Annotated in this window: 106 protein-coding genes, 1 pseudogene and 1 riboswitch (1 of these 108 only partly in view); of the genes and pseudogenes, 69 read left to right on the forward strand and 38 right to left on the reverse strand. The window is 63.7% G+C overall.

The window, feature by feature from the left end:
- The first annotated feature begins 307 nt into the window (after positions 1-307).
- On the forward strand, positions 308-1,585 hold the full coding sequence (locus P9272_RS00005) for a 4-aminobutyrate--2-oxoglutarate transaminase (protein ID WP_278157877.1): 1,278 nt from the start codon (positions 308-310) through the stop codon (positions 1,583-1,585).
- Between the two features lie 221 nt (positions 1,586-1,806).
- On the opposite strand, the gene P9272_RS00010 is transcribed toward P9272_RS00005, so the two are convergent.
- Both P9272_RS00010 and P9272_RS00015 read right to left on the reverse strand, forming a co-directional pair.
- Positions 1,807-2,064 (reverse strand): type II toxin-antitoxin system ParD family antitoxin, encoded by a 258-nt coding sequence (locus P9272_RS00010; RefSeq protein ID WP_128256915.1) that lies wholly within the window; start codon positions 2,062-2,064, stop codon positions 1,807-1,809.
- Positions 2,065-2,182: 118 nt separating this feature from the next.
- Positions 2,183-3,436, reverse strand: a complete 1,254-nt coding sequence (locus P9272_RS00015) for an FAD-dependent oxidoreductase (protein ID WP_278157882.1) — start codon at positions 3,434-3,436, stop codon at positions 2,183-2,185.
- 412 nt (positions 3,437-3,848) lie between these two features.
- Between P9272_RS00015 and P9272_RS00020 the strand changes: the two genes are divergently transcribed.
- From P9272_RS00020 to P9272_RS00160, 29 genes are all read left to right on the forward strand, one after another.
- A complete protein-coding gene (locus tag P9272_RS00020) occupies positions 3,849-5,138 on the forward strand; it encodes an imelysin family protein (protein WP_278157884.1) in 1,290 nt (429 codons plus the stop codon).
- A 62-nt stretch (positions 5,139-5,200) separates the two neighbouring features.
- A complete protein-coding gene (locus tag P9272_RS00025; protein ID WP_128256912.1) occupies positions 5,201-5,512 on the forward strand; it encodes a (2Fe-2S)-binding protein in 312 nt (103 codons plus the stop codon).
- Complete coding sequence (gene bfr, locus P9272_RS00030) at positions 5,478-5,963, forward strand: bacterioferritin (RefSeq protein WP_278157887.1); 486 nt, start codon at positions 5,478-5,480, stop codon at positions 5,961-5,963. The genes P9272_RS00025 and bfr overlap by 35 nt, the downstream gene beginning before the upstream one ends.
- Positions 5,964-5,975: 12 nt before the next feature.
- Positions 5,976-7,577: a di-heme oxidoredictase family protein gene (locus P9272_RS00035; RefSeq protein WP_128256910.1), complete on the forward strand. Its 1,602-nt coding sequence runs from the start codon at positions 5,976-5,978 to the stop codon at positions 7,575-7,577.
- 20 nt (positions 7,578-7,597) lie between these two features.
- Positions 7,598-8,677, forward strand: coding sequence for an imelysin family protein (locus tag P9272_RS00040; RefSeq protein WP_128257162.1), 1,080 nt, complete (start codon positions 7,598-7,600; stop codon positions 8,675-8,677).
- A 4-nt stretch (positions 8,678-8,681) separates the two neighbouring features.
- On the forward strand, positions 8,682-9,788 hold the full coding sequence (locus tag P9272_RS00045; RefSeq protein WP_278157890.1) for a DUF1513 domain-containing protein: 1,107 nt from the start codon (positions 8,682-8,684) through the stop codon (positions 9,786-9,788).
- Between the two features lie 241 nt (positions 9,789-10,029).
- Positions 10,030-10,719, forward strand: a complete 690-nt coding sequence (gene tsaB, locus P9272_RS00050; RefSeq protein ID WP_278157892.1) for a tRNA (adenosine(37)-N6)-threonylcarbamoyltransferase complex dimerization subunit type 1 TsaB — start codon at positions 10,030-10,032, stop codon at positions 10,717-10,719.
- Positions 10,719-11,213 (forward strand): N-acetyltransferase, encoded by a 495-nt coding sequence (locus P9272_RS00055; protein ID WP_278157895.1) that lies wholly within the window; start codon positions 10,719-10,721, stop codon positions 11,211-11,213. The genes tsaB and P9272_RS00055 overlap by 1 nt, the downstream gene beginning before the upstream one ends.
- A 127-nt stretch (positions 11,214-11,340) precedes the next feature.
- Positions 11,341-12,141 carry a lysophospholipid acyltransferase family protein gene (locus tag P9272_RS00060; RefSeq protein WP_128256907.1) on the forward strand — a complete coding sequence of 267 codons (801 nt, stop codon included), beginning with the start codon at positions 11,341-11,343 and terminating at the stop codon, positions 12,139-12,141.
- Positions 12,142-12,213: 72 nt separating this feature from the next.
- Positions 12,214-13,614: a tRNA (N6-isopentenyl adenosine(37)-C2)-methylthiotransferase MiaB gene (miaB, locus tag P9272_RS00065; protein ID WP_278157898.1), complete on the forward strand. Its 1,401-nt coding sequence runs from the start codon at positions 12,214-12,216 to the stop codon at positions 13,612-13,614.
- Between the two features lie 84 nt (positions 13,615-13,698).
- Entirely contained in the window at positions 13,699-14,691 is a 993-nt protein-coding gene (locus P9272_RS00070) for a PhoH family protein (RefSeq protein ID WP_245431563.1), read from the forward strand.
- A gap of 12 nt (positions 14,692-14,703) precedes the next feature.
- A complete protein-coding gene (gene ybeY, locus P9272_RS00075) occupies positions 14,704-15,201 on the forward strand; it encodes an rRNA maturation RNase YbeY (protein ID WP_278157900.1) in 498 nt (165 codons plus the stop codon).
- Between the two features lie 27 nt (positions 15,202-15,228).
- Positions 15,229-16,305 (forward strand): hemolysin family protein, encoded by a 1,077-nt coding sequence (locus P9272_RS00080; protein WP_278157902.1) that lies wholly within the window; start codon positions 15,229-15,231, stop codon positions 16,303-16,305.
- A gap of 195 nt (positions 16,306-16,500) precedes the next feature.
- Entirely contained in the window at positions 16,501-18,087 is a 1,587-nt protein-coding gene (lnt, locus tag P9272_RS00085) for an apolipoprotein N-acyltransferase (protein ID WP_278157903.1), read from the forward strand.
- A 141-nt stretch (positions 18,088-18,228) separates the two neighbouring features.
- Positions 18,229-18,651 carry a helix-turn-helix transcriptional regulator gene (locus tag P9272_RS00090; protein WP_128256901.1) on the forward strand — a complete coding sequence of 141 codons (423 nt, stop codon included), beginning with the start codon at positions 18,229-18,231 and terminating at the stop codon, positions 18,649-18,651.
- 164 nt (positions 18,652-18,815) lie between these two features.
- Positions 18,816-20,081, forward strand: coding sequence for a methionine adenosyltransferase (gene metK / locus P9272_RS00095; RefSeq protein WP_128256900.1), 1,266 nt, complete (start codon positions 18,816-18,818; stop codon positions 20,079-20,081).
- Positions 20,078-20,788, forward strand: coding sequence for a tRNA (guanosine(46)-N(7))-methyltransferase TrmB (locus P9272_RS00100; RefSeq protein ID WP_278158559.1), 711 nt, complete (start codon positions 20,078-20,080; stop codon positions 20,786-20,788). Before metK ends, P9272_RS00100 begins: the two co-directional genes overlap by 4 nt.
- A 64-nt stretch (positions 20,789-20,852) precedes the next feature.
- Positions 20,853-21,152 carry a DUF1778 domain-containing protein gene (locus P9272_RS00105; RefSeq protein WP_128256898.1) on the forward strand — a complete coding sequence of 100 codons (300 nt, stop codon included), beginning with the start codon at positions 20,853-20,855 and terminating at the stop codon, positions 21,150-21,152.
- A 3-nt stretch (positions 21,153-21,155) separates the two neighbouring features.
- Positions 21,156-21,665: a GNAT family N-acetyltransferase gene (locus tag P9272_RS00110; protein WP_128256897.1), complete on the forward strand. Its 510-nt coding sequence runs from the start codon at positions 21,156-21,158 to the stop codon at positions 21,663-21,665.
- A 156-nt stretch (positions 21,666-21,821) separates the two neighbouring features.
- The gene (gene rimP, locus P9272_RS00115) at positions 21,822-22,448 is read left to right on the forward strand and encodes a ribosome maturation factor RimP (protein WP_278157910.1); all 627 of its coding nucleotides are present in this window, start codon (positions 21,822-21,824) and stop codon (positions 22,446-22,448) included.
- A 46-nt stretch (positions 22,449-22,494) separates the two neighbouring features.
- Complete coding sequence (gene nusA / locus P9272_RS00120; protein ID WP_128256895.1) at positions 22,495-24,090, forward strand: transcription termination factor NusA; 1,596 nt, start codon at positions 22,495-22,497, stop codon at positions 24,088-24,090.
- Between the two features lie 32 nt (positions 24,091-24,122).
- A complete protein-coding gene (locus P9272_RS00125; RefSeq protein WP_128256894.1) occupies positions 24,123-24,773 on the forward strand; it encodes an RNA-binding protein in 651 nt (216 codons plus the stop codon).
- A complete protein-coding gene (gene infB, locus P9272_RS00130; protein WP_128256893.1) occupies positions 24,770-27,352 on the forward strand; it encodes a translation initiation factor IF-2 in 2,583 nt (860 codons plus the stop codon). The genes P9272_RS00125 and infB overlap by 4 nt, the downstream gene beginning before the upstream one ends.
- A gap of 121 nt (positions 27,353-27,473) precedes the next feature.
- Positions 27,474-27,890, forward strand: a complete 417-nt coding sequence (rbfA, locus tag P9272_RS00135) for a 30S ribosome-binding factor RbfA (RefSeq protein WP_128256892.1) — start codon at positions 27,474-27,476, stop codon at positions 27,888-27,890.
- Positions 27,890-28,849 (forward strand): tRNA pseudouridine(55) synthase TruB, encoded by a 960-nt coding sequence (gene truB, locus P9272_RS00140; RefSeq protein WP_278157913.1) that lies wholly within the window; start codon positions 27,890-27,892, stop codon positions 28,847-28,849. The genes rbfA and truB overlap by 1 nt, the downstream gene beginning before the upstream one ends.
- A gap of 122 nt (positions 28,850-28,971) precedes the next feature.
- Positions 28,972-30,060, forward strand: a complete 1,089-nt coding sequence (gene corA, locus P9272_RS00145) for a magnesium/cobalt transporter CorA (protein ID WP_128256890.1) — start codon at positions 28,972-28,974, stop codon at positions 30,058-30,060.
- 149 nt (positions 30,061-30,209) lie between these two features.
- Positions 30,210-30,521 carry a 30S ribosomal protein S15 gene (gene rpsO / locus P9272_RS00150; RefSeq protein ID WP_278158561.1) on the forward strand — a complete coding sequence of 104 codons (312 nt, stop codon included), beginning with the start codon at positions 30,210-30,212 and terminating at the stop codon, positions 30,519-30,521.
- A 367-nt stretch (positions 30,522-30,888) separates the two neighbouring features.
- On the forward strand, positions 30,889-33,039 hold the full coding sequence (pnp, locus tag P9272_RS00155) for a polyribonucleotide nucleotidyltransferase (protein ID WP_278157915.1): 2,151 nt from the start codon (positions 30,889-30,891) through the stop codon (positions 33,037-33,039).
- A gap of 71 nt (positions 33,040-33,110) precedes the next feature.
- Complete coding sequence (locus tag P9272_RS00160; protein WP_278157917.1) at positions 33,111-34,118, forward strand: class I SAM-dependent methyltransferase; 1,008 nt, start codon at positions 33,111-33,113, stop codon at positions 34,116-34,118.
- Positions 34,119-34,139: 21 nt separating this feature from the next.
- Here P9272_RS00160 and P9272_RS00165 read toward each other — a convergent pair whose 3' ends face one another.
- The 4 genes from P9272_RS00165 to fabA form a co-directional block, all read right to left on the reverse strand.
- Positions 34,140-35,693 carry a bifunctional diguanylate cyclase/phosphodiesterase gene (locus tag P9272_RS00165; protein ID WP_278157919.1) on the reverse strand — a complete coding sequence of 518 codons (1,554 nt, stop codon included), beginning with the start codon at positions 35,691-35,693 and terminating at the stop codon, positions 34,140-34,142.
- A gap of 101 nt (positions 35,694-35,794) precedes the next feature.
- The gene (fabI, locus tag P9272_RS00170) at positions 35,795-36,607 is read right to left on the reverse strand and encodes an enoyl-ACP reductase FabI (RefSeq protein WP_128256886.1); all 813 of its coding nucleotides are present in this window, start codon (positions 36,605-36,607) and stop codon (positions 35,795-35,797) included.
- A gap of 13 nt (positions 36,608-36,620) precedes the next feature.
- Positions 36,621-37,841, reverse strand: a complete 1,221-nt coding sequence (fabB, locus tag P9272_RS00175) for a beta-ketoacyl-ACP synthase I (protein WP_128256885.1) — start codon at positions 37,839-37,841, stop codon at positions 36,621-36,623.
- A 116-nt stretch (positions 37,842-37,957) separates the two neighbouring features.
- Positions 37,958-38,473 (reverse strand): 3-hydroxyacyl-[acyl-carrier-protein] dehydratase FabA, encoded by a 516-nt coding sequence (gene fabA / locus P9272_RS00180; RefSeq protein WP_040985924.1) that lies wholly within the window; start codon positions 38,471-38,473, stop codon positions 37,958-37,960.
- 245 nt (positions 38,474-38,718) lie between these two features.
- Here fabA and irrA point away from each other — a divergent pair, with 245 nt between their 5' ends.
- Both irrA and P9272_RS00190 read left to right on the forward strand, forming a co-directional pair.
- Positions 38,719-39,150: an iron response transcriptional regulator IrrA gene (gene irrA, locus P9272_RS00185; RefSeq protein WP_128256884.1), complete on the forward strand. Its 432-nt coding sequence runs from the start codon at positions 38,719-38,721 to the stop codon at positions 39,148-39,150.
- Positions 39,151-39,154: 4 nt separating this feature from the next.
- Positions 39,155-39,541, forward strand: coding sequence for a DUF4260 domain-containing protein (locus P9272_RS00190; RefSeq protein WP_278157927.1), 387 nt, complete (start codon positions 39,155-39,157; stop codon positions 39,539-39,541).
- A 103-nt stretch (positions 39,542-39,644) separates the two neighbouring features.
- Here P9272_RS00190 and P9272_RS00195 read toward each other — a convergent pair whose 3' ends face one another.
- A complete protein-coding gene (locus P9272_RS00195) occupies positions 39,645-40,202 on the reverse strand; it encodes an SH3 domain-containing protein (protein WP_112128468.1) in 558 nt (185 codons plus the stop codon).
- A gap of 268 nt (positions 40,203-40,470) precedes the next feature.
- On the opposite strand from P9272_RS00195, the gene P9272_RS00200 reads away from it, so the two are divergent.
- Entirely contained in the window at positions 40,471-41,472 is a 1,002-nt protein-coding gene (locus tag P9272_RS00200) for a D-glycerate dehydrogenase (RefSeq protein ID WP_128256881.1), read from the forward strand.
- A 4-nt stretch (positions 41,473-41,476) separates the two neighbouring features.
- Here the strand turns inward: P9272_RS00200 and P9272_RS00205 are convergent, their stop codons facing one another.
- The 12 genes from P9272_RS00205 to P9272_RS00260 form a co-directional block, all read right to left on the reverse strand.
- Positions 41,477-41,890: a DUF126 domain-containing protein gene (locus tag P9272_RS00205; RefSeq protein ID WP_278157931.1), complete on the reverse strand. Its 414-nt coding sequence runs from the start codon at positions 41,888-41,890 to the stop codon at positions 41,477-41,479.
- Positions 41,887-43,140 (reverse strand): aconitase X catalytic domain-containing protein, encoded by a 1,254-nt coding sequence (locus P9272_RS00210; RefSeq protein WP_278157933.1) that lies wholly within the window; start codon positions 43,138-43,140, stop codon positions 41,887-41,889. The genes P9272_RS00205 and P9272_RS00210 overlap by 4 nt, the downstream gene beginning before the upstream one ends.
- A complete protein-coding gene (locus P9272_RS00215) occupies positions 43,137-43,625 on the reverse strand; it encodes a GNAT family N-acetyltransferase (RefSeq protein WP_278157935.1) in 489 nt (162 codons plus the stop codon). Before P9272_RS00215 ends, P9272_RS00210 begins: the two co-directional genes overlap by 4 nt.
- A 4-nt stretch (positions 43,626-43,629) precedes the next feature.
- Entirely contained in the window at positions 43,630-44,385 is a 756-nt protein-coding gene (locus P9272_RS00220; protein WP_128256877.1) for a molybdopterin-synthase adenylyltransferase MoeB, read from the reverse strand.
- Between the two features lie 133 nt (positions 44,386-44,518).
- Complete coding sequence (gene recF, locus P9272_RS00225; RefSeq protein ID WP_128256876.1) at positions 44,519-45,679, reverse strand: DNA replication/repair protein RecF; 1,161 nt, start codon at positions 45,677-45,679, stop codon at positions 44,519-44,521.
- A 26-nt stretch (positions 45,680-45,705) separates the two neighbouring features.
- Positions 45,706-46,824 carry a DNA polymerase III subunit beta gene (gene dnaN / locus P9272_RS00230; protein WP_073989394.1) on the reverse strand — a complete coding sequence of 373 codons (1,119 nt, stop codon included), beginning with the start codon at positions 46,822-46,824 and terminating at the stop codon, positions 45,706-45,708.
- A 16-nt stretch (positions 46,825-46,840) separates the two neighbouring features.
- Positions 46,841-47,020, reverse strand: a complete 180-nt coding sequence (locus P9272_RS00235; RefSeq protein ID WP_278157939.1) for a hypothetical protein — start codon at positions 47,018-47,020, stop codon at positions 46,841-46,843.
- Between the two features lie 4 nt (positions 47,021-47,024).
- The gene (gene dnaA, locus P9272_RS00240; RefSeq protein WP_278157941.1) at positions 47,025-48,572 is read right to left on the reverse strand and encodes a chromosomal replication initiator protein DnaA; all 1,548 of its coding nucleotides are present in this window, start codon (positions 48,570-48,572) and stop codon (positions 47,025-47,027) included.
- Between the two features lie 842 nt (positions 48,573-49,414).
- A complete protein-coding gene (gene rpsT, locus P9272_RS00245; RefSeq protein ID WP_095819340.1) occupies positions 49,415-49,681 on the reverse strand; it encodes a 30S ribosomal protein S20 in 267 nt (88 codons plus the stop codon).
- A gap of 186 nt (positions 49,682-49,867) precedes the next feature.
- Positions 49,868-50,641, reverse strand: a complete 774-nt coding sequence (locus tag P9272_RS00250; protein ID WP_278157945.1) for an enoyl-CoA hydratase — start codon at positions 50,639-50,641, stop codon at positions 49,868-49,870.
- Between the two features lie 46 nt (positions 50,642-50,687).
- Positions 50,688-51,578, reverse strand: coding sequence for a bifunctional DNA-formamidopyrimidine glycosylase/DNA-(apurinic or apyrimidinic site) lyase (gene mutM / locus P9272_RS00255; RefSeq protein ID WP_128256873.1), 891 nt, complete (start codon positions 51,576-51,578; stop codon positions 50,688-50,690).
- A complete protein-coding gene (locus P9272_RS00260) occupies positions 51,571-52,809 on the reverse strand; it encodes a phosphopentomutase (protein ID WP_278157947.1) in 1,239 nt (412 codons plus the stop codon). Before P9272_RS00260 ends, mutM begins: the two co-directional genes overlap by 8 nt.
- A gap of 139 nt (positions 52,810-52,948) precedes the next feature.
- Between P9272_RS00260 and P9272_RS00265 the strand changes: the two genes are divergently transcribed.
- Positions 52,949-53,881, forward strand: a complete 933-nt coding sequence (locus P9272_RS00265; protein WP_278157949.1) for a PhnD/SsuA/transferrin family substrate-binding protein — start codon at positions 52,949-52,951, stop codon at positions 53,879-53,881.
- Positions 53,882-53,885: 4 nt separating this feature from the next.
- Here P9272_RS00265 and P9272_RS00270 read toward each other — a convergent pair whose 3' ends face one another.
- From P9272_RS00270 to P9272_RS00280, 3 genes are all read right to left on the reverse strand, one after another.
- Positions 53,886-54,497 carry a TadE/TadG family type IV pilus assembly protein gene (locus tag P9272_RS00270; protein WP_128256870.1) on the reverse strand — a complete coding sequence of 204 codons (612 nt, stop codon included), beginning with the start codon at positions 54,495-54,497 and terminating at the stop codon, positions 53,886-53,888.
- A 39-nt stretch (positions 54,498-54,536) separates the two neighbouring features.
- Positions 54,537-55,097 (reverse strand): TadE/TadG family type IV pilus assembly protein, encoded by a 561-nt coding sequence (locus P9272_RS00275; RefSeq protein ID WP_278158565.1) that lies wholly within the window; start codon positions 55,095-55,097, stop codon positions 54,537-54,539.
- A 167-nt stretch (positions 55,098-55,264) separates the two neighbouring features.
- Entirely contained in the window at positions 55,265-55,687 is a 423-nt protein-coding gene (locus tag P9272_RS00280; RefSeq protein ID WP_128256868.1) for a pilus assembly protein N-terminal domain-containing protein, read from the reverse strand.
- A 357-nt stretch (positions 55,688-56,044) separates the two neighbouring features.
- Here P9272_RS00280 and P9272_RS00285 point away from each other — a divergent pair, with 357 nt between their 5' ends.
- From P9272_RS00285 to P9272_RS00325, 9 genes are all read left to right on the forward strand, one after another.
- Positions 56,045-56,224 (forward strand): Flp family type IVb pilin, encoded by a 180-nt coding sequence (locus tag P9272_RS00285; protein ID WP_095819348.1) that lies wholly within the window; start codon positions 56,045-56,047, stop codon positions 56,222-56,224.
- Positions 56,225-56,468: 244 nt separating this feature from the next.
- The gene (locus P9272_RS00290; RefSeq protein ID WP_128256867.1) at positions 56,469-56,987 is read left to right on the forward strand and encodes a prepilin peptidase; all 519 of its coding nucleotides are present in this window, start codon (positions 56,469-56,471) and stop codon (positions 56,985-56,987) included.
- Positions 56,988-57,184: 197 nt separating this feature from the next.
- Positions 57,185-57,997 carry a Flp pilus assembly protein CpaB gene (gene cpaB / locus P9272_RS00295; RefSeq protein WP_128256866.1) on the forward strand — a complete coding sequence of 271 codons (813 nt, stop codon included), beginning with the start codon at positions 57,185-57,187 and terminating at the stop codon, positions 57,995-57,997.
- Positions 57,994-59,520 carry a type II and III secretion system protein family protein gene (locus P9272_RS00300; protein ID WP_128256865.1) on the forward strand — a complete coding sequence of 509 codons (1,527 nt, stop codon included), beginning with the start codon at positions 57,994-57,996 and terminating at the stop codon, positions 59,518-59,520. Before cpaB ends, P9272_RS00300 begins: the two co-directional genes overlap by 4 nt.
- A 14-nt stretch (positions 59,521-59,534) precedes the next feature.
- The gene (locus tag P9272_RS00305; protein WP_278157957.1) at positions 59,535-60,266 is read left to right on the forward strand and encodes a CpaD family pilus assembly protein; all 732 of its coding nucleotides are present in this window, start codon (positions 59,535-59,537) and stop codon (positions 60,264-60,266) included.
- Between the two features lie 43 nt (positions 60,267-60,309).
- Positions 60,310-61,593 carry a CpaE family protein gene (locus tag P9272_RS00310; RefSeq protein WP_278157958.1) on the forward strand — a complete coding sequence of 428 codons (1,284 nt, stop codon included), beginning with the start codon at positions 60,310-60,312 and terminating at the stop codon, positions 61,591-61,593.
- Between the two features lie 30 nt (positions 61,594-61,623).
- Positions 61,624-63,123 carry a CpaF family protein gene (locus P9272_RS00315; protein WP_278157960.1) on the forward strand — a complete coding sequence of 500 codons (1,500 nt, stop codon included), beginning with the start codon at positions 61,624-61,626 and terminating at the stop codon, positions 63,121-63,123.
- Between the two features lie 130 nt (positions 63,124-63,253).
- Positions 63,254-64,267 (forward strand): type II secretion system F family protein, encoded by a 1,014-nt coding sequence (locus tag P9272_RS00320; RefSeq protein WP_128256861.1) that lies wholly within the window; start codon positions 63,254-63,256, stop codon positions 64,265-64,267.
- A 12-nt stretch (positions 64,268-64,279) separates the two neighbouring features.
- Positions 64,280-65,296, forward strand: a complete 1,017-nt coding sequence (locus P9272_RS00325) for a type II secretion system F family protein (protein WP_128256860.1) — start codon at positions 64,280-64,282, stop codon at positions 65,294-65,296.
- A 146-nt stretch (positions 65,297-65,442) separates the two neighbouring features.
- Here P9272_RS00325 and P9272_RS00330 read toward each other — a convergent pair whose 3' ends face one another.
- Positions 65,443-66,270: a tetratricopeptide repeat protein gene (locus tag P9272_RS00330; protein WP_278157963.1), complete on the reverse strand. Its 828-nt coding sequence runs from the start codon at positions 66,268-66,270 to the stop codon at positions 65,443-65,445.
- Between the two features lie 123 nt (positions 66,271-66,393).
- On the opposite strand from P9272_RS00330, the gene P9272_RS00335 reads away from it, so the two are divergent.
- The 4 genes from P9272_RS00335 (at position 66,394) to P9272_RS00350 (ending at position 69,490) form a co-directional block, all read left to right on the forward strand.
- A complete protein-coding gene (locus P9272_RS00335; protein WP_278157965.1) occupies positions 66,394-67,758 on the forward strand; it encodes a leucyl aminopeptidase family protein in 1,365 nt (454 codons plus the stop codon).
- Between the two features lie 61 nt (positions 67,759-67,819).
- Positions 67,820-68,170 (forward strand): MarR family winged helix-turn-helix transcriptional regulator, encoded by a 351-nt coding sequence (locus P9272_RS00340; RefSeq protein ID WP_112127927.1) that lies wholly within the window; start codon positions 67,820-67,822, stop codon positions 68,168-68,170.
- A 28-nt stretch (positions 68,171-68,198) separates the two neighbouring features.
- Positions 68,199-69,059 carry an NlpC/P60 family protein gene (locus tag P9272_RS00345; protein ID WP_278157968.1) on the forward strand — a complete coding sequence of 287 codons (861 nt, stop codon included), beginning with the start codon at positions 68,199-68,201 and terminating at the stop codon, positions 69,057-69,059.
- Between the two features lie 215 nt (positions 69,060-69,274).
- Positions 69,275-69,490: a KTSC domain-containing protein gene (locus P9272_RS00350; RefSeq protein ID WP_278157970.1), complete on the forward strand. Its 216-nt coding sequence runs from the start codon at positions 69,275-69,277 to the stop codon at positions 69,488-69,490.
- Positions 69,491-69,670: 180 nt separating this feature from the next.
- Here the strand turns inward: P9272_RS00350 and P9272_RS00355 are convergent, their stop codons facing one another.
- Entirely contained in the window at positions 69,671-69,856 is a 186-nt protein-coding gene (locus tag P9272_RS00355) for a DUF3606 domain-containing protein (protein WP_128256855.1), read from the reverse strand.
- A 173-nt stretch (positions 69,857-70,029) separates the two neighbouring features.
- Here P9272_RS00355 and P9272_RS00360 point away from each other — a divergent pair, with 173 nt between their 5' ends.
- The gene (locus P9272_RS00360; RefSeq protein WP_278158567.1) at positions 70,030-72,558 is read left to right on the forward strand and encodes a ligase-associated DNA damage response DEXH box helicase; all 2,529 of its coding nucleotides are present in this window, start codon (positions 70,030-70,032) and stop codon (positions 72,556-72,558) included.
- Between the two features lie 22 nt (positions 72,559-72,580).
- Entirely contained in the window at positions 72,581-73,297 is a 717-nt protein-coding gene (pdeM, locus tag P9272_RS00365) for a ligase-associated DNA damage response endonuclease PdeM (RefSeq protein WP_128256853.1), read from the forward strand.
- Between the two features lie 7 nt (positions 73,298-73,304).
- Here the strand turns inward: pdeM and P9272_RS00370 are convergent, their stop codons facing one another.
- Genes P9272_RS00370 through P9272_RS00380 form a run of 3 tightly spaced genes read right to left on the reverse strand, consistent with a single transcriptional unit; the run spans position 73,305 to position 77,904 of the window.
- On the reverse strand, positions 73,305-74,240 hold the full coding sequence (locus tag P9272_RS00370) for a DmsC/YnfH family molybdoenzyme membrane anchor subunit (protein WP_278157975.1): 936 nt from the start codon (positions 74,238-74,240) through the stop codon (positions 73,305-73,307).
- A gap of 2 nt (positions 74,241-74,242) precedes the next feature.
- Positions 74,243-74,977: a 4Fe-4S dicluster domain-containing protein gene (locus P9272_RS00375; protein ID WP_278157978.1), complete on the reverse strand. Its 735-nt coding sequence runs from the start codon at positions 74,975-74,977 to the stop codon at positions 74,243-74,245.
- Positions 74,974-77,904, reverse strand: coding sequence for a molybdopterin oxidoreductase family protein (locus P9272_RS00380; protein WP_278157979.1), 2,931 nt, complete (start codon positions 77,902-77,904; stop codon positions 74,974-74,976). Before P9272_RS00380 ends, P9272_RS00375 begins: the two co-directional genes overlap by 4 nt.
- 278 nt (positions 77,905-78,182) lie before the next feature.
- On the opposite strand from P9272_RS00380, the gene P9272_RS00385 reads away from it, so the two are divergent.
- Positions 78,183-79,088 (forward strand): LysR family transcriptional regulator, encoded by a 906-nt coding sequence (locus P9272_RS00385; protein WP_278157981.1) that lies wholly within the window; start codon positions 78,183-78,185, stop codon positions 79,086-79,088.
- Here P9272_RS00385 and P9272_RS00390 read toward each other — a convergent pair whose 3' ends face one another.
- From P9272_RS00390 to P9272_RS00405, 4 genes are all read right to left on the reverse strand, one after another.
- Positions 79,089-80,345 carry an Hsp70 family protein gene (locus P9272_RS00390; protein ID WP_278157983.1) on the reverse strand — a complete coding sequence of 419 codons (1,257 nt, stop codon included), beginning with the start codon at positions 80,343-80,345 and terminating at the stop codon, positions 79,089-79,091.
- 163 nt (positions 80,346-80,508) lie between these two features.
- On the reverse strand, positions 80,509-81,300 hold the full coding sequence (locus P9272_RS00395; RefSeq protein WP_128256848.1) for a TIGR02186 family protein: 792 nt from the start codon (positions 81,298-81,300) through the stop codon (positions 80,509-80,511).
- Positions 81,300-82,223, reverse strand: a complete 924-nt coding sequence (locus tag P9272_RS00400; protein ID WP_095819366.1) for a sulfite exporter TauE/SafE family protein — start codon at positions 82,221-82,223, stop codon at positions 81,300-81,302. Before P9272_RS00400 ends, P9272_RS00395 begins: the two co-directional genes overlap by 1 nt.
- A 192-nt stretch (positions 82,224-82,415) precedes the next feature.
- Complete coding sequence (locus P9272_RS00405) at positions 82,416-86,459, reverse strand: peptidoglycan-binding protein (RefSeq protein WP_278157986.1); 4,044 nt, start codon at positions 86,457-86,459, stop codon at positions 82,416-82,418.
- A 459-nt stretch (positions 86,460-86,918) separates the two neighbouring features.
- On the opposite strand from P9272_RS00405, the gene P9272_RS00410 reads away from it, so the two are divergent.
- The 8 genes and pseudogenes from P9272_RS00410 to P9272_RS00445 all read left to right on the forward strand — a co-directional run bounded on the left by P9272_RS00410 (position 86,919) and on the right by P9272_RS00445 (position 96,304).
- On the forward strand, positions 86,919-87,383 hold the full coding sequence (locus P9272_RS00410) for a MerR family DNA-binding transcriptional regulator (RefSeq protein WP_278158569.1): 465 nt from the start codon (positions 86,919-86,921) through the stop codon (positions 87,381-87,383).
- A 233-nt stretch (positions 87,384-87,616) separates the two neighbouring features.
- Positions 87,617-89,413 (forward strand): acyl-CoA dehydrogenase, encoded by a 1,797-nt coding sequence (locus P9272_RS00415; protein WP_278157988.1) that lies wholly within the window; start codon positions 87,617-87,619, stop codon positions 89,411-89,413.
- Between the two features lie 52 nt (positions 89,414-89,465).
- Positions 89,466-90,638 carry an acyl-CoA dehydrogenase family protein gene (locus tag P9272_RS00420; RefSeq protein WP_278157990.1) on the forward strand — a complete coding sequence of 391 codons (1,173 nt, stop codon included), beginning with the start codon at positions 89,466-89,468 and terminating at the stop codon, positions 90,636-90,638.
- 33 nt (positions 90,639-90,671) lie between these two features.
- The gene (locus P9272_RS00425) at positions 90,672-91,880 is read left to right on the forward strand and encodes an acetyl-CoA C-acetyltransferase (RefSeq protein WP_278157992.1); all 1,209 of its coding nucleotides are present in this window, start codon (positions 90,672-90,674) and stop codon (positions 91,878-91,880) included.
- Positions 91,881-91,892: 12 nt separating this feature from the next.
- Positions 91,893-94,112: a 3-hydroxyacyl-CoA dehydrogenase NAD-binding domain-containing protein gene (locus P9272_RS00430; RefSeq protein ID WP_278157994.1), complete on the forward strand. Its 2,220-nt coding sequence runs from the start codon at positions 91,893-91,895 to the stop codon at positions 94,110-94,112.
- A 9-nt stretch (positions 94,113-94,121) separates the two neighbouring features.
- Positions 94,122-94,665 (forward strand): annotated as a pseudogene (locus P9272_RS00435) (thioesterase family protein).
- Between the two features lie 94 nt (positions 94,666-94,759).
- Positions 94,760-95,401, forward strand: a complete 642-nt coding sequence (locus P9272_RS00440; RefSeq protein WP_278157996.1) for a helix-turn-helix transcriptional regulator — start codon at positions 94,760-94,762, stop codon at positions 95,399-95,401.
- A 54-nt stretch (positions 95,402-95,455) separates the two neighbouring features.
- Positions 95,456-96,304 (forward strand): thermonuclease family protein, encoded by an 849-nt coding sequence (locus tag P9272_RS00445; protein WP_278158570.1) that lies wholly within the window; start codon positions 95,456-95,458, stop codon positions 96,302-96,304.
- Here P9272_RS00445 and P9272_RS00450 read toward each other — a convergent pair.
- Positions 96,267-97,916, reverse strand: a complete 1,650-nt coding sequence (locus tag P9272_RS00450; RefSeq protein WP_278157997.1) for a lysine--tRNA ligase — start codon at positions 97,914-97,916, stop codon at positions 96,267-96,269. The genes P9272_RS00445 and P9272_RS00450 overlap by 38 nt on opposite strands.
- Positions 97,917-98,127: 211 nt before the next feature.
- Here P9272_RS00450 and P9272_RS00455 point away from each other — a divergent pair, with 211 nt between their 5' ends.
- A complete protein-coding gene (locus P9272_RS00455) occupies positions 98,128-98,541 on the forward strand; it encodes a tellurite resistance TerB family protein (protein WP_278157998.1) in 414 nt (137 codons plus the stop codon).
- Here the strand turns inward: P9272_RS00455 and P9272_RS00460 are convergent.
- A complete protein-coding gene (locus P9272_RS00460; RefSeq protein WP_278158000.1) occupies positions 98,538-99,359 on the reverse strand; it encodes a transporter substrate-binding domain-containing protein in 822 nt (273 codons plus the stop codon). The genes P9272_RS00455 and P9272_RS00460 overlap by 4 nt on opposite strands.
- Positions 99,360-99,638: 279 nt before the next feature.
- Here P9272_RS00460 and P9272_RS00465 point away from each other — a divergent pair, with 279 nt between their 5' ends.
- The 3 genes from P9272_RS00465 (at position 99,639) to P9272_RS00475 (ending at position 102,048) form a co-directional block, all read left to right on the forward strand.
- Positions 99,639-100,370, forward strand: a complete 732-nt coding sequence (locus P9272_RS00465; protein ID WP_278158002.1) for a LuxR family transcriptional regulator — start codon at positions 99,639-99,641, stop codon at positions 100,368-100,370.
- A gap of 275 nt (positions 100,371-100,645) precedes the next feature.
- Entirely contained in the window at positions 100,646-101,284 is a 639-nt protein-coding gene (locus P9272_RS00470; protein WP_128256836.1) for a GNAT family N-acetyltransferase, read from the forward strand.
- Positions 101,285-101,298: 14 nt separating this feature from the next.
- Positions 101,299-102,048, forward strand: coding sequence for an enoyl-CoA hydratase-related protein (locus P9272_RS00475; protein ID WP_128256835.1), 750 nt, complete (start codon positions 101,299-101,301; stop codon positions 102,046-102,048).
- Positions 102,049-102,162: 114 nt separating this feature from the next.
- Here P9272_RS00475 and ppk2 read toward each other — a convergent pair whose 3' ends face one another.
- Complete coding sequence (gene ppk2, locus P9272_RS00480; RefSeq protein WP_278158009.1) at positions 102,163-103,068, reverse strand: polyphosphate kinase 2; 906 nt, start codon at positions 103,066-103,068, stop codon at positions 102,163-102,165.
- Between the two features lie 201 nt (positions 103,069-103,269).
- On the opposite strand from ppk2, the gene P9272_RS00485 reads away from it, so the two are divergent.
- Together P9272_RS00485 and phoU are read left to right on the forward strand one after the other, a co-directional pair.
- The gene (locus P9272_RS00485; protein ID WP_278158011.1) at positions 103,270-104,535 is read left to right on the forward strand and encodes an ATP-binding protein; all 1,266 of its coding nucleotides are present in this window, start codon (positions 103,270-103,272) and stop codon (positions 104,533-104,535) included.
- Positions 104,536-104,643: 108 nt separating this feature from the next.
- Complete coding sequence (gene phoU / locus P9272_RS00490; protein WP_128256832.1) at positions 104,644-105,366, forward strand: phosphate signaling complex protein PhoU; 723 nt, start codon at positions 104,644-104,646, stop codon at positions 105,364-105,366.
- Positions 105,367-105,636: 270 nt separating this feature from the next.
- On the opposite strand, the gene P9272_RS00495 is transcribed toward phoU, so the two are convergent.
- Positions 105,637-106,155, reverse strand: coding sequence for a GcrA family cell cycle regulator (locus P9272_RS00495; RefSeq protein WP_095819596.1), 519 nt, complete (start codon positions 106,153-106,155; stop codon positions 105,637-105,639).
- Positions 106,156-106,513: 358 nt separating this feature from the next.
- On the opposite strand from P9272_RS00495, the gene P9272_RS00500 reads away from it, so the two are divergent.
- The 3 genes from P9272_RS00500 (at position 106,514) to P9272_RS00510 (ending at position 109,796) form a co-directional block, all read left to right on the forward strand.
- On the forward strand, positions 106,514-107,713 hold the full coding sequence (locus P9272_RS00500) for an aspartate aminotransferase family protein (protein WP_128256831.1): 1,200 nt from the start codon (positions 106,514-106,516) through the stop codon (positions 107,711-107,713).
- A gap of 16 nt (positions 107,714-107,729) precedes the next feature.
- On the forward strand, positions 107,730-108,641 hold the full coding sequence (gene argF, locus P9272_RS00505; RefSeq protein WP_128256830.1) for an ornithine carbamoyltransferase: 912 nt from the start codon (positions 107,730-107,732) through the stop codon (positions 108,639-108,641).
- Positions 108,642-108,764: 123 nt separating this feature from the next.
- Positions 108,765-109,796: an Hsp33 family molecular chaperone gene (locus tag P9272_RS00510; protein ID WP_128256829.1), complete on the forward strand. Its 1,032-nt coding sequence runs from the start codon at positions 108,765-108,767 to the stop codon at positions 109,794-109,796.
- A gap of 52 nt (positions 109,797-109,848) precedes the next feature.
- On the opposite strand, the gene apaG is transcribed toward P9272_RS00510, so the two are convergent.
- Positions 109,849-110,241, reverse strand: coding sequence for a Co2+/Mg2+ efflux protein ApaG (gene apaG / locus P9272_RS00515; protein ID WP_112127899.1), 393 nt, complete (start codon positions 110,239-110,241; stop codon positions 109,849-109,851).
- 281 nt (positions 110,242-110,522) lie between these two features.
- Here apaG and P9272_RS00520 point away from each other — a divergent pair, with 281 nt between their 5' ends.
- Complete coding sequence (locus P9272_RS00520; RefSeq protein WP_278158019.1) at positions 110,523-111,668, forward strand: ceramide glucosyltransferase; 1,146 nt, start codon at positions 110,523-110,525, stop codon at positions 111,666-111,668.
- Between the two features lie 33 nt (positions 111,669-111,701).
- Here the strand turns inward: P9272_RS00520 and P9272_RS00525 are convergent, their stop codons facing one another.
- On the reverse strand, positions 111,702-112,892 hold the full coding sequence (locus P9272_RS00525; protein ID WP_128256827.1) for an O-succinylhomoserine sulfhydrylase: 1,191 nt from the start codon (positions 112,890-112,892) through the stop codon (positions 111,702-111,704).
- A gap of 57 nt (positions 112,893-112,949) precedes the next feature.
- Positions 112,950-113,027: riboswitch (SAM riboswitch) on the reverse strand.
- Between the two features lie 116 nt (positions 113,028-113,143).
- Between P9272_RS00525 and P9272_RS00530 the strand changes: the two genes are divergently transcribed.
- Positions 113,144-114,238, forward strand: coding sequence for a 2'-deoxycytidine 5'-triphosphate deaminase (locus tag P9272_RS00530; RefSeq protein ID WP_128256826.1), 1,095 nt, complete (start codon positions 113,144-113,146; stop codon positions 114,236-114,238).
- Positions 114,239-114,261: 23 nt separating this feature from the next.
- On the opposite strand, the gene P9272_RS00535 is transcribed toward P9272_RS00530, so the two are convergent.
- On the reverse strand, positions 114,262-114,618 hold the 3' portion of the coding sequence (locus P9272_RS00535; protein ID WP_278158022.1) for a hypothetical protein. 57 nt of this gene lie beyond the right edge of the window; 357 of the gene's 414 nt are visible here — the last part of the coding sequence; the start codon falls outside the window, past its right edge; it ends in the stop codon at positions 114,262-114,264.

Consider the following 114,618-nt stretch of genomic DNA (forward strand, 5'->3'; position numbering starts at 1 on the left):
GCGGCGGACAGCAACTCAGGGGGAAAACTGTAACCCATGTATCCGGTTCAAAGTGTTACCCATCTATCGGCTGGACAACGGCGGCACGTCGCGGATGAAATGAGATTAATCGATCGGTGGGAAAAGGAAACCATCCCCGAGGCGTGTATCGCCGGGCTGGTTAAGAGCCTTCGTTCCCCACCCTCCAGGCAGGCCCAATCGACTGGGCCAACGTGCCAACTTGAGGAAAACGTGAAATAAGGTCAGAAGGGTTTCGATCAACGGAACGGGTCCAATCCCGAACAGGGATGCCCGATTGAGGGACGACATGAAGAATTCAGCTATTTCCGAACGCAAGAACCAGTCGATCTCGCGCGGCGTCGGCATGACGACGCAGATCTACGCCGATCGCGCCGAGAATTCGGAAATCTGGGATGTCGAGGGCCGCCGCTATATCGACTTCTCTTCCGGCATCGCCGTGGTCAACACCGGCCACCGTCACCCGAAAGTGATCGAGGCGGTCAAGGCGCAGCTCGACCGCTTCACCCACACCTGCCACCAGGTCGTGCCCTATGAGAGCTACGTTCATCTCGCCGAGCGCCTGAACGGAATGCTGCCGGGCAAGTTCGACAAGAAGACGATCTTCGTCACCACCGGTGCCGAGGCGGTCGAGAACGCCATCAAGATTGCCCGCAACGCCACCGGCCGTCAGGCCGTCATCGCCTTTTCCGGCGGCTTCCACGGCCGCACCTTCATGGGCATGGCGCTGACCGGCAAGGTCGTGCCCTACAAGGTCGGCTTCGGTGCCATGCCGGCCGATGTCTTCCACGCGCCCTTCCCGGTGGCGCTGCACGGCGTCTCGGTCGCGGATTCGCTCGCCGCGCTCGACAAGCTGTTCAAGGCCGATGTCGACCCGAACCGCGTCGCCGCCATCATCGTCGAGCCGGTGCAGGGCGAGGGCGGCTTCTACGAGACGCCCCGCGATTTCATGACAGCGCTGCGCAAGATCTGCGACCAGCATGGCATCCTGCTCGTCGCCGACGAGGTGCAGACCGGCTTTGCCCGCACCGGCAAGATGTTCGCCATGGAGCATCACGATGTGGCGCCCGATCTCACCACCATGGCCAAGAGCCTCGCCGGCGGCTTCCCGCTTTCGGCCGTCACCGGTCGCGCCGAGATCATGGACGCGCCCGGCCCCGGTGGCCTCGGCGGCACCTACGGCGGCAGCCCGATCGGCGTCGCCGCCGCCCACGCCGTGCTCGACGTGATCGACGAGGAAAAGCTCTGCGACCGCGCCAATGCGCTTGGCGCCAGGCTGAAGCAGCGGCTGGAATCGATCCGCGACGACGTGCCCGAGATCGTCGACATCCGCGGCCCTGGCTTCATGAACGCTGTCGAGTTCAACGACGTGAAGAAAGGCCTGCCGTCGGCCGAGTTCGCCAATGCGGTCAGGCTGAAGGCGCTGGACAACGGCCTGATCCTGCTCACCTGCGGCGTCTATGGCAACGTCATCCGCTTCCTGTCGCCGATCACCATCCAGGACGGCGTCATGACCGAGGCGCTGGATATTCTGGAAAGCTCGATCCGCGACGCGCGCGCGGCCTGAAATAGTCAGAGGGCGGCTTCAACTATCCTTGAGCATTTTCCTTTCATCGAAAATGCCCTGGATATCGCGTGAGCCAGCGCCACCACGTGGTACATCCAAGATAGTGTCGCATCGCACTCGAAGTGCCGCTATCAAGCGGTGGCCGCCGGCGAATTTTCAGCCTGGATGTAATCGCCAACCTCTTCAATGTCCTGCACGGCGGCAGGCGCGAAACTGAGCCATTATTTACGGCTTTCAGCCGCGTATCTTTTCTCCAGCCGATCGAAAACGTCGTCGGCGGTCATAGCTGGTCCGCTCTCTACACCCTTGCGGATGTCTTCACGCAGCGCGGCAAGCTTCGCCTGCCGGTGCTCTTCACGTTCCTCCAGCAGGCGCAGGCTATCGCGCACGACTTCGCTTGCGCTGGCGTAGCGACCACTCTCCACAAGCTCCCGCACGAACGCCTCGTAGCGGGAGCCAATGCTGTAGCTTGCAGGCATGGAACAATCTTTCATTATCCGAAATTATCAATTTATGATAAGTCGGCGGCGCCCGTTTGCCAAGGTTTGGTGTCTTTCGCGCTCCCAAGGGCTGTTACCAGCAGATGGGATTGAACAGTCAGCCCGTCGCCCTGGCCGGTTCGTCCTGGCTGAAGGCCGCAAGCGCCGCCTTCAGCGCATCCGGCCCACCCGCGACCATCTGCGGCGTCGGCGAGAAGCCGACGCCGAGCATCTTGCGGCCAAGCATGTGGTCGGCCGGGCGGTTGACGGATTCGATGCCGAGCAGCCGGTTGCCGGCATAGTGGTAGATCGAGAACTTGTTCTCGGCGGGATCGCCGAGCACCACGTGGCTGTCCCCGCCTTGCGTCAGTCCCACCATCTGCAGTTTCATGTCGCCGATATCCGACCAGAACCACGGCACCGCCGTGAAGGGCTCGGCATGGCCCAGGATGGTCCGCGCGGCGAGCCTGGCCTGGTCGGTGGCGTTCTGCACCGATTCCAGCCGCACGTCGCCACCGGTGAACCAGTGCCGGTAGGAGGCCGCGTCGCCCACGGAAAGGATTTCCGGAATCGAACTCTGCATATGCTGATCGACACGGATGCCGTTCCCGATGGCCAGGCCGGCGGCTTCGGCCAGTTCGACATTGGGCACGACGCCGATGCCAATGATCACCATCTGCGCCGACAGGCGCTCGCCACTTGAGGTGATCGCGGCCGAGACGCGGCCGTTGTCGCCCTCCAGGCGGGCGACGGTGGTGCCGGTCAGGATGCGCACGCCGATCGCTTCCATGCGCTGGCGCACATGCGTGGCGATGACTGGCGCCACGGCGCGGCCGAGCAGCCGGTCGACCGCCTCGACGACGGTGACGTTGCGGCCGGCGGCTCTTAGCGTCGCCGCAATCTCCAGCCCGATGAAGCCGCCGCCGAGAATGGCCACGTCCTCGCTTTGCGCGCTGAGCTCGCGGATCAGGCGCGCATCGGCCAGCGAGCGCAGCGAGACCACGCCGGCGAGGCCGGCGCCGTCGAGCTTCAGCAGGCGCGGCCGCGATCCGGTCGCCAGGATTAGCCGGTCGAAGGCGAGGGTGCCGCCGCCTTCGACATTCAACCGGCCCGTGCCGGTATCGATGCTCTCGATGCGCACGCCCGGCCGGTAGTCGATGGTGTTGCCCGAGTAAAAGGCTTCGCCGCGCAGCGGCTGCGGCTTGGCTTCGGGATCCTTGATGAAGGTCTTGGACAGCGGCGGCTTATGATAAGGCAGTTCCTGCTCGTCGCCGATCAGGACGACGGTCCCTTCATAACCCTCTTCGCGCAGGCTGGCGGCGGCCTGCACGCCGGCATGGCCCGCACCGACAATCACAACCCCGTTCGTCATCGCAATCCTTTTTCTCTGTGAATCTAGGCTCTTGCGGCAGGTGGCGATTGTCTGGCGCCGCCGCAAGACCGGTCGTCCGGGTCGCACCCAGAACGGCTCCCTGTCAACGTCGTTGCGGCAAACTTCGGACCTTAAAGTTGACAGTTCTAGTTTAGAATAATTCTAAACTGTTGTTTCAATTGCATTTTTTGCGTTGTCCAATTGACTTTTTGCCTCGCCGCCGCTTTATGGGAGACGCGCGCATAAGCGCATTCCTTTGATGTCTGGGCCTTGAACCCGTTCGATTGGAGGCAAGTGGGTGTTTTTTTATCGCGAACCGCGCATCGGCGCGGCCACCATTTTTACCGGCATGCTCATGCCTCGGCGCGGGTGGGCGCATTTTGTTGAATTTCCAAAGAACTGGAGAAGGATAATGACGGCACGTAATGGCGGCAGGCTGGCGGCAATCTGCGCCACGGCTGCGCTGACGGCGGTGGTGTTCGTGTTGCCGGCGAAAGCCGAGACCGACGCCAAGGCGGTGATCAAGACCCATGCCGACATCGCTCTGGCCAAATACGAGGATTCGCTGACCATGGCGCAGACGCTGGACAAGGCTGTCGATGCGCTTATCGCCAGCCCCTCCGCCGACACGCTGAACGCCGCGCGCGAAGCCTGGAAAGCGGCGCGCATCCCTTACCAGCAGACAGAGGTCTATCGCTTCGGCAACAAGATCGTCGACGACTGGGAAGGGCGCGTGAATTCCTGGCCGCTGGATGAGGGCCTGATCGACTATGTCGCCAAGAGCTACGGCACCGAGTCGGACGAGAACGCGCTCTACACGGCCAACGTCATCGCCCACAAGGAAATCGAGATCAACGGCAAGAAGGTCGACGCCTCGAAGCTGACGCCCGAGTTCCTTTCGGGCACGCTGCAGGAGGCCGGCGGGGTCGAAGCCAATGTCGCGACCGGCTATCATGCCATCGAATTCCTGCTCTGGGGACAGGACCTGCACGGCACCGGCCCGGGCGCCGGCGCGCGGCCCTATACGGATTACGACGTCAAGAACTGCACGGGCGGCAATTGCGATCGCCGCGCCGAATATCTGAAATCGGCCAGCGACCTTCTGGTGTCCGATCTGCGGGAGATGGTCGACGACTGGAAGCAGGACGGCGCCGCGCGTAAGAACCTCACCGACGGTGACGCGAATACCGGCATCTCCACCATATTCACGGGCATGGGATCGCTCTCCTATGGGGAACTGGCGGGCGAGCGCATGAAGCTCGGCCTCTTGCTGCACGATCCTGAAGAGGAGCAGGACTGTTTCTCCGACAACACCCACGTCTCGCATCTCTATGATGCCGTGGGCATCCGCGACGCCTACCGTGCCAGCTACAAGCGGCTGGACGGCTCCATGGTTTCTGGCCCGTCGGTCTCCGACATGGTGAAAGCCGCCGATCCGGCGATCGACAGGGAGTTGTCGGCAAAGCTGGATACAACCGTCGCCAAGATGGAGGCCATCCAGGCGCGCGCGCTCGCCGGCGAGGCCTATGACCAGCAGATTGCTGAAGGCAACACCGCAGGCAACGCCACCGTGCAAGCGGCCATCGACGCGCTGATCGACCAGACCAAGTCGATCGAGCGTGCTGTAGGTACCCTGAAACTGAAGGAAATCGCCTTCGAGGGCTCCGACAGCCTGGACGCTCCCGACAAGGTGTTCAAGTAACACGTCGAAGTAAGTCCAAGCCAAGCGGCGTCGGACCGGCGCCGTCAGCCAGAGCAAGTGAAATGCTGATATGCCATTGCAACATCATCACCGAAAAGGAGATCGAGCAGACGATCGTCGACCTGCTGGATCAGGATCCCTGGCAGCTGATCGTGCCCGCGAAGGTCTATCACGCGATGGGCAAGCGCGGCCGCTGTTGCGGCTGTTTCCCAAACGTGGTGGAAACCATCATCAGGGTCACCGAGAACTATCACGCCCGCTCACAGGTTGGAGACGTGGATATCGTTTCACACCTGGATCGCGTGCGAGGCTTACGCGGCCAATACGGGAGCAGAACACATGAAAGGCGAACCTCAGATCATCGAGCGGCTTAACGAAGCTCTGTTCCTTGAGCTTGGAGCCGTCAATAAGTACTGGGTGCACTATCGTCTGCTCGAGGATTGGGGCTATACGAAGCTGGCAAAAAAGGAGCGGGCGGAATCGATCGAGGAAATGCATCACGCCGACCGGCTGATCGCGCGCATCATCTTCCTCGAGGGGCATCCCAACCTGCAGTCCGTTGCGCCGCTGCGCATCGGCCAGAACCTTAAGGAAGTGCTCGAATCCGATCTGGCCGGCGAATATGACGCGCGCAGCGCTTACAAGCGCTCGCGCGAGCTCTGCCACGAAGCCGGCGATTTCGTTTCGATGAAGCTGTTCGAGGAACTTTTGACCGACGAGGAAGGCCATATCGGCTTCTTGGAGACGCAGCTCGACCTGCTGGCCTCCATCGGCGAGGAAAAATACGGCCTGCTCAACGCCGACCCGGTCAACGAGGCGGAGTAAGGACATGCGAGAATGCGGCGCCCCCTAGATCTTTCGCGCCGCGCGCGGTGGGCCGCAATTGACGGCCCGCCGCTTCGGAAGACCCCTCGATGCCGGATCGGCAGCGGGGCTTCGCTTTTGCTGGTGATCGCGCTTTCCGTCCCCGCGATGGCCGGCGAACCGGCCGCTCTGCCGACGAGCCGCACCGACCTGACGCCGAAAGACCAGGCGCGGGTTCTGGCCGTCACCAGGCCAACGACCGACTTCATCAGACCCGAGCCGTTCGAGCTGATGCAGGGCGGCGCCGGCACGTCGCTCAAGGACATCAACCGCGATGCCTTCTCGCAGCCCTCAGCCAACATCACCTTCGAGGAAGAGGGCAATTTCAAGCTCGGCAACGCGCTTTTCCGCAAGAACTGGGTGTCGTCGCCCTCGTCGACGCAGGCTTCCGACGGTCTTGGCCCGCTTTTCAACGAGCGCGCCTGCCAGAACTGCCATCTGAAGGATGGCCGCGGCCGCCCGCCGGAAGGTGATGCCGGATCGACGTCGATGTTCCTCAGGCTCGCGCGCGACGCAAGCAACGCCGAGGAAAAGGCCGCGCTTGCCGGCCACAAGGTGCTGAACTTTCCTGATCCGGTCTATGGCGCGCAATTGCAGGATTTGGCAGTTCCGGGCCTCAAGGGCGAAGGCCGTGTGCGCGTCGATTACCAGGAGCAAAAGGTGACGCTCGGCGACGGCGCTGTCGTTGCGCTGCGCAAGCCGAACTATTCCGTCGAAAATCTCGGCTATGGCCCGCTCGATGCGCGCACCACGCTGTCGCCGCGCCTGACTCCGCCGATGATCGGGCTCGGCCTGATCGAGCAGATCGCGCCGGCCGATATCCTCGCTCATGCCGATCCGGACGATCGCGACGGCGACGGCATCTCGGGCCGGCCGAACATCGTGCGCGACGAGTTGAGCGGTGCGGTGATCCTGGGCCGCTTCGGCTGGAAGGCGCAGACCGCCTCGATCCGCCAGCAGGCGGCCGATGCTTTTGCAGGCGACATCGGCATCTCGACCCCGGAAATGCCGAAGCATTGGGGCGATTGCACCGAGGCGCAGAAGACTTGCCTTGCGCTGCCGAACGGTGTCCAGGAACGACTGGGCGCGGTGGAAGCGCCTCCGCCCGTCATGGACCTGGTCACCTTCTATTCGCGGAATCTCGCGGTGCCGGCGCGTCGCGACATCGACAAGCCCGACGTCCTTGCTGGCAAGAAGCAGTTCTACGAAATAGGCTGCATTGTCTGCCACACGCCGAAATTCGTCACCATGCGCGGCACGCCCAACAAGGCGCAGGCCTTCCAACTGATCTGGCCCTATTCCGACTTCCTGCTGCACGACATGGGCGAGGGCCTTGCGGACGGACAACGGGTTGGAGAAGCCACGGGGAGCGAGTGGCGCACCCCGCCGCTCTGGGGTATCGGGCTCACCGCGACAGTCAACGGCAATGCCTTCTATCTGCATGACGGCCGCGCCCGCACGCTTGCCGAGGCGATCCTATGGCATGGCGGCGAGGGCCAGAAGGCGCGCGATCGCTTTGCCGGCGCCGCCGCGGCCGATCGTGAGGCGCTGATCAAATTCCTGGAGTCCCTCTGATGGTAAAACGCGTCGCTCTGATGTCGAAACGTCTGGCTGCCGCCCTTGCTCTTCCACTGCTCCTGGCCACCGCCTTGCCGGCGTCGGCCGCGGTCAAGGCTTCCGACGTGATCGGGCGCGCGATCGATGGGTTCGTTCGCCCCGCCTATGCTGGTCTCGACGAGCATGCGGCGGGCTTGACCAAGGCGATGCACCAGCTATGCGAGGCGCCGTCCGAAATGAATCTCGAAGCGGCGCGTTCGGCGTTTTCCGGCACGGTCGAGGCCTGGTCTGTGGCCGAGATCATTGCCTTCGGGCCGATCAAGGAAAACAACCGGCTGGAGCGTATGCTCTATTGGCCAGACCGCAAGAGCATCGGCCTGAGGCAAGTGCAGGCCACGCTCGCATCGAAGGATCTGTCAGCCACCGATCCGGCGCAACTGGCGCAAAAGAGCGTCGCCATGCAGGGCCTCGGCGCGTTGGAATATGTGCTCTTCGGCGACGGCGCCGAAACGCTTGCCGGGAAAGACGATCCTTACCGCTGCGCCTATGGCGAGGCGGTTGCCGGCAACATCAAGACGATGGCGGGCGAGGTGGTTGACGCCTGGCAAAAGCCCGACGGCTTCGCTTCGCTCTGGGCCAATCCCGGACCGAAGAACCCGCTCTACCGCGACGGCAACGAAGCGGTGACGGAACTGGTCGGCGTCTTCATCAATGAGCTGGACATGATCCGCGACGTGCGGCTCAAGGGCTTTCTTGGCGCCAAGCCGGACGCCGACAAGCCGAAGCAGGCGATCTACTGGCGCTCGCGGAATACGGCTGCTTCGCTGGCCGGGAACCTGTCCGGCATCGGTCAATTGTTCCAGGCCTCGAAGCTCGGCGATGCGCTGCCGGCCGACGCGCAGTGGATGGCCGAATCCATCCAGATCCAGCTCATCAACGGCGTGACAACAGCGAAATCGGTCGCCGGTCCCATCGACAAAGCGCTCACGGACCCTGCGCTACGCGGCAAGATCGAGCATTTCGCGCTAATCACCTCGAGCCTGTCGACCTTGATCGGCACCAGGATGACCGCCGAATTCGGCCTGACCGCCGGCTTCTCCTCGCTGGACGGGGATTGATGCCGTGAGAGCCGCCCTCATAGACCGCCGCGATTTCCTGCGCGCCGCGGGCGCGGGCTTCGCAGCCGCGATGGCGCCGCACGCCTGGGCCGATACGCTAGCCGCGGATGCGGTGTTTGCGACGGCCTTCGTCAAGCGCGACGGCAGTTTTGGTGCTGCCGTGCTCTCCGAGGCGGGAAAAATCCTGCACACGGTCGATCTGCCGGATCGCGGCCATGACGTCACTTTCGATCCGGTGTCGAAGCGCTCGGTGGTCTTTGCCCGCCAGCCCGGCACCTTCGCCGTTGTCTTCGACCATGCAGGCCGCGACAAGCCTTTGACCATTGCCAGCATCGCCGGCCGGCATTTCTTCGGCCATGGCGTGTTCTCATCCGACGGCGCCTTGCTCTATGCGACCGAGAACGATTTCGACAACGCGGCCGGTGTCGTCGGCGTCTATGACGCGAAGGCAAAGTTCAACCGCATCGGCGAGTTCCCGACCTATGGCGTGGGGCCGCACGAGCTCCTCCTGCTCGGCGATGGCCGAACGCTGGCTATCGCCAATGGCGGCATCGAAACCCATCCCGACTATGGCAGGGCCGAGCTCAACATCGCGACGATGAAGCCCTCCTACACGCTGGTCGACCGTCTAACCGGCGACTTGATCGAAAAGCACGAATTGCCGCCGGCGCTGCGTCAGCTTTCGATCCGCCATATGGACCGCGACCAGGCGGACACCGTCTGGTTCGGCTGCCAATACCGCGGGCCGGCGACCGATCGCCCGGCTCTGGTCGGCCGGGCCATGCGCGGCAAGGAGCTCGAACTCCTGGAGATGCCGCAAGATGTGCTCGCCGGCTTCCGCAACTATATCGGCTCGGTCGCCGCCAATGCCGCGATGGGTACTGTCGCCGTCACCTCGCCGGAAGGCAATTCGCTGGCAGTGCTCGATGCCGCCAGTGGCCGCGTGGTCGCGACCAGATCGCTGGTCGAGGTCTGCGGCCTTGCACCCGACGGCGCCGGCTTCATGGCGACGACCGGCGCCGGCGAGATCGTCGGTGGCGCTGGCGGCACCCGTTCCGAGCCGGATTATGTCTGGGACAACCACATGTTGCGCATTGGCGCGACGGCGTGACCGTCGCCCCTAGAGCAATTCCAGGAAAAGTGTGAGCGGTTTTCCGTCCGGAGTTGCGTCAAAACAAAGAGATAGAGCGGCTCGCCGTTTCCGTGAAACGGTGAAACGCTCTAGAAGCAAAGCCGCTTAACATTTCTCCGCGCTGGCCCTTGCGGCGGCGGCCCATGCCGGGCAGAGGAAATTGTGTTTCGATCCAGTTCGTTAACCGGCCGTATGAAGCTGCCCCTATGAAGCTGCTTGCATGAGACTGCTTGCCATCGACTGCGCCGCCAGTCTCTGCGCCGCCTGTGTTTATGACGCAGACGCGGGGAAGGAGCTTGCCCGAGAGGTGCGCGATCTCGGCAAGGGGCATGCGGAGCATCTGATGGACGTCATCGAGACGGCCTTGCGAGGCAGTGGCATCGGCTATCGCGATCTCGACGCTGTTGCCGTCTCGATCGGACCCGGCTCTTTCACCGGCCTGCGTGTCGGCGTCTCGACCGCGCGCGGCCTGGCCCTGGCTCTGAAAATCCCGGCGATCGGCGTGACGACGTTGGAAGCCTTGGCAGCCGAGGGAGCGAGTGCCTTTCCCGGGAGCCCGGTCCTTGCCGCGCTCGACGCCGGCCGCGAGGAATTCCACGCGGCGCTCTATGATAAAATGTTAGCCAAGACTTACGGGCCTTCGGTAGCCACGCTTTCCGAGTTAGTGGACATGGCCATCGCTGCTGAAGCGGTCCTGGTGGGCACCGCCGCGCCGCGGATTGCCGCTGCGGCTGGGCGTCCTTTCGACACCGGTCCGATTGCCGCCACCGCCGATATTGCGACCTATGCCAGGCTGGCCTCGGCCAAGAAGCCGGGCGAGAAACCGAAGCCGCTCTATCTGCGCGGCGCCGACGCCAAGCCTCAGGCGGGTTTCATTCTGCCAAGACAGGACAAGGGAAACGAACTCTGATGCGCATTCCGTTCTTTCAGCCGCGCCGCAGGGATTATGCGCTGGAGCCGCTGACGGTCGCCGACAGTGCCGCTGTCTCTGTGCTGCACCGCGAGGATTTCGTGCGGCCCTGGACCGACGGCGAGTTTGCGGCACTCCTCGAACAGGACACGGTCTTCGGCTATGCCGCGCGTGAGACGGGACAGGGCTCCAAGCCGCCCGTCGGCTTCGTGCTGGCGCGGCTCGCGGCCGGTGAGGGCGAGATCCTGACCGTGGCCGTTGCCCGTAGCCATCGCCGCCAGGGACTTGGCTGGCAATTGATGGACGCCGTGCTGCGCGAGCTTCATGCGCAGCGCGCCGAAGCGCTCTTCCTCGAGGTCGATGAGACCAATGCGCCCGCGATCGGGCTTTACCGCAGGCTCGGCTTCATCCAGGTCGGTCACCGCCCGAACTATTACCGCTCGACCGAGCGCGGCCCGACCGGAGCGCTTGTCATGCGCCGCGATCTTCGCTAGCCACAGTCGCGCATGACCCCGAAAATCGGCACCGATTTTCGGAAAGGATCATGCGCCAAGTGGGAGTGTTACAGCGTCCTTTGCGCGCCCCAAGGTGCACGGCGCTGTAACGTTGGGGCCGGAGCGAATGATCGAGAAACTGCGGATCTTCCTGGCGCTCTTCTATGTCGTCGTCTGTTCCCTTGTGCTGGTGCCGCTGCAGATCCTGTCGATGAGGACGGGGCTGTGGCCCGAAACTGTCATCCTGAAGATCTGGCACAGCATGGTCCTGCGGGCGCTGGGCATGCGGGTGCATGTGACGGGCAGCTTGGCCAAAGACCGCCCTCTGCTGGTGGCTGCCAACCACATTTCCTGGACCGACATCATGGTGCTCGGTTCCTTCGCCGATGTGAAGTTCATCGCCAGGGCCGACATGGAGGGCTGGCCGCTCATCGGCATGCTCTCCAAGCTGCAGCGCACCGTCTTCATCGAGCGCGAGCGCAAGCGCACCTCCGGCGACCAGGCAAGCGAAATCGCCAAAAGGATGGCGAAAGGCGACGCCATGGTGCTGTTCGCCGAAGGCTCGACCGGCGACGGCAACCTGGTGCTGCCGTTCAAGAGCACGCTGTTCGGCGCGGCCTCCATAGCGATTTCGGAAGGCGCGGCGGAACAGGTCTTCATCCAGCCCGTGGCGATTGCCTATACGCGGCTGCACGGCATGCCGATGGGCCGCCGCCATCGGCCGATCACCGCCTGGATCGGCGACCAGGATCTGATGCCGCACCTCAAAACCCTGCTCGCCGAAGGCGCGATCGATGCCGAGGTGCATTTCGGCGAGCCGGTGCCGTTCTCCAAGGGTTCGAGCCGCAAGGAAACGGCAAGGCTGATGGAAGCCAAGGTGCGCGAGATGATGCAAGGCATCCTCGCCGATCCGGCCAAAAGCCGGTGAGTCCGGGCTGCGCGGCGCGCTTCGGGCAAAATCGTCTGTTTTTTGTCACGGAAAGGCGGTAGAAGCCGCCCGATGGAACTGAACACGATTGAAAGCCACGGCATCGGCGCTGCCGCCGAGCACTCGGCCAGCACGGCAAAAAAGGTCTTCGTCAAGACCTATGGCTGCCAGATGAACGTCTACGATTCCCAGCGCATGACCGACGCGCTGGCCGCCGACGGCTATGTCGCCACCGACGCCGTCGAGGACGCCGATCTGGTGCTGCTCAACACCTGCCATATCCGCGAGAAGGCGGCTGAGAAGGTCTATTCCGAGCTTGGCCGCATCCGCGACATGAAGGCCGAGCGCGCCGAGGCCGGCCGTGAATTGCTGATCGGTGTCGCCGGCTGCGTGGCGCAGGCCGAAGGTGCCGAGATCATCCGCCGCGCCCCGGCGGTCGATCTGGTCATCGGCCCGCAGACCTATCACCGGCTGCCGGACGTGCTGGCGCGGGTTCGCGGCGGCGAGAAGATCGTCGAAACCGAATACGCCATCGAGGACAAGTTCGAGCATCTGCCTCAGCCGAAGCGCGCCGAATTGGCAAAGCGCGGCGTCACTGCTTTCCTCACGGTGCAGGAGGGCTGCGACAAGTTCTGCACCTTCTGCGTGGTGCCTTATACGCGCGGCTCCGAGGTCTCGCGCCCGGTGGCGCAGATCGTCGCCGAGGCGGAGCGCCTGGCCGAGGCCGGCGTGCGCGAGGTGACCCTGCTCGGCCAGAACGTCAACGCTTGGCACGGCGCCGGTGAAAACGGTCAGGAATGGGGTCTCGGCCGCCTGCTGTTCCGGCTTGCGGAAATCCCCGGACTGGCGCGGCTGCGCTACACCACCAGCCACCCGCGCGACATGGACGACGAATTGATCGCCGCGCATCGTGACCTGCCCGCCTTGATGCCCTATCTGCATTTGCCGGTGCAGTCGGGCTCTGATCGGATTTTGAAGGCGATGAACCGCAGGCACACGGCACGCGACTATCTGGCGCTCATCGAGCGTATCCGCGCCGCCCGTCCCGACATCGCCATGTCGGGCGATTTCATCGTCGGCTTCCCCGGCGAGACGGAAGAGGATTTTGAAGCGACTCTGAAACTGGTGCGCGAGGTAGGCTATGCCTCCGCCTTCACTTTCAAATATTCCACACGTCCTGGCACGCCGGGCGCCGAGATGGACGGCCATCTTTCCGAAACTATGAAGGACGAACGGCTGCAGCGCCTGCAGGCGCTGATCAACGATCAGCAGCAGAATTTCATAGCCAGCCTGGTCGGCAGAACCGTCAGCACGCTGATCGAGAAGCCAGGTCGCCGCCCCAGTCAGATTCTTGGCCGCTCGCCATGGCTGAACCCGGTGATTGTTGACGACAAGGCCGGTGGAATCGGTGACATTATTGACGTGCGAATCACGAAGACAGGCCCCAACAGCCTGTTCGCCGAATTGGCCTGACGGGCCTCGGCAGATGAGGAGAGACGGTTGAGCGCTGCCGAACTGAAGAATCTGCCCCAGAACCAGGCGACCGGGGCTTCCGATATGGCGCACATCGTACTGACCTTCGACAACAACAAGCTTGCCAGCGCACTTTATGGTCAGTTCGACGAGAACCTGGCGCGGCTCGAGCAGAAGCTCGGCGTGGATATCCGCTCGCGCGGCAACCAGCTTGCGATCAAGGGTTCGGCCTCAGCCGCCGAACAGGCGCGCCGCGCGCTGGATACGCTCTACGGCATCCTGCAGAAGGGTGTCGACATCGGCCAGTCGGACGTCGACGGCGCCGTGCGCATGGCGATTGCCGCCGACGATCAGCTGACGCTGCCCACCATGGAGCGCAAGGGCAAGGTTTCGGCCGCCCAGATTTCGACGCGAAAGAAGACGATCTACGCCCGTTCGCTGACGCAGGACGCCTATATGCGGGCGCTGGAGCGTTCTGAAATGGTCTTCGGCATCGGCCCGGCAGGAACCGGCAAGACCTATCTGGCGGTCGCGCATGCAGCGATGCTCTTGGAGCGCGGCATGGTCGAGCGCATCGTGCTGTCGCGCCCAGCCGTCGAGGCCGGCGAGCGGCTGGGCTTCCTGCCCGGCGACATGAAGGAGAAGGTGGACCCGTATCTGCGGCCGCTCTACGACGCGCTCTACGACATGATGCCGGCCGACAAGGTGGAGCGGGCGATCGCGGCCGAAGTGATCGAGATCGCGCCGCTGGCCTTCATGCGTGGCCGCACGCTGGCCCATGCGGCGGTGATCCTGGACGAGGCGCAGAACACCACGCAGATGCAGATGAAGATGTTCTTGACCCGTCTCGGCGAGAACTCGCGCATGATCGTCACCGGCGACCCGACCCAGATCGACCTGCCGCCCAACACCAAGTCGGGGCTGGTCGAGGCGCTGCGCATCCTCGACGGCGTGCCCGGCATCGTCACCGTCCGCTTCAACGAGGGCGACGTGGTGCGCCACCCGTTGGTCGCCGAGATCGTCAAGGCCTATGACCGCGACGGCAAGCTGGCGCGGGGCCTGGGCGCCGAAAGCTGATCAAAAGGCCATATGGCTGACAATCCAGCATCCAGCGGCGAGACGCCGGTCGATATCGATATTTTCGTTGAGGCCGGCGATTGGCCGACGGAGGCCGAACTGGCGCGGCTCGTCGATTGCGCCGTTGCAGCCGCCTTTGCCGAGACCGGAGCGAGGGGCGCCTCCGAGCTCAGCGTCGTCTTTTCCGACGACGCTCATATCCAGACGCTCAACGCGGAATGGCGCGGCAAGGACAAGCCCACCAACGTCTTGTCTTTTCCGGCTTTTCCGTTTCCGAAAGGCGGCAAGCTGCCGCCGATGCTGGGCGACATCGTGCTGGCTTCCGAGACGGTGGCGCGCGAGGCCGCACTGGAAGACAAGCCGCTTGAGAACCATATCACCCATCTCGTTATCCATGGTCTGCTGCATCTTTTGGGCCATGATCACGAGACCGACGACGAGGCCGAGGAGATGGAAGCGATCGAGCGCGCCGCGCTTGCGAGGCTTGCCATTCCCGATCCCTACGCGTAACAAAAAAGCTCAATTGACCTGATGGCGATGAACGACACACCAGAAACTGCCGCCAGCCCGGACGCCGGCAGTGCTGCCAAGCCTTCCGAAAAGACGGAAGAGGGCTCAAGTCCGAGTATTCCCACCGGCGGCGCGGCCACGGAGCCGACGCATGCCGGTCCTTCCCTCTTCGACCGTGTGCTGGGCCTGTTCCGGCACCGCAACGGCACCAGCTTGCGCGAGGAGATTGCCGGCGCGCTTGCCGAAACGGCCACCGATGCCGGCGCCTTCTCGCCCGGCGAACGCGCGATGCTCAACAACATCCTGCGCCTGCGCGAAGTGCGGGTCGAGGACGTCATGGTGCCGCGCGCCGATATCGAGGCGGTCGAGATCAACACCACGCTTGGCGACCTGCTCGGCCTTTTCGAGCAGTCCGGCCATTCGCGCATGCCAGTCTATTCCGAGACGTTGGACGATCCGCGCGGCATGGTCCACATTCGCGATGTGCTCGCCCACATCACCAAGGTCGCGCGCGTCAAGAAGGGCCGCGCCAGGGCGAAGGCCCCGGTGACGACGGCGCTCGACCTCGCGCAAGTCGATCTCGCGCGTACCATCGGCGATCTCAACCTGATCCGCCAGGTGCTGTTCGTGCCGCCCTCGATGCTGGCCTCCGACCTGATGGGCCGCATGCAGACGACACGCACGCAGATGGCGCTGGTCATCGACGAATATGGTGGCACCGACGGCCTCGCCTCGCTGGAGGACATTGTCGAGATGGTGGTCGGCGACATCGAGGACGAGCATGACGACGACGAGCCGATGATCACGCAGACCGGCGACGGCGTCTTCGTGGTCGACGGCAAGGCCGAGATCGACGAGGTCGCCAAGATGATCGGCGAGGATTTCGCCGCCGGCGAGCATGGCGAATATGTCGACACCATCGGCGGCATGATCTTCAACACGCTCGGCCGGGTGCCGGCCAGGGGCGAGGTCGTGCAGGCCATTCCCGGCTTCGAGTTTCATGTGCTCGACGCAGATCCGCGCCGCGTCAAGCGCGTGCGCATCGTGCAGAGCCCGAAGGGCGAGCGTCAGCGCCGCCGCGCCGCCCGCACTGAACAGGCCTGATCGCCTGGAGCAATCCAGGAAAAATGCGTAGCGGTTTTCCGTCCGGAATTGCGTAAAAAGACTTGGAGCGGCTGCCGATCGACGATCAGTTCAAGCACGCGGTCCTGGGCTCAGGCCGCGCTTATCCGGGTTTGGATCGGGCACCGCAGCCTGTTAAACCTCTAACTCCTTGATTCGCGCGACTTGGGAAGCTGGATGCAGCGCTTTGCCGGCCGGATAATTCTGCTGTGGGGGTGGCGGCGGGCGCTGGTGGCCTTTGCCGCCGGAGCGCTGGCGGTGCTTGCCCAGGCGCCTTACGATTTCTTCGCGGTCTGCTTCGTCTCGTTTCCAGTCCTGGTCTGGCTGCTCGACGGCGCCACGGGTGAGGCATCCGATGGTTGGCTCAGGCGTCTGAGGCCGGCTTTCGCCACCGGCTGGTGGTTCGGCTTCGGCTACTTCCTCGCCGGTCTCTGGTGGATCGGCCAGGCATTGCTGGTCGAGGCCGACAATTTCGCCTGGGCCTTGCCCTTCGCCGTCGTCGGCATTCCCTTTGCGCTTGCCTTTTTCTATGGCTTTGCGACGGTCGTAGCTCGGCTGTTCTGGAGCAGCGATATCGGCCGCATAGCCGCCCTGGCCTTCGGCTTCGGCCTTGCCGAATGGCTGCGCGATTTTCTCTTTACCGGTTTTCCCTGGAACGCTGTCGGCTACGCGGCGATGCCGGTGCCGCTTCTGATGCAGAGCGTTTCGGTGACCGGCATGGTCGGCATGAACGCGCTCGCCGTCTTCCTGTTTTCCCTTCCAGCGCTGGTGGCGGCGCGCCGCCATCTGAGGCTGGGCCTTGCCCTGTTCGTCATGCTCGTCGCCGCCCATGTCGGCTTCGGCTATGTCAGGCTCGCGGCCCCGGTCAAGCCGGCCCGCTCGATCGACGTTCGCATCGTCCAGCCGTCGGTCGATCTCAGCGAAAAATGGGACGCCTCGGTGCGCGACCGCATCTTCGCGACTTTGCTCGGGATATCGGGGAAAGCGCCGGAAGAGGGCCATGCCAAGCCGCAGCTCATCTTGTGGCCGGAAACATCGGTGCCCTTCCTGTTCACCGAGCGTCCGGACGCGCTGACGGCGTTGGGCGACATGCTGGCCGACGGTCAGATGCTGATTGCCGGCGTCGTGCGCGAGGAGGGCGGATCGGCGAGCGCTGGCAGCCGTTATTACAATTCCGTGGTGGCGATCAGCGACAAGGGCGAGATCGTCGATGCCGTCGACAAGGTGCATCTGGTGCCCTTTGGCGAGTATCTGCCCTTCGCCGACCTTTTCCAACGCTTTGGCATTGACCAGCTCATTGCCGGACCGATGAATTTCGCCGCCGGCAACGAGCGACATCCGATCAGCTTGCCGGGCGGCCTGCGTGCCGCGCCGTTCATCTGCTACGAGGTGATCTTTCCCGATCTCGTGGCCGTTGATGCCGCGTCGTCCGATGTCATCGTGAACGTCACCAACGATGCCTGGTTTGGCGACACGCCAGGCCCGTATCAGCATTTCAGGCAGGCCCAGATTCGCGCGGTGGAGAATGGATTGCCGCTGCTGCGCGCGGCCAACAACGGCATCTCCGCAGTTGTCGATTCGCGCGGGCGCATCATCGATGCGCTTGCCGTCAACGCGCGCGGCGCCGTCGATGCGCATGTGCCGGTTTCTGGGCGCGCCCCTCTGTCTCCCGACCAGCGGCGCATTAACGGATTGCTGATCATGTTGCTGTTTGCGCTTGGGGCCTTCACATTGAATGTAAGGCAGCGGCTACGGGTGAATTGACAGTCGGCACATTAGAAACTCATACTGTAACGCCTAAAATTTTCTCGAAGTCGGTTGGAGGGTTTCTGTTGGGGCAGGTGGCTCCGGCTTCATATGGGCGGAACAAAATAGAAAAAGCCGGAACAATTCGGCGAGGAAAAAATGACAGAAGAGAACAAGAAGAAGCCGAATCCGATCGACATTCATGTCGGGAGTCGCATCCGGCTGCGTCGCAATATGCTTGGAATGAGCCAGGAAAAGCTGGGTGAAAATCTAGGCATCACCTTTCAGCAGATCCAGAAGTATGAAAAGGGCACGAACAGGGTTGGCGCCAGCCGTCTGCAGGCGATCGCCTCCATCCTGAGCGTTCCTGTCGCCTTCTTTTTCGAGGATGCCCCCGGCGAGGAGACCGGCAGCGGCAACCGGGGATTTGCCGAAGACTCCTCGATGGCCTTCGCCATCGAATTTTGCGGCAGTCCCGAAGGGCTTCAGCTCAACCGGGCTTTCGTCAAGATCGGCGACGTGAAGGTGCGCCGCCGCATCATCGATCTGGTGAAGGCGCTCTCCGCCGACGACGCCGATTGATTTACCTATGCCGCCGGCGGCGCCCTGCCGCCGGTGGCATAGCCGGCCTTGCCTACATTCATGCCAGATCCGTCGCGCCGCTTGACGAGCAGCGCCCGGCACCGCTAACACGTGGCGCGCCAAAAATCGGCAACCTGCCGATTTTTTTTCAAGAGGGGACACCCGTGACGCGGCAGAATTATCTCTTCACCTCGGAATCCGTCTCCGAGGGTCATCCCGACAAAGTTTGTGACCGCATCTCCGACGAAATCGTCGATCTGGTCTATCGCGAAGCCAAGAAGACAGGCATGGATCCGTGGAAGGTTCGCGTCGCCTGTGAAACGCTGGCCACCACCAACCGCGTTGTCATCGCCGGCGAGGTCCGCGTCCCCGACACGCTCTTGAAGAAGGACAAGGCGGGCAACGTCCTCAAGGATGCGTCCGGCCACCCCGTGGTAAACCCGACCAAGTTCAAGTCGGTCGCCCGCAAGGCGATCCGCGAGATCGGCTACGAGCAGTCCGGCTTTCACTGGAAGACCGCCAAGATCGACGTGCTGCTGCACGGCCAGTCGCCCGACATCGGTCAGGGCGTCGACAACGCCGCCGACCGCCAGGGCGAGGAAGGTGCCGGCGACCAGGGCATCATGTTCGGCTACGCCTGCCGCGAGACGCCCGACCTGATGCCGGCGCCGATCTATTACAGCCACAAGATTCTCGAATTGCTGGCGGCCGCCCGCCATGAGGGCAACGGCGAGGCCGGCAAGCTCGGCCCGGACGCCAAGAGCCAGGTCACCGTGCGCTATGCCGATGGCAAGGCGGCGGAAGTCACGCAGATCGTGCTGTCCACCCAGCATCTCGATGCCAGCTGGGACTCCAAGAAGGTCCGTAAGGTCGTCGAGCCTTATATCCGCGAGGCGCTTGGCGATCTGAAGATCGCCGAGGACTGCAACTGGTACATCAACCCGACCGGCAAGTTCGTCATCGGCGGACCTGACGGCGATGCCGGCCTCACCGGCCGCAAGATCATCGTCGACACCTATGGCGGCGCGGCACCGCACGGCGGCGGCGCCTTCTCGGGCAAGGACACCACCAAGGTCGACCGTTCGGCGGCCTATGCGGCGCGCTACCTCGCCAAGAACGTGGTGGCGGCCAAGCTCGCCGACCGCTGCACCATCCAGCTCTCCTACGCCATCGGCGTCGCCCAGCCGCTGTCGGTCTATGTGGACCTGCACGGCACCGGTAAGGTCGAGGAATCGAAGCTCGAAGAGGCGCTGCGCAAGGTGATGGACCTGTCGCCGTCGGGTATCCGCCGTCATCTCGACCTCAACAAGCCGATCTACGCAAAAACCTCGTCCTACGGCCATTTCGGCCGCAAGGCAGGTCGCGACGGATCCTTCTCCTGGGAGAAGACAGATCTCGCGAAGGCGCTCAAGGACGCCGTTGCCGCCTGACGCCAGCGAACGCAAAGGACAGGCCGAGCCGGGCGACCGAAGGATTCTTCGGGCGCCGGCACGGCAAAACCATACGCCCGCAGCAGGCGGCCGCCCTCGAAAGCGGCCTGCGCGAATACCGGCTCGACCTGATGGCGCAAGCGCCGGCGGACCTCACGACCTTGTTCAAGGCCGAGGTTTCGGCGCTTCAGCTGGAGATCGGCTTTGGCGGCGGCGAGCATCTCCTGCATCGTGCCAAGGAGGCACCAGTGACCGGCTTCATCGGCGTCGAGCCCTTCGTCAACGGCATGGCCAAGATGATGACGGCGCTTGCCAAGGTCCCGCTTGGCAATCTGAGGGTCTATGACGACGACGCCACGCGCCTCCTTGACTGGCTGCCGCGAGCCTCGCTCGACGGCATCGACCTGCTCTATCCCGATCCTTGGCCGAAGAAGAAGCACTGGAAGCGCCGCTTCGTCGGCGCCGCCAATCTCGGTCGCTTCGCCCGTGTCCTGAAGCCGGGCGGCAGGTTCCGCTTCGCCTCCGACATTGACAGCTATGTCAATTGGACGCTGCTTGCCTGCCGCGCTCACGGCGCCTTGGAGTGGCAGGCTGGAGAGGCTACGGATTGGCACCAGCCCTATGAAGGTTGGCCCGGCACGCGTTACGAGGCCAAGGCGATACGCGAGGGGCGGCGGCCGGCTTATCTGACCTTTATACGGAGATAGGTAGCCGAGACTCTGTATTGCATTTAGCGCTACAAGTCGCTATATTGTCGATAAGGAGACAGCTATGGCCGCCACGATCGAGCGCAAGGAATATCCGATCTCGATGCGCCTGCCGGAAGCGGATGTGGCGATGATCGATCGCGCCGCCAGTCTGCGGGGCCGGTCCCGCACGGATTTCGTGCGCGATGCCGCCGTGCGCGCGGCCGAGGATGTGCTCATGGACAACCGTCTTGTCCGCATGAGCCCGGACGGATTCGCGGAGTTCATGGAGATCCTGTCAGCTCCGGCTGCTCCGGTTCCCGATATGGTGGAAATGGCAAAGCGGCCCGCTCCGTGGGAAGCTGGTTACACGACGAAGCGCTGACCCGTGGCCTTATCGGCTCCCGAGTCGCTTACCGCAATTCACGACGTGTCTGGATTTTCCTGTGGGAAGCCTGCGCTTGATCACTGGCTGAAAACCCGCGCGCTTTCCAATCAGGAAAAGGGCTTTACGGCCGTTCTGGTTGTCCACGAAGCAGGCCGGGTGGTCGGATACTATGGTTTGGCGCCGACGGCTGTCGTGCCATCTGTCTTGCCCCGGTCTATCCGCACAGGACAACCGCCCGATCCGGTACCCTGCCTCCTTCTCGGCCAGCTTGCGACCGATATCGGATGGGCCGGGCGCGGCATCGGTACGGGCTTGGTGAAACATGCACTTCAGCGGTGTGTTCAAGCAGCGGACCTGATCGGCGGGCGCGCCCTTATGGTCAATGCAGTCGATGCGGAAGCGGCGCAGTTCTGGCAACGGCGGGGATTTCTCCCGACGAAGGACGATTCGCTTGTCCTGTTTCGTTCGATCGCGGCAATCGCCGCGTCGCTCGTGGAGGCCCAAAGGTAAGGCGGAGCACCGCCTTTTGCCGGCAGGCTTGAAACACCGGCGCCAATCGTCTATATCAGCCTCAAATTCTTGGTCGGTATGACGAAGAGTGGGTCCACCCGGTCCCGCTCTTTTTTATTACCTGCCGGCCGGAAGCCAAAAAGCGACAGGGATTCGATGACTGCAGCGGCAAGCGAGGCCGACGACCGCATCATCCGCGAAAGCGGCATCGATGGGCGCATTGCGCTGATCGTGCAGCCGGTGCTCAAGGCGATCGGCTTCCGGCTCGTTCGGGTTCAGTTGACTGGCCAGAACGGGCTGACGCTGCAGATCATGGCCGAGCGCGAAGACGGCACCATGACCGTCGAGGATTGCGAAGAAGTCAGTCGCGCGGTGTCACCGGCGCTCGATGTCGAGGATCCGATCGAAAAGGCGTATCATCTCGAAGTGTCCTCGCCCGGCATCGACCGGCCGCTGGTGCGCAAGTCGGATTTCACCACCTGGACCGGCCATCTGGTCAAGCTGGAGACGTCGGTCCTCGTCGGCGACCGCAAGCGCTTCAAGGGCAAGATCGCCGAGGCCGACGCCGATGGCATCCTGGTCGAGCGTGACAAGGCGGCCTATGGCGAGGAGCCGACGGTGCGTGTGCCGTATGACGCGATCGCCGAGGCCCGGCTGGTGCTAACCGACGATCTCATCCGCGATGCCCTATCGAAGGACAATCGAGCGCGCAAGGAAGCCAGGAAACGCCGCGGCGAAGCAGAAGACGCCGCCGAGGAAAACGAAACCGAACAGGAAAGTTGATAGCGCCGCCGGGCCGCGTGTCCGAGACGAAATCTGGAGAAAGACAATGGTTGTAAGCGCCAACAGGCTTGAACTGCTGCAGATCGCCGACGCGGTCGCGCGTGAAAAGTCGATCGACAAGCAGATTGTCATCGCCGCCATGGCCGATGCGATCCAAAAGGCGGCGCGCTCCCGCTATGGCCAGGAGACCAACATCCGTGCCGACATCAACCCGAACACCGGCGAGATGAAGCTGCAGCGGCTGATGGAAGTGGTCGAGAAGGTCGAGGACTACGCGACGCAGATCGCGCTTTCCACGGCGCGCGAGCGCAATCCCGACGCCCAGCTCGGCGACTTCATCGCCGAGCAGCTGCCGCCGATGGATTTCGGCCGTATCGCCGCCCAGTCGGCCAAGCAGGTCATCGTGCAGAAGGTTCGCGAGGCCGAACGCGATCGCCAGTATGACGAATACAAGGATCGCATCGGCGAGATCGTCAACGGCACCGTGAAGCGCGTCGAATACGGCAATGTCATCGTCGATCTCGGCCGCGGCGAGGCGATCATCCGCCGCGACGAGCTGATCCCGCGCGAGAACTATAAGTATGGCGACCGCGTCCGCGCCTATGTCTACGACGTGCGCCGCGAGCAGCGCGGCCCGCAGATATTCCTGTCGCGCACCCATCCGCAGTTCATGGCCAAGCTCTTCACCATGGAAGTGCCGGAAATCTACGACGGCATCATCGAGATCAAGTCGGTCGCCCGCGACCCCGGCTCGCGCGCCAAGATCGCCGTCATCTCGCGCGATTCCTCGATCGATCCGGTCGGCGCCTGCGTCGGTATGCGCGGCAGCCGCGTCCAGGCGGTGGTCGGCGAATTGCAGGGCGAGAAGATTGACATCATTCCGTGGTCGCCTTCGGCCGCTTCCTTCATCGTCAACGCGCTGCAGCCGGCCGAGGTCGCCAAGGTGGTGCTCGACGAGGATGCCGAGCGCATCGAGGTGGTGGTGCCGGACGACCAGCTGTCGCTGGCCATCGGCCGCCGCGGCCAGAACGTGCGCCTGGCCTCGCAGCTCACGGGCTGGGATATCGACATCCTGACCGAGCAAGAAGAGAGCGAGCGCCGCCAAAAGGAATTCGTCGAGCGTTCTGCGCTGTTCATGGAAGCCCTCGACGTCGACGAGATGGTCGGCCAGGTGCTTGCCTCCGAAGGCTTCACCAGCGTCGAGGAAGTCGCCTATGTCGATTCCGGCGAAATCTCCTCGATCGACGGCTTCGACGAGGACACGGCCTCGGAAATCCAGACCCGCGCCCGCGAATATCTGGAAAAGATCGAGGCCGAGCATGACGAAAAGCGCAAGGCGCTAGGCGTCAAGGACGAGCTTCGCGAGATCCCCGGCGTCACCACCGCCATGATGGTGACGCTTGGCGAGGACGGTGTGAAGACCATCGAGGACTTCGCCGGCTATGCCGCCGACGACCTGATCGGCTGGAAAGAGCGCAAGGACGGCGAGACCAAGGTCTACCCGGGCGTGCTCGCCAGCCACGGTGTCTCGCGCGCCGAAGCCGAACAGATGGTGCTTGCCGCTCGCAAGCAGGCCGGCTGGATCACCGAGGAAGAAATCGCCGCCGAAGAGGCAGCAACCGGCGAAACCGTCGGTGCGTGAGGTGACCACCAATCGCAAAGCCCGTGGACGAGATGAACGATCGCACTTGCATCGTTACGCGCAGGCAGGCCGAAGCGGATGAACTGATCCGCTTCGTCGTCGGCCCGGATTCGGCCGTCGTTCCGGACATCAAGAGAAATCTGCCCGGCCGCGGTTGCTGGGTCACCGCTGATCGCCTACATATCGAGAAGGCAGCGGCGAAGAACCTGTTTGCCCGCGCATTCAAGGCGCAGGTGACCGTTCCGTCTGATCTCGGCGGCATGGTCGAGGGGCTGCTTTCCAGGTCCGCTCTGGGTATGCTTGGGCTTGCCCGCAAGGCCGGCGCCGTCGTTCTTGGAGCCGCCAAGGTCGAAGGTGCGGTGCGCGACGGGCAGGCGCTGCTCGTCCTGCATGCGGCAGAGGCGTCGGACGACGGTGTCCGCAAGATCAGTCAGGCGCGGCGGGCGACCGTCCATCTCGGCGGCCCCGCCATCCTTGCCTACAAACTTTTCTCCGAGGCCGAGTTGAGCTTGGCATTGGGGGGTACAAATGTGATACATGCTGCCGTCCTCGCGCAGGACGCGGGACTGGCGGTTGAGAGGCGCGTTGTTGCGCTCGACCGATATCGGGGCGGTACCCCGAACGATCTGGCAATGCTTGCGGCCGTTGCCGACGAAGATGATGCCGCAGAGGATATGGAATGAACGATACGAAATCGGGCGACGACAAAACGTTGAGCGTTACGCCGAAGAAGACCTTGACGCTGAAGCGCCCCGGCCTCGAGCAGGGCACCGTGCGCCAGAATTTCTCGCACGGCCGCACCAAGTCGGTCGTCGTCGAGACCAAGAAGCGCAAGTTCTCGTTGCCCGGCGACAAGCCGGAGCCGGTGGCGCCCTCCGTGTTCACGCCGAAGCCCGCCGCGGCCGCTCCTGTCGCCGCCGCGCCTGTCGTGCAGGAAGCGCCGAAGGCGCCGCCTCCGCCGCCGGAACGTTCGGGCATGGTCCTGAACGAGCTGTCGCGCGGCGAGATGGAAGCGCGTCGCAGGGCGCTGGAAGGCTCCAAGGCTCGCGAGGCCGAGGATCGCCTGCGCGCTCAGGAAGATGCCAAGCGCCGCGCCGAGGAAGAGGAACGCCGCAAGCGCGAGCGCGACGAATCCGCGCGCCGTCAGGCCGAGGAAGAAGCGCGCCTGCAGGCCGAGGCCGAGTCGCGGCGTCGTGCCGAGGAAGAGGCTCGCCGTCGCGCGCCGCAGGCAGCGGATGTCGCCACGGCCGATGACGAGGAAGAGGCCAAGCCGAGGCGCATCGGTGCCGGTGGCGGAGCCAGCGCGCCACCCCGCCGTCTCGCGACCCCGGAAGTAGCCCGTCCGGCCAAGCCGACCAAGGGCGAGGAAGATCGCCGCCGTGGCAAGCTGACGCTGAATTCGGCGCTGTCGGATGACGACGCTCGCGGCCGTTCGCTGTCGTCGATGCGCCGCCGCCAGGAAAAATTCAAACGCGCGCTCCACAATGAGCCGCGCGAGAAAGTCATGCGCGAAGTGATCCTGCCCGAAACCATCACCATCCAGGAACTGGCGCAACGCATGTCCGAGCGCGCCGTGGATGTAGTCAAGTTCTTCATGAAGCAGGGCCAGATCCTGAAGCCGGGCGACGTCATCGATGCCGACACGGCCGAGCTGGTCGCTTCCGAATTCGGCCATACGGTCCGCCGCGTTGCGGAGTCCGACATCGAGGAAGGCTTGTTCAACATCGCCGACCGTCCCGAGGACCTCGTGTCGCGTCCGCCGGTCGTGACCATCATGGGCCATGTCGACCACGGCAAGACCTCGCTGCTCGACGCCATCCGCAACGCCAATGTCGTATCCGGCGAGGCCGGCGGCATCACCCAGCATATCGGCGCCTACCAGATCGAGAAGAACGGTCAGAAGATCACCTTCATCGACACGCCCGGCCACGCTGCCTTCACCGCCATGCGCGCCCGTGGCGCCCAGGTCACCGACATCGCCGTGCTGGTGGTGGCGGCAGACGACAGCGTGATGCCGCAGACGATCGAATCGATCAACCACGCCAAGGCGGCCGGCGTGCCGATCATCGTGGCGATCAACAAGATCGACAAGCGCGATGCTGACCCGCAGAAGGTGCGGACCGAACTGCTGCGCCACGAGGTGTTCGTGGAATCGATGGGCGGCGAGGTGCTGGACGTCGAGGTTTCGGCGACCAAGGGCACCAATCTCGACAAGCTGCTCGAAGCGATCTTGCTGCAGGCCGAAGTTCTCGACCTCAAGGCCAATCCTGACCGCACCGCCGAAGGCGCGGTGATCGAAGCCAAGCTTGACAAGGGCCGCGGTCCGGTCGCCACCGTTCTGGTGCAGACAGGCACGCTGATGCCGGGCGACATCATTGTCGCCGGCAACGAGTGGGGCCGTGTGCGCGCGCTGGTCGACGACCGCGGCGAGCACGTGCCGGAAGCGCCGCCGGCGATGCCGGTCGAGGTGCTTGGCCTTCAGGGCACACCGCAGGCCGGCGACCGCTTCGCTGTCGTCAACAACGAGGCCCGCGCCCGCGAGATCACCGAATACCGTCAGCGCCTGGCGCGCGACAAGGCGGTGGCCAAGCATGCCGGCCAGCGCGGCTCGCTCGAACAGATGATGTCGCAGTTGCAGACGAGCGGGCTGAAGGAATTCCCGCTGGTCATCAAGGGCGACGTGCAGGGTTCCATCGAGGCGATCAACGCCGCTCTGGAGAAGCTCGGCAACGACGAGGTCAGGGTACGGATCGTCCACTCGGGCGCCGGCGGCATCACCGAGAGCGACGTGTCGCTGGCAGAGACGTCCGGAGCGGCGATCATCGGCTTCAACGTCCGCGCCAACGCGCAGGCGCGCACCGCGGCGGCCGCCGCGGGCATCGAGATCCGCTACTACTCGATCATCTACAACCTCGTCGACGACGTGAAGGCCGCCCTTTCCGGCATGCTTTCGCCGGAGCGGCGCGAGACCTTCATCGGCAATGCCGAGATCCTCGAGATCTTCGACATTTCCAAGGTCGGCAAGATCGCCGGCTGCCGCGTCACCGAAGGCAAGGTCGAGCGTGGTGCCGGCGTGCGCCTGATCCGCGACAACGTCGTCGTCCACGAAGGCACGTTGAAGACGCTCAAGCGCTTCAAGGACGAGGTTTCGGAAGTGCCGGGCGGCCAGGAATGCGGCATGGCTTTCCAGAACTACGAGGACATGCGCGTCGGCGACGTCATCGAGTGCTTCCGCGTCGAGATGGTGAGCAGGACGCTCTAATTCGGGTATACTTGCCGAAATGAAGCGGGCGGCGGCCGCAAGGCTGCCGCCCAGACCGCTCATGCATTTGAGCCATGTGGCGTGGTCCCATCCCGCGCTTCACGATTTCAGGACCAGGAAAATGTCCCGTTCGACAACGTCAGGCCCCTCCCAGCGCATGCTGCGCGTCGGCGAGCAGGTGCGCCATGCCCTTTCCGAAACGCTGCAGCGCGGCGAGATCATCGATCCGGTGATCGAAAACAGCGTCGTCTCGGTCTCCGAGGTGCGCATGTCGCCCGATCTCAAGATCGCCACCGCTTTCGTCTCGCCGCTTGGCGCGGGTGACGACAACGCCGTGGTCGAGGCGCTCAACAGGCATGCGAAGTTCATCCGCGGCCGTGCGTCGGGCGCTCTGAGGCAGATGAAGTATATGCCGGAGTTCCGCTTCCGGCTCGATACCTCCTTCGACAATTTCGCGAAGATCAATGAATTGCTGAAATCGCCCGAAGTGGCGCGCGATCTCGGCGACGGCAAGAACAACGACAAGGACGAGGAATAGTGGCGCGCCGCGGCAAGAAGAAGGGTCGGCCGGTCTCCGGCTGGGTGGTGCTGGACAAGCCGGTCGGCATGGGCTCGACCGAAGCGGTCTCCAAGATCAAATGGCTGTTCCAGGCCGAGAAGGCCGGGCATGCCGGCACGCTCGATCCGCTGGCCTCCGGCATGCTGCCGATCGCGCTCGGCGAGGCTACCAAGACCGTCCCCTACGTGCAGGATGGCGCCAAGGTCTACCGCTTCACCGTTGCCTGGGGTGAGGAACGGTCGACCGACGACCTTGAAGGTCCCGTGACCAAAAGCTCCGACCGCCGCCCGGCCGAGGCCGACGTGAGGGCGCTGCTGCCGAAATACACCGGTGTTATCATGCAGACGCCGCCGCAATTCTCGGCCATCAAGATCGCCGGCGAGCGCGCCTATGATCTCGCCCGCGACGGCGAGACTGTCGAGATACCCGCGCGGGAAATTGAAATCGGCCGTTTGGATATTATCGAGCATAATGCCGACAAGACCGTCTTCGAGGTCGAATGCGGCAAGGGCACCTATGTGCGCTCACTGGCGCGCGACATGGGCCGCGATCTCGGCTGCTTCGGCCATATCGCTGAATTGCGCCGCGTTGAGGTCGAGCCGTTCACGCCGGATGATTTTGTCACGGTAGCCGAACTGGAAGCAGCCCGTTTTGGCGGCAAGGCCGAAGCTGTTCCGGACGAAGCCGAGGTCCCGGTCGATTTCAGTGCCATCGACGCGCTGCTGGTCGAAACGGCGGCGGCGCTCGATTGCCTGCCGCAGGTCGCGGTCAGCGATGACGCGGCGACGAAGATCCGCCTCGGCAATCCCGTGATCATTCGCGGCCGCGATGCGCCGGTCGAGGCGGAGGAGGCATGTGCCACCGCGCGCGGCAGGCTCGTCGCCATCGGCGCCATCGAGCAGGGCATGTTCAAGCCCAAGCGGGTCTTTGTCGGATGAATCCGGTGCAAGTGTCTGTTATTTATCCAATTCCGAACGGAAAACCGCTGCACGTTTGTCCTGGAGTGCTCTAATCTCGGCCGGGCGCGGAAGCCCGGGAAGCTCATGGCCCCAGGAAGAACATGGCTGATACAGGCAACAAGAGGGCGCCGCTGAGAACCCGCCGGCCGCCGGTCGGGGCGTCGCCCGGCACGTTGATCGCCGATCCGGCGGCACGCCGCAGCGAGCTTCGGCTGACATTGATCTCGCCACAGAAATACGAAACCATCGACAATGCCTCGATCGACGACCTCAAGACCCATTGCGAGAAATGGCCTGTCGTCTGGCTGGACTGCACGGGACTTGCCAACATTCCGCTGATCGAGGAGATCGGCCGTATCTTCAACCTCCACCCGCTGGCGCTGGAGGACGTTGTCAACACTGGACAGCGGCCCAAGGTGGATTTCTACGAGGATCATGCCTTCGTCGTCATGCGCATGATCGACGATGTCGCCTCGCACCGCTACGAGCAGATTTCGCTTTTCTTTGGCGGCAAGTTCGTCGTCACATTCCAGGAACGCGAAGGTGATCCGTTCGATCCGGTGCGCAAGCGCATCGCGGCCGCGCTGCCGAACCGTCTGCGCTCGCGCGGCGCCGACTATCTCGCCTATGCGCTGATCGACGCCATCGTCGACAGCTATTTCCCGCCGATCGAGGCGGCGAGCGAATTGGTTGACGGCATTGAGGACGAGATGCTTAACACGCCGCACAAGCATCAGATGCGGCAGCTGCATGAACTCAGGCGCGACGCGAACGTGCTCAAGGGCGTGCTGTGGCCGATGCGCGACGCGCTGGCGACGCTGATCCGAAACGACGTGCCCTTCGTGACGGCCGAGACCAAGATCTTTTTCAACGACACGCTCGACCATTCTCTGCGGCTGATCGAACTGGTCGAGAACCAGCGCGACATGCTCACGGGCCTGATCGAGATGCATCTCTCGCTGACCCAGGCTCGCACCAACGACGTCATTTCCTATCTGACGATCGTCTCCGTGATCTTCATGCCGCTGACCTTCCTGGTCGGCGTCTGGGGGATGAACTTCGACCCGGCAAGCTCGCCTTGGAACATGCCGGAGCTGAAAGCCTACTACGGCTATCCGATGTCGCTGGTGTTCATGGCGCTGATCGCTGCCGGTCTGGTGGCGTTCTTCAAATGGAAGAAGTGGCTATAGCCTTTGAGTTCTCCGGTTTTCGCCGCCGGAACCTGCGACAAGCCGGCTTGACAATTGGGCTGGTGTTTTTTCCGGAATTGCACTATATGCGCCGCAGCTTCGTGCCCTGACGCGTCGCTTGCACTGGCCCCTGCTGGACGACATCCCGGCTGTGGGCGTCCCGTTTCCTCCAACAGATAAGGAAAAGCACGATGTCGATTACTGCCGAGCGCAAGAAAGAACTGATGACCGAATTCGCGACCGCGAAAGGCGATACCGGATCTCCGGAAGTCCAGGTTGCCATTCTTTCCGAGCGCATCAAGAACCTGACCGAGCACTTCAAGGACCACAAGAAGGATAACCATTCCCGCCGTGGCCTCCTTGCTCTGGTTTCCCAGCGGCGCAGCCTGCTTGACTATCTCAAGCGTAAGGATGACGCGCGCTACCAGACGCTGATCGACAAGCTCGGTCTCCGTCGCTGACGAATTGACCGGCGGGCTCTCTAAAGGGGCCCGCCGGTCGCGCATTGGCGCATCGGATAATCCGCTGCTCCGATGCTGCGATTAGGAAATTCCCCTCCGCGCGTGGCGCGTTCCGGAAACAGCATTTCCGGCGTCGTGCGCAGGGTCGGCCGGACCAATCGGCCAACCCGGTTCCGGACCGCAGAGGGCTATCCGGAACCGCCCATGGACGGTCATGGGGCAGGATTGCAGGATGCTCGCTCGGCTTTTGAGCCGGATCTATCGAGCTTCCCGTTGTCTTGCCCGTGGCTGCCCGAAGGAAGCCAGGAAAGGGAGAACCCGCGACCGTTAGGACGGTGCGGCCCTTTCCGCATATGAAGGACAAGACATGTTCAATCATCACAAAGTGGAAATCGAATGGGGCGGCCGCCCGCTCATTCTGGAGACCGGCAAGATCGCCCGCCAGGCTGATGGCGCGGTGCTCGCCACCTATGGCGAGACCGTGGTTCTGGCCACCGTCGTCTCCATGAAGGAGCCGAAGCCCGGCCTCGATTTCTTCCCGCTCACCGTCAACTACCAGGAAAAGACCTACGCCGCCGGCAAGATCCCGGGCGGCTATTTCAAGCGCGAGGGTCGTCCGAGCGAGAAGGAAACGCTGGTTTCCCGCCTGATCGACCGCCCGATCCGCCCGCTTTTCGCCGACGGCTACAAGAACGACACCCAGATCGTCGTCACCGTCGTCCAGCATGATCTCGAGAACGATCCGGATATCCTGTCGATCGTCGCCACCTCCGCGGCGCTCACCCTTTCGGGCGTGCCCTTCATGGGCCCGATCGGCGGCGCCCGTGTCGGCTACATCAACGGCGAATATGTACTCAACCCGCATATCGACGAGATGCAGGAATCCAAGCTCGACCTCGTCGTCGCCGGTACCGCCGACGCCGTGCTGATGGTCGAATCCGAGGCCAAGGAACTTTCCGAGGACCTGATGCTCGGCGCCGTCATGTTCGGCCACAAGAGCTTCCAGCCGGTGATCGAGGCAATCATCAAGCTGGCCGAGGTCGCCGCCAAGGAGCCGCGCGACTTCACCGCGCCGGACTATTCCGCGCTCGAAGGCGAGATGCTGAAGGTCGTCGGCGACGAGCTTCGCGCAGCCTACAAGATCACCGACAAGCAGTCGCGCTATGCCGCGGTCGATGCCGTCAAGGCCAAGGTCAAGGCTGCCTTCGCTCCGGCAGAGGGCGAGGAAGCCAAGTACACTTCCGAGCAGATCGGCACCGTCTTCAAGGAGCTTCAAGCCAAGGTCGTGCGCTGGAATATCCTTGATACCGGCTCCCGCATCGACGGCCGCGATCTCAAGACCGTGCGCAAGATCGTCTCGGAGGTTGGCGTCCTGCCGCGCACCCATGGTTCGGCGCTGTTCACCCGCGGCGAGACCCAGGCCCTGGTGGTTGCCACGCTCGGCACCGGCGAGGACGAGCAGTTCGTCGACTCGCTGACCGGCATGTACAAGGAGAAGTTCCTTCTCCACTACAACTTCCCTCCCTACTCCGTCGGTGAGACCGGCCGCATGGGTTCGCCGGGCCGCCGTGAAATCGGCCATGGCAAGCTCGCATGGCGCGCCATCCGCCCGATGCTGCCGACCTCCGACCAGTTCCCGTACACGCTGCGCGTCGTCTCGGAGATCACCGAATCCAATGGCTCGTCGTCTATGGCAACTGTCTGCGGCACCTCGCTGGCGCTGATGGATGCCGGCGTGCCGCTGGCCAAACCCGTTGCCGGTATCGCCATGGGCCTGATCAAGGAAGGCGAGCGCTTCGCGGTGCTCTCCGACATCCTGGGCGACGAGGACCATCTCGGCGACATGGACTTCAAGGTTGCGGGCACTGCCAATGGCGTAACCTCGCTGCAGATGGACATCAAGATCGAGGGCATCACCGAGGAGATCATGAAGATCGCGCTGGATCAGGCCAAGGACGGCCGCCAGCATATCCTCGGCGAAATGGCCCATGCCCTGACCGGCGCCCGCCCCGAGCTCGGCGAGTTCGCACCGCGCATCGAGGTCATGCACATTCCGACCGACAAGATCCGCGATGTCATTGGTTCCGGCGGCAAGGTGATCCGCGAGATCGTCGAGAAGACCGGCGCCAAGATCAACATCGAGGACGACGGCACGGTCAAGATCGCTTCGGCCAACGCCAAGGAGATCGAGGCGGCGAAGAAGTGGATTCACACTATCGTCGCCGAGCCGGAAGTCGGCGAGATCTACGAAGGCACAGTCGTAAAGACCGCCGACTTCGGCGCCTTCGTCAACTTCTTCGGCCCGCGCGACGGTCTCGTCCATATCTCGCAGCTCGCCAATGAGCGCGTCGCCAAGACCTCCGATGTCGTCAAGGAAGGCGACAAGGTCTGGGTCAAGCTGATGGGCTTCGACGAGCGCGGCAAGGTTCGCCTGTCGATGAAGGTCGTCGACCAGGCGACCGGCAAGGAAATCGTCCAGGAGAAGAAGAAGGCTGAAGGCGAGGAAGACGCCGCCTGATCGGTTTGGCTGAACAGTTTAAGACGGGCGCGCCGCGAGGTCGCGCCCGTTTTGTTTGAAGGACTGTGCGAATGGCCGCGGAGCCGCTGAAGACGCTGTTCCACCCGTTCGAGGCCGAGGCGCTGCCTCTGCCGCGAAAGGATGCCCGCGTTCTTTTTCTGGGCGCCGAGCCCGGCTTCCGCTTGCCCGAAGGTTTCGATGCGGCGCTGCATCTCGTGCAGGGCTTCCGCCCACATTTCCGCGCCCTGCAGGCGGCCGGTTACACGGTCACGCCGCACGTGGAAGGCCAGGGCTACGACATGGCTCTGGTGCTTGCGGGCCGCCATCGGGGCCAGAATGAGTTGCGCATCGCCGAAGCACTCGAGCGTGTCGCGCCGGGCGGGCTGATCGTTGTCGCGGGTGGCAAGGAGGACGGCATCGACAGCCTGCGCAAGCGGATCAATGCGCTGGCGTCGCTCGAAGGCCACCTACCGAAGCATCACGGCGTTGCCTTCTGGTTCCGGCCGGCCGGTCCGGAAGCAGCCGCGCCGCTACGCGCCGGCAACCCCGACCTTGTTGTTGACGGCGGTTTCAAAACCGCGCCTGGCATGTTCTCCTTCGATCGGGTCGATGCCGGTTCGAAACTGCTCGTTGCGAGCCTGCCTTATGATCTCGCAGGCAATGTCGCCGATTTCTGCGCGGGCTGGGGTTATCTGGCGGCCGAGGTCCTGCAGCGCTCGCAGAGCCTCACCGCGCTCGATCTCTACGAAGCGGATTTCGAGGCCCTGGAGGCAGCCAGGCTGAATGTCCATGGCGCCGTCGAGCCGCGCTTCTTCTGGACCGATCTGCTCACCGAGGCGGCCGAGCGGCGCTACGACGCAATTGTCATGAACCCCCCTTTCCACAGCGGCCGCGCCGCCGACCCGGAGATCGGCGCCGGCATGATCCGCGCGGCGTCGAAGGCGCTGAAACCGGGCGGCCGGCTGTTCATGGTCGCCAACCGCCAGCTTCCTTACGAACAGGTGCTCTCCGCAGCCTTTGCCAGCCATGCCGAGATCGCACGCGACGGCATGTTCAAGGTGTTGTCCGCGCGCCGCTGAAAAGCGTGTTTGCGTGGTGGTTTACTGCAGGCTGACGATCCGTGCGGGCTCGCGGGTGCCGAAAGCAGGCCGCGCCTCGCCGAGCTCGGCCTTGAGCGGGGCCGGCCGGCCGAACAGATAACCCTGGACCACCTCGCAGCCCGCGGCCCTCAGCAGCGTGGCCTGGTTCTCGGTCTCCACACCTTCGGCGATGATGCCGACGCCCAGCGCCCGAGACAGGCCGACAATGGTCGAGACGATCGCGCCGGAACTGGAGTCGGTATCGATGCGGCTGACGAAGGAACGGTCGATCTTCAGCTTGCCGAAGGAGAAGTCGATCAGGTAGCTCAAATTGGAATAGCCGGTGCCGAAATCATCTACGGCCACAGAGATCCCCATCTCCGCAAGCTGCTCCAGGATCGCGGCGGCGCGGTCGCGATCCTGCATCATCGCCGTCTCGGTGACCTCGAGCTCCAGCCGCGACGGATTGATGCCGGTCGATTCCATCACCTCGCGAACGATGCCGACGAAATCCCTGGTCATGAACTGGACCGGCGAGATGTTGACGGCGACGAAACAGTCCTGCGGCAGGTGCGCGGCGTCGCTGCAGGCCTTGCGCAGCACCCATTCGCCGATCGGGTTGATCATGCCGGTTTCCTCGGCGATCGGAATGAACTCCATCGGCGGGATCATGCCGCGCTCCGGATGCTTCCAGCGGATCAACGCCTCGTAGCCGACGACGCGGCCGCTCGGCAGATTGAGCTGCGGCTGGTAGTGAAGACTGAAGTCACCGCGGTCGAACGCGGTCTTCAGCTCCGACTCGATCCATTGCCGATAGTCGGCCACGCGGCCCATGTCCGCATGGAACACAGACCAGTTGCCGACGCCGCTGGCCCGCGCGTTCTGCAACGCAAGATTCGAACGGCGCAAGACCAGGACCGGGTCGACGCCGTCCTTCGGCATCGCCACGATGCCTACCGACAGGCTGACCGACTGCAGGTGGGTCTGCAGCTGATAAGGTTCCATCATATCGTTGATGAGCTTTTCGATCAGCCGCTCGATCGAACCACGGATATCTCGGTCCGGCAGCAGCACGCCGAACTCGCCGGCACCGATGCGCCCAATCACCGCATCCTTCGGCATGCTACCCTTCAGCCTGCTGGTGAAGGCGCAGACAAGTTCGTCGCCATGGCTGTAGCCGATGGCGTCGTTGATCTGCTTGAAGCGGTCGATATCGATGTCGATCAGGAACACCGGCTCGCCGGTTCGGATCGTATCGGCGGCGGCATCGGCAATCTTGCCGACCATGGCTTGGCGCGACAAAAGCCCGGTCAGCTTGTCGAAATGAGTTTCCTTGACGACATAGGCCACCGATTCATCGACGCCGGCGAAGAACGACATCGCCGCACCGCCGGCGGCAAGGGCGCACAGCGCGGCGATGGCGCCTATCATCGCCTGGGCCGGCATGCCGGCCATGCCGTCGCCGAAGCCGAACCGCAGCCCCCACAATCCGAGGACGAAACCGCCCATGCCGGAGCTGGCGATGGTGATCAGCCGGAACAGCGGTGTTCGCTTCGGGTTACTGACTGAAGACATGCAAGGTCCCTGGATTAAGGGGCCTTATAGCGGAATCTCCTTAAAATGAGTTTCCGCCGGTGCATCCAATTTTACTTGAAGGCTACTGTCGCGCCCGCAAACTATTCGCGGGGACCGTCGTTCTGCTTCAGTTCCTCCAGCGACGGCATCGAAACGATGTGATAACCGGAATCCACATAATGGATCTCGCCGGTGACACCCGACGAAAGATCGGAGAGCAGGTAAAGCGCCGAGCCGCCGACTTCGTCGAGGGTCACGGTGCGCCGCAGAGGCGAATTGCGCTGCTGATAGGAGAACATATGGCGGGCGTCGGAAACGCCCGAGCCGGCCAGCGTCCGCACCGGTCCGGCCGAGATGCCGTTCACCCTGATGCCGCGCGGCCCGTAGTCATTGGCAAGGTAGCGCACGCTGGCCTCGAGCCCGGCCTTGGCGACGCCCATGACATTGTAGTTCGGCATCACCCGCACCGACCCGGCATAGGTGAGCGTGATCATCGAGCCGCCATTGCCCATCAGCGCGGCAGCATTGCGGGCGACCTCGGTGAAGGAATAACAGGAGATCACCATGGTGCGTACGAAATTCTCGCGGCTGGTATCCGCGTAGAGGCCCTTCAACTCGTTCTTGTCGGAAAAGCCGATGGCGTGCACCACGAAATCCAGCCCGCCCCAGGCCTTGCCGAGGGTTTCGAAGGTCTCGGTGACCGAGGCGCTGTCCTCGACATCGCATGGCACGATCAAGGAGGCTCCCACCTTCTCGGCAAGCGGCTTGACCCGCCGCCCGAAGGCGTCGCCCTGGTAGGTGAAGGCCAGCTCCGCCCCGTGCTCGGACAATTTCTTGGCGATGCCCCAGGCGATCGAATGATCGTTGGCGACGCCCATGACAAGCCCGCGCTTGCCCTTCATCAACCCTTCCATGTCCGGCAGATCCTTATGCGGAATAGCGCTGGAAAATCAGCGTTGCGTTGGTGCCACCGAAACCGAAGGAATTGGACAGGACGGTGTCGATCTTGGCGTTGTCGATGCGTTTGCGCACGATCGGCATGCCCTCGAATTCCGGATCGAGCTCCTCGATATGGGCGCTCTCGCCGATGAAGCCGCCCTGCATCATCAGGATCGAATAGATCGATTCCTGCACGCCAGCCGCGCCCAGCGAATGGCCGGTAAGCGACTTGGTCGAGGTGATGTAGGGCATCTTGTCGCCGAACACCTCGCGGATGGCGCCCATTTCCCTGGAATCGCCGACCGGCGTCGAGGTGCCATGGGTGTTGATGTAGTCGACAGGGGTCGAGACGGTGGCAAGCGCCTGCCGCATGCAGCGGATGGCGCCTTCCCCCGAAGGAGCGACCATGTCGTAGCCATCGGACGTCGCGCCATAGCCGACGATCTCGGCATAGATCTTGGCGCCGCGCGCCCTGGCGTGTTCCAGCTCCTCCAAGATCAACACGCCGGCGCCGCCGGCGATGACGAAACCGTCGCGGTTGACGTCATAGGCGCGCGAAGCAGCCGATGCCTTGTCGTTAAATTTCGACGACATGGCGCCCATGGCGTCGAACAGGTCCGACATTGTCCAGTCCAGGTCTTCGTGGCCGCCGGCAAACATCACGTCCTGCTTGCCCCACTGGATCAGCTCATAGGCATTGCCGATGCAATGCGCCGAGGTCGAGCAGGCCGATGAGATCGAGTAGTTGACGCCGTGGATCTTGAACCATGTGGCCAAGGTGGCCGACGCCGTCGAGGACATTGCCTTCGGCACGGCGAATGGACCGATGCGCTTGGGGCTGCTGTTCTTGATCGTGATTTCCGCCGCTTCGACGATGGTCCGGGTCGAAGGGCCGCCGGACCCCATCACGATGCCCGTCCGCTCATTGGTGATATCGCTTTCGCCAAGCCCGGCATCGGCAATCGCCTGGTCCATGGCGACGTGGTTCCAGGCCGCGCCCTGGCTCAGGAAGCGCATGGCGCGGCGGTCGATCATCGGCGTGGGATCGAGCGTCGGCGCGCCCCAGACCTGGCAGCGGAAGCCGTGTTCGGCGAAGGAATTGGAAAAACTGATGCCGGATTTGGCATCGTAAAGCGAGCTCTGCACCTCGTTAGCATTGTTGCCGATCGACGACACAATGCCGAGCCCTGTCACTACGACCCGTCTCATTCGCAACTCCTTCCGGCGTATCCGGGCGGAAAACCTAGCCGGTTTTCGCCTGTGATCATACGCAAATAAACTGACGTGGCGCCCATTGGGTACGCGGGCGCCGTGGCGAAAAACGGTCAGGCGGCCGACTGCTTGGACAAGCCGACCTTCAGATCCGTAGCGGCGTATATGGGTTCGCCATCCGCCTTAAGCCAGCCGTCGGCGATGCCGAGCACCAGCCGGCCGCGCATCACACGCTTGAAATCGACGCCGTACTCGACCTTCTTCACCGACGGCGTCACCATGCCCTTGAACTTCACCTCGCCGGTCGAGAGCGCCATGCCCTTGCCGGGTTCGCCCAGCCAGCCGAGATAAAAGCCGGTCAACTGCCACATGGCGTCGAGGCCGAGGCAGCCCGGCATGATCGGATTGCCGATGAAGTGGCAGGCGAAAAACCACAAGTCCGGCTTGATGTCGAATTCGGCGCGGATGAAGCCCTTGTCAAAAGCGCCGCCGGTCTCGCTGATCTCAGTGATGCGGTCGAACATCAGCATAGGTGGGTAGGGCAGCTGGGCGTTGCCCGGTCCGAACAGGTCGCCGCGAGCGCAGGCAAGCAGTTCCTCGTAATCGTAGCTGGACTTTTGATCCGCCATCAAACTTCCGTCCCCGTGTCTTTGCGGGCGGCAGGGCGCCCTTCTTGTTGGTTTCCTAACACACTCTGTTTGCGGCCGGAAACCGGCGTTTGCGCTTAACCCGTGCGCCTTCCCGGGTCAATGCGCGCTATTGATCGCATTCGGACTACAGAATATATGTCGATTGGTGTCTGGTTTTGGCTTCTGACGTCTTTTTGCCATTCTGGACCTGTTGGTGGGCTGGGCAACAAAGCTTCGACGCGAAGATGGATTTGGGCTACCGGAAGGACAATGTCGCTGTGGACAAGCGGGTTCGCGAAGCCGGCCTGAGGCCGACGCGCCAGCGCATCGCGCTGGCCGATCTGCTTTTCGCCAAGGGCGACCGCCACCTTTCGGCCGAGGAATTGCATGAAGAGGCGATCGCCGCCGGCGTGCCCGTTTCATTGGCGACGGTCTATAACGCGCTCCATCAGTTCACAGAGGCCGGCCTGCTACGCATCCTGGCGGTCGAAGGCTCGAAAACCTATTTCGACACCAACACCTCAGACCATCATCACTTCTACGTCGAGGGCGAGAACCGGATTTTCGACATCGAAAGCGGGCCGGTCACCGTCTCCAACCTGCCGGCACCGCCGGAGGGCATGGAGATCGCCAATGTCGACATCGTCGTGAGGCTTCGCCGGAAGCGCGGCGACTGATCCCGTGGCGACGCGGCCCGTCGACCTGATCGTCCGGTTTGAGTGGGTCACCGTCGCCGCCTTGGCCATCGTTTGCTACGCGCTGTCCGGCTTTTCCTGGTGGCTGTTTGCGCTGCTTATCCTGGCGCCGGACCTGTCGATGCTGGGCTACCTCGCCGGGCCGCGCCTCGGCGCCGTCACCTATAATGCCTTGCATATCCTGATTGCCCCGCTCGTCATTCTGCTCGCGGGCGCGTTGCTCGCCGGTCCGCTCACGACCGCGGTGGCACTTATCTGGATAGCGCACATCGCCATCGACCGTGCCCTCGGCTACGGCCTCAAGCTGCCCACCGCTTTTCAGGATACGCATCTCGGCCGCATTGGCCGTGACCGCAGCGGCGCGACCGGCTGAGGCGTATCGACATTCGGGTCAGGCCGAATCGAGAATGATGGGGTGACCGGAAGCGCAGGAAGCCGTCATTCGTAGGCCGACCTCACCTGAATATCGATACGCCTCAGTTCTTGAACTTCTCGCCCGGGTAGGCACCCCACACCTGCGACTGGGCCATCCAGCCGGTGTGGCCGTCAAAGGTCATCTCGCACCATTGGCCGTCGCATTTCTTGATCGAGCCGATCACGCCCGGCTCGATGATGGCGATGACGCCGGCATCCTTGTCGGGCTCGTCGAGCAGGTTGACCTGCCCGCCCTTGCCGCGCTGCCAAGGCGCGACTATGGCGGTGCGACGGCCGGAGAGCAGCGACTGGTTGATCCAGCCCTCCGAACCATCGGCATCGCGCACGCGGCGCCAGGTGTCGAATTCCTGGATCACTTCCATCGGCAGGCCAGCCTTCAGATACATCCAGTTGACGGAATAATTGGCGCCTGGGCCGACGCGCGAATTCACGCGGGCCGGTTTCAGGCTGACGAAGCGCGGCAGCGGCAGGCCGCTCGGACCAAGCGTTATGGTTTGCGCCGGCGCGGCCGCGCTTTGCGCGAAGGCCTGCGGCGCGCAAAGCAGGGCGCCAAGGATGGCTGCGCTGAAGGCCAGGCGAAGCGACGCGAAACCAGACACTTTCGTTCCTTTCGGCGCCGGTCCGTCGGATGAGCGCCCCTTTTTCTTTGTCTTCGGCGGCACCGCTTGTTACAGAGTGGGCTGATGCCGCGACTGGCTACAAGTTTCGCCGGTCTTGGTTAAAGAGGTCTCAACGAGATCGGTTTCGAGAGCATGATCCTGAAAAGTGGGAACTGGTTTTCGGAAAAGATCATGCTCCAAAAAAGAGTAGAATCAGGACGACGATTCAGCGAAACGTCATTCTGATCTAGGAAGCTTCGGGGATAAAATGGCAGGCAAAAAACGGCCCCTCGTCGTCATCACGCGCAAGCTGCCCGACCCTGTCGAGACCCGCATGCGCGAGCTGTTCGACGCAAGGCTGAATGTCGAGGACCGGCCGATGACCCAGCCGGAGCTGGTGGCGGCGGTCAAGGAAGCCGACGTGCTAGTTCCCACCATCACCGATCACATCGACGCCGCGCTGATCGCCCAGGCCGGTGAAAACCTGAAGCTGATCGCCAATTTCGGCAACGGCGTCGACAAGATCGACGTCGCGGCGGCCGCCAAGAAAGGCATCACTGTCACCAACACGCCGAACGTACTGACCGAAGACACCGCCGACATGACCATGGCGCTGATGCTCGCCGTCCCCCGGCGGCTGGCCGAAGGCGCCAATGTGCTGACGGGCGAGAAGAAATGGGCCGGCTGGTCGCCGACCTGGATGCTCGGCCGGCGCATCTGGGGCAAACGGCTCGGCATCGTCGGCATGGGCCGCATCGGCACGGCCGTCGCCAGGCGGGCCAAGGCTTTCGGCCTGTCGATCCATTACCACAATCGGCACCGCGTCCTGCCGGCGGTGGAGGAGGAGCTGGAGGCAACTTACTGGGAAAGCCTCGACCAGATGCTGGCCCGCATGGACATCATCTCGGTCAATTGTCCTTCGACGCCGGCGACGTTCCACCTTTTGTCCGGCCGTCGGCTGGCGCTGATGCAGCCTTCGGCTTACCTCGTCAACACGGCGCGCGGCGACATCATCGACGAGGAAGCACTGATCAAGCTGATCCATGACGGCAAGATCGCCGGCGCCGGCCTCGATGTCTATGAGCACGAGCCGGCGCTGAACACCAAGCTCCTGAAGCTTGCCTCCAAGGGCAAGGTGGTGCTGTTGCCACATATGGGATCGGCCACGCTCGAAGGCCGCATCGACATGGGCGAGAAGGTGATCATCAACATCCGCGCCTTCTTCGACGGCCACCGCCCACCGGACCGTGTTCTGCCGCTGAGGGCCTGAAGGCCTAAAGGGCCACGGTAACCGCGCCGTCCGCGCCGACGCTTACCGCGCCCCCGCGGTAGGCGTCGAACGCGCCGCGGCTAAGCCGCACCGCGATCGGCGTTTCCCAGCCCATTTCCCGGGCGACGATCAGGCCAAGCAGCAGGATGGCGTCCGGCTCGTGCAGCACCAGGGCTGCCGGCGCGCGGCCGTTATGGACGAGTTCCATCAGAACCGCCGAAGCCGATGACGAGCCGATCGTGCCGGGCAGGAACAGCACCCGACCGGCAATGACTTCGCCATGTTGCGGGTGACGGACATCGGCGATGCGGCCGGTCCTCGGATCGACGCCGCCCCAGAAGCTGATCGGCGCCGTCAGCACCAGCGCCTCGCCTTCACCCGCCTTGCCCGGCACCAGGATCTCGGCGGCGGCGCTCATGCGGCGACATCCGTGAAGACCGGCCTGCCGAGGACCGCGCTTTCGACGCAGTCGGCGAGCGATGCGTAGAGCACCGCATAGCCGGTGTTGCCCGGGGCGTAGTGCGCGAACTTGCCCGAATTGGTCATCAGCACGCCATTGCCGAGTTCCGGCATGATCGGGGTCACCACCACGCAGGTATCGGCAACGATGACCACGCCGCTCGCCTCGAGCTTCTTTCGCCGGCCATCCTGCTCCAGCAGAGCGAGCGCGTGGCGGCCGGTGCAGGCATAGATCGGCACGGCAAGCCGCCGTCCGGCTATGAACCGCTCCAGACTGTCGAACTCGGCGTTCGATAGATGCGGGCTGCCGATCGCCACCGCATCGATCGTCTTGACCGCCGCCGCGGTCGACAAGCCCGCGCGGGCTTTGGCAACCATCTCAGGCGTCACGCGGATCACCGCTTCCGGTTCCGGTCCAGCCAGAATGGTTGCGACGTCGGGAGCCTCGGGCGTCACACCGGCGATGTGGAACAGGCCGACCGCACCGGACGATGCGGCCGCAGCGCCGAAGGCTTTCAGCGCGTCCTCGCCGGGATGACCGGCTACGCCAGTGACGACGCCGATCGCGTTGCCGACCTGACGGCCATAGAGGCTACCCAGAACAGGCCAGGCGATCTCGGAGGCAAGGAAGGAAGGCGACAAGCCCGAGACATCGAACACAAGCCGCGCCCGGCGGTTATCGGGCCGGTGCAGGCCGTAGTCCGGCGCGCGGCCGGTGATGGCGCAGGCAATATCGAGAAAATCGCCATAGCGATTGGTGCGCCCGCCCAGCACAGAGTTGCAGAAGACGACCGCGTTGGACTCGCCCCAGGCCACATCGCTGCCGAGTGCCGGCCTGTGTCCGGCCTGATAGGGCGCGCAGGTCCAGCTCTGCTCGCAGCCGAGCTTGCGATAGGCTTCCATCATTCGCCGCGCCATGCCGCGCTGCGGCTCTTCCAAGCGGATGCGCGAGCAGCCCATCAGATCCAGCGCTCCGACATTGAGCGTTGAGCGCACCGCGACTTTCGCGCCGCCTTCGACTAGTTTCTCGGCAAACAGCGTGCCGGAATCGCCGTGATAGAGCGCCCCGTCGATATGCGCGGACGCGATCGGGATGAGCCGCGGCGCGCCGAGCAGCCTGGCGCTTTGGGCGACGATGCGCATCGCCATGCCGGCGCCGTCCTGGCGGGCGGCGATCGCCTGTTCTTCCGGGCTGAGCGAAAGGCTCAAGACAGCACCTTGCGCATGGTGATGGAGGTCGGCCTGTCATAGCCCGCGTGCGCCGTGCGTTCGCTCTCGCGAAAGCCGAGCCGGGCGAAGGCCGCGTGGTTTGCGGTCAGCTCGATACGGGCCTGGAGCTCGATCGCATCCTTGCCCCGTTCGCGGGCAAGATCCTCCACCGCCTGCATCAGCCGGGCTCCGACGCCTTGACCCTGGAACTCCGGCTCGACCGCGAGCTTGCCGACATAGACATCCCGCGCCCGCTCCAGCGCGAAGACGCAGCCGACGATGCGGCCGCTCTCGACGGCCAGAAACCCTGTCTCCTTTTTCGCCTTCTCGGCAAGGCTGTCGGCGGTCAACAGATGCGCTGAGGATGGCGGGTCGATGACGCAGTCCATATAGGCAAAGGCGCGGCGGATCAGCGCGAGCAAGTCGCCCCATTGGTCGAAATCCGCGGGAAGGCCGATTATGGAGATGCCGACGGTCTGGTCCATGCGCTCAGACGGCCTTGTAGCGGATGGTGTCGAAGCGGGCCGTGAGCCCGTCATAGAGCAGCAGCCGGCCGATGAGCGGCTCGCCTATGCCCGTGATCAGCTTGATCGCCTCCATCGCCTCCAGCGCGCCGATGACGCCCGTCAGCGCGCCGACGATGCCGGCAACGGCGCAGGACGGCACCAGCCCTTCGGGCGGCGCTTCCGGGAACAGGTCGCGATAGCTCGGGTTGCGCTTGCCGTCGGCGCCTGACTCGAACGGTTTCAGCACAGTGACCGAGCCGTCGAAGCGGCCGACGGCGGCGGTGACGAGGGGCTTCTTCTCGCTTTCGCAGGCATCGGCGGCGGCGTAGCGCGTCTCGAAATTGTCGGAACCGTCGACAACGACATCGTAGCGGCCGACGAGGGCAGGGGCGTTCTCGTCCGTCAGCCTCAGGCTGTGCGCTTCGACCCTGACGTTGGGGTTGATGCGCATGATCGCTGCTGCGGCGCTGTCGGTCTTGGCCAAGCCGATCGTGTCGCTGCCATGGATCACCTGCCGCTGCAGGTTGGACAGGGAAACCGTGTCGTCATCGACGATGCCGAGCGTGCCGACGCCGGCCGCGGCAAGATATTCGAGCACCGGCGCGCCGAGCCCGCCGGCGCCGATCACCAGCACCCGCGCCCGCTTCAGCCTCTGCTGGCCCGGTCCGCCGATCTCGGGCAGCACGATGTGGCGGGCATAGCGTTCGAGCTCTTCGTCGGTGAGGGCGGTATCGGTCATGGCCGGAGCTTATCGCTGGCGTAGAGCCTTGTCAGCAAGCGCAAGGCAAAGCCTTGTGGTCCACACACGAAGCAAAAGTTTGGCATGAGGCAAGGCAAAGCCTTGTGGCGCAGTGCCGTAATAGCTTCACGGGCTAGTTGGTCGGCTCGACGCTGCCATGATCGACCGTTAGGAATTGCGCCCGGCCGGCAAGGCTTGAGAACAGGGCGGCATCCGTGCCTGTCATGAAGGCCTGGCAGTTGAGCTCCTCGAGGATCGCGAACAGCGCTGCGCGCCGGCCGGCGTCGAGATGCGCGGCGATCTCGTCCAGCAGCAGGATCGGTGTCAGGCCCGACATCTCGCCGGTCAATCTGGCATGCGACAGCACGATGCCGACCAGCAGCGCCTTCTGCTCGCCGGTCGAGCACAGCTCCGCCGGCATCGACTTCGGCCGGTGCCGCACCACGAGATCGGAGCGGTGCGGGCCGTCCAGCGTACGCCCGGCGGCACGGTCACGCTCACGACCATTGGCAAGAGCGGCACGATAGCCTTCCTCGACGTCGACCGCCGGTGCATCGCCGAGCGCGCTTTCAAGATCGCCGGCAAGGCTGATATCGGCCTGCGGAAACGGTCCGCTACCGGGCAATTTGTCGATCATAGCGGCAAGCAGCCGCACCAGTTCGGCTCGCGCCGCGGCGATCGCCACGCCGGTTTCGGCCATCTGCGTCTCGATCGCGTCGAACCAGGCGCCGTCGCGGGATCCTTCTGTAAGCAAGCGGTTACGGCCGCGCATGGCTTTCTCATAGTCGAGCGCGCGCTGGCCATGGCCGGGGTCGATCGCCAGCACCAGCCGGTCGAGGAAGCGGCGGCGGTCCGCCGCCGGCCCGGGAAACAACCCGTCCATCGCCGGTGTCAGCCAGATGACCCGCAGCCATTCCAGCATGTCCTCGGCCGATCGCGCCGGCGCGCCGTTGATCCGGACCTTCCTGCCGCCTTCGCCGGCGGCGTCGCCACCTGGAATGCCGGTACCGATCTCGACCTGTCCTTCCGGTCCCTCGATGCGCGCATGCAAGGCGAAGCCGCCATCGCCGCCTTCGCGCGCTACATCCGCATAGGGCGCGCGGCGCAAGCCCCGGCCCGGCGTCAGGAACGAGATCGCCTCCAGGAGATTGGTTTTGCCGGCGCCATTGTCGCCCGACAGCACCACCGCGCCAGGGGCAAGTTCGAGCGAAAGCGCCGCATAGTTGCGGAAATTCGTAAGCGTTAACTTACTTATGTAGCTTTGCTGCCGAAGCTGTCTGGCGTCTGAGGTCAAGGTAACACATCAGGTCCGTCCCGGACCTAGACCCGCATCGGCATCAGCACGTAGAGCGCGGTTTCGTCGGCCATGTCATGGATCAGCGTCGGCGAGCCGGCATCGGCCAGCATGAACTTGGCCTCCGAACCGGTGAGCTGGGCCGCCACGTCGAGCAGGTATTTGGCATTGAAGCCGATCTCGATCGGGTCCGACGAATAGTCGGCCGCCAGTTCCTCCGTGGCGCTGCCCGAATCCGGATTGTTGACCGCGAGCGTGAGCTGGCCGTCATTGATCGACAGTTTGACGGCCCGGCCGCGTTCGGACGAAATGGTCGAGACGCGGTCCACCGCGGCGGCGAAGCTCTGGCGATCGATGATCAGCTTCTTGTCGTTGCCGGTCGGGATCACGCGCTGATAGTCGGGGAAGGTGCCGTCGATCAGCTTCGAGGTCAAAACCACACTGCCGATGGTGAAGCGGATCTTGGTATCGGACAGTTCAGTCGTCACCGCGACGTCGGGGTCGTCCACCAGCTTCTGCAACTCGCTCACTGTCTTGCGCGGAATGATGATGCCCGGCATGCCTTCCGAACCTGCCGGCGCGTCGATTTCGGCGCGTGCCAGACGATGTCCGTCGGTGGCGACCGAGCGCAGCTTCAGCTTGCCGCCGACTTCAACGGTGTGCAGGTAGATGCCGTTGAGGTAGTAGCGCGTTTCCTCCGTCGAGATGGCGAACTGGGTCTTGTCGATCAGCCCCTTCAGCGCCGCCGATTCCAGCCGGAAGATATGCGAGAACGAGCCGGCCGAAAGCTCAGGGAAGTCGGATTGCGGCAGGCACTGGAGGCGGAAGCTCGAACGGCCGGAGGTGACGGTCATCGCGTTGCCGTCCTCGTCCGTCTTCAGCATCACCTCTGCGCCATCGGAAAGCTTGCGCACGATGTCGTAGAGCAGATGCGCCGGCACCGTCGTCGCGCCGCCGCGCTCGACCTTGGCGGGTGTCGCCTCCGTCACTTCGAGGTCGAGGTCGGTCGCCTTCATCTCGAGGCTCGCGCCCTCGGCGCTGAGCAGCACGTTGGAGAGGATCGGGATGGTGTTGCGCCGCTCGACCACGCGGTGGACGTGGTTGAGGGACTTCAGGAGATTTGACCGTTCCAGGATAACACGCATGACGAACAGGCTCGCTTCAACGAATGAACGGGTCACCGTCAGGCGGCATCCCGCGAAAGCCCTGAAAGGCTTCCAGAATCTCTGTAAGCTGATAGTAAAAAGCCTGCGAACGCAAGCCCGCGGCACCGGTTCCGGCCGGTTGCGCGGGCTTTCTGGGGATAAAGCCGGCGAAGCGGATCGCCGGCCATTTTCGCATTGCCTCAGGCCTGGTCGTTGATCAGCCTTCTGAGCAGTTCGAGCTCTTGCGCCAGCGTGTTGTCGCCGCCTGAAAGGTCTTCGATCTTGCGCACGGCATGCAGCACGGTCGTATGGTCGCGGCCGCCGAAACGCCGCCCGATCTCCGGCAACGAGCGGGGCGTCATCACTTTCGACAGATACATGGCCACCTGCCGCGGCTTGACGATGGTGCGCGTGCGCCGGTTGGACAGAAGCTCCGTCTTCGACACGTTGTAATGGCGCGCCACGATGCGCTGGATGTCCTCGATGCGCACCCGCTTCGGCTCGCCCGAGCGGTAGATGTGGCCGAGGATCTCGTCGATGCGGTCGATCGTGATCTGCGGCTCGAAGGATTGGCGAAACAGAAGCTGGTTGAAGGCGCCTTCAAGCTCGCGCCCGCTGCCGGTAACGGTACGCGCGACATGCTCCAGGATTTCGTCCGAGATGTCGAGCGAGGTGTCATCGCTCTTGGCGGTTGCGCGGCGCAGCTTCAGCATGCCCAGCCGCATGGCGAAATCCGGCGCCGACATTTCCAGCGCCACGCCGCCATTGAGGCGCGAACGCACGCGCGGCTCCAGCGATTCCAGCTCCGACGGCGGCCGGTCGGCCGCCACCACCACCTGCTTGGCGCTGTCGAGCAGCATGTTGATGAGGTGGCAGAATTCGTGCTGGATCGACTTGCCCTGCAGGAACTGCATGTCGTCGATGATCAGGAGATCGATGTCGCGCAGCTGCTCTTTCAGCGTCAGCGCATTGTTGTCGCGGATCGCGGTGGCAAAGCGCCACATGAAATACTCCGCCGTCAGATAGACGACGCGCGACTTCGGGTTGTGCCGCAGCGATTCCGCCGCGATCGCCTGCAAGAGATGCGTTTTGCCGAGCCCGACGGTGGCATGCAGGAAAAGCGGGTTGAAACGCACCGCGCTGGACTGCGATTCAGCCACGGCTCTCGCCGCCGCGAAGGCCACCCTGTTGGACGGCCCCTCGATGAACGAGGCGAATGTGTAGCGCGGGTCAAGCGGCGACCCAAGAACATTGTGGCGGAACTCCGGTTCCGCGGACGGACCCTGGCGGGGCGCCGGCGCCCGTTGTTCCACGCGTCCGGCGCTCGCGGTGCCGTTGGCGAGCGCGGTGTGCGTCTGCCTTGTCATCTTGCGGGCCGGCGCGATTTCCGGCTCGACATGGTTGCGCCCCTGGCGCGTCGCGGTGCGCACGACGATCTCGATCTTGAGCACGTCGGGATCCTCATGCCGCCACAGCTCCGCGATAAGCTCGAGATAGTGGCCGTTGATCCATGACCGCAGGAAGGCGGTCGGCACCGAGATGCGGACAATGCCGCGGGAGGTCTCGGCGACCTTCATGCGACCAAACCAGCTCGAATAGACCTCGGCCCCGAGACGCGCCTTCAGCTGGGCCTTGACCCGCTCGAACTTCTGCTCCGCGTCGCTGGATGCCGCCACGTCGTCCCCCCCGACAAAAGTTGCTGAAAATGGGAGTTCGCCCGCAATCTCCCTCTCGATGCCGCCTTGCATGATCAAAGTTCCTTGTCTTCTCGTACCCTTTTTCCGCCGGGGATGCGCCTCCTGCATCCTTGGTCCGGCGACCTCATTCGCCGCGCTGCCGCTGCCGCCGCCGGCAAACGGTCATCGCAACTCGCGCAAGGGACCAGCCGCCGGCTCCGCACGCCGGCTTCCGACAAAGACAAGGCAAAACGCTACCCTCCGGCGAAAACGCCGGCGAGACATCGACCGCCATGTACAATTACGCCAGTCCCCTACCGCACCGAAGAGACAAACCAAGCCACGCGCGGAATTGCTCCACGTCATGAATTCTGCCATTTTGTGCTGGCCGATTCAGGCTGGGTCAGGGGCTAGAGCCCGTCCCTTCGATGGATGGACATTACCGAAATCGCTGTGGATAGGGCAAGGCCACATCTAACGGTTTTTTAACGAATCTGGCTACCGGAAGGGGCTTGAAATCGGGTGCCGCCACGGCACCTTTTGACAAAGCCATTGTGATTCAAACCCTTTTCCGGCGAATATGAAAAAGACCGCCTGAAACGAAATATTCTGAAATAATTCTCTTGACAGCTACTTCTCCCCCGGCGTCCGACCGTGCATTGAACAAGCTGTGGATGACCGCCTGTAAACCTTTGAAAAAAAGCCGGAATTTCTGACAGGGGAATCTGGGCAGCTGTCGCGGCGGAGGCGCGCAGATATAAGCGGCGCTGTATATGCCGGCAAAACATTACCGGCGTTGGAATCGCCTCACAAAGTGCAGCTTGCGGGCAAACTTTTTAAGTACTTGCCGGCAAACGAAAAAACCCGGCCTGTACGACCGGGTTCAGTATCGATGGAGTGAAAGAGGTAGTCGGTCAGGCCGACAGCGTCTTGACCCGCTGGGCGAGTCGCGAAACCTTGCGGGAGGCCGTGTTCTTGTGGACGACGCCCTTGGTGGCGGCGCGCATCAATTCCGGTTCCGCAGCCTTGAAGGCTTCCACCGCAGCGGCCTTGTCGCCGGCGGCCAGCGCCTCTTCGACCTTGCGGACATAGCTGCGGACTCGCGAGCGGCGGTTCTTGTTGACCGCAGCGCGGCGGGCGATCTTGCGCGTAGCCTTTTTGGCCGAGGAAGTATTGGCCATGATGCCTCTCTTCTGATCTGGTAAACGCCAGCGATGTCGCAGGGCGCAAAAAACAAACGGGCAGCCACGGGCCGCCTCGGTTGGTGCGGCTTATAGTTCAGCTTTTCCGGCTCGTCAACGCCGCTTCGCGGTCTTTTTGGGGCTCGATGTCGCGTCCCGCAAAATCGCGGCCACTGGCCGACGCGCTTAGCGGTTCGTGAAGTTGGGCTTCCGCTTTTCGACGAAGGCGGCCATGCCTTCTTTCTGGTCGTCGAGTGCAAACAGCGAATGGAACAGCCGGCGCTCGAAGCGCAGCCCTTCGGTCAGTGTCGTTTCGTAGGCTCGGTTGACGGATTCCTTGGTCATCATGACCGACGGCAGTGAGAATTCGGCGATCTTCGCCGCCGCCTTCAGCGCCTCGTCGAGCAGCTCGGCGACCGGGACCACCCGCGACACCAGCCCGCAGCGCTCGGCCTCGGCCGAGTCCATCATGCGGCCGGTCAGGCACATGTCCATCGCCTTGGACTTGCCGACGAATCGGGTCAGCCGCTGCGAGCCGCCCATGCCCGGCATGACGCCGAGCGTGATTTCGGGCTGGCCGAATTTGGCGTTGTCGCCGGCGATGATGAAGTCGCACATCATGGCCAGCTCGCAACCGCCGCCGAGCGCATAGCCCGCGACCGCCGCGACGATGGGCTTGCGCGTTCGCGTGAATTCCTCCCAGCCGACGAAGAAATCCTGCGTGTAGGCATCCGCGAAGGACATCGCCTGCATTTCCTTGATGTCGGCGCCGGCGGCGAATGCCTTTTCCGAGCCGGTGAGCACCATCGCACCGATCCCCGCATCGGCGTTGAACGCGCCCGCCGCCGCAACCACCTCCGCCAGGACCTGCGAATTCAGCGCATTGAGCGCCTTGGGCCGGTTCAACGTGATCAGCCCGACCTTGCCGCGTGTTTCCACGAGAATGGTTTCGTACGTCATGGTTCGCTTCCTCCGCGGCAGTGGGACGATCGATATCGTTCCTAGCTTACCGCTGACAGGTCGGGCAATAGAAGGTCGAGCGGCCGCTTTGCACGATGCGTTCGATGTGGCCGCGGCAGCCCGGCTTCGGGCATGGCTCCCCCTCTCGACCATAGACCGCGAAGGAATGCTGGAAATAGCCAAGCGATCCGTCGGCCTTGACATAGTCGCGAAGCGAGGAACCCCCGGCGGCGATGGCATCGGCAATCACCGAGCGGATCGCCTCCGCGAGGCGCCCGCTTTGCTCTTTCGCCTTCTTGGCGGGCCCGGCAATGGTGCCAGCTTCGCGGAGCGGCGAGAGGCCGGCGCGCCACAAGGCCTCCGCCACGTATATATTGCCAAGCCCGGCGATCAGCCGCTGATCGAGCAGCGCCGCCTTGAGCGGCGATCTGCGATCCTTCAAGAGCGAAGCGAGCAGGGGACCGTCGAGCGCGTTGCCGGTCGGCTCGACGCCCAGTCCGGCAAGCATCGGATGCGTGTCCGGCGCGCCTTCCGCGAACAGCATGAAGCCGAAGCGGCGCGGGTCGTTGAAGATGACGCTGGACCGCCCGCCCTTTGGCAAGATGACGTCGAACACGACATGGTCGTGCGCGGCGCTCTTCGAGCGCTCGTGATGGAAGGAGCCGGGGATGTCGCTGCTCCCGGCGGTTTCGACCCGGAACGACCCCGACATGCCGAGGTGGCAGATCAGCACCGGGCCGTCTTCGACATGCATCGTCAGGTATTTGGCGCGCCTGCCAAGCGCCGTCACGATCTTGCCGGTAAGCCGCTCCGAAAAGCAGTCGGGAAAAGGAAAGCGAAGGTCGGGCCTGCGCGCTTCGACCTTGACCAGTCGCGCCCCCTCCAGCACCGGCTGCAGTCCGCGCCGGACGGTTTCGACTTCAGGCAGTTCAGGCATGGCCGCCTATCGTTGCGAGGAAGGACGTTCCGTGGCGGCCGGCTGCCAGGCCAAGGTGGTCAGCGACGGTTTCGCCGATGTCGGCGAAGGTCGGCCTCAGCCCGATGTCGCCGCCCTTCAGCCCCGGCCCGATGCCGATCACCGGAACGCGCTCACGCGTGTGGTCGGTACCGCGCCAGGTCGGGTCGTTGCCGTGATCGGCTGTGAGGATGAGAAGATCGCCCGGCCCGGTGCGCGACACCGCCTCGGGCAGCCGGCGGTCGAAGGCTTCGAGCGCGGCCGCATAGCCGGCGACATCGCGCCGATGGCCGAACTCGGTGTCGAAGTCGACGAAATTGGCGAAGACCAGGTCGCCTTCGCCGGCATCGTCCATGGCGCCGAGCGCCTTGTCGAACATCGCCATGTTGCCGCCGGCCTTGCGCACCTGCGAGATCCCGCGATGGGCAAAGATGTCGCCGATCTTGCCAACCGCGATGACGTTGCTGCCGCGCTCCGTCAGCCGGTCGAGCAAGGTAGGTTCAGGCGGCGGCACCGCATAGTCGCGGCGATTGTGGGTGCGCTGGAACGTAGCAGACCTCTCGCCCACGAATGGCCGCGCGATCACGCGCCCGATCTTGAGCGGATCGACGAGCCGGCGCACCGTGAGGCAAAGGTCATAGAGCCGCTCCAGACCGAAATGCGTTTCATGCGCAGCGATCTGCAATACGGAGTCCACCGACGTGTAGCAGATCGGGCTGCCGGTCCGGATATGCTCCTCGCCGAAGCGCTCGATGATCTCGGTTCCGGGCGCATGGCAATTGCCGAGGATGCCCGGCACCTTGCCTTCGCGGATGATCGCCTCGGTCAGCTCGGGCGGGAAGGCCGGTACGGTGTCGGGAAAGTAACCCCAGTCGAAGCGTACGGGCAGGCCTGCGATCTCCCAATGGCCGGACGGCGTGTCCTTGCCGCTCGACACCTCCTGGGCGGCGCCATGGAAGGCCGAGGCGATCAACGGCGCGGCGGAGTCGACCTGCAACCCGCTTGCCGCCCGTGCCGCGCGGGCAATCCCGAGCGACATCATGTTGGGCACGGCGAGCGGTCCCTTGCGCAGACCCTCCCGATCGGCGCGGTCTTCGGCGCAAGCCTTGAAGATGTGCCCGAACGTGTCGGCGCCGGCATCGCCATAGCGTTCGGCGTCGGCCGCGCCACCGATGCCGAAAGAATCGAGAACGAACAGGAACGCGCGCGCCATGGGTATCTTTATTGTCAGTCCTGGTCGCCAGACATAAGGTTCCCCGGCGGCGTTGGCAAATCGGAAACCAAACCGCAACCGCTTCGCGCGATAGTTGCGACGATGGCGCGGATAGGGCGGGAGCAAAGCAGGCATGGCGATGGGCGGCAAAACCGCGGCAAGGCAGTCGCTGAAAATGTGCGCGGCCGCTCTCTTGGCCTGCGGCGTCGCCGCATGGCCGGCACACGCCGACTGGCGTGACGACATCGGCACGTTCCGCATCGGCATCGTTGCCGAACCGGACGGCGGCAACACCGTCCCCGGGCTTGCGCGCCTGTCGGAAACCTATGCCAATGCGCTCGGCATGAAGGTCGAGTTCGTCATTGCGCGTGACTATGCGGCGCTGATCGAGGCGCAAGCGAGCGGGCGCGTGCAATACGCGGTCTATTCGGCACTTGCCTATGCCACAGCCTCGGAGCGCTGCGGCTGTGTCGAACCGCTGGTGGCACCGGTCGACGCCGATGGCGCCGTCGGCATCCGCTCCGTCCTGGTGACGCGTGACGGCAGGCTTCAGGATCTTGCCGCCATGGCTTCGCATCGGGTCGCGATTGCGCCGGCCGATTATGCCGGAGGCGCGCTGTTGCCGCTGGCGGCCCTTTCCGCCGCAGGGGTCAAGATTGCGCAGGATTCGCCGTTCCTGGCACGTGCCGCGTCGGCCACGGCCGCCGAGACGATGTTGAGCGGCGGCGATGCGGATGGCCTGTTCGGATGGGAGCCGGCCGACGCCGACGGCCAATCCGCCCACTCCGGGGGCACGGTCGCGCGGCTGGAGGCTGCCGGCATCCCCGGGGCGTCGCTTAGGGTGCTATGGACCTCCGACCTGTTGCGCTACGGGCCGCATGCAGTCCGCAGCGATCTCGATCCCGAGGCAAAGCGCCGGCTGACTGTCTTCCTGACCAATCTCCAGTCGCAGACGCCCGATGTGTACGACCTCCTCGAGAGGGCGCATACCGGCGGCTTTTCGCCGGTCTCACAGAAGGATTATGCGATGGCCGTGGCGATCGTGCGCCGGGAAACGGCAGGACAGGAATAGCCTGTCAGCAGTCGCTGCAGGGGATTGTCGGACTCCGGCGAGGCCGCAGGTAATAGGTCTCGCTCATCGAGATGTTGTTGAAGGCCGAGGTCAGCCCGAGCGTCTGCGAATTGCTGGCGGACCAGGTTATGATCGGTTTGTAGCCGAGGTCGCTTTCCACCCGCACAAGGAAAGTGTTGCGGATATTCAGCGTCGAGGGAACCGTGGTGATGGAGCCCTTTGCCGCATCGGCGCTGTAGGTGGTGCCGACAAGCTTGCGCGACCACGCAACCTGCACCTTCGGCGACGCCTCGTCCGTGATCTGTATGCCTGTGATGATGATGGTCGGCAGTGAGCGGTTGTAAGGCTGCAGCGTCGAAGTGCCGATCTGCATCATCGCATCGAGGTCGGCCTTCACGACCGTCTGCTGCTGCGTCACGAGGTCCGCCACCATGCTGCCGATGCGGCTGACTTTCTTGCTGGTCTCGATGGCCTGAGAGGCCTCCATCGTGATGAAATACATGATGAGCAGCACCGGCACGATGAACGCGAACTCGATTGCCGCGACACCGCGACGGTCGCGACAAAACCGCTCCACCTTCGCCGAAACCCGCCGCAGTGCCCCCGCACTATGCATATTCGCCTCCACTCCGACGGTCTTGGCCGTCGAGCAGTCTCAATTGTCGTTGAATGGTTCGTTCTGCCAGGTCACCGATGCGAAATGCAGCGTGTTGCCATCCTTCAGATTGGCCATCGACTTGGCCAGGAAATCGGTCATCACCGGCCATTTGTAGAACACCCGCAACATGTTGATGGACTCGGCCAACCCCGGCGAGACCGTGAAGCTCATCGAGTTGGTGCCTTGCGTCAGCACGATATCTCCGTTGACGATCTTGAAGCTCGCCGTGGCGGCGTCGGCGAAGCTCGGATATTCACGCAGGTCCACCAGCAATCCCGGGCAGTCCTTGGCCACCATGATCTCCAGCCTGCTGCAGATCAGCTGCTTGATCGAGGATTCGGTGACGTTCGACTTCTGCAGCTGCCCGGTCCGCAACTGGCGGGCGACATCATCGGTGATGTTGGCCATCACCTCCTGACCGGCGAAGGAGATGCAGCTCTCGAGGATAGCGAAGACGAGAAGCGCGAACGGGATGGCAAGCATCGCAAATTCCATCGCCGTGCTGCCGCGTCTGTCGCTGAAGAAGCCGGGGAATTTGGCGCGCGACGTGCTGTCCATGCCGTTGCCGGATGTGGCATCTCTGCTCATTTGTGTTCCTGCCGATCCCCTTGCGGTACCGGCGGCAAGGTAGCGAAAACCCATTGAGCTCCGGTTTGGATGATCGTTAAATTCGCCGGGCAGGCTTTAAGCTGTCCTTAACGCCCGCTCCAACGCTCTCTTCGGGCTTAGTGCGTGGCGCTCATTTCGGTCTCGGAAGCCTTCTCGGCCTCGGTCTTGTAGGCGCTCTCGCAATAGGGCGTGCAAGACATGGTCTGGACTTCGGCACGCCTGTAAATGCGTACCGAGGAAGCGGCCTGTCGCACGACGGTCACCTGTTCGTCGATGATCGGGCTGCCGTCCGAGTCGAGCACGACCAGATTGGTGACGCCAAAACCTTTGCCGGTAAGAACGATGGTCGAGGCGTCCTGCACCGAGGCATCGGCGATGGCCGGGTTGCCGATGACGACCGTGTCGGCCGCGCGGGACAATTTGACGATCTTTGCCTGGTTCATGGTCACTTCGACACCCGCGCCGGCCCTGGCCGGGAGGACCGAGGCGGCAGCCGCCAGCAGCGCGGCGACTGGAAACAGCGATTTGGACAGGGTCATTGAAGCGCTCCCGGCGGGCAGATTCTTCAACGGAACATGAACGAGATTGGTGAACCAACGGTTAAACCATGCCGGGTCGCGATGGCGGATCGGCTTGCCCAGCCCTCACACATCCATTGTGGCTGCTGTTTTAGCAAGGTTGCGGGAGCCGCTGGTTTCCGCTGTTTTGCGGAGGGCGCACGTTGGCTGATGGCGTTTAGGTCGCGGTTAACCACGCAGCGCGTTCGCCCCTGGAAAGGAATCGGTAAGGCTGTTTATTAAGCCGATCGAAACGGCTTCTCCCTAGATTTGCAGCATCCGATCAACCGCAAGAGAAGTTGACGGAAGTGCTGTAACACGTGGAGTAGGAGCTCTCGAATGTCTAATCTCATTGCACGCTTCGTGAAGGACGAATCCGGCGCGACCGCCATCGAATACGGTCTGATCGCCGCCCTCATCGCGCTTGCCATCATGGTCGGCGCTTCGCAGCTCGGCGGCGCGCTGAACGCCAAGTTCACCGCCATTGCAGGCGCGGTCAACACCGGCACCGCTCCGTGATAAACGGAAATATTCTCGTCTAGTGGAAGGGCCGCCGTTTCGCGGCCCTTTTTCATGATAGCAACCAATACTGTCGTTCGGATGCGAACGGCAATCTTCGGTGCGATGCCATGCATCCGCCAAACGCTTGACGCACATCGCCCGGACCCACTTCGTTGCGGCGCGCATCAGGAGTGTCCCGTCTCATCGATTGTTAACGGGATGTGCTTAAGGTCCAAACCGAGCTTCCACGGGTGCCGCTTCAATGCTTGAAGCCGTTATCTTCGTCGTCTTCCCATTCTGCATGCTGTTTGCTGGCATCTCCGACACGTTGTCGATGACCATCGCCAACCGCGTTCCCGTCCTGTTGGTGGCGACGTTCGCGCTTGTCGCGCCGCTCACCGGGATGGACTGGGCGACCTATGGCTGGCACTTCGCCGCCTGCGCTCTCGTGCTTGCCACGACATTCGGCCTCTTTGCGCTCGGCGGCATGGGCGGCGGCGACGCCAAGCTTCTGGCCGCGACCGCTCTATGGATGGGCCTCAATATCAACTTGATCGGCTATCTGGTGACGTCGGCTTTCATCGGGGGCCTGCTGACCATCGCAATCCTCGCCTACCGGAAATCGCCGCTGGCCGCTTATACCGGCCATAGCCGATTCCTGCGTTACTTTGCCGACGAGAAAGTGGGCATTCCCTATGGCATCGCGCTTGGCGCCGGAGGACTGATCACGTTCCCGGACTCGCCGCTGATGGTCTGGGCGCTGCAGAGGCTTACGGCATAGGTTTGGTGACATCGATGCCGGCGACCGAAGGCGGCCGAGCCGCCTTTTTTGTTAACGGTGAGGCTGTTCGATCGAATTTGAGTAAACCTTAAATTAATCACGATCGTAAGCATTGCATTAACCTTGTTTTGACGATTGCCGCTGCAAAGTCCGGCCAGGCGTGGGTGGTTTGCCACGAGGTGAAGGGTTTCGGACGAATGCCAGCATCCCGATTGATTATTCTGGGCGTGGCTGCGGTGGCGGCGGGTGGCGCGGGCTATGTCGCCAAGAACATGGTCGTGGCGCCGCCAGCGCAGGTCGTTGTCAATGCGCCCGCTCAGCCGGCGGTCGCATTGCAGGACGTGCTGGTGCTTTCCGGCGACGTGCCGATGGGCAGCCAGCTCGGCAACAACATCAGTTGGGAAAAATGGCCGTCCGACGGCGTCAATGCCAATTTCATCACGCGCGCCGCCGAACCTGACGCGGTCGAAAAGCTCAAGGGCTCGGTCGCCCGGGTCGCCATGTATACGGGTGAGCCGCTGCGCCGCTCCAAGCTGGTCGGCGAGGGGCAGAGCTTCATGTCGTCGATCCTGCCTTCAGGCATGCGCGCTGTCGCCACAGCGATATCGGCCGACACCTCCGCCGGCGGCTTCATCCTGCCCAACGACTTCGTCGACGTCATCATGACCCGCCGCGCCGACACCGGCAATGGCGGCACCGGCTTCAACACCTCGACCATCCTCAAGAACATCCGTGTGCTGGCCATCGACCAGACCATCCAGGAGGACGAGGAAGGCAAGAAGACCAGGGTCGGCCAGACCGCGACGCTGGAGCTGACGCCGCAGCAGGCCGAGATCATCACCGTGGCACAGCAGATGGCGGACCGCCTGACGCTCGCGCTGCGCCCGATCACCGACATCCACGAAAAGAGCACGGACGAAGCCGACTATCTGGTCAACGGCAGTGGCCGGCGCGGAACGGTGCGTCTGATCAAGTCGGGCGAAGTTTCCGAGGTGGGAGCAAGGAAATGAGGCTAAACGGTAAACTGCCCGTCATTGCGGCGGCGGCAATCGGCCTGTTCCTGCTCGGCACCAATGCGCCCGGCCTTGTCGAGGCCAGGGCCGCGGGCAAGGCGGGCGTGACGGCCTCGGTCGCCACCCAGCGCGTCAAGCTCGGTCTCAATAAATCGGTAGTCATCGACCTGCCGAACGATGCCTATGATATCCTCGTCGCCAATCCGGCGGTTGCCGACGCGGTGACGCGCACGGCGCGGCGCATCTACCTGTTCGGCAAGGCGGTCGGCGAAACCAACATCTTTGTCTTTGGGCCCAATGGCGAGCAGATCGTCAGCCTCGACCTGGCCGTCGAGCGAGATGTCGCCGGGCTGGAGGACTATCTGAAGCGCTTCATCCCGTCCTCGCAGATAAAGGTCGAGCTGCTCAACGACAACGTTGTGCTGACGGGCACGGTCGACACGCCTCTCGATGCCAAGCGCGCCGTCGATCTCGCGACCATCTTCGTGTCCGGCGGTGAAGCGACGACCGGCCAATATTCGCAGACTGCCGCCGGCGGCTCGGTCAATGGCGGCGTCGACATCAACAACCCTGACCAGCAACGCCGGACCTCCAAGATCGTCAACCTGTTGCAGATCATCGGTGACGACCAGGTGACGCTCAAGGTGACCGTCGCGGAAGTAAGCCGCTCGGTGATGAAGCAGCTCGGCGTCAATATGGTTGGCAACGGGGGAAGCAACGGGATCAGTTACGGCGCGATCAGCGACAATTTCATGGGCTTGGGTAAACAGCTGTCGAATTCGGGCGCGACCATCGGCAGCTCGTCACTGACAGCTTACATCAATGCCATGGAGCAGTCGGGTGTCATGAAGACATTGGCCGAACCGACCCTGACCGCCGTCTCAGGCGAGAAGGCCACATTTAAGGTTGGCGGCGAATACAATATGGTGAGCGGTGTCACGGCCAATGTGTCCACCGACAATCAGACCGGCCTAAAGAACTATACGATGGACAAGATCGAGTACGGTATCGGTCTGGAATTCCAGCCGGTGGTTCTATCGCCGGGTCGCATCAGCCTGAAAGTCAGGACAGCCGTCTCCGAGCCGACCACCGAAGGATCCGTGGCGCTTTCCTCCGGCGTGACGAGCCCCGGCACCAATATCCTGTCGTTGCGCAAGCGCCTTGCGGATACGACGGTCGAATTGCCCTCTGGCGGCTCCATGATGATCGCTGGCCTGGTTCGCGACGACGTGCGGCAAGCGGTCGCCGGATTGCCTGGTCTCTCCAAGATCCCTGTCCTCGGCACGCTCTTCCGCAGCCGCGATTTCGTCCGCAACGAAAGCGAACTGGTCATCATAATCACGCCCTATCTGGCGCGGCCGGTGGCACGCAACGATCTGGCAAAGCCGGACGACAATTTCAATCCGCCGAGCGACGGCGCCGGCATGTTCCTCGGCCGCGTCAACCGCGTCTACGGCACCATGCAGACCGACAGGCCAGCCGGCCGTTATCACGGCGTCGTCGGCTTCATCTACAAATGAGTGGGAATGCGGATATGTCCAAGTCAGCATCGAAGGTCATGACGGTCCGGGCAGCATCCGGCATCGCAAGGATACGCCGGCAGGTGGTCCCGGCACTGGCAATCGCCCTTGCGACGTCGCTCGCCGGATGCGCCAATCGCGACAGCGTTACGGTCGGATCGATACCCGACGACTACCGCACGACGCATCCCATCGTCATCGCCGAGAAGAACCAGAAGATCGATCTGCCGGTCGGCGCCGGCGATCGCGGCATGACGGGCGCGCAACGCGACGCGCTGCTCGGTTTTCTCGACGGTTACGACAAGAGCGCCGCGCCGGCGCTGACGATCGCGATGCCGGCCGGATCCGCCAACGAGGTCGCCGCCCAGGCGGCAGGCCGCGATTTCGCCAGGCTCGCCATGAGGGCGGGCGTCAAGCGCAACCGCATCGTCATGACATCCTATCAGTCGGCTGTGCCGGAGGCATCCGCGCCGGTGCGCGTCGCCTTCGTCGCGGTGCGGGCCCAGACCGACAAATGCGGGCGTTGGCCCGACGACCTGACCGAGACGTCGGAGAACAAGCACTATGCCGACTTCGGCTGCTCCTATCAGAACAATCTCGCGGCCCAGATAGCCAATCCCAACGATCTGCTCGGGCCGCGCAAGCAGTCCGAGATCGACGCCGAAAACCGTGGCGCGGTGATCGACAAATATCGCGCAAGGGGAATCTCGGATGAGTTCCTAGGCAGCTCGGAAGTGACTTACTAGGCCGCCGGACGACGAAGAGAGCAGTCACGGAAAGAGCATGACGATGAGCAATCTTGCCTACGACACGCCCGCGGAAACCGGCGACCTTTCGCAGCAGGACATCGCCGCCATGCAGGCGCTGCGCCCCGTGCCCCGCATTTCGATCCAGGCCTTCTGCGAGACCGAAGGCGTCGCCAGCCCCGTGGAGCGCGCCGGCGAGGATCGCCGGATGGCCAAGGCCCATCTCAAGGTCCATATGGGCGGGGTTGCCACCGCGATCGAGTTCTACCAGTCCGCGCCGACACCGAACCTGATCCTGCTGGAATCGCGCAGCGAGCCGAAGCAACTGCTCGAGCAGCTCGGCCAGCTCGCGGAGTATTGCGATCCGTCGTCAAAGGTCGTCGTCATCGGCCACTACAACGATGTCGGGCTCTACCGCGAGCTTATCCGTTCCGGCATTTCCGAATATGTCATCGCGCCGGTCTCGATGTCCGACATCGTCAGCGTCGTGTCCTCGATCTTCGTCGATCCGGAATCGGAGCCGATCGGCCGCTCGATTGCTTTCATCGGCGCCAAGGGCGGCGTCGGCTCATCGACCATTGCCCACAATGCCGCCTGGGCGATGTCGTCGCTGTTCAAATCCGAAGTCGTCATCGCTGATCTCGACCTCGCCTTCGGCACCGCCAACATCAACTTCGACCAGGATCCGGCTCAGGGCATCGCAGAGGCCGTATTCTCGCCTGAGCGGGTCGATGAGGTCTATCTCGACCGCCTGCTCGCGCAATGCGCCGAGCATCTGTCGCTGCTTGCGGCCCCCTCCACGCTCGAGCGCGTCTATGATTTCGACGCCGAGGCGTTCTCGCAGATCATCGAGACGGCGCAGCGCAGCGCGCCCCTGCTGGTTCTCGATGTCCCTCACATCTGGAGCGGGTGGACGAAAAGCACGCTGGTCAAGGCCGACGAGATCGTCATCACGGCCACGCCCGAGCTCGCAAATCTTCGCAACACCAAGAACATGGTTGACATGCTGAAGCGGCTGCGCCCGAACGATCCGCCGCCGAAGCTGATCATCAACCAGGCAGGTGTGCCGAAACGGCCGGAGATCGCACCTTCCGATTTCGCCGAGCCGCTCGGCATCACCCCTATGGCGGTGATCAATTTCGAACCGCTGCTGTTCGGCAATGCCGCCAACAACGGCCGGATGCTCTCCGAGATGGACGCCAAGAACCCGGTCGTCGCCACCATTAATGAGATAGCGCATGTTCTGACCGGACGTAGCGAAATCAAGACAAAGAAGAAGGCCGGCCTGGGTTCGATCCTCGGCAAGCTCTCGCGCAACAAGAAGTGACGCTGTTTGAGCGGCATCGGGTAGTCGATCATGTTTGGTAAGCGAGGCAAAGACGACGGCAACCGGGTGACGCCCGAATTCCGTCCGCCGGCGTCGGCTCCCGCCGTTCCCGCTTCGACGGGAACGATGACGGCCGAGCGGCCGGCTGCGCCGGCGTCCAGCGCGCCGGCCGCGCCGCCGGCTCGCCGTCCCGTCGAGGCGCCGCCGATGGCGCCCGAGCCGCCACGAAGGGTCCAGCGCGAGCGCTCAGAGACCTATTACGACACCAAGAGCCAGGTTTTCTCAGCTCTCATCGACACGATCGACCTGTCGCAGCTCGCCAAGCTCGATCCCGAGAGCGCCCGCGAGGAAATCCGCGACATCGTCAACGACATCATCGCGATCAAGAACTTCGCGATGTCGATCTCCGAGCAGGAGGAGCTGCTCGAAGACATCTGCAACGACGTGCTTGGCTATGGACCGCTGGAGCCGTTGCTTGCCCGCGACGACATAGCCGACATCATGGTCAACGGCTCCAAGAACGTCTACATCGAAGTCAACGGCAGGGTCGAACAGACCGGCGTCCGCTTCCGCGACAACCAGCAGCTGCTCAACATCTGCCAGCGCATCGTCAGCCAGGTCGGCCGCCGCGTCGATGAATCCAGCCCGATCTGCGACGCGCGCCTGCCCGACGGCTCGCGCGTCAACGTCATCGCGCCGCCGCTCTCCATCGACGGCACCGCGCTCACCATCCGCAAATTCAAGAAGGACAAGCTGACGCTGGACCAACTGGTCAAGTTCGGCGCCATCTCGCCGCAAGGCGCGGAAATCCTCAAGATCATAGGCCGTGTTCGCTGCAATGTCGTCATCTCGGGCGGCACCGGCTCCGGCAAGACGACGCTGCTCAACTGCCTGACCAACTATATCGACCGCGAGGAGCGGGTCATCACCTGCGAGGACTCGGCCGAACTGCAGCTGCAGCAGCCGCATGTGGTCCGTCTCGAAACCCGGCCGCCCAATCTCGAGGGCGAGGGCGAGGTGACCATGCGCGACCTCGTCAAGAACTGCCTGCGCATGCGGCCCGAGCGCATCATCGTCGGCGAAGTGCGCGGACCGGAAGTGTTCGACCTTCTGCAGGCGATGAACACCGGTCACGACGGCTCGATGGGAACGATCCACTCGAACAGCCCGCGCGAATGCCTCAATCGTATCGAATCGATGATCGCCATGGGCGGCTATTCGCTGCCACAGCGCACGGTGCGCGAGATCGTCGTCGGTTCCATCGACGTGATCATCCAGGCCGCCCGCCTGCGCGACGGTTCGCGCCGCATCACCCACATCACCGAGGTGATCGGCATGGAGGGCGACGTCATCATCACCCAGGATCTCGTCCTTTATAACATCAAAGGCGAAGACTCGAGCGGCCGGCTGGTCGGCGAGCATGTGTCGACGGGCATCGGCCGCCCGCATTTCTGGGACCGCGCCCGCTATTATGGCGAGGAGCAGCGCCTCGCCAATGCGCTCGAGGCGATGGAGAAACGCACTGACTGAGGCATCTGGAGATCGAAGCAATTCCAGGAAAAGTGTGAAGCGGCTTTTCGTCTGGCATTGCGTCTAAACAAGGAAGTGGGGCGGTTCGCCGTTTCTTTGAAACAGCGAAATGCCCTGGAGATACCGGTCGATGTTCGGAATTGACACCACCGTATTGGCGTTCATCGTGCTTGCCGGCTTCAGCGCTGGCGCGGTGGCCTATGCTTTCCTGTTCACACGCATCGACAATGAGAAGCAGGCCGGCAAGCGGCTTCAGACCATCAAGACGGCCGAAACCGACCGGTCGGTGGTGAAAGCCACGCGCGATCGGACGGCGGAGGCGGTCAAGCGGCGCAAAAGTCTTCAGGACTCGCTCAAGCAGCTCGAGGAGAAACAGAAGACCAACGATCGCAACGTCAAGAAACCGCCGCTGAAGGTCCAGATCCGCCAGGCCGGCATGCAGGTCCCGATCGAGCGCTTCTACCTGTACTCCGCCGCCTGCGGCATCATCCTGACGGCCCTTCTCTTTTTCGTCGGTGCGCCTCTGTGGGCTCTGCCCGGCGCCCTGCTGGTGGGCGGGCTCGGCCTGCCTCGCTGGTTCGTTTCGTTTCGCCGCGCACGTCGCGTCAAGGCCTTCCTGGAAGAGTTTCCGAACGCGCTGGACATCATCGTGCGTGCGGTCAAGTCCGGTCTGCCGCTCAACGACGCGATCCGCCTGATCGCCAACGAATCGCCCGAGCCGGTCCGGTCGGAGTTCCGCCGCATCGTCGATTCCCAGCAGATGGGCATGTCGGTCCCCGACGCCGCCATGCGCATGTCCGAGACCATGCCGTGCAGCGAAGCCGGCTTCTTCGGCATCGTCATCCAGATCCAATCGCAGGCCGGCGGCAACCTGTCGGAGGCGCTGGGCAACCTTTCGCGCGTGCTGCGCGACCGTAAGAAGATGAAGGCCAAGGTCCAGGCCCTGTCTATGGAAGCCAAGGCATCTGCAGTCATCATCGGCGCCCTGCCTTTCGTCGTCGCCTTCCTCGTTTATCTGTCGAGCCCGACCTATATCATGCCGCTGTTCACCACCAGTGTCGGCAACCTGATCCTCGGCTGCTCGGGTGTCTGGATGTCGATCGGCATCCTGGTGATGCGTAAGATGATGAACTTCGAAGTGTAGGGCGCGGATCCGGTGACAGAACAGGTCGTCAAAACACTCACCGACCCTTCCTTCCTGATCGCGATGCTGGTCGGCATCGCGGTGTTCGCAACCGTGTTCACCCTCATGCCGGCGTTCGGCGGCACGTCGCTCAAATCGCGCATGAAGTCCGTGGCGCTCGAACGCGACAGATTGCGCGCCGAGCAGCGCGCGCGGCTGGCCAGCGAGGCCGACCGGCGCCGCAAGGGCCTGCGCGAGGAACAGTCCGTTGGCATGCGCAACATCGTCGACCGCCTGGACCTGAAGCGCGCGCTTGCCGACGAAAGCACGATCCAGAAGCTCAAGGTCGCGGGCTTCCGCGGCCAGAACCCGCTGACGCGCTTCCTCTTCTTCCGCCTCGTCCTGCCATTCGTGGGTTTTGCGCTGGCGGCCGTCTATCTGTTCGTGCTCGGCGGCCTGCCGCAGCAGCCGGCTGTCATCAAGCTGTTCGTCTGTGTCGTCGTCGCCTATGGCGGCTTCTACGCGCCCATCCTCTACGTCAACAACCGGGCGACCAAGCGCAAGCAGTCAATCCAGCTGGCGTGGCCGGACGCGCTCGACCTGATGCTGATCTGCGTGGAATCCGGCATGTCGGTGGAAGCGGCCTTGCGCAGGGTCGCGGACGAAATCGGCGCGCAGTCGGTCGCGCTTGCCGAGGAATTCGTGCTCACCAATGCCGAGCTGTCTTATCTGCAGGATCGCAAGATCGCCTATGAGAACCTGGCAAGCCGCACCGGCCTGGAATCGGTGAAGTCGGTGTCGCAGGCGCTGGTCCAGGCCGAACGCTACGGCACGCCGGTGGCGCATGCGCTGCGCGTGCTCGCTTCGGAAAGCCGCGACATGCGCATGAACGCGGCCGAGAAGAAGGCCGCGGCACTGCCGCCGAAGCTCACCGTGCCGATGATCCTGTTCTTCCTGCCGGTTCTGTTTGCCATCATCCTGGGCCCGGCCGGCATCCAGGTCAGCCAGCGCGGCATCTTCGGCGACCAGCACAGCTCCTCGAGCCGGTAAAGCAACTTCAGGAAAGGTGTTGGGCGGTTTTCCGTCCGGAATTGCGTAAAAACAAAGGGATAGAGCCTTTCATATCAAGCAAAAAGCCGCGCGGCGTCCGCGCGGCTTTTTGGGTTGTCGGAGCGGGCACCGCCTGGCGACGTCCGTCAGTTCGTGGCGACTTTCGCCTTGTTCTTGTCCTGATCCTTCAGCTGGCTCCAGGCATTCTGCTGAGCAAGCATCTGGCGCAGATAGGCGACGTTGGCCTGCGCCTGTTCGGGCGACAATTCCTGCGAGGCGATCTTCTCGGCCTCGTCGAAGCGACCCTGCAGGCCCACCACGAGCGCGAGGTTCTGCCGCACCCGGCTGTCGGCGCCGGGCTGCTGCGCGGCCGAGCGCATATAGGTCTCGGCCGTGCGCAGGTCGCCTTCGAGCACATAGGACATGCCGAGATTGGACAGCACCGAAGGCTCGTTCGGCTTGAGTTCCAGCGCCTTGCGGTAGTCCTGACGCGCCTCGTCCTTCTGGCCCATCTGGTCGAGGATCGCGGCTTCCGCCGACACCAGCTTCCAGTCCGGATATTCGGGCGTCTGCGCGCGACGCACGGCGTCGAGCGCCGGCTCGAACTGGCCGTTGGCGGCGAGCGCCTTGCCATAGGCGGCAAGCACCTCGCGATCCTTGGGATAGGCGATCGCCAGCTTGCGCATCACGGCGAGCGACTGATCGGCATCGCCGTCCATCTGCAGCGCCGCCGCAAAATTCATCGCCATGCGCTTGTCATTGGGATTGCGGGCGTAGGATTCGCCAAGTCTGGACGTGGCGGTGTGCAGTTCCCCGGCCGACATCGTCTCCAGCGGCCTTCTGTCGGAGCGCGAGATGGAGCCGGTGGTCATTTGGCTGGTGCTGCCGCAACCTGCCACACTGGCTGCAAGAGCCGCGATGAAGGCCGTGCTGATCAGACGCCTGGCTCTATGGTTCAACGCTTTGATCGGCATCGGCGCCCGGTCTCCATTCCTGTGCGGCCATAGGCTGGCCGTCTTCCCTCCCGCAGAAATATTCTGTTAACCCTAACGGACCGTTAAGAAGCCGATTCATCCTGTTCGGCCGGAGATCATCGCATGCCTGTCGAACTCGTCGAACAAAAGCCGGAAGCCGCCTTGCCTGTCTATCTGGTGGCAAAGGACGCCGTTGAAGCCGCGGCATTGCCGCCGGCTGCCATCGCCTGGGCAAGGGCCAACGGTTTTTCCGGCGAGGCAGGGCGCACGCTCATCTTGCCTCGCGACGGAGGCGGCCTTGCCGGCGCTCTGTTCGGCACCGGCGACGGCGAAAGCGCGCTTGCTCTGGGCGCGCTCGCAAGGGCGCTGCCGGACGGAGACTGGTATTTTGCGTCGGACCTGGCGCAACCCGAACTCGCCGCGCTCGCGCTTGTCCTGGGCGGCTATGTCTTTACACGCTACGGCAAGAAACCCGGCAAGGCCTTGCGCTTCGCGCTCCCGGAAGGCGCGGACGGCACGCATGTGCGCCGCGTCGCCGATAGCGTGTTCCTGACACGCGATCTCGTCAACACGCCGACCAGCGACCTCGGTCCGGTCGAACTGGAAGAAGCCGCCCGGCAACTGGCGGCCGCCCATGCCGCAGATATTTCCGCAATCCACGGCGACGATCTTCTGGCGTGGAATTTCCCGATGATCCACGCTGTCGGCCGAGCTTCCGCCGACGCGCCGCGGCTGATCGACATGACCTGGGGACCGAGCGCTGCGCCGAAGGTGACGTTGGTCGGCAAAGGCGTCTGCTTCGACACAGGCGGCCTGGACATCAAGCCTTCGTCGGGCATGCTTTTGATGAAGAAGGACATGGGTGGCGCTGCCAATGTGCTGGGCCTGGCCTCCATGATCATGGCGGCGAAATTGAATGTCCGGTTGCGCGTGCTGATCCCTGCCGTCGAGAATTCGATCGCCGGCAATGCCTTCCGGCCTGGCGACGTGCTGAGGAGCCGCAAAGGCATCACGGTTGAGATCGGCAATACCGACGCAGAAGGCAGACTGATCCTGGCCGACGCGCTAGCGCTGGCCGATGAGGAACGCCCCGCCTTTCTGGTCGACATGGCGACGCTGACCGGCGCAGCCCGAGTAGCCCTTGGCCCCGATCTGCCGCCTTTCTACACCGTCGACGAGACGCTGGCCGCCGATCTGGCCGCTGCCTCCGTGGCGGTCGAGGATCCACTGTGGCGGATGCCTTTGTGGCGTCCTTACGATGCAAAGCTTTCCTCGAAGATCGCCGACATCAACAACGTCACCACCGACGGCTTTGCCGGATCGATCACAGCGGCGCTTTTCCTCCAGCGCTTCGTCGAGAAGACCCACAGCTGGGCGCATTTCGACATCTTCGCCTGGAACCCGGCCGATCGTCCCCACGGCCTGACCGGCGGCGAGGCGCAAGGCATCCGTGCGCTGGAACGGATAATTGCGCAGCGATTTACCTGAGCAATTGTTGGGCGCCCGCCACTGAAACGGAACCGAAACAATTTGCCGGCATGCTTGGGCGATGTCGATCTCGATGCGCCCGAGCCAGGCCTTGCGACTGTGGCAGCAGGTGATGCTGGCCCAGGTGCGCGATGGCGAGCCCGATCTCACTATGCGCCAGACGGCGATCCTGTTCACCATTTATCTGGATCCGCCGCCGCACACGGTGCGCGGGTTGGCCGCCAGGCTCAACGTCACCAAGCCGGTCATCACCCGGGCGCTGGACACGATGGGCGCGCTGAAGCTCGTCTCGCGCCACCGCGACGAGCTCGACAAGCGCAACGTGCTCATCCGGCGCACGGTGGAAGGCGCGCTCTTTGTCGAGCGCTTCGGCGATGGTATCGTCGCCAGGGCCCAGGAATTGCCCATCTGACCTCATCGCTGACGACTGGATTATCGATTTGACCGCAAGGGACGCCCGCCTTCACGCCTTCCGCTCCGATCTTGCCGACGCAAGGCTGAAAGGCGAGGTTGCCGCCGACCGCTTCGTCACCGGCCGCCCAGCGCGGATCACGGCGTCGGTGGCCGACCTGCGCAAGGCGCCGCGCCCCGATTCCGGCGTGAACACGCAGGCGCTGTTCGGCGATGACGTGCTCGTCTTCGAGGACGCGCAAGGATGGGCCTGGGTGCAGGCCGAGCGCGACGGCTATGTCGGCTATGTGGCGGACAATCTTCTTGCCGCGCGCGACCATGCGTTGACCCACATCGTCTGCGTGCCGCGCACCTTCCTCTATCCCGGCCCGGATCTGCGATTTCCGATAGATAGGCAGCTATCGATGGGCTCGACCGTGACGGTGAGCGGCTCGGCGGAAACCCGCGGCACGCATTATGCGCTGCTGCCCTCCGGCCAGGCGATTATCGCTCGCCATCTGCAGCCGATCGCCAAGCTGGCCGACGACTATGTCACCGTCGCCGAGAGTTTCCTGGGCACGCCCTATCTCTGGGGCGGCGTCTCCGGCTTCGGCATCGACTGCTCCGGCCTCGTGCAGTTGGCGATGCGCATGACGGGCAAGGACGTCCTGCGCGATTCCGACATGCAGGCGGCGTCGATCGGCACGCCGTTCGAGCCGGGTCCGAACTATTCAGGTCTCCGGCGCGGCGACCTCGTCTTCTGGAAGGGCCATGTCGCCATCATGACCGACGAAAGGGACATGATCCACGCCAACGGCCACACCATGCTGGTCTCACGCGAGGGGCTGAAACAAGCGGTCGAGCGCATCGGCTATCTCTATGGCGTCCCGACGGGGTTTCGGAGGCCATGATCTTACTCCGCCCGCCAGCCCTCGTCGGTCGACCTTTTTCCTGGTCGGAACCTAAGGCTTGGAAAAGCATTGCCTTTCCATGTTCAATGACAAAGAAACTCTGATTGTCGAAACGTGCTTGCTCGTGGCCGTTCCAGTGTCGATCGGCATAGCGGTGTTCTCGGCTGTCCTATTCCACTGATCAGGATCATCCAGGCAAATGGGGCTGGCCGCAAATGCCATCCACCTCGATCAGGAAAACCGAATACGATCCGTCCCGCAGGATTCTCTGCGTGTGGTTTGTATCCAGTGGCAAGCGCTATGAGTTTGAGGGCGTGCCCCCGGAGACCTATGCGGCCTTCCGTTCGTCGTTCGTCAAAGGGCGCTTTTTCAATAAGCACATTCGCAATTGCTTTCCGTATCGCCGCGTCGCGTCCGACAGCCACGGTTGACGGTTCTGCTACGCATCGAGTTCGAGCGGGTCATGGTCTGGCCGCTGGTGCCAGATCACCTGCCGCAAATCGCGCAAGTCGATGGCTGACGGCAGACGGGGCATAGCAGGAATTGATTGGACTCCTTGATCACCTCGCCGCCATGCCGCCGTCCCCCAATGGGGCCCAGTTGGTGAATCTTCACCCCCGCAGCTTCCTTGCTTCGCGTTCCAGCGTCTTGCGCTCGTTGCCGTGCTTGCGGATCAGTTCACGAACCTGCTCGGGCGTGATCCGATGCTGTTTGGCGAAGTAGCGGACCTCGTAATCCTCGTCTGCTGAGACTCGATCCCGGTCGCGGAAATCGCGCTTGGTTTTGTCGTCTGCCATAGCTGCTCCTCCTGGTCAGAAGGAACCGCTACAGCCCTTGAATGTTCCCATTGGCTGTAGCTGCCTTGGCTTGCCTGCGGGCATACTCTCCTCGCGAACGGGGCGAGAAACTCCGATCCCCTTTTGTTCCGATTTTCCTTGGCGATCGCGTGCCGCCGCGTTACCTGTTGCGCGTGACCGAGCAGCCGCGCCTTGCCGAACAGAATGCCGCCGTTCTCCTGCCCGAGCCATTCGTCAAATGGTTCGGTCAAAAGGGCTGGTCGCCGCGTGCCCACCAGCTCGAGCTGCTGGCGAAGGCGCAAAGCGGCCAATCGGTGCTGCTGATCGCGCCGACCGGCGCCGGCAAGACCCTGGCCGGTTTCCTGCCGTCGCTCACGGCGCTCGCCAACCGTCCCAAGAGGAAGCCGGGCGAAGGCCGCCGCGGCATCCACACGCTCTACATTTCGCCGCTCAAGGCGTTGGCCGTCGACATCGAGCGGAATCTTGGCAAGCCGGTCGAGGAGATCGGACTGCCCGTCACCATCGAGACCCGCACCGGCGACACGCCTTCGCACAAGCGCCAGCGGCAGAAACTGGCGCCGCCCGATATCCTGCTCAGCACGCCAGAGCAGCTCGCGTTGCTGATCGCCTCGAACGACGCGAGACGCTTCTTCGAGGATTTGCGCTACGTCGTGCTCGACGAACTGCATTCGTTGGTCACATCCAAGCGCGGGCATCTGCTGGCGCTCGGCTTGGCGCGGTTGCGGGCCTTCGTTCCCGGACTGCAGACCATAGGCCTGTCGGCCACCGTGGCCGAGCCGGACGAATTGCGGCGTTGGCTGGTCAGTCAGGCCTCACCTGGCGCCATGTCCGAACTCATCGTCGTCACGGGCGGCGCCAAGCCCGACATCTCGATTCTCGATTCCGAAGAACGCGTTCCCTGGGCCGGGCACTCGGCGCGCTACGCCACTCCGGAAATCTATCGCGAGATCAAGCGGCACAAGACCACGCTGCTGTTCGTCAACACGCGCAGCCAGGCTGAGCTGCTGTTCCAGGAGTTATGGCGCGTCAATGAAGACACCTTGCCGATCGCCCTTCATCACGGATCGCTGGACGTCGCCCAGCGCCGCCGCGTCGAGAAGGCGATGGGCGAGAACGCGCTGCGCGCCATCGTCGCCACCTCGACGCTGGATCTCGGCATCGACTGGGGCGACGTTGACCTTGTCGTGCATGTCGGCGCACCGAAAGGGGCCAGCCGGTTGGCGCAGCGCATCGGCCGCGCCAACCATCGCATGGACGAGCCGTCGAAGGCGATCCTGATCCCGGCAAATCGTTTCGAGGTTCTGGAATGCCGGGCCGCGCTCGATGCCAATTATCTCGGCGCTCAGGATACGCCGCCGCTGGTCAATGGCGGCCTGGACGTCTTGGCGCAACACGTGCTGGGCTGCGCCTGCGGAGCGCCCTTCCATGCCGATACGTTATTCGATGAAGTAAGGACGGCCGCACCTTACGTCAGCCTGGACAGGCCGACATTCGATCGGGTCATCGACTTCGTCGCCACGGGTGGCTACGCGCTCAGAAATTACGAGCGCTATGCCCGCATCCGGCAGACCAAGGAAGGCTTGTGGCGGGTTTCAAATCCGGCCGTCGCCCAGCAATACAGGCTCAATGTCGGCACCATCATCGAAGTGCCCGCGCTCAATGTGCGCTACGTCCGGGCCGGCAGCAGGGGGGCAGCATCGCGCGGCGGCAGGGTGTTGGGAAAGATCGAGGAAGCGTTCCTGGAGACTTTGACCCATGGCGACACCTTCATGTTCGCGGGCAAGATCCTGCGCTTCGAGGGCATCCGCGAGAACGAGTGCTTCGTCTCGAACGCGCCGGGCAGCGACGCGAAGGTGCCCTATTATGGCGGCGGCAAATTCCCGCTTTCGACCTACCTCGCCGAGCAGGTGCGGGCCATGCTCGACGACCCGCAACGCTGGAAGAAACTGCCCGAGCAGGTCGCGGATTGGCTGCGGTTCCAGGCGGACAAGTCCATCCTCCCGAAACGCGACGACCTGTTGATCGAAACCTTCCCGCGCGGCAACCGCTATTACCTCGTGGCCTATCCGTTCGAGGGCAGGCTTGCGCACCAGACGCTCGGCATGCTGCTCACCCGCCGGCTCGATCGCGCGGGTGCAAAGCCGGTCGGCTTCGTGGCGACCGACTATGCGCTGGCCATCTGGTCGCTGGCCGACATGGGCTGGATGTTCAAGAACAGAAAACCGTCGCTGGCCACCCTGTTCGATCAGGACATGCTGGGCGATGATCTCGAGGCCTGGTTTGCCGATAGCTGGCTGTTGAAGCGCACCTTCCGCAACTGCGCGCTGATTTCCGGACTGATCGAAAAGCGCCATCCGGGCAAGGAGAAAAGCGGCCGCCAGGTGACCGTTTCGACCGACCTGATCTATGACGTGCTGCGCAGCCACGAACCCGACCATATTCTGCTGCAGGCAACCCGCACGGATGCTGCGACAGGGTTGCTCGATGTCAGCAGACTTGCCGAGATGCTCTCGCGCATCCGCGGTCGAATCATGCATAAGAATCTCGAGCAGATATCGCCACTGGCCGTGCCGATCATGCTCGAAATCGGCAAGATGCCGGTGAATGGCGAGGCGGACGAGACGCTATTGATGGATGCCGCCACCCTTGTCGAAGAGGCCATGGGGGCCCGAGATGACTGACTGAAGATAGGACGAAGAGGGGATGAATTTTTCGCTGTCGCGCGCAACGCTGATCGCCGAGGCCGACCTTGTCGGCATCGCTGGCGAGCGCGCGGTCTGCGACCGACGTGGCGTGCTCTATTTCCCCGATCTGCGGCTGCTCGCCGTCTCCGACCTGCATCTCGAAAAAGGCTCTTCCTTCGCCAGGCGGGGCGCGCTGATCCCGCCTTATGACACCGGCGCGACCTTGCTCAGACTGCAGGCGGTGATTGCCGACTATCAGCCGCGGATCGTCGTCAGCCTGGGCGACTCCTTCCACGACCGCGGCGGCGCGGAGCGCATGCACCAAAGCTTCCGCGAGCGCCTGGAAGCGATGATGGCAGGGCGCGACTGGTTCTGGGTCGCTGGCAACCACGACCCGGAAGCGCCCGCCGACCTGCCCGGCGAAACGGTCAACGAACTAGCCATCGGCTCGCTCGTCTTCCGGCACGAGCCTTCGAAGCTACGCGTCGAGGGTGAGATATCTGGCCATCTCCACCCCTGCGCGCGCATAGTCCAGCGCGGCCGCTCCGTCAGGCGGCGCTGCTTTGCCGGCGACGGCGGCCGAATGGTCATGCCGGCCTTCGGTGCCTATACCGGCTCGCTCAACGTGCTCGACCGGGCCTATGCAGGCCTGTTCCGCCTGGAAACGCTGGTCGCCTATATGCTCGGCGCCGAGCGCATTTTTGCGATTTCCGGCTCGATGCTAAGGCCTGGCTGAAATAGCCTCACCTTCCATAGTAGAGCGTGACCGTATGCTTCGCGTCGGCGAAGAACAGCCACCGCTCGACAAGCATGCCGGTCAACTGCGCGGCGGCTGCAAGCAGGGATGCGATCGCGCCCAAGGGCCATGGGAGGAAGCATATGATCGCCAGCAGGGTGGCAGGCACAGCGAAGGCCAACGCCTGTGCGATCCGCCTCAGCCGCGCGCTGTGCTTGCGCGCGATGCGGAAGCCCATTTCCTTCAGCAGGTAGTTTTCTTCGGTATGCGGCCATTCGATCGACCGCACCGTGCCTCCGGCCAGGCCGGTTGCCGTGTTGGCGGTGGTCGGAATATCGAGGCGATCATTGTATCGCCAGGTGGCAAGTTTCCAGCCCCAGCCGAAAAGCGTGGCGACCAGGGCGCAGATCAGCACCGCTGTTGAACCCAATTTGAACCCCTGAAGCAAAGCGTTGGCGAGAACGCTTCCAGTCATGACTGCGAAAATCAGATAGGCCGGCAGGGTATAGCGGCTGCGCCATTGAGCAATGGGCTTCAGCGAGGCGTAGATCATGCCGGTGGTGCAGGTCGTCGCGACAGCACCTGCCGCCGTCAGCAGGCCGGCGGCAGCCACCCAGCCGCCGCTCTTGCCGAAAAACACCCAGCCGATGCCGAACAGCCCGGCGGGGATGAAAGTCGCGACCGACGCCACGCCCTCGCGCGACAGCCACGAACTGCGCCATTGCGAGAAGGCCCGCCAGGCGCGCTCGGGCCGGCCGAGATGGCCGGTCGAGGAGAGCAGGCCGGCCACGACGAGGCCGAGAGCAAGCGCCATGCCGACAAAGCCAAGCCAGAAATCGGCCTGGATCACGCCGAAGCCGCCAAGCACGCCGAGCAGCGCCAGCAGGCCGTATCCGGCGCCGGTAGCGGTTGTGAAGAAGACGACCGAGAAAGCGGGATGCATGATCAGTTCGAAAGCATGCGGTCGATCCAGCCGAGGAACCCACCCTCGGCCTTGATCGGCTCCAGCGCCGGCGCGTCGACCTTCGCCGCCCGCTCGCCGCGGGGACGCGGCGGCAGATAGCGGTTGGTCGGCTTATAGCCGAGCTCAGGCATCAGCGCGACGCCACCGCGCTCCTCGACCAGCTGTGAAATCGCCGACGCCGGATCGCCGAGGTCGCCGAAATGCCGGGCGCTGGTCGGGCAGGCGGCGACGCAGGCCGGCACGCGGTCTTCCGCCGCCAGATTGTCGTTGTAGATACGGTCGACGCAGAGCGTGCATTTCTTCATGACGCCGACATCCGTGTCGAACTCGCGCGCGCCATAGGGGCAGGCCCAGCTGCACAGCTTGCAGCCGATGCATTTGTCCTCGTCGACCAGCACGATGCCATCCGAGGCACGCTTGTAGGAGGCGCCGGTTGGGCAGACGGTGACGCAGGCCGGCGTCTCGCAATGCAGGCAGGAACGCGGAAAGTTCACCGTGCGGCTGCCGCTTTCTGTCGTATGTTCGTAACTGTGCACGCGGTTGAACCAGACGCCGTCGACATGCCCGCCATACGGATCGACATCGGTCAGCGGCGCCATATGCCCGCCCGTGTTCCACTCTTTGCAGGCGGTGACGCAGGCCTGGCAGCCGACGCAGGTGTCGAGATCGATGACGAGGCCGAGCTTTTTCTCGGTGCGGGCGGGAAGGCAGGTCATTCGGCGGCTTCCCCCTTCGTGCGGAATTCCGCGCCGAAGCGAAGCACTTCGGGCGCAGGTTCGAAATGTGGCGGCTGTGCAAAACGCTCGAATTGCGGCTCGGTGAAGCCGGCTTCGTCCGCCGTGCATTTGACGATGCGCACGCGCACGTCGAACCACGCCGCCTGTCCGGTGACCGGGTCCGAATTGGAGTAGCGCTTGCCGTTGGCGTCGGCCGCCGTCTGATCGCCGATAATGTGGTTGAGCAGGAAGCCGCGATTGCTCTCGGCCGCATCGTCCTTCAGCCCCCAGCTGCCGCGCCGCTTGCCGATCGCGTTCCAGGTCCACACCGTGTCCGGGTTCACGCCATCGATCAGCTTGATCTGGCCCTTCACCCTTCCGTTGACGCTTTCGATCCACACCCAGTCGTCGTCGGCAAGGCCGAGCTTGCTGGCCGTCTGGTGATGCACGAACAGCCGGTTCTGGCTGGTGATCTGCCGCAGCCACGCATTCTGCGAGCCCCAGGAATGGTACATATGCATCGGCCGCTGCGTCAGCGCATGCAGCGGATATTTTTCGAGGTCGACGGCGTTGTCCTCGAAGGGCGCGTACCAGAAGGGGAGCGGGTCCATATAGGCTTCGATACGTCCGCGTTCGGTGTCGGGTGGCTGCACCTTGCCATGGCCGCGCGCTGCCAGCCTGAACCGTTGGATCGGCTCGGAATAAAGCTGGAAGACGATCGGCTCGGCCTTGGCGATGAAACCCATCTCGACGGCGAAGTCGAGATAGGCGCGGTTGCCCATCTTGTAATAGCGCTGGTCGTCGGCGAACTCGTGATGCCAGAAACCGCCATTGTCGATGTAGCGCTGCAACTGGTCCGGATTGACGTCGCCCCTGCCGACCGAGCCGCCATTCTTGCCGCGCCAGCCGGCCAACGGACCGATGCCGGGCGTGCGCTCGTGGCTGACGATGTAATCGGCATAGTCGCGGTATTTCGCAGAGCCGTCCTCCTCGACGAAGCCAGGCAGGCCAAGCCGCGCGCCGAGCTCGATCAGCACCGACTGGAACGGCCGCACGTCGCGGTCCGGCTCCACCACCGGATGGCGGATGGCGTCGGCGGCCCCGTCGGCATGGCTGATCGGCCGGTCGAGCAGGCTGATGCAGTCGTGCCGCTCAAGATAGGTGGTGTCCGGCAGCACGAGGTCCGCGAACGGTACGGTCTCCGAGTAATAGGCGTCGGAATAGATGATGAAGGGAATCTTGTACGCGCTCGCCTCGTCATTCTCGGTCAGCATGGCAATCGTCTCGACCGTGTTCATCGACGAGTTCCACGCCATGTTCGACATGTACATCATCAGCGTGTCGATCGGATAAGGATCGCCGGCCCAGGCGTTGCGGATCACCGTGTGCATCAAGCCATGCGCGGCCAGGGGCGCTTCCCAGGAATAGGCCTTGTCGATGCGGGTGGGCCGGCCGGCTCCGTCGACCAGAAGATCGTCCGGCCCGCAGACGAAGCCGAGCGGCATGCCGTCCAGCGGCGTCATCGGCTGGGCGTCTTTTCCGCATGGCTTCGGCCCCGGCGGCGCGCAGCGCGGATAGGGCGGCTTGAAACGGAAGCCTCCGGGAACGTCGATCGCGCCGAGCAGCACTTGCAAGAGATGGATGGCACGGCAGGTATGAAAGCCGTTGGAATGGGCGGAGATGCCGCGCATGGCATGCATCGAGACCGGACGCCCCTTGATCGTCTCGTGCCGACGTCCCGCCCAGTCGGTCCAGGCGATCGGCAGTTCGATCGCCTGCTCGAAGGCGACATGCGCCAATTCGGCCGCGATGCGCCGGATCGCTTCGGCGCTTACGCCACAGCGCTCCGCCACGGCGTCCGGCGAATAGATCTCGTCGAGATAGCGCTCGGCGATGAGCTGGAAGACAGGCACGCAGCGCCGCCCGCCGGCCTCATGGCTGCCGGTTAGCGCTGGCTTTGCTTCGGGGTCGGCCGCATTGACCGGCCGCTTCGCCACCCTGTCCCAGGCAAGCGGATTGCCGTCGCTATCGCGGACGAACAGCCCGTCATCGACCGCGCCCGGCTCCTGCACGACCAGCACCGGCGCGTTGGTGTAGCGCAGCAGATAGTCGAGGTCGACGCGGCCGGCCTTGAGCAATTCATGGACCAGCGCCAGCACGAACAGACCGTCGGTGCCCGGCCTGATGCCGATCCAGTCGTCGGCGATGGCGTTGTAGCCGGTGCGGCAGGGGTTGATCGAAACCACCTTGGCGCCGCGCGTCTTGAGCTTGCCGAGGCCGATCTTGATCGGGTTGGAATCATGGTCTTCGGCAACGCCGAACAGCATGAAGTATTTCGTGTTGTCCCAGTCGGGTTCGCCGAACTCCCAGAACGAGCCGCCGATCGTATAGAGCCCGCCCGCCGCCATGTTGACGGAGCAGAATCCGCCATGCGCGGCGAAATTGGGCGTGCCGAATTTCGCCGCCCACCAGCCGGTCAGCGATTGCGACTGGTCGCGGCCGGTGAAGAAGGCGAGTTTTTTCGGATCGGTGCGGCGGATGTCCGACAACCGTTCGGTGGCGATGGCCAGCGCTTCGTCCCACTCGATCTCGCGGAACTCGCCCGAGCCTCGCGGGCCTGTCCTCAGCAGCGGCTTCCTCAGCCGCGCCGGGCTGTAATGCTGCATGATGCCGGCGCTGCCCTTGCCGCAGATCACGCCGCGGTTCACCGGATGGTCCTTGTTGCCGTTGATGTAGCGTATCTTGCCGTCCTTGAGGTGGACGTCGATGCCGCAACGGCAGGCGCACATGTAACAGGTGGTCTTGGCGATGCGGTCGGAGACACTGGGCGAGGTCTCGACGCCGTCGCCCTCATTCGGTGCGTGAGTATCGGCAAGCGGCCGTTGCGAGGGTGCGGAGTTGGCGCCGCGCGGCGCGGCTTTGCTCATGATCCGCGAACGCTCTTGCCGTTCGCCATCTTGGCCTTCGTCTTGGGTCCCGGGCCGCGCATATAATGAAGCTCAGGATGATAGCGCTCGCCGGCCAGCTGCCGCTTCAGCCGGCGGCTCCAATGCGCGAATAGGGATTTGAAGCGCCCCATCATTTCCAACTCTTGGGCGTTGACGGCCAATTTTTTCCAACTTCAGGCGAAAACTTAGAACAAAGCCATTGATGCGTCTAACAAGTAGCTCTTGTAATTCCGATCGATTTTGCTTCTTAGTTCCTCATGACCCTCGACCAATTGCGCATCTTCGTCGCCGTCGCCGAGCACGGCCATATGACCAAGGCCGCCGAGCGGCTGGGCATCTCGCAGTCGGCTGCGTCGGCCGCTATCCGCGCGCTCGAAAGCCAGCATGGCGTGCGCCTGTTCAACCGGGTCGGCCGCAACATCGAACTGGCGCAGACCGGCTATCGTTTTCTGCCGGAGGCGAAGGCGGTGCTGGATCGCGCCGCGGCCGCCCGGGGCGTGCTGGAGGATGTCTCGCAAACCATCGCCGGCAGCCTGTCGATCGCGGCCAGCCAGACCATCGCCAGCTACTGGCTGCCGCGTCGCCTGGCTGCCTTCCATGAGACCTATCCCGCCGTGAAGCTGAGCGTCACCATCGGCAACACGAGGCAGGTCGAGACCAATGTGCTGGATGGCCGCGCCGATTTCGGCCTGGTCGAGGGCCGCACCGAGTCCGACATCTTGCGCCGCGCCACGGTCGACGAGGACCGCATGATGCTGGTTGTGGCGCGCTCGCATCCTGAAATCCCGATGATGAGGGCGGGCAACCTCGACATCAGGGCGTTGCGCTGGATCATCAGGGAAGGCGGATCGGGCACGCGCGAGGCGCTGGAGGATTTCGCGCACAGCCAGGAGGTTCCGCCAGTGGAGCTGCAGATATTCCTGGTTCTGCCCAGCAATGAGGCCGTGCGTCAGGCGGTGGAGGCGGGCGCGGGAGCCACGATCATATCGGAACTCGTCGTCGCACGCTCACTGGCGGAGGGCAGCCTCCGGGCCGTGCCGGTCGAGCTGCCCAAGCGCGACTTCGCCATGATCACGCACCGCGACCGTCAGCCGAGCCTGGCCCAGATGGCGCTGAAGGCGCATCTCGCCGGCAAGGCGGAAGTGCCGGCAAGCGCCGAATAATCACGCGTATTTCCGTTGCGCGTCGAGCGCGAGGCCGAGGCCGACCGAGCCGAACATGTCGCCTTCGATGACGGCTGCCTGCGGCACCATCGACAGGATTTCCCGCTTCGCCAGCGGGATCGCGGTCGAGCCGCCGGTGAGGAACACGGCGGTGATGGCCGAGGCATCGACGCCGGCGTCGGCGATCGTCTGCGTGACCGTCGCGGTCACGCGTTCAATGTCGCCGTGGATCGTCTCCTCCAGTCCCGCGCGCGTGATCTTGGCCGCGAAGCAGGCGCCGGGCAGCGACACCTTCACTTCGGCCGAAGACTGGTCTGTGAGCGCAATCTTCGCCCTTTCGACCAGGCCCGCCAGCGCATGGCCATAGCGGTGCTCGACGACATGGATGAAGCGGTCGACGAGGTCGGCGCGCTCGGCCTCGTAGCGGATCTGTCGCAGGTCGTTCATCGCCTTGGCGGTGTAGACGAGATTGATGCGCTGCCAAGTGGCGAGGTCGATGAAATAGGCGGCGGGCAGGTTGCGCTTGTGGTCCTTGGTCCGCGTCAGATAGCCGAGCTCGGGCATGACATGGGCGATGCTGAGCAGGCGGTCGAAATCGGTGCCGCCGATATGGATGCCGCGATTGGCGAGGATGTCGGCCTTGCGATCGCTCGAGCGCGCGCGCTCCGGCGAGACCCGCACAATCGAGAAGTCGGATGTGCCGCCGCCCATGTCGACAATCAGAGCCAGCTCCTCGCGGGTGACCTTCTGCTCGTAGTCGAGCGACGCGGCAATCGGCTCGAACTGGAAGGCGATATGCTTGAAGCCTTGCGCGCGCGCCGCCTTCTCCAATTCGCCCTGCGCCTTCGCATCGGCGGCCGTGTCGTTATCGACGAATTGCACGGGCCGGCCGAGCACCACGTTTTCGACCGGACCGCCGGCGTCTTCTTCCAGCCGCTTCTTCAAATGGCCGACGAACATGCCGACAATGTCGATGAAGCCGATCTGGCGCGCCTTGATGCGGGTCTTCTCGTTGGCGAGCGAGCTGCCGAGAACGCTCTTCAGCGAGCGCATCAGCCGGCCTTCGATGCTGTCGGTATAGTCGCTGATCGCGCGGCGGCCGAAATAGGTGTAGCCGTCCTCGAAATTGAAGAAGACGGCGCTGGGCAATGTGGGTTGATCGCCTTCCAACGCCACCAGTCGCGCCCGGCCGCCGCGGATCACGCCAACGGTGGAATTGGACGTGCCGAAATCGATGCCGCCGAATGCCGATTGCATCGCAGCCTCCTGTCCTTGCCTTGTGGCAGGGTTGCCGACGACGCCAAGCGCGCCGTCATCCGGATGACCGGACCGCTCTGCCGAATTGATTGTGCTTGTTCACCCTTGGGCTGGGAGGCGGCGGTTTATCGCATGACCGCTCGGAGGGAAACCCTTTTCGTCTTCAATCTTTGCGGAAGATGATCCGGCCCAGCCAACCGGTCAGCATGGCAAGCGATATGGCGAACACGCCGTAGAGGAAGGAATAGTCATGCGCGACTCGAAAGACCGACTGCTCGAAACCGGACTTGCGGATTTCGAGCTGGGCCGAGCTTTCCTTGACGAACATGCCGCTCTTGAACAGGAAGGCGCGTGCCTTGTGCGTGCCGACCGGCACGTTGGGCGCGAGCCGCACGGTAGCGCGAAAGAGGTTCTGCGACAGGAACTGCACGCCGCCGACATTCTCGCTGTAGAGGCCCGTCGCCGCTTTGCGCTCGCGAAGTGCCGCGGTGAATTCCTCAATGGTCGCCGGGCTGCCGGTTTCGTCGGCGGGCTTCAGGTAGAGGTTCTGTGCCCCGAGCGAGAGCTGCTTGTATTTGGCAGGCTCGGCGATGTCCTGCAGCGGCCGCGTCGTCGCGACGGAATAGGAGACCGGGACGTTCTCAAACGTCTCCGAGTCCAGGTTGATCCAGACGCCGAGCACACGGTCCTTGCGCCGGACCACGACAGGGCGCGGCGGCCCTTCGAGCACGACGACGACGTCGTAGCGCCCTTGGCGCGCGATCAGCGGGTCGGGGTTTTCCAGCGACCCGAAGATGGTGAGGTCGGCGCCAGAGAAGCCCGCTGTGATGGAAATGGCATCGGTCGAAAGGCCGATCTGGATGCTTTCGGTGGGCGGCGTCTGCGCCATCGCCGGTGAAAGGGCAAAGAGCATCGACAACGGAACGGCGGCTGCAAACGCTCTCAATCCCGCCATCAGTTGAGGCCCGCGGCGGACAGCGAATAGAGATTGGGCGGCGTCACGAAGAGATCGACGGCAAGGCGGATGGCAACGGCCAGCACCAGCATCGCCAGCAGCGCCCTCAACTGTTCGCCGCGCAGCCTCTGGCCGGCCTTGGCGCCATATTGCGCGCCGGCGACGCCGCCGGCCATCAGCAGGAAGGCCAGGATCACGTCGACCGTCTGGTTGGTCGTGGCATGCACCAGCGTGGTGTAGGCCGATGTGAAGATGATCTGGAACAGCGAGGTGCCGATAACGACATTGGTCGGCACCTTGAGCAGGTAGATCAGAGCCGGCACCATGATGAAGCCGCCGCCGACGCCCATGATGGACGACAGGAAGCCGATCCCGGCGCCGAGCCCGAGCACCGGGATGACGCTCACGAACAGCTTCGAGGCGCGGAAGCGCATCTTGAACGGCAGCCGGTGGATCCAGTTGTGCTGCCCGGATTTCTTCAGCACGGGCGCCGCGCCGCTGCGGCTGGCGCGCAGCGCGTTGAGGCTTTCGACCAGCATCAGCCCGCCGACCGTGCCGAGCAGCACCACGTAGAGCAGCGAGATGAAAAGGTCCAACTGGCCAAGCCGGCGCAACAGCGCAAAGACGTAGATGCCGGCCGTCGAGCCGACGATGCCGCCGGCCAGCAGCACGCCGCCCAGCTTGAAGTCGAGCGTGCCGCGCTTGAAGTGCGACAGCGCGCCTGAAAAGGAAGAGGCGATGACCTGGTTGGCGCCGGTGGCGACGGCAATCGCCGGCGGGATGTTGTAGAAGATCAGCAGCGGCGTGATGAGGAAGCCGCCACCGACCCCGAACATGCCCGACAGGAAGCCCACCGCCGCGCCCATCGCCAGCAGCACGAAGACGTTGACGGAAATTTCCGCGATCGGGAGATAGATGCCCACCCGTCTGTCTCGATCAGTTTGCCTTTTGGCGAACGCCGCCGTCCCCAGCAGTTTCGCACCGAAAAACCAATTTTTTATTGCGCCGGCGCGGCGGCCGGGTCGAACCCTCGCCGCCGCGCCGAAACAAAAACCATCTCAATCAGTTAACAGGCAAATGTGTGGCAAGGCGTCGCGTATGCGACGCGCCCGCCGTTATTTCTTCGCAAGCAGCGCCTTGACGAGCGGCGCATCGATCTCGCCGGTCGGCGTCATCTTGTTGTCGGTCTGGAAGGCCATGATGGCATTCTTGGTCTTGCCGCCCATCACGCCGTCGGCCCCGCCGGCATCATAGCCGTTCTTGTTGAGGATCAGCTGGATGTTCTTCACCGCCTTCTTCATGTCGATGCCGGCGGTGGTCTGCGGCGCGCTGTCCTGCCAGGATTCCGGAATGTCGGCCGAGTTGGCGGCGGCATTGAGCGGCTTGGCCTTCCAGAGTTCCGTCGCGGCACGTGCCCGCTCGAGCTGCTCGGGCCTCAGCGCATTGGCGATCTCGTCGCGCTTGGCTGCGGCATCCTTGTCGCCGGTCTTGGCGACGAGGGCGAACCACTTGTAGGACTCCTCCAGGTTCTGCTTCATGCCGACACCCTTGGCCGCCAGGATGCCGAGATTGAACTGGCTGTCCTTGACGCCGAGGTCGGCGGCTTCCTGGAACCAGTGCGTGGCAGATTCATTGTCGGTCACGCCGTCCGCCGCCATGGCGAACAGCACCGCCAGATTGTGCATGGCGCTGGCGTTTCCCTGCTCGGCGGCGAGTTGGTAGTAGGTCTTGGCCTTCTTGATGTCGCGCGTGACGCCGATGCCTTTTTCGTAGAAATTGCCGATGCGGTATTCGGCCGGCGCGAAGCCGAGTTCGGCCGACTGCTCGTACCATTTGGCGGCGGCCTTCATGTCCTCCTTCACGCCGCGCGATTCGACATAGCGCGAGCCGACCTCGAACAGCGCCTTGGCGTCGCCGCCGGCAGCAGCGTCGCGCAGCGCTACCGGACCGATTTCGGACGGAATGTCGAATTTGGCGGCGGCCGTCTGGCTCACGGCCGGTGGCACGGTACCTGTCGTGTCGGCTGAAGTGGTCGCCGGCGCGCTGTTCGCTGCCGGATTGGCCGTCACGGGCTCCTTGGCCGCCGGCTGCGTGTCGACGTCCGTGTCCGTTGCGGCAGCAGCCGCAGCGGCGGGTTCGGATGGCGCAGCCGAAGCCATCGGCGCAGGTGCAATAGGCGCTGCAAGCGCCACCGGTGCGGGTGCCGGTTCGGCCGGCATGGCAGCCGCACTTTCGGGGCTTGCGGGGACAGACGCGGCTGGTGCCGTCTCCTGGACGGGCTCCGCCTCTCTGACGGGTCGGGGAGCCGCGCTTTCGGCCTGTGCGGCTGCAGCATCAATCTTCCGCGTGTTGGTCTTCTGCGTATCGGCTTGCGGCGCGGTGGTGGCGTTGAGCGACGCCGTGTCGACCGTCTGCGGGGTCCGGGCGGGCTGGTTGTTGGCTGTCTCGACGGGATCGGACAAAAACGCCTTGCCCAGCTGCAAGCCGGCCAGCGCCATCATGATCGCGGCCGCCGCCATCAGGATCGGCTTGCGCCGCGCCTTGAGCAGGTCGCCGATCCTCAGCGCCTTCACCGGACCGGTCATGGTCGATTGCCGCTTCAGCATATCGGCTTCCGCCGCGGCCGCTTGGGCGGCACGCCGGGCCGCGGCGATAAAATCCGACTTCGCGGCATCGCTGTCGGTGCGCCGGACCGGCTGGGCGCCGCGCTCGTCGCGCACTCGCTTCATGATGGCGTTGAGGTCCGGCGCGCCGGAACCGGGCTCCAACGGCCGGTTGGCGGCCTTGGGATCGAGCGGTTCGTCGATGTCGACGCTTGGCACGTCGGCGGCCGGCGCAGAGCCGGCAAGCGGCTGCGTGTCCGCATCCTTCTTGCCCTTGAAAGCGCGCGCCAGGCCGCTGAACATCGATTTCTTGCGGCCGGCAGTCTCGCTCTTTTCGCCGATCGCATCGGGTCCAAGCGCCGCCATGGCGGCTGCTGCAGCAGCCTCGGCGGGCGTGCGCGGCGCGCTCGGTTCATCGCGCATGATCGCCGCGGCGCGGCCTTCAAGGCTGGCCATGTCTCCGGTGAGCGGCAGCGGCTGGTCGATATCCATCGAAGGCGCGTCCTGCACCGCGATCTTGCCGCCGCGGCCGCGCTTGCTGGCCGGTTGCGGATCGACCAGCTCGCTCATCGCTTCGCTGGTCTCGGTCGCTTCCAGTGAACCCAGCCTGTCGACAATCTTGAGCAGCGTGTCGTGGATCGCCTCGAAAGTCCGCGAATTGCGTTCATCGGAGCGGCGGGTAAGCGCCTCGAGCGTCTTCAGGTCCTGGGCGAGGCCGGCAACGGCGGTCGCGTTGGTCTGCGCCGTGCTTGACGTCGACTCGGCAAGCGATTTGACGGCGCTCTCGGCCGCCTCGCGCGCCACGCTCAGGATGGAGTCGCGTGTGCCGGCCAGCGACTTCTCGATCTCGTTGAGACGCGGGCTGATGTCCTCGAATTCGGGCAGCGGCGTGCCGGGCTTGGAAAGATGCGCCGACAGGCCGGCGACCTGCGCTTCCAGGCTGCGGATCAGCGCCGGATCGATGCCGGCGACCTGCTGCGCCGACGATTCCAATCGGCTGGAAATATCCTCGAGCCGGCTTTCCAGTCCGCGGATCGCCATATCGCTGGCGGGATCGGGCGCGCGAGTATCGATGCGCTTGGCCAAAGCGGTGAAGCGGGCGTCGATCGCTTCCATGATGCCGGCGCTGTCGTCCTGGCGCATGCGCTGGTCTAGCCTGTCCGCCACCTCGTCCAGCCGACGCTCGAGATCGTGAAACAATGCGTTGCTTTGTTCGATTGCGGCTCCCTGGCGGCGCTCGAGCAGCATCGACAGCGCGTCGAAGCGCTGCTCCAGGCCCTGGAATATCTGGTCCGCGTCGGGCATGGCCGGCGCGCGGTCCATCTTGTCGGTGATGGAAGCGATCTGCTTGCCCAGCCGCTCCATGGCCTGTTCCGGCAAGTCGGCGCGGCCGGCCAGCTGGTCCACGCGACTGGTGAGAAGATTGAGGCGGTCGATGACCTCGGCGCCAGGTCGCGACTGCGCGACCTCTTCGATCTGCACCGCCAGTGAGGCCATGCGCTTCTCGATCCGGCCAAAGGTCTCGGGGTCGAAGGCATTCGTCTGCGCGGCGACCGTCGATGCGACGATTGCACGGGAAATTTCGTCCAGCCGCTCGTCGATCATGGCGAGCGTTTCGCCGCCGCGCGCACTCTGCTGGCCGGCAAAACGGTCGACCGCACCGGCAAGCGTGCGCACCTTTTCCTCCAGCGAGTGCAGCGAAAGCGATTCCGGAAGGCTGTTAACGGCGCTGCTGATCTGCTCAAGCCGGTCGGTCAGCATTGAAAGGCTCGGGCCTTCCGCGCGCATGCGCTGGTCGGCGTCCACGCGGTCCTCGAAGGCGCTCCAGCGACGGTCGAAATCGTCCCAGCGGCGGTCGACTTTTTGCACGCTTTCTTCGCGCGCCAGCGTGTCCAGCGCGCCCTTTACCTGTTCCAGCTCCAGCCGCAGCAGATTGACGCTGCGGTCGTCGCTTTTTTCGGCGAGCGACTGGATCGCTCCCGAAAGCCGCTCGAATTCGAGGGCGAGCTCGACGCTGCTCTTGTCCGGCAGGCCATTGGTGCCGCGCTGGCCGTTGGCCTGCAGGGCGCGGTCGATATCCTGGCGGAACGCTTCGAACTCTCGCTGCAGGCCGGCCGTCATCTGGTGGCGCAGTTCCTCGCGCAGCCCGCGCAGTTCGACGGCGATCTTGCCCACCAGGGCCACGCTGTCTTCCTGGCCGCGCACCCGGTCGATGTCGCGCGCGATCGCCTGATAGGCGGGAGCGGGGTTTTGCGGGGCGCGATCTTGTGGCCGCGGCTTCTGCGGCGCCGGATTTTGCGGCGACCGGTCCAAGGGCCTTTGCGCGGAAGAGGAATCCTCATACCAGCGCGGTGCCTGCCCGTAGGGCTGCGTGCTGGGATAACGCGGCTCTGCGGTCGGCCGCCGCGGGTCGGGACGGTCGGGCATGTCGGCCCGCGTCCGGTCCAGCCGCTGCTCCAGCGTTTCGAGCGAGCGGTTCAGCTCTTCGAGCGAGGCGTGCGGCCGGCGCTGCCTGCCGGCGTTGAGTGTATCGAGATAGGACCGCTTGCTGTTCATCGATGCGCCCGTGTTCAGAATGACCGGCCGAAGGCCGGTTTCAAGTCGCGTGCCGGGAACGAAGCGAGCCGAGCGGTTTTGCTGCGGAGGAAGGCGAGCTTCCCGGGTTTACCCGCGCTTCGAAAACCGTGAAAACTTCGCTACAGGATAACCACGGGTGACCGACATGCGCACATTTCGCCCAACGTGGTAAACAAGGCGTTAACCAAGCTTAAGAAGCCGAGCATAAATCGTGAGCTGCCTGCCAAGCTGGTGCCTGGGTGCGGCATAAAGGCGGGATCCGACAACGCCCTTGCGTCAGCTTGCTGCTATCGGTATAGGATTGACGTAAACGTAAAAGGTACGAAGCTTGCCTCTTGCGATTGATTTGTTGCAACCACGATTGGAAGCACGCCCCCGCTTCCATTCTGGCGACGCTTGGTCCGCGACCGCGACGCCATCAGGGGAAAGCCAGTGACCATGAAACTCGTTTCGCCCGGCGAAGCCGCGGCCAATACAAATGACATTCCGGCCGAGGCCGGCGAGGAATTCGTCCGCATCGGCGAGATGGCCAAGAAATACGGCGTGACGCTGCGCACGCTGCGTTTCTATGAAGACAAGGGCCTTCTCAATCCGCATCGCGACGGGTCGACCCGACTTTTCACGCGCCGCGACAAGGCTCGGCTCAAGCTGATCCTGCTCGGCCGCAAGGTCGGGTTCTCGCTGCGAGACGTCAAGCAGATGATGGATCTCTACGATCCGACCGGCACCAACACCAAGCAGTTGCGGCTCGCGCTTGACAAGTCCGAGAAGCAGCTCGCCCGCCTGCAGAAGCAGCGCGCGCTGATCGACGATGCTATCGGCGAGCTTAGCAACTCGATGTCGGTCGTGCGTCAGATGCTCGTCGAGCGCACCGCTCCGGCGCAGGCCAGCGCCGCCGGCTGACCGCATTTCGCCTTCAACCGCGAAAACCCCCGGGAATGGAAAGCTGCGTGGCTATGGCCGCGCGGCTTTTTTGTCGTCACAATGCCGGACTGCTCACAAAAACTTCTGGCTGCGACGAAGTTGACGTTTACGCAAACGTCAATATTTGCTATCGGAGCATCGAGATTGGCCCGGCCTCCCTGTCCAGGACAGGCAACTTGCGGCCGGCCGGGACTGTATGGGTGGAGGAAGGCATGACGATCTACAGGGCGCCGATCCAGGACACGCTGTTCGTGCTCAACGACGTGCTGGGCTATCAGCGCTATTCCAATCTTCCCGGCTTCTCGGACGCGACGCCCGATGTGGTCGAGGCGATCCTCGCCGAAGGCGCCAAGCTCGCCGAGAACGTCATGCACCCGCTGAACCGCGTCGGCGACATGGAAGGCTGCGTGCGCCATGACGACGGCTCGGTGACGACGCCGAAGGGCTTCAAGGACGCCTACGACCAGTATCGCGAGGGCGGCTGGATGGGGCTTGCAGCACCCGCCGAGTTCGGCGGCCAGGGCCTGCCCTATGCGGTCCACACCGCCGTCTCCGAATACATGATCTCGGCCAACATGGCGCTGATGATGTATCCCGGCCTGACGCAAGGCGCGATCGCGGCCATCGTCACCCATGGCACGGAGGAACAGAAGGCCACCTGGCTGCCCAGGCTGGTCGAGGGCGGCTGGACCGGCACCATGAACCTCACCGAGCCGCATTGCGGCACCGATCTCGGCCTGCTGCGCACCAAGGCCGTTCCCAATAGCGACGGCGCTTACAGGATTTCCGGCCAGAAGATCTTCATCTCCGCCGGTGAGCACGACATGTCGGACAACATCGTCCATCTGGTGCTGGCCCGCGTCGAAGGCGCGCCGGAAGGTGTCAAGGGCATCTCGCTGTTCATCGTGCCCAAGTTCAAGCTCGATGCCGCGGGCAATCCCGGCGAACGCAACACGCTCTCCTGCGGCTCGCTCGAGGAGAAGATGGGCATCCACGGCAACTCGACCTGCGTCATGAATTATGACGAGGCCGAGGGCACGCTGCTCGGCGAATTGAACGGCGGCCTGAAGGCCATGTTCACGATGATGAACGAGGCCCGCCTCGGCGTCGGCCTGCAGGGGCTTTCGGTCTCCGAGATCGCCTATCAAAACGCCGTCTCCTATGCCAAGGACCGGCTGCAGGGCCGCTCGCTGTCGGGCGCCAAGGCGCCGGACAAGAAGGCAGACCCGATCATCGTCCACCCGGACATCCGCCGCTCGCTGATGACGATGAAGGCCTATAACGAGGCCGGCCGCGCGCTGGCGCTGTGGACCGCCATCAAGTCCGACGTCGCGCATCGTTCCGGCGACGACAAGGACCGCCAGGCGGCTGACGACTACACCGGCCTGATGACGCCGGTGGTCAAGGGCGTGCTGACCGACAAGGGGTTTGACCACGCCGTGATGGCGCAACAGGTGTTCGGCGGCCACGGCTACATCGAAGAGCATGGCATGAGCCAGTTCGTGCGCGATGCCCGCATCGCCATGATCTATGAAGGCGCCAACGGCATCCAGGCGCTCGACCTCGTCGGCCGCAAGCTCGCGCTGAACGGCGGCCGCGCCGTGCAGGCTTTCTTCAAGGAGGTCGGCGAGTTCTGCGATGAGAACCGCGCCGACGAGAAGATGGCGCCCTTTACCAAGGCGCTGAAGAAGGGCCTCAACGACCTGCAGGCCGCTACCATGTGGCTGGTGCAGAACGCTATGGCCAAGCCCGACAATGCGGGAGCCGCCTCGACCGACTACATGCATCTCTTCGGCCTGGTGGCGCTCGGCTATATGTGGGCGCAGATGGCGAAATCCGCGCAGGCCAAGCTGGCGGATGGCGCCAATGGCGCTGCGGCGTTCTACGACACCAAGCTGGTCACGGCGCGCTTCTTCATGGAGCGCATCATGCCGGAAACGGCGACGCGGCTTGCCCGCATTTCCAGCGGCGCGGACACACTAATGGCGCTGCCGGCGGAAGCGTTCTAGGTTCGGCGGGCCGGCGCCGCCGGCCCACAATCGTCGGAACGCGGAGGAAATCGTGACGACAAATCCAGCCGAAATTCTTGGTCTTCCGAAGCCCGCCTGGGCGGCGAATGAGGTCGGCATGCTCTACGACATGGCGTCCCGCTTCATGGCCGAAGAGATCGCGCCGCGCTACGACGAGTTCGAGAAGAACGAGATGTTCGACCGCGAGAGCTGGCTGAAGGCTGGAGCGGCAGGCCTGCTCTGCGCGTCGATGCCGGAGAAATACGGCGGCTCCGGCGGCACTTTCGCGCATGAGAGCGCCATCATCGAGGCGATCGGCCATGTCGGCGTCGACGGCTTCGGCATCGGCCTGCACAATTCGATCGTCGCCCCTTACATCCTCCACTACGGCTCCGAGGAGCAGAAACAGGAATGGCTGCCCAAGCTTGCGACCGGCGAGCTTATCGGCGCCATCGCCATGACCGAGCCCGGCGCCGGCTCCGACCTGCAGGGCGTCAAGACCCGCGCCGAAAAGGACGGCAACCATTACAAGATCAGCGGCTCCAAGACCTTCATCACCAACGGCCAGCTTGCCAACCTGATCATCGTCGTCACCAAGACCGATCCGGACAAAGGCGCCAAGGGCACCTCGCTGATCGTCGTCGAGACCGACGAGGTCGAGGGTTTTCAGCGTGGCCGCAACCTCGATAAGATAGGGCTGAAGTCGAACGACACCTCCGAGCTGTTCTTCAACGATGTGCGCGTGCCGACCTCCAACCTGCTCGGCCACGAGGAAGGCAAGGGCTTCGTTCAGCTGATGCAGCAATTGCCGCAAGAGCGTCTGCAGATCGGCACGGGGGCGATCGCCATGATCGAGCGGGCGCTGGCGCTCACCATCGACTACGTCAAGGAGCGCAAAGCCTTCGGCAAGGCGGTCATCGATTTCCAGAACACCCAGTTCAAGCTGGCCGAATTGAAGACCGAGGCCACCATCGGCCGCGTCTTCTACAATGACTGCGTCGCCCGCCACATCGACGGCGGCTTGGACCCCGTGACTGCCTCGATGGCCAAATACTGGCTTTCCGATCTGCAGGGCAAAGTCGTCGACGAATGCCTTCAACTGCATGGCGGCTATGGCTACATGAATGAATATCCGATCGCCCGCATGTACCGCGACGCCCGGGTCCAGCGCATCTATGGCGGCACCAACGAGATCATGAAATTGCTGATCGGGCGCTCTCTCTGAGCGCCGCGGCCGGCAAAGCCAAGGAGCACGAAAATGACTGAGGCCTACGTCTATGACGCCGTGCGCACGCCGCGCGGCAGGGGCAAGAAGGATGGCTCGCTGCATGAGGTTCCGGCGGTGCGGCTTGCGGCGAAGACACTGGAGGCGCTGCGCGACCGCAACGGGCTCGACACAGGCACTGTCGACGACATCATCTTTGGCTGCGTCGACCCCGTCGGCGAGGCGGGCTCCGTCATTCCGCGCGCTGCCGCCTTCGAGGCAGGCTACGCGACGTCGGCGCCCGGCATGCAGATTTCGCGCTTTTGCGCTTCGGGTCTCGACGCCATCAATTTCGGCGCCGCCAAGATCGCGCAAGGCGCGGACGAAATCGTCATTGCCGGCGGCGTCGAATCCATGTCGCGCGTCGGCATGGGCATGTCCGGCGGTTCCTGGTTCATGGACCCCTCCGTCGGCCTGCCCGGCTGGTTCGTGCCGCAGGGCATCTCGGCCGATCTGATCGCCACGAAATACGGCTTTTCCCGCGACGACGTCGACGCCTATGCCGTCGAGAGCCAGAGGCGCGCCGCCAAGGCCTGGGGCGAGGGCCGCTTCAAGAAGTCGGTGATCCCGATCAAGGACCAGAACGGCCTTACGATCCTCGACCATGACGAGCACATGCGGCCTTCGACCGACATGCAGTCGCTGGCCTCGCTCAACCCGTCCTTCGTGATGCCCGGCGAGATGGGTGGCTTCGACGCCGTCGCCGTGCAGAAGCATCCGGAAGTGGAGGAAGTGAACCACGTCCATCATGCCGGCAATTCGTCCGGCATCGTCGACGGCGCCGCCGCCGTTCTGCTCGGTTCCAAAAAGGCCGGCAAGACGATGGGGCTGAAGCCGCGCGCGCGCATCCGTGCTTTCGCCAATATCGGCTCTGAGCCCGTGCTGATGCTGACCGGTCCGGTCGACGTCACCGAGAAGCTGTTGAAGCGCGCCAAGATGAAGCAGTCGGACATCGACCTGTTCGAGCTCAACGAGGCCTTCGCCTCGGTCGTGCTGCGCTACATGCAGGCATTCGACATTTCGCATGACCAAATCAACGTCAATGGGGGCGCGATCGCCATGGGCCATCCGCTCGGCGCCACCGGCGCAATGATCCTGGGCACGGTGCTGGACGAGCTAGAGCGCCGCGACCTCAACATCGCGCTGGTCACGCTCTGCATCGGCGCCGGCATGGGCACCGCCACCATTATCGAACGCGTCTGAGGGAGAGAGACTATGAGCTACACCAATTTCACCCTCGACGTGGACGCCGACGGCATTGCCTTGATCACCTGGGACATGCCGGATCGCTCGATGAACGTCTTCACCGAAGAGGTGATGCGTGAGCTGAACACCATCGTCGATAAGGTGGCCGGCGATGCCGCCATCAAGGGCGCGGTCATCACCTCGGGCAAGGACAGCTTCTCCGGCGGTGCCGACATCACCATGCTGCAGAAGATGCTGGCCACCTTCGCCGCCGACAAGGAGACGGATCTCGACAAGGCAACTAGGACGCTGTTCGACAATGCCGGCTATATGACTGGCCTGTTCCGCAAGATCGAGACCTGCGGCAAGCCGTTCGTCTCTGCAATCAACGGCACCTGCATGGGCGGCGCCTTCGAGATGTCGCTCGCTTGCCATGGCCGCGTCGCCGCCGATTCCGACAAGGTGAAGATGGCGCTCCCCGAGGTGAAGATCGGCATCTTCCCCGGCGCCGGCGGCACCCAGCGCGTGCCGCGGCTGACCGACCAGCAGCAGGCGCTGCAGATGCTGACCACCGGCCAGAACCTTTCGCCACAGAAGGCGAAGCAGATGGGCCTGATCCACGAGGTCGCCCCGCCTCCGATGCTTATCGAGACGGCTAAGGCGATGATCAGGAACGGCCTGAAGCCAGTGGCGCCCTGGGACGAGAAGGGCTTCAAGCTGCCGGGCGGTCCGATCTATTCGGCGGCCGGCGCCAATCTCTGGCCGCCGGCCATCGCCATCCTGCGCCGCGAGACCTATGGCAACTACCCGGCGGCGGCCGCGATCCTGAAATGCGTCTATGAAGGCCTCCTGGTGCCCTTCGACACGGCGCTCAGGATCGAGCAGCGCTATTTCACCGAGATCATGCAGACCAAGGAAGCGGCAGCGATGATCCGCTCGCTGTTCCTGTCGCTGCAGGAACTGAACAAGGGCGCGCGCCGCCCGGCAGGCGTGCCGGACACCAAGTTCAAGAAGATCGGCATTCTCGGCGCCGGCTTCATGGGCGCCGGCATCGCTTATGTCACGGCAAAAGCCGGCATTCCGGTTGTGCTGCTCGACCGCGACCTGCCGTCGGCCGAGAAGGGCAAGGCGCATTCCGACAGCCTCATGGCCGATCAGGTCAAGAAGGGCCGCGCCAAGCCGGAAGACAAGGACAAGCTCCTGTCGCTGATCACGCCGACGGCGGACTATGCCGACCTTTCCGGCTGCGACCTCGTCGTCGAGGCGGTCTTCGAGGATTCGGGCGTCAAGAAGGATGCTACCGAGAAGGCCGAGGCGGTGCTGAAGTCGTCGACGATCTTTGCCTCGAACACGTCCACGATCCCGATCACCGCCCTGGCGAAGAATTCGGCGCGGCCGAAGAACTTCATCGGCATCCACTTCTTCTCGCCGGTCGACAAGATGATGCTTGTCGAGATCATCCTCGGCAAGAAGACGGGCGACAAGGCTTTGGCTGTCGCCTTCGACTTCGTGCGCGCCATCAAGAAGACGCCGATCGTCGTCAACGACACGCGCGGCTTCTACGTTAACCGCTGCGTGCTGCGCTATATGTCGGAAGCCTACAAGATGCTCATCGAAGGCGTCCCGGCATCGATGATCGAGAATGCGGCCAAGGCAGCCGGCATGCCGGTCGGACCGCTCGCATTGACCGACGAGACGGCCGTCGACCTTGCCCAGAAGATCATGAAGCAGACTATCAGGGATCTCGGCGAGAAGGCCGTCGATCCGAAGCAGATGGCGCTGATCAACACCATGGTCGACACGCATGGTCGCTTCGGCCGTAAGAACGGCAAGGGCTTCTACGACTATCCGGCAAAGCCGGCGAAGAAGAAGCTGTGGCCGGGCCTGAAGGACCTCTATCCGCAGCTCAACCCCGACAAGGTCGACTATGAGGAGCTGAAGCAGCGCCTGCTGGTCGCCATCGCGCTGGAAGCGGCGCGGGTGATGGAGGAAGGCATCGTCACCGATCCGCGCGAGGCGGATGTCGGCTCGATCCTCGCCTTCGGTTTCGCGCCGTTCACCGGCGGCGCGCTGTCCTACATCGACGGCATCGGCGCCAAGCGTTTCGTCAAGATCGCCAAGGGCCTGCAGAAGAAATATGGCGCCGAGTTCAAGGCGCCGAAGCTTCTGCTCGACATGGCCGAGAAGGGCGAGACCTTCTACCAGCGCTTCGACCCGTACCAGAAGGGTGAGGTCAAAGAAGCGGCCTGACCAACCAGGATGTATGTCTGGGGGCGAATGGCACGCACCATGGCCACGGCGTCGAGCCGTGGCGCCTACAGAGTCGGCGAGGAAAGCCGGCTGGCCTTTCGCTGCCTGCCGATCGACGTCGACTTCAACCTCCATCTCAACAATGCACGCTACATGATGCTGGCCGATCTTGGCCGCATCGACATCTTCCTGCGCGTCGGCCTCATCGGGCTCGCGCGCAAAGAATGGCTGGGCGCCGATGATCGGCGGCCTGCAGGTCGCCTATGTGCGCGAGATCAAGCTGTGGCGCCGCTTCCAAGTGGTGTCGTCGATCGAGACCTGGGAAGGCACGTCCGTCATCGGCCGGCACCGCTTTGTCCTCGATGGCGGCGAGACCGCGGCGCTGATCATGACCACCGGCGGCGTCTATGACCGCGGCAGTCGGCGCTTCCTCGACATCGACGATGTCGTCGCGGCGCTCGGCTATTCCGCCCGGCCCCGTCCGCCGACCGAATCCGAACGGGCGTTCATGATTTCGCACAAGAACCTGCGCGAGCAGGCCAAGCAGATCTGATCGTCGGCGATCCGACCCTTCGCCAGTGGACAATCAGATGGTCGCGCGCTAGACAACGCCGAGGCATTTTTTCCTGTTTTGAAGGAGAGCCGACTTGCTCTCACACGATCGCGTCTGGGCCGCAATCGACGCTCTCGCCGAGCGCTATTCGCTGTCGGCTTCCGGCCTTGCCCGGCGCGCGGGCCTCGATTCGACAGCCTTCAACAAGTCGAAGCGCCTGTCCTCCGACGGCCGGCCGCGCTGGCCCTCGACCGAGTCGCTGGCCAAGATCATCGAGGCCACCGGCGCGTCGCTCGAGGAATTCACTGGACTTGTCGAAGGGCGCGGTGGCGGCTCCGTCGCCCAACACCGCAGCGCGGTTCCGCTGCTCGGCTTCGCCCAGGCCGGCGCGGGAGGCTTCTTTGACGATGCCGGCTATCCGGCGGGGCAGGGCTGGGATTTGGTCGAGCTTCCGGCGCGGGCGACCGAGACGTCCTACGCCCTGCAGGTGCAGGGCGATTCCATGTTGCCGCTCTACCGCAACGGCGATGTGCTGATCGTCGAACCCGGCGCGCCGACGCGCAAGGGCGACCGCGTCGTCGTGAAGACCACCGCCGGGGAGGTGATGGCCAAGGTGCTCGACCGGCAAACGGTTAAATCAATCGTGCTGGTTTCGCTCAACCCCGCCCACCCGGACCGGGACATCCCGACGCGCGAAATCGAATGGGTGGCGCGCATCGTCTGGGCGAGCCAGTAGGTCCGGCTGGTGCGGCTTCTTCAGACCATCCTGACAGTTCTGGCGGTTCCGGTGATGGCCGCCCTCGTCGTGGCAGGCGGCCGCGTGGTCAAGGGGCATGAGAGCGTCATCACGGTCGATCCGATCGATCCCATCGCCGGTGCGCTCCCCGCCGCCGGGGATGATACGCTCTCCGCTTCAGGCGTGGATACGCCCCCGGAAGAGCCGTTGACCTCGGCCATTCCCGCGCCTGCCGCTCCGCAGCCATCGAACCCCGTTGTTCGCTCAAGGGCCATCGATCCCGACGTCGTGGCGCCGCCCGAGCTGTCGGACCAGGAACTCGAACGGGTCGAACCGCGCGCGCCGCTCAGCGATCTCGCGCTGGCCGGGCCGCCCAAGCCCAAAATGAAGATGCTGGGCGACTGGAACGGCACCAAATTGTTTCAGCCGGTCGCCACCGCCGCCGGGCTGATCGAGGCGAAGGGCTATGCGGTCGCCGTGTCCGGCGTGGACGCCGTCAAGGCGGACGAAACCTGCAGCGTCGAGGGCCAGACCTGGGCCTGCGGCGCGCGCGCCAGGACAGCCTTCCGCGCCTTCCTGCGCGGCCGTGCGGTCGCCTGCGCAGTACCGCCGGAGGGCGGCCGCGACACCATTTCCGCCGAATGCCATATCGGCAATCAGGACATCGGCCAGTGGCTGGTGGAGAATGGCTGGGCGCGCGCCGCTCAAGGCGGCCCCTACCTCGAGGCCGAGAATAAGGCCCGCACGGCCAGGAAGGGTATTTTCGGCCCGGCGCCGAAGCTTGACGGCCTGCCGGCGGTGCCGGTCATGTCGGGTACGGCGCCGGGCGCGCCGGATTCGATCCTGCCGGCCGATGGCGGCGGCGTTACGCCGCCAACTGACCAGATAGCGCCCGCTCAATAAGCGCGCGCGTCTCGGCGAGGCCGTAGAGCGCGGCGAACGACCCGAAGCGCGGTCCGCGTTCCTGCCCGATCAGCACCTGATAGATCATCTGGAAGAAGGCGACCGACACGCCGGGTCCGCCTTCCGGGCTTTGCTTGGAATGGTCCTGGTAGCGTTCGATCTTGCGCGCCACATTGAGCGCGGCATTCTGGATCGCTTCGCTGTCGGCGGCTTGCGGCAGCGCGCCAAGCGCCTCGGAAAGCCTCGCCAGCGCCTCGCGCTCCACCTCGTCGGCGGCGCGGTAAACCTTGGTCGGCTTCACGAAGTCGTCGAAATAGCGGATCGCGTAGCCGGTCAGCCGGTCGAGCTCCGGATGCGTCTTCGGCGTCACGCCCGGCGCATGGCGCGAGATGAAGCCCCACAGCACCTCTTTGTCATGCGCGTTGGAGGCGCTCACCAGGTTGAGCAGCAGGGCGAACGGCACCGGCAGGTCGATGGCCGGCGGGTTGCCGTCATGCATGTGCCAGACCGGATTGCCGAGCCGCTCCTTCCAGTCCTGGCGCGGATAGGCGCCGAGAAAGGCGTAATATTCGTCCACCGCCTTCGGAATGACGTCGAAATAGAGCTTCTTCGCCTGCCGCGGCCGCTGATACATATAGAGGCCGAGGCTCTCCGTCGGCGCGTAGGTCAGCCATTCGTCGATGGTCAGCCCATTGCCCTTCGACTTCGAGATCTTCTGGCCTTCCTCGTCGAGGAACAGCTCGTAGACGAAATGCTCGGGCGCGCGGCCGCCGAGGATGTTGCAAATGCGGTCGTAGATGGCAGCGTTGGTCTGGTGGTCCTTGCCGAACATCTCGAAATCGACGCCGAGCGCCGCCCAGCGCATGCCGAAATCCGGCTTCCACTGCAGCTTCACATGGCCGCCCGTGACCGGCAGCGTCGTCACCGTCCCTTCGTCGTCGAAAGTGATGGTGCCGGCCTTGGCGTCGACATTCTTCATCGGCACGTAGAGCACGCGGCCGCTCGTCGGCGAGATCGGCAGGAACGGGCTGTAGGTCGCCTGGCGTTCCGGCCCGAGCGTCGGCAGCATCACGCCCATGATGTCGTCATAGCGTTCGGCGGCGCGCAGCAGCACTTCATCGAAACGGCCGGCCTTGTAGTATTTGGTTGCGCTGGCGAACTCGTAATCGAAGCCGAACGTGTCGAGGAAGCGGCACAGCATCGCGTTGTTGTGGTCGGCAAAGCTTGCATAGTCGCCGCCGAATGGGTTAGGCACCGAGGTCAGCGGCATGTGCAGATAGGGCTCGAGCGCGGCGCGGTCCGGCACGTTTTCCGGGATCTTGCGCATGCCGTCCATATCGTCTGAGAAGCACAGAAGCTTGGTCTTGACCTCGTCCTGCGTCAGCACACGAAAGGCATGCCGCACCATGGTCGTGCGTGCCACCTCGCCGAAGGTGCCGATATGCGGCAGGCCGGACGGGCCGTAGCCGGTCTCGAACAGCACGGTCTCTGGAAAGTCCTTGCCCTTGTACCGGGCGATGATTTTCTTGGCTTCCTCGAACGGCCAGGCCTTGCTCTCGGTCGCCGCGGTAAGCATCTCGGGATTGAGATCGATGAGGTTTGATCCCGTCATATCGAAGTTCCAGTCATGGCCGTCTTGCGGCGGATAAGATTTGTCGACCGGTCTCTAGGCGCGACAGGCCGGAGCGTCAACGATTTGCGGCGGTTTTCCTTGCGGCGCCACAATTGCGCTCCTACGTTCGAGCCTCGCTTACAAATACATGTCACCCAAAAAGTGAGTCGCGGTTCGGGGGGAATGACATGCACGCTGTCAGGAGTTTTGAATGCCTTTGTTGACGCCGCACGAAGCCCTGATCCACCTGATGGTCATCACCTCGGCTTCCGATCGCGACATGACCGATGTCGAACTGGCGCGGATCGGCGACGTCGTTCGTTCATGGCCGGTCTTCGTCGACTTCAACCAGGACAGGCTGATTCCGGTGGCGCAAGCCTGCCAGAAGGCGCTGCATGAGAAGGGCGGGCTGGAAGGCGTGCTGGCCCGCGTTGCCGAAGCGCTCCCGGAGCGGCTGCGCGATACCGCCTACGCCGCCGCTTTCGAAGTCGCCGCCGTCGATCTCGAAATGCGCATGGAGGAGGTCAGGGTGCTGCAGCTCATCCGCCTCAAGCTCGACCTCGATACCCTGACGGTGGCCGCGATCGCGCGTGCTGCGAAAGCCCGTCTGCGCACGCTGACCTAAAAAAAGCTCACCGGGAAATAGCGCAGATAAAACTCGGCGAAGGTGCCCTTGATCGAGATTTCCTGCAGCGCATAATCGAAGGCGGCGGCCAGCGCCGGATCGCCCGCCCTGGTGGCGATCGCCATGCCCGAGCCTAAATATTCCGGTGCCAGATAGGAACCGCCGGCAAAGCGGCAGCAGCCGGCCGCGTCGGTGCCACCCAGCCAGAAGGCGAAGCGCATGCCGTCGCCGAAGGCGGCGTCGATCTTGCCGGCCTTGAGATCGGCATAGAGGTCTTCCGGTGTGTCGAAGGTCACCACCTGCACGGTGCGGAAGTAATCGCGCAGCATTTTCTCATGTGCCGAGCCGGCGACGACGCCCACCCGCTTGCTGCGCAGCTTGTCGAGGATCGGCTCGGCGAAAGCCTTCGCCTTGGGCATGATGAAGCGCGCCGGGAACTGCATATAGGAGCGCGAGAAGGCGTATTTCTCGCGGCTCTCCGGCGTTGCGGCAATGCCGGCAATGATCGCCTCGCCCTCACCCTTCTGCAAGGCATCCTCCAACTCGTTCCACGGCAGAGCCTGGACCTGGCATTTCTCGACGACGCCCAATTCCGCGCAGATCGCCCGCGCCAGGTCGATGTGGAAACCGGACAGGCGACCCGAGCCGTCGAGGAAGTTGAAGGGCGGAAAATCGGTGGTCGTGAGGAATCTGAGTCGCGGCAGCGCGGAGAGATCGGGTTTCGGCAACCGCTCCTTGGCATCCCACAGCACCGGCACCTGCGGCTCCGCGCCTTGAGTCGCCCCGGCAAAGGGCAATACGCCGGCAAGTGCGGACATCAGGGCCAGAATTATCCACCGCAAGATCACGATAAGGCTCCGCCCAGTTCCCTGTTTGCAGGCTTTTCGTATGAAAATGGGGCAGGCACAACGGTTTTTGATTTCAAGCCACCAAATTAGGCGTATGGTTTAGCGCGTCTGCAAGTGATCTGGCGTGCCGGAAGGGGGAAGCTGCCGAGTGTGCTGAGGAGATTGCGACGCGGGGGTTGATGGCGAAGAGGTGTTCGGGCATCTATCCTCGGTAATGAAAAACAGAAGCAACATGGGGTAGATGTTGCGATGGGCCTATTCGATAGAACTCTGGAATACATAGACCAGTTGCAGAATGCTGGAACCGCGGCCGCGGTTTGCGAGAGACTGCTCGGCGTCACCTCGAATTTCGGCCTGACCGCCCTTATGGCGGGAACCGTGCCTCAACCGCGCACGCCGCGCGGCCGGCAGAAACAGCATGTGATGCTTTGCGATTGGCCCGGCGAATGGCTGGAGCGCTACGTGGCGCGCAACTATGTCGACCACGATCCGGTCGTCAGTCACATGAAACAGCTTCAGGCGCCATTCCAATGGCGGGACGCGTCCAAGAGCGCCGTGATCGACAAGAGCAGCGACGAAGTCATGGGCGATGCGCGCGAGTTCAAGTTGCGCGATGGTCTTGCGTTTCCGTTGGTGACGCTCGACGGACAGATCGTCATGGTCTCGCTGGGCGGTGAATCCGTTGAACTGTCGGACCAGGAATTCGGAATGGTCTCCCTGGCGTCGACCTATGCCATCGGCCGCGCGATGCAATTGCACACCAAGGCAGATAGCCTCGTCGATCACATTGAATTGACGGCGCGTGAGCGGGAGTGCCTGCAATGGGCCGCTGTCGGCAAGTCCGAATGGGAGATATCTCAAATTTTAGGCATCTCGGAACACACTTCCGAGAAACATCTTCTTAACGCCAAGAGCAAACTCGGCGCCGCCAACCGGGTGCAGGCAGTCGCCGAGGCCATTAGGCGCGGCTATATCAGTTAGGCCGGCCGTGCCGACCTGGAAGATTTCAGCCTACGCGATCACGTGATATTTTCAGAAAAGCGCAGCCGAATCTCCCTCTTGGGAGAGGGCTAATGATTTCTTAACGCCAAATCAAACTGGCCACCGCCAACCGTGTGCAGGCAGTCGCGGAGGCCATTAGGCGTGGCTATATTAGCCAGGTCGGCCGTGCCGGCCTAGAATTCTTGCCTACGCGTTCGCGTAATATTTTCGGGAAAGCCCGGCCGTATCATCCTCTTAAGCCCAGGAGACGGCTAATGCTCTTTGCCCTTACCACTCAGGAATTGATGGAACGCCCCGACCTTTGGGAGGCCGTCCATCGCCTACGCTACAAGATCTTTGTCGAGGAGATGGGATGGACCGATCTCGACCGTCCCGACCAGCTCGAGATAGATCAGTTCGACCATGACGAGGCCGAGCACCACCTTGTGATCCGCAACGGCGAGCTGGCCGGTTACCAGCGCATGCTGCCGACGACGCGGCCGCATCTTCTGTCGGATGTGCTGTCCGATCTCTGCGAGGGGCAGTCCCCCTCGGGACCGAATGTGTGGGAACTCACACGCTACGCGGTGGCTCCGGGTTTCCGTGACGGCAAGCGCGGCGTCTCGACGGTCGGCACCGAACTGATCGCAGGCTTCGTCGAATGGGGCCTGAAGCGCAACGTCAACCAGGTCATCATCGAGTTTGAGCCGATGTGGGTGCTCAGAGCGCTGCAACTGCACTTCCTGGCAAAGCCGCTCGGCTACCAGCGCACCTATGGCAACCAGCAGGTCGTGGCGACCCTGCTCACCTTCACCGAGCATACGCTCGGGGTCGTGCGAGCCCGCCGCAACCACTTCCTGCCGGTGCTGAGCCGCGGTTATCCGGGCCTGCTCGGCCTGAAGCAGGCTTCGTGAGCGGGGAGGTGGTCATGAGTTTCCATCCCGAACCGGAACTGCGCGGCCACACGCTGGTCGTCACGGTATCCTCGCATGACGGCCGCCCGGTGCTCGACAGGCATGCCTACGCGAGCCTCGCCAGCACTTTCCGTGAGGCCGCGGTCAATGACGAGGTCCGTGTCGTCATGCTGCGTGGCCTTGCCGGCTGTTTCTGCCTTGGCGGCGATTTCTCGGAATTCCTCGACGCCACCAAGCACCGCGAGCTGATCGCCGCCGTCACCGACATGTTCCGTATGCTGGCGACCTTCCCCAAGCCGGTGCTTGCCTGCGTCGACGGCGATGCCGTTGGCGTCGGCTGCACCATCCTGTTCCACTGCGATATGGTGATCGCCTCGAAGGGCAGCACCTTCAGGGTGCCGTTCGTCGATTTCGGCTTGGTGCCGGACGCGGCGACCAGCATCCTGGCGCCCCAGAAGCTCGGCTATGCAGGCGCCTTCCGCTTCTTTTGCCTGGGCGACACGCTCGGCGTCGAGGATGCCAAGGCCCTCGGCCTTGTCGGCGAGATCGTGACGCAAGGCAGCGCCGAGGAAGCAACGCTGGGGAGGGCGAAGCAGCTTGCCAAAAAGCCGGTGGCGGCGTTGCTGCAGACGCGGAGCCTTCTCAAGGGCGATACGACGGTGTTGTGCGATCGCATCGACCACGAGATCACGCTCTTCCAGCAGGCGCTTCAGGATGACACCACGCTGAAGCGGCTGCAGCGGATCGCCCGCCTGGCCGCCTGAGCGGGCGAGGCAAACTCAGCGCCGCGCAGCCGAAAGGCGCGCGGCGCTGCAATTCGTGTCCATCTCGTGCATGTCGTTTTCCCAGAACCGCCGCGCGCCCATGGGCGACATGCGTCAGTCCTTCAGGAAGGCGGGCCCTTCGCCGATGATCTTCTTGTCGGGCTTGCCGACGGCGTCGAGGTCGCGGCCGTCATAGGGCAGCGACAGAAGGATACGCTGGATCACCGCAAGCCGGCCGCGGCGCTTGTCGTTGGCGCGCACCACGATCCATGGTGAGAACTCCTTGTGCGTGCGCTTGATCATCTTGTCGCGCGCCTTGGTGTAGTCGTCCCATCTGCTGACGCCGGCGATGTCCATCGGCGAGAACTTCCAATTCTTCAGCGGCGACCAGCGGCGGTCATGGAACCGTTCCAGCTGCGTTTCGCGGCCGATGTTCAGCCAGAATTTGAAGAAATGAATGCCCTCGTTGCAGATCATCCGCTCGAAATGCGGCGTCTCGTCGAGGAATTTCTCCTGCTGCTCCGGCGTGCAGAACCCCATGACCGGCTCGACACCGGCGCGGTTGTACCAGGAGCGGTCAAAGGTGACGAATTCCCCTGAAGTCGGGAAATGGTCGACGTAGCGCTGGTAATACCATTGCCCGGCTTCCGTCGACGTCGGCTTGGGCAGCGCGACGTTGCGGGCGGTGCGCGGGTTCATGTATTGCCGCAGAACGAAGATCGTGCCGCCCTTGCCGGCCGCGTCTCTGCCCTCGAACAGCGCCATCACCCGCTTGCCGGTCGTCTGCAGCCAGGCCTGCGCCTTGACCAGTTCGATCTGCAGCCCTTCGAGCTCCTTTTCGTAGTCCTCGTCCTTCATCTTCTTGTCATAAGGATAGCCGCCGGCGGTGAGCTTGTTATTCTCGATCCAGTCAGGGAGCACTGGATTGTCGATGTCGAACTCGCGCTCATTGCCGTCGATCTTGATCTTGATCGGCGCCGTGGATGGCATCGCTTCAGCCGTTTCGTTGGCTTTTTTCATCCGGACGAACCTTTCCAGTTTGTGGACTCATGCTATGGAGCCTTGGCGGCGTGGCGCCCCTCTGGACGCATGCACGCCGCTAGCATTTTGATTTTGCGCATGAAGCTTCGCGGAATCGATCTTGATTTTCAAGGAGCCCATGCGTCGGGCTGGTCCAGCGAGCCGCTGACCGGTCGACGGGATGCGGGGTAGCACGGGCCTATGGCAGAGACCGGCGCGGGGCAGGACAGCAGGGGGCGAGCCTTGGCGGCGCGGCTTCGGCGCAACCGCTGGCTGCTTGCTGCGGGCTTTGTCGCGGTCATCGCCGTCTATTCTTTCGCCGGCGCTTCAGTTTATGTGCTGCTGCCGGCTTTGGCCCTGCTGGCGGCCACGGCGATGCTGCCTGCAGACGCCGAGCGTCGGTCGACCGATGCAGGAGCAGCGATCGAGGCCAGCGGACTGCAGCGGCTCTCCGGCGAGTATCTGGCGGCCGCGGTCGCCGATCCGCTGATTATTTTCGACCATTCCGCCTCGATGGTTCACGCCAACGCCGCTGCTTTCGCCGCATTCGGTGGCCTGGCGCCGGGCATGTCTCTGGCATTGAAGTTTCGCGCGCCGGAAATGCAGGCGCTGTTGGACGGCATCCTGTCGGGCGAGGTCGCCGCCGATGTGGTCGACTACACCGAAAAGCTGCCGGTGGAGCGGACATACCGGGTCAGCGCGTCAACGGTCGGCCATGCCACAGGCCTTTATGTGCTGGTGTTCAAGGATCAGAGCGAGGCGCGCCGCATCGATCGCATGCGGGCCGACTTCATCGCCAATGCCAGCCATGAATTGCGCACGCCGCTCGCCTCCATCGCCGGCTTCATCGAGACGCTGCGCGGACCGGCCCGCAACGACCCGGCGGCGCGCGACCAGTTCCTGCAGATCATGCAGAACCAGACGGGACGCATGGCCCGCCTGATCGATGATCTGCTCTCGCTCTCGCGGCTGGAGATGAAACCTTATCTGAGGCCAGGCACGGCGGTCGATCTTCGCCAGACGATCGACAGCGTCATCGATTCGCTCGGGCCGCTGGCCAGCGAGAACGGCATCGTCATCGAGCGGGACTTCATCGATGGCCCGATCTCCGTCCCCGGCGACCGCGATGAGCTTTTCCAGGTTTTCGAGAATCTCTTGGAGAATGCCTGCAAATACGGACAGTCAGGTGGACGCGTGACTGTCTCCATGGCACGCGTCGATGACGGTCAGGACCCAGGCATAGGCGTCACCATAAGAGACTACGGCCCGGGCATCGCCGAAGAACATATCCCGCGCATAACCGAGCGCTTCTATCGCGTCGATGTCGAAAACAGCCGCACCCAGAAAGGCACCGGGCTTGGCCTTTCGATCGTCAAGCATATATTGACCCGTCATAACGCAAGATTGTCGATCAAGTCGGAAGTCGGCAAGGGCGCGGCGTTCACGGTTCATTTGCCGGCTCGCTGATCGTTTACCGGCTGCCAACCGAGATTTTCTTCTTTCTGTCATGCCGTTCGCGTATCAGCGACAGATTGAGGGAACGCACCAGCCGGCACAAACCGGGAAGGCATATCGATGCAGTCCGTCCATACAGTCAGTGCCTATGACGAAGAGCTGAAATTCCTGTCCAAGCGCATTGCGGCGATGGGCGGTCATGCCGAGCGCATGGTCGAGCAAGCTGTCGCCGCCCTTGTCAATGTCGACCATGGCCTTGCCCAGAAGGTAATCCAGGACGACGTCGTCCTCGACGAGGGCCAACGCGAGATCGACGACAAGGCTATCATCATCATCGCCAGGCGCCAACCGATGGCGACGGATTTGCGTGAGATCGTCGGCGCCATCCGCATCTCGGCCGATATCGAGCGTGTCGGCGATCTTGGCAAGAACGTCGCCAAGCGCGTCGCCTCGGTCGACGGCCGTCAGCCGAACAGTCTTTTCCGCGGTATCGAGGCGCTTGCCAACCTGGCGCTGACGCAGCTCAAGGAAGTGCTCGACGTCTACGCCTCGCGCTCGGTCGAGAGGATCGGTTTCGTGCGCGATCGTGACGACCAGATCGACGCCATGTACACCTCGCTGTTCCGCGAGCTTTTGACCTACATGATGGAAGATCCGCGCAATATCACGCCCTGCACGCATCTTCTGTTCTGCGCCAAGAATATCGAGCGCATCGGCGACCATGCGACCAACATCGCCGAGACCATTTATTACATCGTCACCGGCGATCAAATGCCCGCCGAGCGGCCGAAGGGCGACAAGACCGACAAGGTGGTGCTGCCCGGCACGGTGCCGGCTAAGTGAATTCGGGCCCTCTCGAAGGTTTTCTGATCTAGGCTAAGCTCTTCCAGGCAGGGCGAATTGTCAGTTGCAGTCTCGGGAGGTTTGCGATGGAACAAGTTCGAAACCTGACCCCGGCCCGCAGCCAACGTCGGAAGCGACGGGCGAATAGGGAGTAGCGAACAGGGAACAACGAAAAAACGGCTTGCTCCCTGTCACAGTAGCTAAACCGCTCTATTCGCTATTCGCTATTCGCTATTCGCTATTCGCTATTCGCTATTCGCTATTCGCTATTCAGCGTGCCCGCCGCCGTTCCGCCGCCGGCTGGAACGCAACCCGGGAATGATACTTGCAATACGGCCCCGTTTCGGCGGCGTCGTTGCCGCAGAAGCTGAAATCTTCCGAGAGCGGGTCGCCGTTCGGCCATTTGCAGGTGCGTTCGGTCAGCTCGACGAGCTGCAGGTTGCGCGAGATGGGCACCACGACGTTCTCAACCGGGCGGATATAGTGCCGAGCGACCGGCTCGGCGTCGAACTGCACCTGCAGCGCGGTAGCGCCTATGGTGGCGGTCACATGGCGCGCCGGGCTCGCTGCGCGAGCCACCGATTTCTGCATCGACGCGCCTTGCGTCACCTTCTTCTGGCGCGCCGGGGCGGCCGTCGCGCGGCCACGGCCCGACAGCTTCAGGCGATGCACCTTGCCGATGACGGCGTTGCGGCTCACTCCGCCAAGCTGTGCGGCAATCTGGCTGGCGCTCAGGCCCTCCGACCACAATTTCCTGAGAAGTTCTACCCGCTCGTCAGTCCAATTCATGGGGCCGCGCTCCTGCTGAGGCGTGCGGCAGCCAGAATCCTTTCCCGAGCCGGCTCTCGCCGGGCAAACGACACCACATGTACCGGGTGATTTAGGTCCGCCGCACGAAATATAGTTATTTCTCGACTACAATTACCTTATGCGCTGACTCCGTGACAAGAGTCCCAGAGGCAACACCGATTCGGTTTTTACGGTTTTCCCCAACTTGCCTGTGCACTTATGAGCCGGCGCGGCGTCAGGGCATTGCCACGCGCTTCTGCGTGACGTTTTCGTTGACTTCATGGCCGAAAAACATGATAAGCCGCAGAGGCCGCCGCATTGGCGGCTTTTTTGATTTCCGGTTCCGGAGACGCATATAATGAGCGGTTCGGCGCTTTACGAGACCTTTGCCCGCGCACCCCTGGCTTTCGACCGTGGGGAGGGGACCTGGCTGGTCACCGACAAGGGCGAGCGATATCTCGACTTCGCGGGCGGCATCGCGGTGAATTCCCTGGGCCACAGCCATCCGCATCTGGTTGCAGCACTCACCGAACAGGCCGCCAAGCTCTGGCACGTTTCCAATCTCTACGAGATCCCGGAACAGCGCCGGCTGGGCGAGCGGCTGGTCGATGCCACCTTTGCCGACAAGGTGTTCTTCACCAATTCGGGCGCCGAGGCGCTGGAATGCGCCATCAAGACGGCCAGGCGCTATCAGTTCGTCAAGGGCTTTCCCGAGCGGTTTCGGATCATCACCTTCGAAGGCGCCTTCCACGGCCGCACACTGGCGACGATCGCCGCCGGCGGCCAGTACAAATACCTCGAGGGCTTCGGACCCAAGGTCGAAGGCTTCGACCAGGTTGCATTCGACGACATGGATGCCGCGGAAAAGGCGATCACTGCGGAGACCGCGGCCATCCTGATCGAGCCCGTGCAGGGCGAAGGTGGCATACGCCCGGTGCCGACGCAGTCCTTGAAACGGCTGCGGCAGCTCTGCGACCAGCACGGCCTGCTTCTGATCTTCGACGAGGTCCAGTGCGGCATCGGCCGCACCGGCAAGCTGTTCGCGCATGAATGGGCCGGCGTCACGCCCGACCTGATGGCGATCGCCAAGGGCATCGGCGGCGGCTTCCCGATGGGCGCCTGCCTCGCCACGGATGAGGCGGCGACCGGCATGACCGCCGGCGTGCACGGCACCACCTTCGGCGGCAATCCGCTGGCGATGGCGGTCGGCAATGCCGTGCTCGATGTGGTGCTGGCCGACGGCTTCCTCGAGGATGTGCAGCGCAAGGCGCTGCTACTGAAACAAGGCCTGGCCTCGGTCGCGGACGAATTTCCCGAAGTCATCGAAGGCATCAGGGGAACCGGCCTGATGCTCGGCCTGAAATGCGCCATGCCCAACACCAAGGTGAACATGGCGCTGCGCGACCAGCACCTGCTTGCCGTGCCGGCGGGCGACAACGTCATCCGCCTCCTGCCGCCGCTCACCGTCACCGACGAGGAGATCGGCGAGGCGCTGAAGCGCATCCGCGGCGGCGCCAAGGGCCTGACCGACGCGATAGCGGCCGAAGCCGCGAAATAGTTTCTGGAACCTGCCGATGAGCGTCCGCCACTTTACCGATCTATCCGCCGTTTCCGCGGGCGACCTGCGTGTCATGCTGGACGATGCGATGGCGCGAAAGACCAGGCTCAAGGCGGGCGAGCGATCCAAACCGCTCGATGGCAAGGTGCTGGCGATGATCTTCGACAAGCCGTCGACCCGCACGCGCGTGTCCTTCGACGTCGGCATGCGCCAGCTCGGTGGTGAGACTATCATGCTGACCGGCACCGAGATGCAGCTCGGACGCTCCGAGACCATCGCCGACACGGCAAAAGTGCTGTCGCGCTATGTCGACGCCATCATGATCCGCACCACTTCGCATGACCGGCTGATCGAGCTGACCGAGAACGCCACGGTTCCCGTCATCAACGGGCTGACCGACGACACGCATCCTTGCCAGATCATGGCCGACATCATGACCTTCGAGGAGCATCGCGGCCCGGTGGCCGGCAAGACATTTGCCTGGACCGGCGACGGCAACAATGTGCTGCACTCGCTGCTCGAAGCCTCGGCCCGGTTCCGTTTCAACCTCAATGTCGCGGTGCCGGAAGGGAGCGAGCCTTTCGAGAAATATGTCGACTGGTCGAAAGCCAACGGCGGCAAGGTGCGGTTTTCCAAGTCCGCCGAAGAGGCCGTCGACCAGGCCGATTGCGTCGTCACCGACAGCTGGGTCTCGATGGGCCAGGAGCACCGCGCTCGCGGCCACAACGTCTTCCTGCCCTATCAGGTGAACGCGGCGCTGATGGCCAAGGCCAAGCCCGATGCGTTGTTCATGCACTGCCTGCCGGCGCATCGCGGCGAAGAGGTCACCGACGATGTGATCGACGGACCAAATTCGGTGGTGTTCGACGAGGCCGAGAACCGGCTGCACGCTCAGAAGGCGGTGCTGGCCTGGTGCCTGGGCGCTTGAGAGGAGCGGACCTGACCGCTTCCGGTCCGATCTGGGTCAACTTGATCGGGGGATATGTGATGCCTATTTGCGGGCCATCACGTAAATTGAACGCGCTTCGACGCATGCGGCTCATCGGGTTGCATGGCTGCGCCCCGGAGTTTTGTCATGTTGGAAACCCAGACCTTGGCTGAGCATAAACCCCAACTCGGTGAATTCGGCTTCGCCGGCGACGACCACGTCGTGCCTTACGAGGTCGCGCCGCTCGATGTGCGCGGCCGCACCGTGCAGCTCGGGCCGATGCTCGACGCTATTCTAAGCCGCCACAATTATCCCGAGTCCGTTGCCCGCCTGCTGGCGGAAGCCTGCGTGCTCACCGTGCTGCTCGGCACCTCGTTGAAATTCGAAGGCAAGTTCATCCTGCAGACCCGCACCGACGGCCCGGTCGACATGCTGGTGGCTGATTTCACCACGCCGAATGCGCTGCGCGCCTATGCGCGCTTCGACGCCGACCGGCTGCAGGCCCTGATCGCCGCCGGTGAGACCTCGCAGCAGGCGCTGCTCGGCAACGGCGTGCTGGCTTTGACCATCGACCAGGGCACGCACACGCAGCGCTATCAGGGCATCGTGCAGCTCGACGGCACCTCGTTGGAGGATGCGGCGCGCACCTATTTCCGCCAGTCGGAGCAGATCCCGACCGATATCAAGATGTCGGTCGCCAAGCTGATAACGCCCGGCCCGGGCGGCGCACGCGAGCAGTGGCGGGCAGGCGGCATTCTGGCGCAGTTCCTGCCTCAGGCGCCGGAGCGCATGCGCATTCCCGATATTTCGGGCGGCGACGGCGACGACCGCGAGCTGACGGACCACCCGGCCGACAATTCCTGGCAGGAATTGCTGGCGCTGCTCGGCACCATCGAGCCGACGGAGTTGATCGACCCGACAGTGGGCACCGAGCGGCTGCTCTACCGGCTGTTCCACGAGCATGGCGTGCGCGTCTTCCGTGGTGTGCCGGTCGACGACCAGTGCTCCTGCTCGCGCGAGAAGATCCACGGCATCCTCCAGGGCTTCTCGGCTGAGGAGATCAAGGACTCGACCGAGGAGGGCGGCATCCATGTCGCCTGCGAGTTCTGCTCGACGCAATACGACTTCGACCCGGCCGAGTTCGCGGCGGAGTGAGAAAGGTCTGGTTCTTCTCCCCCGCTTTGCGGGGGCGAGGGACTCGAGCTTTTCAATTCACCGTCCGTCTTGTCCCCGGCATGTCGAGCGAAAATGCCGGAATGGCGATATCGAACGTCTCGCCTCGACCGTTGCGCATCGTGTAATGGCCGACCATGATGCCTGACGGTGTCGAGAGCGGGCAGCCTGACGTGTATTGATAGCTGTCGCCCGGATTGAGCTCAGGCTGGTCGCCGACGACGCCTGCGCCGCGCACCTCCTCGACCCGGCCCTGGCCGTCGGTGATGTGCCAATAGCGCGACAAAAGCTGCACGAATTCATCGGAGCGGTTGTCGATCGTCACCTGATAGCCCCAGACATAGCGGTTCTCGGACGGATCGGACCGGTCCTCCAGATAGAAGGGCCTGACCAGCACTTCGATGTTGCGCGTCACGGCGCGATACATGGGCCACTCCGGTTGCCGCTGCAGGGAAACATTTGTCACACGTCGCGGTTATTACGCAAAGCGGAAGTCCGCCTGTCAGCGTCAAAGCGCAGGTGCCGAAAAACAATGTCATTTAAGTGACACATGACAATGTTGGTGTGCGTAAAGCGTGCCGGGCGACTCGGGGTGCTCTGTCGACTGATGAGACGGCCGCATGCGGCCAAGAGCAATTCCAGGAAAAGTGTGAGCGGTTTTCCGTCTGGAATTGCGTGAAAACAAAGAGATAGAGTGACCAGATCTCGATGGAACTGACTATCGCAGCCGGCCTGGCTTCGTCAGCCCTTCTTCTCCCCAATCTCGCTAGCATCCTGCTCGCCGCGTCGCGGCTGAGGCGGCGGTATGTCATTGCGCCGCCCGCCGTCGCGCGGCCGCCGGTCTCGATCATCGTGCCGTCGCGCGGTGTCGAGCCGTTCACCGAAGAGACCTTGCAGCGCGCCTTCTCGCTCGATTGGCCGCGCTATGAGCTGATCTTCTGCGTGGCGCATCCCGAGGACCCGGTGGTGAGGCTTATCGATGCGGCGATCGCGCGCCACCCCAAGATTCCGGCGCGGCTCCTGATCGGCGACGACCGCATCAGCGCCAATCCCAAGCTCAACAACTGCGTCAAGGGCTGGCAGGCAGCGCGGCACGATTGGGTGATCCTCGCCGATTCCAACGTGTTGATGCCGAAGGACTATGTGCAGCACCTGATGGCGGCCTGGCGGCCAGATACGGGCCTCGTCTGCTCGACGCCGATTGGCTCGCGTCCGGATGGTTTTTGGGCCGAGGTCGAATGCGCCTTCCTCAACACGCTGCAGGCGCGCTGGCAGTATGCCGGCGAGGCGCTGGGCCTCGGCTTCGCCCAAGGCAAGAGCATGCTGTGGAACAAGCCGGTGCTGGACGCCAATGGGGGCATCCAGGCTTTGGCGGCCGAGATCGCCGAGGACGCGGCCGCCACCAAGCTGGTCAACAGCTTGGGCCTGCGCGTCAATCTCGTCGCATGCCCCTTCGAGCAGCCGCTCGGCCAGCGTACGCTCGCCGAGATATGGTCACGTCAGACGCGCTGGGCGCGGCTTCGGCGGGTGACATTCCCGCTGTTCTTCGCGCCCGAGATCCTGACCGGCGCCGCGATGCCGCTGCTGCTGGCGGTGATTGCCGCGGCAAGCGCCGGCGTCAGCCTTCCCACCACGGCTTTGTGCGTGCTGGCGATCGCCTACCTGCCGGAATGCCTGCTGGCCTTGGCCAAGGGCTGGTACCTGCCGCCGCGCAGCGTCACCGCGATGATCGTGCGCGACGTCATGCTGCCGGCCATCTGGGGGCGCGCCTGGTTCGGCGGTGCCGTCGAATGGCGTGGCAATGCGATGACCATACGCACCCGCGAGCTGACGGAGCTCGAGGAGATCGCCTGAAAGGTCTTGGTCGATCTTCGGCGGTATTGCAGGCTATTTGGCCCCCTTCAGCGCCTGCTCGATGTCCTCCAGGAGATCGTCGGTGTCCTCCAGCCCGACGGAGAGTCTGAGCGTGCCTGGCCCGATGCCGAGTTCGGCGCGTGCCTCGTCGCTCAGGTTCTTGTGCGTCGTCGTTGCCGGGTGGGTGATCAGGCTCTTGGCGTCGCCGAGATTGTTCGAGATCAGCACGATGTCGAGTGCGTTCTGGAAGGCGAAGGCCGCCTGCTTGCCGCCCTTGACGTCAAGGCAAATCAGCGTCGAGCCGCCCGACATTTGCTTCTTGACGACATCGGCCTGCGGGTGGTCGGCGCGGCCCGGATAGATGACGCGCGCAATCTCCGGCCTGCCGGCCAGGAAATCGGCGATCCTGCCGGCGCTCTCGGTCTGCTGGCGCACACGCAGCGGCAACGTCTCCAGGCCTTTGAGCAGCGTCCAGGCGTTGAAGGGCGACAGGCTCGGGCCGGTGTGGCGGAAATAGTCGTGCAGGTTCTCGTCGATCCATTTCTTGTCCGACAGGATGACGCCGCCGAGGCAGCGGCCTTGGCCGTCTATATGCTTGGTCGCCGAATAGACCACGACATGGGCGCCAAGCTGCAGCGGCTTCTGCTGCAGCGGCGTGGCAAAGACGTTGTCGACGACCACGCGCGCGCCGATCGAATTGGCGAGCTTGGCGACCGCAGCGATGTCGACCACTTCCAGCGTCGGATTGGTCGGGCTCTCCAGGAAGAACAGCTTGGTGTTCGGCCTGACAGCCTTTTCCCAGTTGGCAATGTCGGTGCCGTCAATCAGCGTCGACTGGATGCCATAGCGCGGCGCCAGCGTCTCCACCACCCACCGGCAGGAACCGAACAGCGCGCGCGCCGCCACGATATGGTCGCCGGCTTTCACGCTGCAGAGCAGCGCGGCGGAAACGGCGGCCATGCCGGAGGCGGTGGCGCGGGCATCCTCGGCACCTTCCAGCGCGCACATGCGCTTTTCGAACATGTCGACAGTCGGGTTGGCGTAACGCGAATAGATGAAGCCCGGCTCCTCTCCCTTGAAACGGGCTTCCGCCGCCTGCGCCGTCTCGTAGACATAGCCCTGCGTGAGATACATCGCCTCGGCCGTCTCGCCGAACTGCGAACGCAGCGTTCCGCCATGCACGAGTGCCGTCTGAGGTTTCCAGTTGCGCTTCTTGGTGCTCATAGCCCTGCTTCCAGATACAAAAAAACCGGCCGCGAAAGTCGCAACCGGTCCATATAGCCTTGCGGCTCGACGGTCCTTTAGCGACTTGTTTAACGTGGCTGCAAGCCGACCGGCCAAATCACCACGGGATAACGACCCTTTAAATGAGCGCCGCGCTTGCGTCAATTGCCGGCTGCATTAAGAGGTTTGTACCAGCCGGGCGGCAAGAGACTGCTCAGGTCCTCGCCCGGCCTTGTGAACGGAGCCAGCCTTTGCGGCAGACAGGCATTCTTCCGGATCAGGACATCGCGGCGCTGTTCGAAGCGAACGCGCTTAAGTCGCCGCGCGCGCTGGACACCAACCAGATCCAGCCGGCCAGCCTCGATCTCAGGCTCGGCGACAAGGCCTATCGCGTGCGCGCCTCCTTCCTGCCGGGACCCGATCATCTGGTCGCCGACAAGCTCGAACGGCTGAAGCTGCACGAGATAGACCTCACCGGGGGCGCGGTGCTGGAAACCGGCTGCGTCTACATCGTGCCTTTGTTGGAAAGCCTGGCATTGCCGGCCGAGGTTTCGGCCTCTGCCAATCCGAAGAGCTCGACCGGCCGTCTCGACATTTTCACGCGGGTCATGACCGATCGGGGCCATGAGTTCGACAAGATCGCCGCCGGCTATCACGGGCCTCTCTATCTCGAAGTCAGCCCGCGCACCTTCCCGATCGTCGTGCGCGCCGGCTCGCGGCTGTCGCAGATCCGTTTCCGCATCGGCAATGCCGTGCTTTCGGAAAGCGAGCTGCGTGACCTTCACCGTGCCGAGATGCTGGTCGCCACCGAGCCGCCCAACATTTCCGGCGGTGGCATTGCGTTGTCCATCGACCTCGACGGCGACAAGGATGGGCTTGTAGGTTATCGCGGCAAGCACCATACCGGCCTGGTCGATGTCGATAAGCGCGCCGCGCAGGATGTGGTCGATTTCTGGGAGCCGATCTACAAGAGCGGCGCCGGCGAGATCGTGCTCGACCCTGACGAATTCTACATCCTGGTCAGTCGCGAAGCGGTGCACGTGCCGCCGCTCTATGCCGCCGAGATGACGCCCTTCGATCCGCTGGTCGGCGAGTTCCGCGTCCATTATGCGGGCTTCTTCGATCCGGGTTTCGGACACTCCGCCGCCGGCGGCAGCGGCAGCCGCGCGGTGCTCGAAGTGCGCAGCCACGAAGTGCCGTTCATCCTCGATCATGGCCAGATCGTCGGTCGCCTGGTCTACGAGCATATGCTGAGGCGTCCGCAGGCGCTCTACGGGGCCGACCTCGGCTCCAATTACCAGGCGCAGGGACTGAAGCTCTCAAAACACTTTCGCGCCGCGCGCTGAGCGGCGTTGAGTTCGGTCGCAGGTCAGCCGCGAAACAGAAACTTTTGGGCGGCGCCCAGACAGGCGCGAAAGTGGCCGATGTAGAGCAGTTCGCGCTCAGTCAGGCGTTTCCTGCCCCAAAATCCTTGGGGCTGCCTGGTGGCATCAAGCGGAGAGCTTGAGTTCGCCTCCAAAGGGAACAACTGCTTGTCGAGGCATCCGAGGACATAGGCTCGCGCAGAGTCGATGCCGCAGGCCTTGGCCTTGTCGTTCAGCTTATCGGCCCGCAGCGCGGACGTCATGCGATCCGTGTTGCGCATCAGGAAGCCGACTTGCGGTTTCGAGTAACCGGCCGCGAGAAGCCGGCTCGTCATCGCCGATCGGGCCTGACGGTAGGAGAC

Origin of the sequence: Mesorhizobium sp. WSM4976, assembly GCF_029625685.1 — a bacterium.
Classification (GTDB): Bacteria; Pseudomonadota; Alphaproteobacteria; order Rhizobiales; family Rhizobiaceae; genus Mesorhizobium.

Bases quoted from the DNA above. Each gene is read 5' to 3' on its own strand.
- P9272_RS00485 (WP_278158011.1), top strand. From the start codon at position 103,270: ATGGCAGAGACCGGCGCGGGGCAGGACAGCAGGGGGCGAGCCTTGGCG.
- P9272_RS00250 (WP_278157945.1), bottom strand. From the start codon at position 50,641: ATGACGTACGAAACCATTCTCGTGGAAACACGCGGCAAGGTCGGGCTG.
- P9272_RS00415 (WP_278157988.1), top strand. From the start codon at position 87,617: ATGACGATCTACAGGGCGCCGATCCAGGACACGCTGTTCGTGCTCAAC.
- pnp (WP_278157915.1), top strand. From the start codon at position 30,889: ATGTTCAATCATCACAAAGTGGAAATCGAATGGGGCGGCCGCCCGCTC.
- P9272_RS00510 (WP_128256829.1), top strand. From the start codon at position 108,765: ATGGCTGCGCCCCGGAGTTTTGTCATGTTGGAAACCCAGACCTTGGCT.
- P9272_RS00455 (WP_278157998.1), top strand. From the start codon at position 98,128: ATGCCTTTGTTGACGCCGCACGAAGCCCTGATCCACCTGATGGTCATC.
- P9272_RS00410 (WP_278158569.1), top strand. From the start codon at position 86,919: ATGAAACTCGTTTCGCCCGGCGAAGCCGCGGCCAATACAAATGACATT.
- P9272_RS00465 (WP_278158002.1), top strand. From the start codon at position 99,639: ATGGGCCTATTCGATAGAACTCTGGAATACATAGACCAGTTGCAGAAT.
- P9272_RS00080 (WP_278157902.1), top strand. From the start codon at position 15,229: ATGAACGACACACCAGAAACTGCCGCCAGCCCGGACGCCGGCAGTGCT.
- P9272_RS00235 (WP_278157939.1), bottom strand. From the start codon at position 47,020: ATGCGAAAATGGCCGGCGATCCGCTTCGCCGGCTTTATCCCCAGAAAG.
- tsaB (WP_278157892.1), top strand. From the start codon at position 10,030: ATGAGACTGCTTGCCATCGACTGCGCCGCCAGTCTCTGCGCCGCCTGT.
- P9272_RS00260 (WP_278157947.1), bottom strand. From the start codon at position 52,809: ATGGCGCGCGCGTTCCTGTTCGTTCTCGATTCTTTCGGCATCGGTGGC.
- P9272_RS00290 (WP_128256867.1), top strand. From the start codon at position 56,469: ATGCTTGAAGCCGTTATCTTCGTCGTCTTCCCATTCTGCATGCTGTTT.
- P9272_RS00470 (WP_128256836.1), top strand. From the start codon at position 100,646: ATGCTCTTTGCCCTTACCACTCAGGAATTGATGGAACGCCCCGACCTT.
- P9272_RS00015 (WP_278157882.1), bottom strand. From the start codon at position 3,436: ATGACGAACGGGGTTGTGATTGTCGGTGCGGGCCATGCCGGCGTGCAG.
- P9272_RS00040 (WP_128257162.1), top strand. From the start codon at position 7,598: ATGTCGAAACGTCTGGCTGCCGCCCTTGCTCTTCCACTGCTCCTGGCC.
- P9272_RS00055 (WP_278157895.1), top strand. From the start codon at position 10,719: ATGCGCATTCCGTTCTTTCAGCCGCGCCGCAGGGATTATGCGCTGGAG.
- P9272_RS00310 (WP_278157958.1), top strand. From the start codon at position 60,310: ATGAGCAATCTTGCCTACGACACGCCCGCGGAAACCGGCGACCTTTCG.
- P9272_RS00090 (WP_128256901.1), top strand. From the start codon at position 18,229: ATGACAGAAGAGAACAAGAAGAAGCCGAATCCGATCGACATTCATGTC.
- P9272_RS00525 (WP_128256827.1), bottom strand. From the start codon at position 112,892: ATGAGCACCAAGAAGCGCAACTGGAAACCTCAGACGGCACTCGTGCAT.
- P9272_RS00395 (WP_128256848.1), bottom strand. From the start codon at position 81,300: ATGGCGGGATTGAGAGCGTTTGCAGCCGCCGTTCCGTTGTCGATGCTC.
- P9272_RS00460 (WP_278158000.1), bottom strand. From the start codon at position 99,359: ATGTCCGCACTTGCCGGCGTATTGCCCTTTGCCGGGGCGACTCAAGGC.
- cpaB (WP_128256866.1), top strand. From the start codon at position 57,185: ATGCCAGCATCCCGATTGATTATTCTGGGCGTGGCTGCGGTGGCGGCG.
- P9272_RS00070 (WP_245431563.1), top strand. From the start codon at position 13,699: ATGGCGCACATCGTACTGACCTTCGACAACAACAAGCTTGCCAGCGCA.
- P9272_RS00285 (WP_095819348.1), top strand. From the start codon at position 56,045: ATGTCTAATCTCATTGCACGCTTCGTGAAGGACGAATCCGGCGCGACC.
- P9272_RS00385 (WP_278157981.1), top strand. From the start codon at position 78,183: ATGACCCTCGACCAATTGCGCATCTTCGTCGCCGTCGCCGAGCACGGC.
- fabI (WP_128256886.1), bottom strand. From the start codon at position 36,607: ATGGAAGGGTTGATGAAGGGCAAGCGCGGGCTTGTCATGGGCGTCGCC.
- rimP (WP_278157910.1), top strand. From the start codon at position 21,822: ATGACTGCAGCGGCAAGCGAGGCCGACGACCGCATCATCCGCGAAAGC.
- dnaN (WP_073989394.1), bottom strand. From the start codon at position 46,824: ATGCGTGTTATCCTGGAACGGTCAAATCTCCTGAAGTCCCTCAACCAC.
- fabB (WP_128256885.1), bottom strand. From the start codon at position 37,841: ATGAGACGGGTCGTAGTGACAGGGCTCGGCATTGTGTCGTCGATCGGC.
- P9272_RS00350 (WP_278157970.1), top strand. From the start codon at position 69,275: ATGCCATCCACCTCGATCAGGAAAACCGAATACGATCCGTCCCGCAGG.
- P9272_RS00060 (WP_128256907.1), top strand. From the start codon at position 11,341: ATGATCGAGAAACTGCGGATCTTCCTGGCGCTCTTCTATGTCGTCGTC.
- mutM (WP_128256873.1), bottom strand. From the start codon at position 51,578: ATGCCTGAACTGCCTGAAGTCGAAACCGTCCGGCGCGGACTGCAGCCG.
- nusA (WP_128256895.1), top strand. From the start codon at position 22,495: ATGGTTGTAAGCGCCAACAGGCTTGAACTGCTGCAGATCGCCGACGCG.
- ybeY (WP_278157900.1), top strand. From the start codon at position 14,704: ATGGCTGACAATCCAGCATCCAGCGGCGAGACGCCGGTCGATATCGAT.
- corA (WP_128256890.1), top strand. From the start codon at position 28,972: ATGGCTGATACAGGCAACAAGAGGGCGCCGCTGAGAACCCGCCGGCCG.
- P9272_RS00200 (WP_128256881.1), top strand. From the start codon at position 40,471: ATGGCAGGCAAAAAACGGCCCCTCGTCGTCATCACGCGCAAGCTGCCC.
- P9272_RS00265 (WP_278157949.1), top strand. From the start codon at position 52,949: ATGGGCGGCAAAACCGCGGCAAGGCAGTCGCTGAAAATGTGCGCGGCC.
- miaB (WP_278157898.1), top strand. From the start codon at position 12,214: ATGGAACTGAACACGATTGAAAGCCACGGCATCGGCGCTGCCGCCGAG.
- P9272_RS00320 (WP_128256861.1), top strand. From the start codon at position 63,254: ATGTTCGGAATTGACACCACCGTATTGGCGTTCATCGTGCTTGCCGGC.
- apaG (WP_112127899.1), bottom strand. From the start codon at position 110,241: ATGTATCGCGCCGTGACGCGCAACATCGAAGTGCTGGTCAGGCCCTTC.
- P9272_RS00500 (WP_128256831.1), top strand. From the start codon at position 106,514: ATGAGCGGTTCGGCGCTTTACGAGACCTTTGCCCGCGCACCCCTGGCT.
- P9272_RS00340 (WP_112127927.1), top strand. From the start codon at position 67,820: ATGTCGATCTCGATGCGCCCGAGCCAGGCCTTGCGACTGTGGCAGCAG.
- P9272_RS00125 (WP_128256894.1), top strand. From the start codon at position 24,123: ATGAACGATCGCACTTGCATCGTTACGCGCAGGCAGGCCGAAGCGGAT.
- dnaA (WP_278157941.1), bottom strand. From the start codon at position 48,572: ATGCAAGGCGGCATCGAGAGGGAGATTGCGGGCGAACTCCCATTTTCA.
- P9272_RS00390 (WP_278157983.1), bottom strand. From the start codon at position 80,345: ATGCAATCGGCATTCGGCGGCATCGATTTCGGCACGTCCAATTCCACC.
- fabA (WP_040985924.1), bottom strand. From the start codon at position 38,473: ATGGCGGATCAAAAGTCCAGCTACGATTACGAGGAACTGCTTGCCTGC.
- ppk2 (WP_278158009.1), bottom strand. From the start codon at position 103,068: ATGAAAAAAGCCAACGAAACGGCTGAAGCGATGCCATCCACGGCGCCG.
- P9272_RS00025 (WP_128256912.1), top strand. From the start codon at position 5,201: ATGCTGATATGCCATTGCAACATCATCACCGAAAAGGAGATCGAGCAG.
- pdeM (WP_128256853.1), top strand. From the start codon at position 72,581: ATGAATTTTTCGCTGTCGCGCGCAACGCTGATCGCCGAGGCCGACCTT.
- P9272_RS00035 (WP_128256910.1), top strand. From the start codon at position 5,976: ATGCGGCGCCCCCTAGATCTTTCGCGCCGCGCGCGGTGGGCCGCAATT.
- P9272_RS00270 (WP_128256870.1), bottom strand. From the start codon at position 54,497: ATGCATAGTGCGGGGGCACTGCGGCGGGTTTCGGCGAAGGTGGAGCGG.
- P9272_RS00105 (WP_128256898.1), top strand. From the start codon at position 20,853: ATGGCCGCCACGATCGAGCGCAAGGAATATCCGATCTCGATGCGCCTG.
- P9272_RS00330 (WP_278157963.1), bottom strand. From the start codon at position 66,270: ATGCCGATCAAAGCGTTGAACCATAGAGCCAGGCGTCTGATCAGCACG.
- P9272_RS00405 (WP_278157986.1), bottom strand. From the start codon at position 86,459: ATGAACAGCAAGCGGTCCTATCTCGATACACTCAACGCCGGCAGGCAG.
- P9272_RS00010 (WP_128256915.1), bottom strand. From the start codon at position 2,064: ATGCCTGCAAGCTACAGCATTGGCTCCCGCTACGAGGCGTTCGTGCGG.
- P9272_RS00335 (WP_278157965.1), top strand. From the start codon at position 66,394: ATGCCTGTCGAACTCGTCGAACAAAAGCCGGAAGCCGCCTTGCCTGTC.
- P9272_RS00315 (WP_278157960.1), top strand. From the start codon at position 61,624: ATGTTTGGTAAGCGAGGCAAAGACGACGGCAACCGGGTGACGCCCGAA.
- P9272_RS00160 (WP_278157917.1), top strand. From the start codon at position 33,111: ATGGCCGCGGAGCCGCTGAAGACGCTGTTCCACCCGTTCGAGGCCGAG.
- P9272_RS00275 (WP_278158565.1), bottom strand. From the start codon at position 55,097: ATGGACAGCACGTCGCGCGCCAAATTCCCCGGCTTCTTCAGCGACAGA.
- P9272_RS00380 (WP_278157979.1), bottom strand. From the start codon at position 77,904: ATGAGCAAAGCCGCGCCGCGCGGCGCCAACTCCGCACCCTCGCAACGG.
- P9272_RS00430 (WP_278157994.1), top strand. From the start codon at position 91,893: ATGAGCTACACCAATTTCACCCTCGACGTGGACGCCGACGGCATTGCC.
- P9272_RS00520 (WP_278158019.1), top strand. From the start codon at position 110,523: ATGGAACTGACTATCGCAGCCGGCCTGGCTTCGTCAGCCCTTCTTCTC.
- P9272_RS00220 (WP_128256877.1), bottom strand. From the start codon at position 44,385: ATGACCGATACCGCCCTCACCGACGAAGAGCTCGAACGCTATGCCCGC.
- P9272_RS00445 (WP_278158570.1), top strand. From the start codon at position 95,456: ATGGCCGCCCTCGTCGTGGCAGGCGGCCGCGTGGTCAAGGGGCATGAG.
- P9272_RS00205 (WP_278157931.1), bottom strand. From the start codon at position 41,890: ATGAGCGCCGCCGCCGAGATCCTGGTGCCGGGCAAGGCGGGTGAAGGC.
- rpsT (WP_095819340.1), bottom strand. From the start codon at position 49,681: ATGGCCAATACTTCCTCGGCCAAAAAGGCTACGCGCAAGATCGCCCGC.
- P9272_RS00215 (WP_278157935.1), bottom strand. From the start codon at position 43,625: ATGGACCAGACCGTCGGCATCTCCATAATCGGCCTTCCCGCGGATTTC.
- infB (WP_128256893.1), top strand. From the start codon at position 24,770: ATGAACGATACGAAATCGGGCGACGACAAAACGTTGAGCGTTACGCCG.
- P9272_RS00495 (WP_095819596.1), bottom strand. From the start codon at position 106,155: ATGAATTGGACTGACGAGCGGGTAGAACTTCTCAGGAAATTGTGGTCG.
- P9272_RS00165 (WP_278157919.1), bottom strand. From the start codon at position 35,693: ATGTCTTCAGTCAGTAACCCGAAGCGAACACCGCTGTTCCGGCTGATC.
- irrA (WP_128256884.1), top strand. From the start codon at position 38,719: ATGGATTTGGGCTACCGGAAGGACAATGTCGCTGTGGACAAGCGGGTT.
- P9272_RS00370 (WP_278157975.1), bottom strand. From the start codon at position 74,240: ATGCATCCCGCTTTCTCGGTCGTCTTCTTCACAACCGCTACCGGCGCC.
- argF (WP_128256830.1), top strand. From the start codon at position 107,730: ATGAGCGTCCGCCACTTTACCGATCTATCCGCCGTTTCCGCGGGCGAC.
- P9272_RS00305 (WP_278157957.1), top strand. From the start codon at position 59,535: ATGTCCAAGTCAGCATCGAAGGTCATGACGGTCCGGGCAGCATCCGGC.
- lnt (WP_278157903.1), top strand. From the start codon at position 16,501: ATGCAGCGCTTTGCCGGCCGGATAATTCTGCTGTGGGGGTGGCGGCGG.
- P9272_RS00020 (WP_278157884.1), top strand. From the start codon at position 3,849: ATGACGGCACGTAATGGCGGCAGGCTGGCGGCAATCTGCGCCACGGCT.
- P9272_RS00425 (WP_278157992.1), top strand. From the start codon at position 90,672: ATGACTGAGGCCTACGTCTATGACGCCGTGCGCACGCCGCGCGGCAGG.
- phoU (WP_128256832.1), top strand. From the start codon at position 104,644: ATGCAGTCCGTCCATACAGTCAGTGCCTATGACGAAGAGCTGAAATTC.
- P9272_RS00300 (WP_128256865.1), top strand. From the start codon at position 57,994: ATGAGGCTAAACGGTAAACTGCCCGTCATTGCGGCGGCGGCAATCGGC.
- rbfA (WP_128256892.1), top strand. From the start codon at position 27,474: ATGTCCCGTTCGACAACGTCAGGCCCCTCCCAGCGCATGCTGCGCGTC.
- P9272_RS00375 (WP_278157978.1), bottom strand. From the start codon at position 74,977: ATGACCTGCCTTCCCGCCCGCACCGAGAAAAAGCTCGGCCTCGTCATC.
- P9272_RS00355 (WP_128256855.1), bottom strand. From the start codon at position 69,856: ATGGCAGACGACAAAACCAAGCGCGATTTCCGCGACCGGGATCGAGTC.
- P9272_RS00280 (WP_128256868.1), bottom strand. From the start codon at position 55,687: ATGACCCTGTCCAAATCGCTGTTTCCAGTCGCCGCGCTGCTGGCGGCT.
- bfr (WP_278157887.1), top strand. From the start codon at position 5,478: ATGAAAGGCGAACCTCAGATCATCGAGCGGCTTAACGAAGCTCTGTTC.
- P9272_RS00005 (WP_278157877.1), top strand. From the start codon at position 308: ATGAAGAATTCAGCTATTTCCGAACGCAAGAACCAGTCGATCTCGCGC.
- P9272_RS00450 (WP_278157997.1), bottom strand. From the start codon at position 97,916: ATGACGGGATCAAACCTCATCGATCTCAATCCCGAGATGCTTACCGCG.
- P9272_RS00475 (WP_128256835.1), top strand. From the start codon at position 101,299: ATGAGTTTCCATCCCGAACCGGAACTGCGCGGCCACACGCTGGTCGTC.